Origin of the sequence: Shinella sp. JR1-6 (genome assembly GCF_004284735.1) — a bacterium.
Taxonomy (GTDB): Bacteria; Pseudomonadota; Alphaproteobacteria; order Rhizobiales; family Rhizobiaceae; genus Shinella.
The window spans coordinates 220,954-331,114 of sequence record NZ_SHMI01000003.1 but is presented as its reverse complement, the minus strand read 5'-3'; the positions used below and the strand labels follow the sequence as shown (position 1 = coordinate 331,114).

Below are 110,161 nucleotides of genomic sequence, written 5' to 3'. Positions count from 1 at the left end.
TGGAAGACGGCGATCCAGATGTTCGCCATCGCCTTCCTTCTGGCAGGCCCCGCCGGCGACAAGATCCTGCCATACACGACGGAGATCGGCATCACCCTGCTCTGGGCCGCCGCCCTCATCACCATGTATACCGGCTACGACTATTTCCGCGTCGGCCTGAAGCACATCGTGGACGAGTGAGATGACGAAGCTCGTCTACTTCGCCTGGGTGCGCGAACGGATCGGCAAGGGCGAGGAAGAGATCGCCCTGCCCGCCTCCGTCAGGACCGGCGGCGACCTGCTCGCCTATCTGAAGACGCTCGGCGAGGACTATGCCCACGCGCTGGAGCATGAGACGGTCATCCGCATCGCGATCAACCAGGAGCATGTCGAGCATGACGAGCCCATCCTCGGCGCCCGCGAGATCGCCCTCTTCCCGCCGATGACGGGAGGCTGAGCGGTGGCCGGCGTCCCGGTCACCGTGCGCGTCCAGCCGGCGGATTTCGACGCCGCCGCGGAAGCTGCGCGCATGACTGCCGGCCGGCGCGATACCGGTGCCATCGTCACCTTCACCGGCCTCTGTCGCGACGAGGGCGGCAGACTGTCCGCCCTTGAGCTCGAACATTATCCCGGCATGGCCGAAGCCGAAATCGGCCGCATCTGCCGCGAGGCCGTCGAGCGCTTCGCCCTTCTCGGCATCACCGCCATCCACCGCGTCGGCAAGATCGCACCGGGCGAGAACATCGTGCTCGTCATCGCACTCGCCCCGCACCGGCATGCCGCCTTCGACGGCGCCTCCTTCGTCATGGACTATCTGAAGACCTCCGCACCCTTCTGGAAGAAGGAGCACTTTGCCGACGGCCGCGAGGGCGGCTGGGTGGATGCCAAGGAAAGCGACGACCGGGCGCGGAACAAGTGGTCGTAACGTCCCTCACGGCGACGGCCGCTCGCGCCTGAAGATCACCAGCAGCAGCACCAGCGCGGAAAAGATCACCAGATCCCGCCACAGGAAATCGCCATAGGCGCTCCAGAGCGTTTCGGCGAGGCCCATGGCCGCACCGCCGAGGGCGGAGAGCAGCGGCGTGCCCGCCCCGCCGATGGCGGCGATGAACAGCACCTTCACCCCGAAGACGAGGCCGCCGCCGAAATCCATGTTGCCGTAATAGGAGACGGCAAGGATGCCGGTGAGGCTGGCGATCAGCGCCGCCAGCGCATAGGCCGAAAGGTAGACGCCCGCAGCATCGACGCCGCAGAGCTCCGCCGCCCGCCGATCCTGCGAAACCGCCCGCCAGCGCCGGCCCCAGGCGGACCGCGCGAGGAAGACGTGGCCGGCAAGAACGATAGCGGCCATGGCAAGGGTGTTGGCCATTTGCAGCACCGTCAGCGCGACGGGAAAGGTCGGATCACTCCACAGGACGACCGGCGTGTTGAGAAAGGGCGGCAGCCAGAGGCTGCGCGTGTCCGAGGCGAGCCGCGCCGTCTCCATCAGCACCAGAACGACGCCGAGCGCGGCGACCACCACCGTGTTGTCCGAGGAGAAGGCGAGCGGGCGCATGACATGGCGCCCGATGACGAGGCCTGCTCCGACACCGTAAAGCAGCGCGACGACCGCACCGAAACCGAGCGCTGCCGGCAACACCAGCCAGAGCCGATCCCAGCCGTACCCGGAAAACAGGATGAACATCTGCGCGGCGAAGGCGAAGAGCGCGCCATAGCCGATATCCGCCCGGCGCGTTACGGCAAAGGCGATCGAATAGCCGAAGGCGAGCGCCGCATAGAGCGCGGCAACGGGCGCGGCATTGGCGATCTGCTGGAGGAAATAGGCCATGGCGGTTCCGGGCTCTTCCGCTTCGTCACATCGGCCTCCCGGAAAGCGGCGGCCGGCCGTTCTGGAGGAGCGCGCAAATTATAACTGGCAAAAACACTTTTACCAGTTAGAATATCGCATGACCTTCTTCTGGACCCCGCATCGTTTCTCCGGCGGCGCACTCGCCCTCGATGTCGCCAATTCGGTCGTGCTGCGCGGTGATCCCGAGCGGCGGATCGACCGTTTCGCCGATCCTGCCGTCATGGACGCCTTCCCCGCCGGAGCAGGCCGGCACGGGGCGGAACGCGCACTTTTCGGTTCGCTCGAACCGGTGCGCGAGGATGCACGCGCGGGACTGTTCGCGCTGCGCGAGGCGATCGACCGGCATTTTCGTGCCGAAGTGCTGGGCCAGGGAACGCCGGCGCTGCTTGCCGGTCTCCTGGAGGCCATCGCCGCCACGCTGCGTCGCTCGGGGACAAGACCGCAGGCGCTCGATACCGCGACGGCGCGCTCCGCCCTGCTCCTGCTCGCGCAGCCCGAGCCGGAGCGCCTGAAAATCTGCCCGAACTGCCATTGGCTCTTCCTCGATCGCAGCCGCAACCGTTCGCGCGCCTGGTGCGACATGGCGGTCTGCGGCAACCGGGCAAAGGCCAGCCGCCACTATCACCGCAACCGCGAGGAGAAAGGGCCATGAGAACGTCCTGGCTGATCCTTCTGCCGCTCCTGCTTTCGCTTGCCGCCTGCCAGCGCGAGACGGGACCGGATCCGCTCAAGCTGACGGGCAAGATGTTCGTCTTCAACTACCGCCTCGCCTACGCCACCTACATGGTGACGCTCGACCGGACAGAACCGGTACCGGAAGGCTCCGTGGTTCGGGCCGAGTTCGAAAACCCGGCGGGCGGCGCGCCGCTGACGCTGGAGCGCAAGCTGTTTGCCAACCTCACCCGCGTCGCGCTGGAGAGTCCGGACATCTCCTGCGTGAAGAAGGGCGTTCCCTACAAGGTGACCATCCGGGTCGTCGGGCCAGACGGCGCGGTGCTGCAAAGCCTGGAAACCCAGGTTACGTCCAATGTCGACCAGAGCATCCTGCCGGCAAAGGCGCTGGTCGTCGGCCCCGGCTACGACAAGAACCCGGAGGTGTTCAAGGACGGCAAGGCGCCGGCGCATTTCGAAATGGCGACCTGCCCCACCGACTGACGAATATTCGCCAGGGTTCGTGCGTTCCCTCCAAAGCTGCTTCCCGGAGGATCGGACCGATGCGATTCCTGCCTGCCCTGGTTCTCGGCCTGTCCGTTTTCTCTCCTGCGGCCTATGCCGAGGAAGCCGCGACCTGTCCAGCAAAGCCCGCCATCCTCGCATTTTCTGATACGGTGCTGGCCGACCGGGAAAAGCTGCCGCGATTGAAGGCACGCGGTTTCGGGGCGGAAGCCGCCTATCTGAAAATCCGCTACGGCCGCCTTTCCATGGACGAGGCGACCAAGCTCGCCCACGGACTGCGCGATGCCGGCGTGCGCGAAGCCATCGATCTTGCCGGCGCCATCGATGGGGCGCGAGACGGGTTCGACGCGCTGGGCAACGCCGATCCGGTTCAACTGAACGGGCTGATCTCCACCGTGCGGGCAATCCTGGTGCATGGCGATGGCGACAAATTGCTGGCCGCCATCGCCAGCCTGCCGCCGGAACGGCAGATCCCGATAAGCGGGCGGATCGTGCCCGCCATCGCGGACCGGCCCGACGAGGAGAAGGCCAGGCTCGCCGCATCGGCAGGCCGCCACAAGCTGTTCTTCCTTCAGGCGGGGCTCGTTGCGAGCCAGCGCGACCCGAATGCCTGGCCGGTCTTCGTTGCCGGTTTTCCCGAGGCAGCGATGCTCGCGGACCTGACGCGCATGTGGAGCTGGGCGCCGGCGCTGGTCGGCAACCCGGCCTTGCCGCGAATCCCGGTGCCTGACGCCGCAATGCAGGCGACGCAGAAAAGCCTGCATGCCATCTGGATTATGGCCGCGAAGGAGCCGGAGCGCGATTTCCTGATGACCTATCTGAACCAGACCGGCGATGTCGCCTCCGCGGAAAAAGCGGCGACGGCGGTTCTGGCCGAGATCACGGCCGGGCGGATCAAGCCGGAAGGCCTTCTGGATCCTGCATGGCTGCTGGCCTATCGGACCCTTCGCGCTGCCGTGCCCGATCCCGCCGTGGTCGATACGACGCTCGAAAGCATGCCTATCAATACGCGCCGCGTCGTTCCCCCGACCAGCAATGTCTCGATACGGGACCTCATCGACCGGATCGTGGCGATCGACGCGCTTGCTCCCTACCTCACCGGCAAGTCCGATGTCCTCCCGGAGGCGCCGACGGATATCAGCCTGAAATTCCAGGCGGAATGGCCATTGTGGGCAGAGCTTTCAAAATCCCTGACATCCGTACCGCTGACGCCGCTTGCAAAAGACCCTGTAAAGGCGCCGATCGTCGCAGAGCTGCTGTTTGCCGCCGGCGACCATGCCCGTCTTGCCGATTTCGTCCTTGCCGTCGAGCCAGCCGAAACGAAGGTTGCCATCGCCACCGATTTTGCAATGCGCCTCGATCGCGGCTGCCAGAGCTACATGCACCACCCGGCCGAAGCACTGCTCCTGGCCGGCCAGCCGCTCTTCAAGTTCGACCCGGCACAATAAAAACCGGGGCCTTTCGGCCCCGGTTTTCAAGTTCCGTCAAAGGTTTCCGGCCGGAGCCGGAGAAACCGATTCAGCCGACGATTTCGGTGTCGGAGAACCAGTACTTGATTTCCTGAGCAGCGGTCTCCGGAGCATCCGAACCGTGAACCGAGTTTTCGCCGATCGACAGGGCGTGCGTCTTGCGGATCGTGCCTTCGTCGGCATTGGCCGGGTTGGTGGCGCCCATGACTTCGCGGTTCTTCAGGATGGCGTTTTCGCCTTCCAGAACCTGGACGATCGTCGGGCCGGAGGTCATGCCTTCAACGAGCTCGCCGAAGAACGGACGCTCCTTGTGAACGGCGTAGAAGCCTTCGGCTTCGCGCTTGCTCATCCAGACGCGCTTGGAAGCAACGACGCGCAGGCCCGCGTCTTCGAGCATCTTGGTGATCGCGCCGGTCAGGTTGCGCTTCGTCGCGTCCGGCTTGATCATCGAAAAGGTGCGTTCAATCGCCATTTTCCCGTTTCCCTTGGTTTTCCGGTGAAAGTGGCCGGTTCCATAGCCGCCAACGACCGGCAAAACAAGAGGGGCGCCGCGATTGGCGCCGCCAGCGGCAAAGTTTCACGCCGCCGTCACACGGTGGCCGACGCCGCCATGCAGATCGAGGCAGCGGGCAAACCAGTCGGCAACGGGATCGCCCTCCTCCAGCACCTTCGTGCCCGCCGTCGTGCGCAGCCATTGCAGCGCGCCGAAGACGATGTAATCAGGAAAGAGCGGGCCTTCGCCGCCGATGAAGGGCTGGACCTTCAGCATGTTGCGCAGCGGCTGCAGTTTCCGCGAAAAGCCCTCGACCTCCGCCTTGCCGGCCGCCGCGATGTCCTCGAGCGAGGCGCCGAGGCGTTCCTCGCGGCTGCGGCGGAAATAGGTCTGGTCGGCGGGCTCCAGGAGATTGTGGATATCAAGGATGGCGATGCGGGTGACGGCCATGTGCAGGATCGATTGCGACCAGCTCTCGATGAAGCGGGCCATCGCCTTTCCGCCCTCCCCGCCGAACAGCGACGGACGGTCGGGATAGGCTTCGTCGAGATAGAGCGCGATGTCGAAACTGTCGCGCACCAGCCGGTCACCGTCGCGCAGGAGCGGCACCGTCGCCGTGCTGCCGCCTTCGATGGCCGGGATCTCGGTAAAGCCGACCGGCACCGTCTCGTAGGCAAGGCCCTTGTGGGCGAGCGACATCACCGTCTTCCAGACATGGGGCGAAAACTGGCGGGTCCGGTCGGCACCGGAAAGCGCATAGAGCAGTCGGGTCATCAAAGCCTCTTCGTTCGGTTTCCCGCCATAGGACCGCAGGATGACGCCTTACGCAAATCACATAATTTCATGGGTGGCATTCACGCGGCCCATCTGCGCTTCGGTTATAGTTGTGCCAGATCACGGAGACCACGATGCTCGACCACTACCGCATGTTCGCCGCCTACAATGCCTGGGCCAACCGTACGCTCTACACCGAAGTCGGCAAGCTCGACGACGACGCGTTTCGTCGGGATACCGGCACTTTCTTCGGCTCGCTGCACCGCACGCTGAACCATTTGCTCACGGCCGACCGCATCTGGATGAAACGCTTCACCGGCATGGGCGATGCCCCGAGGCGCCTCGATACGATCCTCCACGAGGATTTTTCCGGCCTCTGGGCGGCGCGACAGGCGGAGGACGCCCGGCTGGTCGCCTATGCCGATTCGCTTTCGGAAGAGACGATCGCCGCCGATTTCACCTATAGCCCGCTCACCAATCCGACGGTCATCACCCATCCGCTTGGCCCCGCCCTCACCCATATGTTCAACCACCAGACCCACCACCGTGGCCAGTGCCACGGCATGCTGACAGCGGTCGGCGGGCCGAGCATTACGCTCGATCTCATCTACTTCGCGCGCACCGAAGGAAAGGAATTCCTATAAATTTTAGGGCGAGTGACCCTTCCTGTTCCTGCAATAGTGGTGATACACTTGGGGTGTATGGGAGCGCTCGGCATCGATTAAGGGGGCTGCTTCGTCCTGTCACCTAAGTGACAGGCACGGGCGATCGGTAATGGGATAGTCGCTGCCATTGAGGCTGATGCGGGACGGCACAGGCCTCTCCTGAAAGAGGGAAGAAAAATGGCAAGAACGACCGAAGAGTGGGCAGCCCTGCTCGGCAGTACGCTTTGCAAGATGGCACGGGTTTACGGCACGGACGCCCCGAATGCCTATCTGCCGGAGGAGTGCTATCCGGTGATCGAGAAGACCCTTGACGTGGCGCTGCAGGAAGCGCGCGCGGAGGGATATGCGGCGGCGATGCGCGAACTCCAGCAAAATCGCGCGCCCCGCACCAAGGAACCGGCCCGCTCGACCGTGATCGGACAGGTGATGCGGGTGATCCCGCTTACCCGCCGAACGGCATGAGGTTCTGAACCATACCCTCGTGCGGCGGCGTCCACAGGATGCCGCCGCACACCGCCCCTTCCGTCTTGCGCATTATCAACTTTGGCCTGAATCTTTCTTCAGCACACGCAAAATTAACCGCGCAATCCGATAGTTACGCCGATCGTTCCCTTCCCGCGCCGGCGCCCGCCCGCGCAGCACCCGACGGCGTTTCATGAGCAGCAAAGACAGCACCACCCCGAACACGCAGCCCGCCGTTCCGCCGATCACGGCGCGCATCGCACATGTGATGGCCAATCTCGGCATCGCCGGCCTGCCGCGGAACTATGAGCTGCTGTTCGAGGCGCTGAACGGCAATGCGAGCGTGGCGCGCGAGATCGCGGCGCTCGGCAAGACACCGGAACAGGCGGCGCTCGATTCGATCGCGCTGCGCCACTCCCTGCCCAGCCACAACGTGCTCGCCGCCGGCCAGGCGGCAGGCGAGGCCGTGCGGGTGCTCACCGAAATCTCGGCGGCGGCGGAAGCCAGCCGGCGCAACCGCGCGGTCGCCCTGCAGGAGCTGGAGGAAATCGCCGCCCGCATGCGCAAGGACCCGGTGCTCGGCATTTCCGATTTCTCCAGCGATACGGTCCGGCTCCTGTCGATCCTGCGCGACATCCTCGGCGCCGATCGTTCGGCTACCGCGCGCATGGAAGACCTGCAGGCCCATCTCGACGGACTACGCTCGGGTCTTTCCGTCAGCCGCGAGGCGCTGACCCACGATCCCGTGACCGGCCTTGGCAATCATGCCGCCCTGCTCGGCCGGCTGAAGGCCTTCTACCAGACCGAGGCGGCGAGCGGGACCGCCGGCCTGCTGATGTTCCGCGTCGAGCAGCTCAAGGAATTTGCCGAGACCCATCCCGCGGGCGCTGCGGAAAAGACGCTGAAGCGGCTTGCCGCCATCTTCCGCCGCTCGGTCAAGAAGGGTGATTTCGTCGCGCGCACCGGGCCGGATGTCTTCTGCCTGCTGCTGCCGGATGTCAGCCGCGAGATCGCCGTGACGATCGCCCGGCGCATTGCCGTGCGCGTCGCGGAAAAGCCCTTCCCCTTCATGGACCGCGAACTGCCCGCCGGCTTCCTGACGCTGACGGCCGGCGTCTCGATGAGCGATGCGGCCGCGTCGCCAGCCGTGTTCTACGATCAGGCGGAGCAGGCTCTCGCCTATGCGGGCGACGCCGGCATTGCGCTGAGAATCTACTCGGCGGAGGTCTCCGACCGGGCCGGCCGGGGCTATCGCGGCGGCGCGGCCGCCTGATACCGCCGGCACGCGGGCATCGTTCCCCAACAGCCTGTCCCTTTTGGTGCAATTCCGGGCACAAAACCGCTTCGCACTTTTGCGGAAATTGCTCTATAGACCCGGCATGATCACGATTTCCGGCCTCACCGCCCGCGTTGCCGGGCGTCTCCTCATCGACAACGCCTCCCTTTCGCTGCCGAGCGGGGTGAAGGTGGGTCTTGTCGGCCGCAACGGCACCGGCAAGTCGACGCTGTTCCGCGTCATCACCGGCCAGCTCGCCTCCGAGGCCGGCAGCATTTCGCTGCCGAAGAACGCGCGCATCGGCCAGGTAGCCCAGGAGGCGCCGGGCACGGACGATTCGCTGATCGAGATCGTGCTCGCCGCCGACAAGGAGCGCGCGAGCCTCCTGAAGGAAGCGGAAACCGCGACCGACCCGCACCGCATCGCCGAAATCCAAACGCGCCTCGGCGATATCGGCGCCCATTCGGCGGAAGCGCGCGCAGCGAGCATCCTCGCAGGCCTCGGCTTCGACCATGAAGCGCAGCAGCGCCCGGCAAAGAGCTTTTCCGGCGGCTGGCGCATGCGCGTGGCGTTGGCGGCCGTGCTGTTCTCCGAGCCGGACCTCCTGCTGCTCGACGAACCGACCAACTATCTCGACCTCGAAGGCACGCTCTGGCTGGAGGACTATGTGCGGCGTTATCCGCACACGGTCATCATCATCAGCCACGACCGGGACCTGCTCAACACCGCCGTCAACGCCATCGTGCATCTCGACCAGCAGAAGCTGACCTTCTACCGCGGCTCCTACGACCAGTTCGAGCGCCAGAAGGCCGAGGCCGACGAACTGCAGATGAAGGCCAAGACCAAGAACGAGGCCGCGCGCAAACACCTGCAGAGCTTCATCGACCGCTTCAAGGCCAAGGCGACCAAGGCCAAGCAGGCGCAGAGCCGCGTCAAGGCGCTGGAGCGCATGGGCACGGTCGCCGCCGTCGTCGAGACGCATGTACAGCCGATCACCTTCCCCGAGCCGGAGAAACAGCCGGCCTCGCCGATCGTCGCGATCGAGGGCGGCACGGTCGGTTATGTGCCGGGCAAGCCGATCCTCAAGCAGATCAACCTTCGCATCGACAACGACGATCGCATCGCCCTGCTCGGCTCGAACGGCAACGGCAAGTCGACCTTCGCCAAGTTCATTTCCGGCCGGCTGGAGGCCGAATCGGGCGCGGTGAAGCGCGCGCCGGGCCTGAAGATCGGCTTCTTCGCGCAGCACCAGCTCGACGACCTCATTCCGGACCAGTCGCCGGTCGAACATGTGCGCCGGCTGATGCCGGAGGCACCGGAAGCGAAGGTGCGCGCCCGCGTTGCCCAGATGGGGCTTGCGACGGAAAAGATGTCGACCGCCGCCAAGGATCTCTCGGGCGGCGAGAAGGCGCGCCTTCTGATGGGGCTTGCGGCCTTCGACGCGCCGAACCTGCTCATCCTCGACGAGCCGACCAACCATCTCGACATCGACAGCCGTCGTGCGCTGATCGAGGCGCTGAACGACTATGAGGGCGCCGTCATCCTCATCTCGCATGACCGGCATCTCATCGAGGCGACCGTCGACCGGCTCTGGCTGGTCAACAACGGCACGGTAAAAACCTTCGACGGCGACATGGAGGAATATCGCAGCCTCATCGTCCAGTCCGGCAAGAGGGACGACAAGGACAAGTCCACCCCGAACGGCGGCGAGACCAGCAAGGCGGATCTGCGCAAGGCGAATGCGGACCGGCGCGCGCAGTTCGCCCCGCTGAAGAAAAAGATCAATGAAATCGAATCGCTGACGGCAAAGCTGCAGAAGCAGATTCAGCTTCTTGACGTGGAGCTTGCAGATCCCGCGCTCTACGAGAAGAGCCCGGCCAAGGCCGCGGAGAAGGCCAAGCTGCGCTCGATGGCAGCCGACAAGCTCAACGATGCCGAGGAACAGTGGCTGGAACTTTCGGCGGAATATGAGGAGGCGATGGCCGGGTAACGCGCCTTCCTTCCGGCCGCGCAACGCTTCATTAACCATGATTTGACAAAAGTTCTCGCAAGATCATTGCCTTGCGAGTGCTCCCGATGCGTTGCCGCCTGCTTCTTGCCGCCCTGGCGGCCCTCTCCGTTCTTGCCGGCTGCAACACGACCAAGCCGCGCTCGTCCACCCAGACCGCCTTTGCCGAGGCCGAGACGGCGAAGAAGCTCGACGCGGATGATCCCGTGCCGATGTCGCCGGCTCGCTGGGCCGGGCGAACAGGCCTTGCCGGGCGCACGCTCGCTGTCGCCTCGCTCGGCGACCTGAAGCTGAAGCACAAGGAGGTTGTGCTGACCTTCGACGACGGCCCCGTGCCCGGCCGCACCGAAGCGATCCTCGACACGCTCGACAGCTATGGCGTGAAGGCGACCTTCCTGATGGTCGGCCAGATGGCCGACGCCTATCCGGCAATCGCCCGCAAGGTTGTGGCGCGCGGCCATACCGTCGGCAGCCACACCTATCGCCATGCCAATCTGCGCTATCTCGCCTTCGAGGCGGCCATGGCGGAAATCCGCAAGGGCGAGAAGGCCGTGGAACGCGCCACCGCGCGCCAGCCGGATTTCTTCCGCTTCCCCTATCTCGCGGATACGTCCGCGCTGCGCAGCGCCGTATCCCGTCGCGGCACCATCATCATGGACATGGATGTCGATTCGAAGGATTACTTCAAGGTGACGCCCGCCTCCGTCGCCAGCCGCACCATGCAGGGCCTGCGCAAGCGCGGCCGCGGCATCATCCTGATGCACGACATCCACAAGCGGACCGCTGCCGTGCTGCCCTCGCTGCTCGCGCAGCTAAAGGCGGAAGGCTATTCGGTGGTGACGCTGCGCCACAAGGGCGGCACGGAACCGCAACTGCTCGCCCTGGCAGACCGGTAAGGTCGCTCAGCCGAGCTCGAAGCTCGTGATCCCGTAGATGTGTCCGAGCGGCAGGTCCGGCGCCGCGCCCCGGTACATGCGCGCGGTCTCGAAGACCGGCGAAAGACCATGGCGCACGCAAAGCGCCTTCGCCTCGGCATTGGGCGCAGGGATGTCGAGAAAAATCTCCCCGCCACCGACGCTTGCGACCAGCGCCCGGAAGATCACCTCGGCGCCAACATCGGTGTCGGAGAACAGCGGGCCAATCTTGAAGCCCTCCCGGCTGGCGCGGATCGTGCCGTAGCCGGAAATGCCGGTGCCGTGCAGCAGCGCCACGCTCTGGCGCGTCTCCTGCTCCTTCAGCCATTCGCGCAGGAATGCCTCGCGGCGCGCCGGAGTAAAGCGCGCGTCGTAGTCGACGATCAGCGGCATGTGGACGGGCGAGACCGGCGTCAGCCGCGAATCCGTCGGCATGGCGCTCTCCACCCGGCCCCCGTGGCGGATATTGGCGTGGGCGTAGGCAAAGCCGGATCGGCGGTAATTCTCCTGCTGGGTGACGACCCCATCGAGGCCGACCAGGCGGCCGCCGGCCAGATCCATCGCCGCATTCCAGAGGCGCAGGCCGACGCCCTGCCCGCGCACCTGCGGATCCACGATGTAAAAGCCGAGAAAGGCATAGTCCGCACCGTAGCGCACGAGCGAGATCGTACCCACGACGCGCTTGTCCGCTTCGGCGACGAGATAGCCTTCGGGGTCCGCCGCCCAGAACGGCGCGGCATCGCCAAGGCCCGGGTTCCACCCTTGTGCGGCAGCCCGCTCCAGGATGTCGACCAGCTCGTCGCGATAGGCCCTGCGAATCTCGATATCCATGCCGTGCCTTCCATCCCATACTCCGCGCTCAATCTTTCAACCGCGCGAGAGGCTGTCAACCTTGCGGAAAACCGCCGGAAAAGCTCAAAAAACAGGCAGATAGCGGAGAATCGCCGCCTAAGACGAAAGTTGTAGAAGAGGCTTTCACCTTCTTCCCCACCTCGGCTTGAAACCCCCTTGCCGACATGGTTAGGTTTCCGACGATGACAAAGGGCGGAAAAACCACCGCTCGCCATTGGGAGGAAAACTATGGATCGTCGTTCATTCATGAAGAAGGCCGGTGTTGCCGGCGTGGGCGGTGCGGCCGCCACCGTGCTTGCGGCCCCGGCCATCGCGCAAAGCAATCCCAAGATCAACTGGCGCCTCGCCTCCTCGTTCCCCAAATCGCTCGACACGATCTATGGCGGCGCCGAAGTGCTGTCGAAATACGTCTCCGAAGCGACGGACGGCAACTTCCAGATCCAGGTTTTCGCCGCCGGTGAAATCGTGCCCGGCCTGCAGGCCGCCGATGCTGCGTCCGCCGGCACCGTCGAGGCCGCGCACACCGTTTCCTACTATTACTGGGGCAAGGACCCGGTCTGGGCGCTTGGCGCGGCCGTGCCCTTCGCGCTCAACGCCCGCGGCATGAACGCCTGGCAGTACCACGGCGGCGGTATCGACCTCTTCAACGAATTCCTCGCCACCCAGGGCCTCGTCGGCTTCCCCGGCGGCAATACCGGCGTGCAGATGGGCGGCTGGTTCCGCAAGGAAATCAAGACTGTCGCCGACATGCAGGGCCTGAAGATGCGCATCGGCGGTTTTGCCGGCAAGGTCGTCGAGAAGCTCGGCGTCGTGCCGCAGCAGATCGCCGGCGGCGACATCTATCCCTCGCTCGAAAAGGGCACGATCGACGCCGCAGAATGGGTCGGCCCCTATGACGACGAGAAGCTCGGCTTCTACAAGGTCGCGCCCTACTACTACTATCCCGGCTGGTGGGAAGGCGGCCCGACGGTGCATGCCATGTTCAACAAGGCGGCCTTCGACGGCCTGCCGAAGGCCTACCAGTCGTTGCTGCGCACGGCCTGCCAGGCGACCGACGCGAACATGCTGCAGAAATACGACTACCTGAACCCCTCGGCCATCAAGCGCCTCGTCGCCGCCGGCGCGAAGCTCAGCCCGTTCAGCCAGGAAATCCTCTCGGCCTGCTTCGACGCCGCCAACGAGGTCTATGCCGAGATGGAAGCCTCGAACCCGACCTTCAAGAAGATCTGGGAATCGATCAAGGCCTTCCGCGGCGAGTACTACCTCAACGCCCAGATCGCCGAATACAACTACGACACCTTCATGATGATCCAGCAGCGCAGCAACAAGCTGTAAGCCTGCCGGAATAGGGATGCAGAAACCCCGGAGCAGCGATGCTCCGGGGTTTTTCTTTGCCACAAGACCATGCAATAACCTCACAGGGTCTGCGGCTCGCCGATCTCGACCGCATGCCTGTCGGGGTCGTAGAAGCGGAAGACGCGCTGCCCCCAGGCCTGCCGCTCGACCGGATGGATCAGGTCCACATGCGGCGCGATGGCGTCGAAGGCCGCATCGACATCCTCGTGTTCGAAGTAGAGCAGCAGGTTTCGCCGCCCGTAGGGCTCGTTCCCCGGCAAGGCCTCCTGCCAGATCGTCTCTTCCAATGCCGGCCCCTCATGGAGGGCAAAGCCCGTCTCGAAGAGCACGAAGCTTCCGAAATCCTCCCGCACCACGAGCCCGAGCCTGTCCCGGTAGAACGCCTTCGAACGCGCGATATCGCGGACGAAGGGGATGGGGTTCACAAAGCGCATCGACACTCCTCCCGTGGCATCCGCGGAAGCAGAATGCGGAAAAGAAAAACCGCCTGCAACCCGTCGGCTGCAGGCGGTTCCCATGTCCGTCTCCCGGTCGTTCCCGTCAGTTGAAGGACGGCGGGCTCGACAGGTCCGTGGCGGGCTTCTGCTCTCCGCCCTGCTCGGCCGGCTTCTGCTCGCCGCCTTCCAGCGGATTGCCGGCGGGAAGCTGCAGGCCGCCCGGCAGGCCGAGGCCGCCGCCATTGTCGGGCAGTGTCAGGCCGGGCAGGCCGCCGTCGCTGCCACCGAAGCCGGGCACCTCGATCTTGATGGTCGCCGGATCGACGCCGCTGCCCTCACCCTTGTAGTGCATGACCATGCCCGGGAAGAGGATGGTGAGCGCCACCATGAGGATCTGGATACCGACGAAGGGCACGGCGCCCCAGTAGATCTGCCCCGTCGTCACCGGCTGGGTCACCTTGCCGGTCACCTTGTCGAGATAGGGCACCTTGGCCGCGACCGAGCGCAGGTAGAACAGCGCAAAGCCGAAGGGCGGATGCATGAAGCTCGTCTGCATGTTGATGCCGAGCAGCACGCCGAACCAGATGAGGTCGATGCCGAGCTTGTCGGCGGCCGGCGCGAGCAGCGGCACGATGATGAAAGCGAGCTCGAAGAAATCGAGGAAGAACGCCAGGAAGAAGACCAGCACGTTCACCGCGATCAGGAAGCCCGTCTCGCCGCCCGGCATCGAGACCAGCAGGTGCTCGACCCACAGGTGCCCGTTCACGCCGTAGAAGGTGAGCGAGAAGACGCGCGCACCGATGAGGATGAACAAGACGAAGGCCGAAAGCCGGGTTGTGGCCGTCAGCGCCGAGCGGATCACCTCCAGGGAAAGCCGGCCCTTGGCCGCCGCCATGGCGAGGGCGCCGACAGCGCCCATGGCGCCGCCTTCCGTCGGCGTCGCAATGCCGAGGAAGATCGTGCCAAGCACGAGGAAGATCAACGCCAGCGGCGGGATCAGCACGATGATGACCTGCTGGGCCAGCCGCGACATCATGTTGATGTTGAGCGTCTTGTCCGCCACCGCCACGATGTAGATGAAGATGACGCCGACGGTGCCGCCGAGAATGTCGGCGTTCTCGCCTTGCGTCGGATAGAGATAGATATGTGCCGCATAGGCAAAACCAGCCGCGACGGCGAGCGCGATGGCGAGCGACGTCACGCCCGAGCCGAGAGAACGCGCCTCCAGCGGCAGCGCCGGCATGGAGTCCCGCTTCAGGAAGGTCATCAGCAGGATGTAGCCCATATAGAGCCCGGTCAGCACCAGACCCGGAATGAGCGCACCGGCATACATGTCACCGACCGAGCGGCCGAGCTGGTCGGCGAGCACGATGAGGACGAGCGACGGCGGGATGATCTGCGCCAGCGTGCCGGAGGCCGCGATGACGCCCGAGGCGATGGACCGGTCATAGCCGTAGCGCAGCATGATCGGCAGCGAGATGAGGCCCATCGCGATGACCGAGGCGGCGACGACACCGGTGGTGGCGGCAAGCAGCGCGCCCACAAAGATGACCGCATAGGCAAGGCCGCCGCGGATCGGCCCGAAGAGCTGGCCGATCGTGTCGAGCAGGTCCTCGGCCATGCCGGATTTCTCCAGCACGATCCCCATGAAGGTGAAGAACGGGATGGCGAGCAACGTGTCGTTCGACATCACCCCCCAGAGCCGCTCCGGCATCGCGTTGAGAAGCGGCCAGGAGAGGTTGATCGTGTCGGAAAACGGCGCGAGTTCCACGCCGATGACGAAGAAGAGCAGGCCGTTCGCCGCGAGCGCGAATGCCACCGGGTAGCCAAGCAGCAGGAACACGATCAGCGACATGAACATGATCGGCGCGAGATTTTCCGCAATGAACTCGATCATGCGCCCTTCTCCCCTGCGACGGACGTATCGAGCGGCGCGTGCGTCGGCACGTAGGGCGTCGGGTCCTCCATGTCGCCGCGCATGATGGCGATCTTCTTGATGATCTCGGAGACACCCTGGAAGGCCAGCAGCAGGAAGCCGCCGAGGAGAATCGCCTTCGCCGGCCAGACGATGAGGCCGCCGGCGCTGGAAGAGCCCTCGCCAGAGCGATAGGACATCAGCACATAGGGCACGAGGAAATAGACCATCAGCAGCACGAAGGGCATCAGGAAGAGGCAATGGCCGAGCAGGTCGATCCAGTGCTGCACCCGGCGCGAGAACTTGCCGTAAACCACGTCGATGCGGATGTGCTCGTTCTGGGACAGTGTGTAGGCGGCGGCGAGCATGAAGGCGCCGCCGAACAGATACCATTGCGCCTCGAGCCAGGCGTTGGACGATGTGTTGAAGACCTTTCGAACGATGGCATTTCCGGCACTGACGAGCACGGCGATCAGGATTAGCCAGCCAACGGCCTTCCCGATATTTTCCGTGATCACGTCGATGAGCCGGCTGAAGGCCAGCAGCGCTTTCATGAGAACTCCTCCCCGCTTGGTATGTTATTGCTTTGGTGCCAAGCACAGCCAGAGTGCCGATTTCAAGGCTCGTTTCAAGTCCGCGGCCCGGTTTTCCCGGCCTGAGGGCCTGCATTAGACGAAAGGCGAATACGGCTTCGGCCGCATTGCACAAACGATAGGCAGATATGGGCGCAACCGCGCCCTTGCCCCCTTCGGCGGTTCTGCTACAACAGCGCCAAATCATCATACAAATGAGGGCGGAGCCATGTCCCCGATCAATCTCGCAATCGTCGGCGTCGGCAAGATCGTGCGCGACCAGCATCTTCCGGCCGTCGCGAAGAATGCCGACTACAAGCTGATCGCGGCGGCGAGCCGCCACGGCACGGTCGATGGAATCGACAATTTCAAGTCGATCGACGAGATGCTGGCCAAAGCGCCCGCCATCGATGCCGTCTCGCTTTGCATGCCGCCGCAATATCGCTACGAGGCGGCGGAAAAGGCACTTTCGGCCGGAAAACACGTCTTCCTGGAAAAGCCGCCGGGCGCGACGCTCTCCGAAGTCGCCGATCTCGAGGCACTGGCGGCATCGAAGGGCCTGTCACTCTTTGCCAGCTGGCATTCGCGTTACGCACCGGCCGTCGAGGCGGCCAGGACCTTCCTCGCCGGCACGATGATCCGTTCCATGCGGGTGATCTGGAAGGAGGACGTGCGCCACTGGCATCCGAACCAGGAATGGATCTGGCAGGCCGGCGGCCTCGGCGTCTTCGATCCGGGCATCAACGCGCTCTCCATCGTCACCCATATCCTGCCGCGCCCGGTCTTCATCACCGCGGCCACGCTGGAGTTCCCGGAGAATCGCGATGCGCCGATCGCCGCCGCGATGACCTTCACCGACGCCAGGGGTCTCGACCTCGCCGCCGAGTTCGACTGGCGGCAGACCGGCAAGCAGAGCTGGGACATCATTGCGCAGACCGAGGCGGGCGAGATGGTCCTGTCGGAGGGCGGCGCAAAGCTCTCCGTCGACGGCAAGCTGGTGCATGAAGAGCCGGAACAGGAATATCCGACGCTCTACAGGCGCTTCGCCGACCTGGTGAAGACCGGGCAATCGGATGTCGATCTCGCGCCGCTGCGCCATGTCGCCGACGCCTTCATGCTCGGGCGGCGCAAGTTCGTCGACATGTTCTACGATTAGCCTGCATGCAAAGGCCCGCCTCCCGGCGGGCCTTCTCCGTCAGGGCTTCGTTCACCCCGCCTGCGTGGCGAGCGGGGCCGGATCGGGACGCTTGAGGAACAGGACAGAAAGCGCCGCAAGAAGGCACATCAGGCCGGCGATCTGCAGCGCGGGCATGTAGGTGTCGTAGTCGCTCTTGAGATAGCCGGCACCGAAAGCCGCCGTTGCCGCACCGAGTTGGTGGCCGGCAAAGACCCAGCCGAAGACGAGGCCGGCCTTTTCGCGGCCGAAATTCTCCGCCGCAAGCTTGACGGTCGGCGGCACGGTGGCAACCCAGTCGAGGCCGTAGAAGACGGCGAAGACCGACAGCTCCACCACGCTGAAACCGGAAAAGGACAGGTAGAGCAGCGAGAGGCCGCGCAGCCCGTAGAACCAGAAGAGCAGAAGGCGGTTGTCGTAGCGGTCGGAGAGCCAGCCGGCAAAGACGGTGCCGAAGAAATCGAAGATGCCGATGACAGCAAGCGTGCCGGCCGCCGTGACCGCCGCCATGCCGAAATCACCGCAGATCGAAATCCAGTGCGTCTGGATGAGGCCATTGGTCGAGAGGCCGCAGACGAAAAACGTGCCGAACAGCACCCAGAACACCGCGTTGCCGGAAACGCTCTTCAGCGTGACGAGCGGCGCAAGCAGCGTGGCGCGCAGATTGTGGTCCTGTTTCGGGGGGCGGATGACGGTCGTCTCACCATAGGCCGGCAGGCCGAGATCGGCGGGATGATCACGCATCAGAAGCAGCACCAGCACCATCGCGACCGCGATGACGGCAACGGCAAGCGCAAGGGCCGAACGCCAGCCATAGGCGTCCGTAAGCGCCGCGAGCAGCGGCAGGAAAACGAGCTGTCCGGTGGCGCTGCTTGCCGTCATCAGGCCGACGACGAGGCCGCGGCGTTTCGCGAACCAGCGCGCGGCGACAGTCGCTCCCAGCACCAGCGCCGTCATGCCAGTGCCGAACCCGACGACGACGCCCCAGAGCAGCAGGAGCTGCCAGACCTCCGTCATGAAGAAGGAGGCGACGATGCCGCCCATGATGAGGGCGAGCGCCGTCGACACCACCTGGCGGATGCCGAAATGGTTCATGAAGGCGGCGGCGAACGGGCCGAGCAGGCCGAAGAGCACCAGCCGCACGGCCATGGCCGAGGAGATGTCGGCAATATCCCAGCCGAACTCCTCGTGCAGAGGCTGGATCATGACACCGGCCGAGCCCATCGCGCCGGCGGTGGCCAGCATGGTGAGGAAAGTGGTCGCGGCCACCATCCAGCCGTAGTGAAGATTGCGGCCGGCCATCCAGCGGGCGACGCCTGTCGAGAACATCCGTAAATCCCTTCCCACCTGCGCTATGCAGCGCGTTTTTCGGGTATATGCCCGTATTAGCAGGCATATACCCCTTTCAAGCCAAAAACTCAGAGCGCCGCGAGCAGTTCCCGCAGCCGTTCCGTACCGTCGGGACCCAAGCGGGCTTCGATCGCGTCCTGCACGCCATCCCATAGCGGCGAGCCTTCACGCAGCACCGCGTGGCCGGGTTCTGCGATGGTCAGAACCGCCTCGCGCTGGTCCTTGCCGGGCTGGATCGCAATCAGCCCCATGCGCTCCAGCACCTTGGCGTTGCGGCCGACCGTCGACCGGTCGAGCTCGACGCGCGCGCCGAGATCCGTCAGCGAGACGGGTGCCATGCGATGGATGTTTCGGAGCAGGCTGAACTGCGCGATGTTCACCCCCAGCGGCGCCAGCGCCTCGTCATAGTAGGACGAGACCCGTCGCGAGGCCTTGCGCAGCACGATGCAGTGACAGAGATCCCTGGGCATTTTTTCGGGTATATACCCACAAACTCCCGGAAGCAAGGCCTGCCGCAACGCGGTCAGGCCTTCTTCATCCAGCGGCCGTCGCTGTTCTGCTGCCAGTAGGTGAGCTGGTGCCCCTCGCCTTTCAGGCGTTTCCAGTGTTCGCGCGCCGTTTCCACCTCGGCCTGGTCGTAGCCGTCGAACATGAAGATGACGCGTTCATAGGCATCGAGCGGCGGCGGCGCGGCACCGGCGACGAGGAAGCGCACCGTCGCGCCGTTCGCATTGTCGAATGCGGTGGTCAGCAGCACCGGCTGCTCGGCGGGAAAGGCCTGTTCGTCGGTGCCATGCGGCAGGAAACTGTCCTCGCGGAAGGTCCAAAGATGTGTGTCGAGCGCATCGCGGCGCTCCGCATCGCCGGTCTGCACGACGACGCGCCAGCCGCGCTCGAGGCTCTTGTCGACGAGCGGCGGCAGCGCATCCTCGAGCTTCGATTCGGTCAGGTGGTAGAAGAGGACTTCGCTCACCCTCTCCTCACCCTTCGTAGTTCGCGCGCACCAGCTCATCCAGCAGGCGCACGCCGAAGCCCGAACCCCAGGACTGGTTGATCTCGTCGGTGGGCGAGCCCATGGCGGTGCCGGCGATGTCGAGATGCGCCCAGGGCGTGTCCTTGACGAAGCGGTGCAGGAACTGCGCGGCGGTGATCGAGCCGGCATAGCGGCCGCCGGTGTTCTTCATGTCAGCGAACTTGCTGTCGATCATCTTGTCGTATTCGCGGCCGAGTGGCATGCGCCACAGGCGCTCATTCGTCGAAAGGCCGGCGGCGGTGAGGCGCGCGGAGAGCGTGTCGTCGTTGGAGAACAGGCCGGCATGGTGGCTGCCGAGCGCAACCATGACCGCGCCGGTCAGCGTTGCAAGGTTCACCATGAACTGCGGCTTGAAGGTCTCGTTGCAGTACCAGAGCGCATCGCACAGCACGAGTCGGCCTTCGGCATCGGTGTTGATGACCTCGATCGTCTGGCCGGACATCGACTTGACGATGTCGCCCGGGCGCTGGGCGTTGCCGTCGGGCATGTTTTCCACAAGGCCGAGAATGCCGACGACGTTCGCCTTCGCCTTGCGGGCGGCAAGCGTGTGCATCAGGCCGATGACGGCGGCAGCACCGCCCATGTCGCCCTTCATGTCCTCCATGCCGGCGGCCGGCTTGATCGAGATGCCGCCCGTATCGAAGACGACGCCCTTGCCGATGAAGGCGATCGGCCGATCCTTGTCCTTGCCGCCCTTCCACTGCATGACGGCAAGGCGCGGCGGGCGCACGGAGCCCTGCGCGACGCCGAGCAGCGCCGCCATGCCGAGCTTCTTCATCTCGCGCTCGGTGAGAATATCCACCTCGACGCCGAGTTTTTCGAGCGCCTTGGCCTTGTCGGCGAACTCGACGGGGCCAAGCACGTTGGCCGGCTCGTTGACGAGGTTGCGGGCGAGAATCACGCCCTCGGCGACGGCATCGGACACCTCGTTCGCCTTCTTGGCTGCGCTCGCCACGGCGGTGACGACCGTCACCTTGACGGCCTTGCCGTTCTTCGCCTCGTCGTCGTCGCTCTTCTTCGTCTTGTAGGTGTCGAAGCTGTAGGCGCCGAGCTGCATGCCGAGGGCGAAATCGGCGGCGTTCTTTGCCGTCACGGTGGCGCCGGGCGCATCGAGATAGATCGTCACCTTCTCGGCGCGGCCGATCCTGCCGGCAGCGGCGCCGCCGGCCTTCAGCCAGTCGTGAGCCACCAGCTTTTCCGCCTCGCCGAGGCCCAGCACGAGGATGCGGTCGACAGGGGCGCCGTGCGGCGCCAGAACGTCGAGCGTCTTCAGCGCCTTGCCCGAAAATTTCGCAACACCCGCCGCGCGGGTGACGACACCTTCCGGATCGACCTCGCCGAGACCGGCCGGGGTCTCGTTCGCAATCTGCAGGAGGATCGCAAGGCCGCCCGAAGCGCGTGCCGTCTTTGCGAAACCGATGTCGAATCTGGAAGCCATGACTTACTCCGAATGAATGCCGGCAGGCCTGTCATCCCGCCAGGGAGGCCGCCAATCTCATCAATTCCTTGTCGCTTTTGCGGCGCTTGGCAAGATGCGACACCTTGTTTACAGATGGTTAGGCATGCTTGTTCGCCATAAATTTTCCTTGGCCGGAGAGACTCCCGCCTATGGCATCAGCCTGAAGAAAGCTTATATGCCCATGGCTGTTCCGATGGGTGCCCCCGCACGAGGCCGGAGCCGCTTGTCGGAAACGCGGACGAAACGATGAAACTGATCGAGCGCTATATCCTGCGGCGGGCGTCGCTCATGTTCGTCGCCACGCTTGTGCCCCTGCTCGGCATCGTCTGGGTCACGCAGGCGCTCGGCAGCATCAATCTCGTCACCGACAGCGGCCAGTCGATCTTCGCCTTCCTGAAGCTGGCGTCGCTGGTCCTGCCTTCGGTCATCCCGATCATCCTGCCCTTCGCACTCGTTATCGGCGTGTCGCAGACGCTGACCGTGATGAACTCCGATTCGGAGCTGACCGTGCTGAATTCGGCCGGCGCCTCGCGCATGACGATCATCCGCCCCGTGATGATCCTCGCCGTGGCGATGAGTTTCGTCTCCTTCGCCGTCGACAACTTCGTCGAACCCTATTCGCGCACCGCCGTGCGCAAGATGATCGCCACGGCCCATGCCGACATGCTGTCCGCCGTCGTGCAGGAAAACACCTTCCGCAAGATCACCGACGGCCTCTATGTGCAGGTGGCGGAGCGGCGCAATGGCGGCGTGCTCTCCGGCCTCTTCGTCGCCGATACGCGCGACCCGCGCTTCGAGCTCGTCTACTATGCCCGCGAGGGCGCGGTGGACGAGAACAGCTCGGCGCTCGTCATGAAGGACGGCGAGGTGCACCGCAAGCTGCCGGACGGCAACGTCTCGATCATCAAGTTCGATTCCTATGCCTTCGACCTTGCCGACCTCACCCAGAGCGTCGGCAAATCCAACATCAGGGCCAAGGATCGCGATCTCATCTATCTCTTCGACCCGGATCCCAACGATCCGCAATACAAGAAGAACCCCGGCGCCTTCACCGCCGAGATCCACCGCCGCTTCACCGAATGGCTCTTCCCGGCGGTCTTCGGCCTCATCGCGCTCGTCGTCAGCGGCGATGCCCGCTCGCACCGCGAGGCGCGCGTCCATCCGATGATCACGGCGCTGCTGACCGCCCTCTTCGTGCGCTGGACGAGCTTCTACGCATCGAACAACGCGGACGATTCCGCCTTTTACATTCCCATCATGTATCTCATTCCGGCCATCACCGCGGCGCTGGCGATCCGCTATCTCGGGCGCAACAAGAGCCTCGACATTCCCGTGACGCTGGGCGAGCGGCTGACGGACCTGCGCGACCGGCTCATGACCCGCTTTTCGCGGGCAGGCTCCACCCCCGCCGGCGGGAGCGGCACGCCATGATCCCGACGCTCGGCTTCTATTTCTTCCGCCGCTACATCATCACCACCGTCTGGTTCCTGCTCGGCATCTTCTCGCTGATCTTCATCATCGATTTCAGCGAGATGTCGAACCGTGTCGGCGTGCTGCCGGGCTATACCATCACCAGCGGCCTCCTGGTGACGGCGCTGCGCATCCCGACCATCCTGATGCAGACCGTGCCCTTCGTCGCGCTCTTTGCCGGCATGGCAGCGCTGATCTCGCTCAACCGGCGCTACGAACTCGTCGTCACGCGCGCGGCGGGCATTTCGGTCTGGCAGTTCCTGCGCCCCTTCATCATCGGCGCCTTCCTGTTCGGCATCACCGCCGTACTCGCCATCAATCCGATCGCCGCCTGGGGCTCGAAGAAGGCCGCGGAGCTGGAAGCGGGCTGGGGCGCCAGCAACGCCGCACGCACCGAGACCGCCGTACCGTGGCTGCGCCAGATCTACGGCAACGACCAGGCGATCATCGGCGCCAAGGCCGTTCTCGACGGCGGTACGCGCCTTGTGAACGTCACCGTTATCCACTTCGATCCCGACGGCCGCATCGTTCTGCGGCAGGACGCCGATTCGGCGACCTTAGAAGATGGTTACTGGTTGCTTAAGAACGTGCACGAGACGCGCAACGGCGAATTGCCGGTCCGTCTCGACGAGGTACAGCTTCGTACCAACCTGAAACGGGAATTCGTTCAGGAGAGCCTCGAAAAGCCTGAATCCATTCCGTTTTTGAGCCTTGGACGCAAGATCGAGGCGGCCAAGTCCTTCGGCTTCCCCACGGATGCAATGGAAACCCAGTTCCATTCCATGCTGTCCCTGCCGCTGCTTCTGGTTGCCATGACGCTGATCGCAGCCTGTGTATCATTGAAATTTAGCCGGTTTAATCAATCGCGTGCGGTGATTCTGGGTGGCATCCTGTCGGGCTTCATGCTTTATGTCGTCACCGTGCTTGTGAAAGCATTCGGAAGCAGCGGTGTTGTACCTCCGTTCGTTGCGGCCTGGCTCCCAGTGGTCGTCGCAATGTCCTTGGGCGCGACGATTCTTCTCCATCAGGAGGATGGCTAGTGGCGGCAGGCGACCGCAAAACGAATCGGTGGTTGAAAGCCGCCCTGCTTGCAGGTGCGGCCATGTGCGCCATCGTGTCCGCGCTCCCCGCCCGGGCGCAGGCACCCGACATCCAGTCGATGGAACCGAAGATTTCCGACGACGCCAAGCTGCTGCTGGCGGCCAACGAGCTCGTCTATAACAAGGATACGGAAAAGGTGATCGCCCGCGGCGCGGTGCAGATCAACTATGGCGGCTACAAGCTCGTCGCGCGCCAGGTCGAGTACAACCAGCAGACCGGCCGCCTGACGGCGCATGGCAATATCGAGCTCATCGAGCCGACCGGCAATCGCGTCTATGGCGACGAGATGGACCTGTCGGACGATTTCGCCAACGGTTTCGTCAATGCGCTGCGCATCGAGACCACGGACCTTACCAAGCTGGCGGCAACCAGCGGCGAGCGCGTCAACGGCGAGGAGATGATCCTCAACCACGCCGTCTACACCGCCTGCACGCCCTGTGCCACCAACCCCACGCACCGCTCGCTCTGGCAGGTCAAGGCCGAGCGCGTCGTCCAGAACGGCCGCACCAAGACCATCCGCATGGAGCGCGCGCGCTTCGAGATGTTCGGCAAGCCGATCGCCTATATTCCCGTGCTGGAAGTGCCGGACCATACGGTCAAGCGGAAGAGCGGTTTCCTCTTCCCGCAGTTCAGCTACGAACAGAAGCTCGGCCTCGGCATCACGACGCCCTATTATTTCGCCATCGCGCCGGACATGGACGCGACCCTCTCGCCGACCGTCCTGACCCGTCAGGGCTTCCTCGTCGAGGGTGAATTCCGCAAGCGCTTCCACAACGGCCAGATCACGCTGCGTGCTGCCGGCATCGACCAGTGGAACCCCGGTGTGTTCACCGCCGGCACGAGTGACCGACGCGACGACTTCCGCGGCATGGTTGCCTCCGAAGGCCGCTTCAAGATCAACCCCCGCTGGTCCTTCGGCTGGGATGTCATGGCGCAGACCGACAACAACTTCTCGCGCACCTACGATCTCGACGGCCTGGAAGACCGTATCCACGTCAACCAGATCTACCTGACCGGCCTTGGCGACCGGAACGTCTTCGACCTGCGCTCGTTCTATTTCGACGTGCAGGACGCCGATCCGCAGGACCGTCTGGAGCGCAAGCAGGCGATCGCCCAGACGCTCGACCACGAATATATCGTGCCGCAGCCGGTGCTTGGCGGCGAGCTGTCGATCACCACGAACATCACCAATGTCGAACGCGACCTGCGCGACGCCTACAGCGTGCGCGGCAACGACCGCTTCCGCGGCCTTGCCGGCGGCACGACGCGGCTGACCAGCGAGGTCGAATGGCGGCGCCAGTTCGTCGTGCCGGGCGGCCTTGTTCTGACCCCCCTGCTCGCGGCGCGCGGCGATATCCACCGCCTCGACATGACCGACCCGGGCCTCGGCTATGCCGGCAACTATGTCGACGACAACAGCACGACCCGCACGATGCTGACCGCCGGCCTCGAAGCCCGTTATCCGATCCTGGCGACGACCGACTACAGCACGCATCTCTTCGAGCCGATCGCACAGATCTACCTGCGTCCGGACGAAGACCATGCCGGCGGCCTGCCGAACGAGGACGCCCAGAGCTTCGTCTTCGACGCCACCAACCTCTTCGAGCGCGACAAGTTTTCCGGCTTCGACCGGATCGAGGGCGGTTCGCGCGCCAATCTGGGCCTGCGTTATACCGGCACCTTCGACAACGGCCTTCGCCTGCGCTCGATCATCGGCCAGTCCTTCCATCTGGGCGGCGTGAACTCCTTCGCAACGCCCGATCTCGTCAATGTCGGCGCCAATTCGGGCCTGGAGACGGATTCGTCCGACTATGTCGGCATGGCCGGCATCGATCTGCCGAACGGCCTGTCGATTGCCCACAGCGCGCGCCTCGACAAGGATGACTTCTCGATGCGTCGTGCCGACACCTCGGTGCGCTTCGACGGTGCCCGCTTCGAGACGGAAATCACCTATACGCGCATCGCCGCGCAACCGGCCTATGGTCTGGCGGACGATTCCAGCGAAATCCAGAGCGCCGCGGCCTTCAAGTTCCAGGACTACTGGTCGGTGTTCGGGTCGCTGACCTACGACATCAAGCGCCAGAGCCTGTCGCGCAACGGCATCGGCTTCTCCTATGACGATCGCGACACCGTGTTCTCGATCGTCTACGAGCAGACGCGCGACAAATCCGGCACGACGGCGAACGACTGGTCGATCGGTGCGCGGCTGATGTTCCGCACGCTCGGCGACATCAATGTCGGCGACACGACGCTGACCGGCTTCGAGTAAGCGTCGCCGCGCTCTTGTCATCGTTTGGCCGCATGTATTATGCACATCCGGGAGAAACGCCCGCCGGTGAAGGCCTCCTGCGTGGACGGCACTCCCGCACGAACGACACCGGTGCGCGCGAAATGGGTTTGGGAAAGGGACTGGCATGACGGGCAGACACTCTCTGGTTCGCTCCATGATGATGGGCGTGGCACTTGCCGCTGCGGCGACGATCGCGGTTCCGGCCGGCACGGTCCAGGCCGCAAGCGGCATCGTGGCCGTCGTCAACAACACGCCGGTCACCTCGGGCGAGATCGAGCGCCGCGCCGCCTTCCTGCGCCTGCAGCGCGCCGGCGGGAACCTGCGCGCCAAGGCTCGCGAGCAGATGATCGACGAAGTGCTCAAGCGCACGGAGATCCTGCGTCTCAAGATGTCCGTCAGCAGTTCCGAGGTGGAGGCCGCCTATGCCCGCTTTGCCGCCTCCAACAAGATGTCGACACAGCAGCTCGGCGAGATCCTGAACCGCGCCGGCGTCGGTTCGGATCACTTCAAGCAGTACATCGCCATCCAGATGAGCTGGCCGCGCGTCGTCAATGCCCGCTATGGCGCCGCCAAGGACAGCAAGACCCTGGTCCAGCGCATGCAGGAGAACGGCGGCAAGAAGCCGGTCACCACCGAATATTTCCTCAAGCAGGTCATCTTCGTCGTGCCGGAAAAGCGCCGCAACGCCATTCTCGGCAAGCGCAAGCAGGAAGCCGAAGCCTCGCGCTCGAAATTCCCCGGCTGCGAACAGGCCAAGGTCTTTGCCGCGACCATGCGTGACGTCTCGATCCGCGATCTCGGCCGCGTCCTGGCGCCGGAAATGCCGGAAGACTGGAAGCCGTTCATCGAGAAGGCGAACGGCATGACGACGGGCACGCGCGTCACCGAGCGCGGCGTCGAATACCTCGCTATCTGCAAGAAGCGCGAGGTCAACGACGACGTGGCGGCCGAAATGGTCTTCCGCGCTGAGGACCTCAGCAAGGCCAAGAGCAACGAAGGCGACGAGAACAGCGAGAAGTACATCGCCGAACTGCGCAAGAAGGCGACGATCACCGAACGTTGATACCCGGAGTTCCGCCCGGCGCTTCCCATGAAGCGCTGCTGCAGAGGCGTTCCCCTTTCAACCCGCTGACCGGCAGGGTCCCCATGACGACGACAAGTTTTCCTCCACTGGCGCTCACCATGGGCGATCCGGCGGGGATCGGGCCGGATATCACGCTCGCCTTGTGGTCGGCCCGCAGGGCGCTCTCCCTGCCGCCCTTCCTTTTCATCGGCGATGCTGCCGTGTTGCGCACACGCGCCGCAGCTCTCGGGATCAATGTCACCGTCGCGCTGGCGGAACCGGAAACGGCAACCGCCCTCTTCCCGGACGCCCTGCCGGTGCTTGCCTGCGACTGCACCGTGCCGGCTGTCGCCGGCTCGCCCGATTCCCGCAACGCCGCCGCCATCACCGGCGCGATCGAGACCGCGGTCACGCTGACATTCGCCGGCCGCACCGCCGCCGTGGTGACGAACCCGATCGCCAAGGCCGTGCTCTACGATGCCGGCTTCGGCTTTCCCGGCCATACGGAATTCCTCGCCGACCTCGCTGCGCGGAAAACGGGACGACAGGCCCTGCCCGTCATGCTGCTGGCCGGGCCGAAGCTGCGCAGCGTGCCCGTCACCATCCACATTCCCCTGAAGGATGTGCCGGACCTGCTGACGGAAGAGTTGATCGTGGAGACGGCGACCATCACCGAGCGCGACCTGCGTCAGCGCTTCGGCATCGCGCGTCCGCGCCTAGCGCTTGCCGGGCTCAACCCGCATGCCGGCGAAGGCGGTGCGCTGGGCCTTGAGGACGATGCCATCGTGCGCCCGGCCGTGGAGCGGCTGCAGGCAGCCGGCATCGACGCGGTCGGCCCGCTGCCGGCCGACACGATGTTCCACGACGCCGCACGCGCCACCTATGACGTCGCGCTCTGCATGTATCACGACCAGGCGCTGATCCCTGCCAAGGCGCTCGGCTTCGACGATTCCGTCAATGCTACGCTTGGCCTGCCCTTCATCCGCACCTCGCCGGATCATGGAACGGCCTTTTCGCTGGCCGGCAAGGGCATCGCCAAGCCCGACAGCCTGCTCGCCGCCCTTCGCCTTGCCCACGACCTCGCCCTACATGAACGGGCCGCAAAGGAGACCGCCTGATGGCTGCACTCGACGGGTTGCCGCCGCTTCGCGACGTCATCCAGCGCCACGGGCTGGATGCGAAGAAGGCGCTTGGCCAGAACTTCCTGCTCGACCTCAACCTCACCCAGAAAATCGCCCGCACCGCCGGCCCGATCGAAAACCATACGGTGATCGAGGTCGGTCCCGGCCCGGGCGGCCTGACGCGCGCCATCCTGGCGCTCGGCGCAAAGCGCGTGATCGCCATCGAGCGCGACGCGCGCTGCCTGCCCGCGCTCGCCGAAATCTCGGAGCACTATCCCGGCCGTCTGACGGTCATCGAAGGGGACGCGCTGAAGACGGATTTCGAGGCGCTGGCGCCGGGCGAACCGGTACGCATCATCGCGAACCTGCCCTACAATGTCGGCACGCAGCTCCTCGTCAACTGGCTGCTGCCGAAAGCCTGGCCGCCCTTCTGGGAATCGCTGACACTGATGTTCCAGCGTGAGGTGGGCCTGCGCATCGTGGCGGAAGAGAACGACGACCACTACGGTCGGCTCGGCGTGCTCTCAGGCTGGCGCACCCATGCCCACATGGCCTTCGACGTTCCGCCCCAGGCTTTTACCCCGCCACCGAAGGTCACCTCGTCGGTCGTGCATCTGGAACCGGTGCCCAACCCCTTGCCCTGCGATGTGGCCGCGCTGGAGCGCACCACCCATGCCGCTTTCGGCCAGCGCCGCAAGATGCTGCGCCAGAGCGTCAAGTCGCTCGGCGGCGAGGCCCTCTTGGCGCGCGCGGAGATCGACCCGCAGCGACGGGCCGAGACGCTGAGCGTGGAAGAGTTCGTACGGCTGGCGAACGCGTTGTAGGCTTTAAACAGCCCCTCATCCGGCCTGCCGGCCACCTTCTCCCCACAAGCGGGGCGAAGGTATAGGCCGATCCGTTTTTCCTCAACCAATGCCCGTTTGCAGGGCAGGTCCCCTCTCCTGGCTTGTGGGGAGAGGGTTAGGCCGAGGGGCAATCCCGCGAAAAGAGGATGCGAACGAACGCCTACAAAGCCGGCTTTTCCGTCACCAGCTTCGTCACGAACTCGAACAGGCCATGCCGCCGGTCGCGGCGCAGGCGTTCGGCCTTGACGATGCTCTGCACGGCGTCGAAGGCGACGGAGAGGTCATCGTTGAGGATGACATAGTCGTATTCCCGCCAGTGCTCGATCTCGGCACGGGAATTGGCGAGACGGGTCTGGATGACCTCTTCCGTATCCTCGGCTCTCCGGTGCAGGCGCGATTGCAGCTCCGTCATCGAGGGCGGCAGGATGAAGATCGAGACCACATCGGCCGGCATCTTCTCCTGCAGCTGCTGGGCGCCCTGCCAGTCGATGTCGAACAGCATGTCGCGGCCGGCGGACATCGCCTCCTCCACCGGCTCGCGCGGCGTGCCGTAGAAGTTGCCGTGCACCTCGGCCCATTCGAGCAGCGCATCGCTGTCGCGCAGCCGCTCGAACTCCTTGTGGTTGATGAAATGGTAGTGGCGCCCGGCGATCTCGCTGGCCCGGCGCTGGCGGGTCGTGACGCTGACCGACAGGCTGAGTCCGGGATCGGCCTCCAGGAGGTTGCGGGCGATGGTCGACTTGCCGGCGCCCGACGGCGAGGAGATGACGAGCATGAGCCCGCGGCGTTCGATTTGGATATGCTTCGACGGCTCGGCCATGGCCTACTCCAGATTCTGGACCTGTTCCCTGAACTGATCGATGACGACCTTCAGTTCGATACCCGCAGCCGTTACAGCAGCGGCGTTCGACTTGGAACAGATCGTATTCGATTCCCGGTTAAATTCCTGTGCGAGAAAATCGAGCTTGCGGCCGATCGGCCCGCCTTCGGCGATCAGCTCCCGCGCCGCGGCGACGTGTCCCTTCAGCCGGTCGATCTCCTCGCGCAGGTCCGCCTTGGTGGCAAGCAGCGCCGCCTCCTGGTGCAAGCGGTCGCGGTCGAGCGCCGTCGTTCCCTGCAGGAGCACGGCGACCTGGGCCGAAAGCCGCTCGGCAATGGCCGAAACGCTGCGTGAGGGATCGGCCTCGACGGTCGCCGTCAACGTCTCGACGCGGGCGACCTGGCCGAGCAACACCCCGGCAAGCGCCACGCCCTCCTTGCAGCGCATCTCGGCAAGACAGCGGATCGCCTCCAGGAGCCCCGTGCGGATATCGGCATCGCGCGCCACGCGCTCGGCCTCGCTCTCGTCAGCCTCGCGGAAATCGACGACGCCGCGCATGGCGAGCAGCGTGTCGAGCTTGAGCGGCGCCGGATCGATCTTGCCGGCCAGCTGCTCGCGCAGCGCCAGCACGGCCGCAAGCGCACCCTGGTTCACCACCGCCTCGACCTGGGCTTCGCTGACGCTGACGGAGAGGCCGATCTGGAGGTTGCCGCGCGCGAGGGTCTCACCTGCAAGGCGCCGCACATCGCTCTCCAGCGCCTCGAAGCCGGGTGGCAGGCGCAGCCTGATGTCGAGACCCTTGCCGTTGACCGAGCGAAGCTCCCAGACCCAGCGCGTGCGCCCGCTGGTTCCCTCGACCCGCGCAAAGCCGGTCATCGATTGCAATGTCATGTCGTCCTCCTGTGGCGCCCGGCGACGGCAGGTCAAGCCGGAAGGCGGGGCAGCCGAAACGCGCGGCAGGCGCGAAAACCATCCCCCAAAGTGGAGCAGTTTCACGGGGTTGGAAACGGGGGAGCGCCGGGAACGATACGCGATCCACATCAAAGGTGGGGATGAACAGGAAAGCATGCCCCGGAATACGAAAAGGCCCCGGATTTGCCGGGGCCTTCAGCATGAAAAAAGGCGTTCTTACTGCGAGCCTGCCGCTTCCGCCTCTTTGGCGGCTTCGGCCGCCTTTTCCGCTTCCAGCTTGCGCCAGCGGCGGACATTCTGGTTGTGCTCGTCCAGCGTCTCGGCGAAGACGTGACCGCCCGTGCCGTCGGCGACGAAGTAGAGATCCGGCGTGCGCGACGGATTGGCGACCGCCTCGAGGGCGGCACGGCCCGGATTGGCGATCGGCGTCGGCGGCAGGCCCTTGATGATATAGGTGTTGAACGGCGTCTGCTTCTCAAGATCCGACTGGTAGATCGGGCGGTCAGCCGGCTTACCGTCGCCACCGAAGATGCCGTAGATGATCGTCGGATCGGACTGCAGGCGCATGCCCTTGTCCAGGCGGTTGAGGAAGACCGAGGCGACGCGCGGCCGCTCGTCGGCCCGGCCCGTCTCCTTCTCGACGATCGAGGCGAGCGTGACGAACTCCTCGCGCGTGGCGATCGGCAGGTTGTCGTCGCGGCGCTCCCAGATCTGGTCGATCAGCGCCTTCTGCGCATCCTGCATCTGGTGCAGGATGTCGCCACGCTTCGTACCGCGGGAGAACTTGTAGGTATCGGGCATCAGCGAGCCTTCGGCCGGCAGGTCGGCCGGCAGATCGCCTTCGAGTACCGGATCGTCGGACAGGCGCTTGAAGATCTGCTTGACCGTCAGCCCCTCCGGCACGGAAACGCTGTAGAGGATCGACTTGCCCGACTTCAGGAGTTCAACGATCTCGCGCATCGTCGCACCGGACTTGATCTCGTATTCGCCGGCCTTCAGCGTCTCGCCGTCGAGATAGATGCGCGAAAGCACACGGAAGACGCGGCTGTCGGTGATGATGTTGTTGCGCTCGAGATTGGCCGCGATCTCGTTCGTGCCGGCGCCGCCACGCACGATGAAGTTCGTGTTGGCCGTCAGCGGGCCCTGTTCCTCGTAGCTCTTCACGCCGTAATAGAAGATGCCGATGCCGATGATCGTGGCGAAGACGACCACGGTCATGACGAAATTCAGGAAGATGACGATCTGGCTGCGCGCCTTGCGCGAGCGGCGCTTGCTCGGCGGCTGCGGCACCTGTTCCGGCCGGAGGGCCTCATTGGCGGACTTGGGAATGATGCGCGACTGGCCGGAGGCCTCGCCGCGGCCAAACTGCGTCTCGCCGGGTTCGTTCGTGTCGCTCACGGACTGTCCTCATGTTCGGGCATTGCTCGACTGTCTTCCAGCAGAGCAATACGGCAAAAGCAGGATGGGCCTGCCCTGCGCATTCGGGTGTGTAGCGTGCCGGGGCAGAAGCCCCGGTTCAGGCGTAGCGCTTGAGAACCAGCGACGCATTCGTTCCGCCGAAGCCGAACGAATTGGACAGCGCCACGTTGATCTCGCGCTTGCGCGCCTTGTGCGGCACCAGGTCGATCGCCGTCTCGACGTCGGGATTGTCGAGGTTCAGCGTCGGCGGAGCGATATTGTCACGGATCGCCAGCGCCGTGAAGATCGCCTCGACGGCGCCGGCGGCGCCGAGCAGATGGCCGATCGCCGACTTGGTGGACGACATGGAGACGCGCGATGCGGCATCGCCGACCAGACGCTCCACCGCACCAAGCTCGATCGTGTCGGCCATGGTGGAGGTGCCGTGTGCGTTGATATAGTCGAGCTCGCTTGCCGGAATGCCAGCGCGCTTCAGCGCCATCTGCATGCAGCGATAGGCGCCGTCGCCGTCTTCCGACGGCGCGGTGATGTGGTAGGCATCGCCCGAAAGACCGTAACCGACGACTTCGGCGTAGATCTTCGCGCCGCGCGCCTTCGCGTGCTCCAGCTCTTCCAAGATGACGACGCCGGCGCCCTCGCCCATGACGAAGCCGTCGCGATCCCGGTCATAGGGGCGCGAGGCGGCGGTCGGGTCGTCGTTGCGGTCGGTGGAGAGCGCCTTGCAGGCGGCAAAGCCGGCGAGCGCGATGCGGCAGATCGGCGATTCGGCACCGCCCGCCACCATGACGTCAGCATCGCCCAGCGCGATCAGGCGGCTGGCATCGCCAATGGCGTGCGCGCCGGTCGAGCAGGCGGTGACGACGGAATGGTTCGGGCCGCGCAGCTTGTGCTTGATGGAGACCTGGCCGGAGGCGAGGTTGATCAGGCGGCCGGGAATGAAGAAGGGCGAGACGCGGCGCGGACCCTTGTCGCGCAGCGTGTAGCCGGCCTCGACGATGCCATCGAGGCCGCCGATACCCGAGCCGATGAGCACGCCGGTCGCGATCTGGTCCTCGTCGGTCTTCGGATGCCAGCCGGCGTCTGCCAGCGCCATGTCGGCGGCAGCGACGGCGTAGACGATGAAAGGATCGACCTTGCGCTGCTCCTTCGGTTCCATCCACTGGTCGGCATTGTAGGTACCGCCGGTACCGTCGCCGAGGGGAATGGAGCAGGCTATCTTTGCAGGGAGGTCATCGACCTCGAAGGTGGTTACCCTGGCAGCGCCGCTGCGGCTTTCGAGAAGCCGGCTCCAGGTAACTTCGGTGCCACAGCCAAGCGGGGATACCATGCCGGTACCCGTGATAACGACACGCCTCATCGTCCGTGATCCACCCTTATGTATTCTATGTCTATTGCCCCAAGAGGAGGTGCGGCCCGGGAAGGCCGGGACGGGCCACCCGAAGGAGGCCCGCCGGAATGTTCGATCAGGCCTGGGCCTTCTCGATGAACTTGACGGCGTCGCCGACCGTCAGGATCGAGTCAGCCGCATCGTCCGGGATCTCGACGCCGAATTCTTCTTCGAACGCCATGACCAGTTCGACGGTGTCGAGCGAGTCCGCGCCAAGATCATCGATGAAGCTTGCGCCTTCGCTGACCTTTTCGGCGTCAACACCCAGATGATCAATGACAATTTTCTTTACGCGTTCTGCTACGTCGCTCATGTCGGATTCCTCGACCTTTGTTTTTGATCGGCGCCTGTCACGGCACCGGACACTCAACACGCCCGATGTGCCTCAAGAACACATCCGGCAATCCCTTCAACTGGCAATGCGGCATTGACGATACTGTTGCGTACCGCCTGAACGCGCGAGGCATTTGCCGATCGACTGCTGACAGTCATGGCCCGATTAACACGGTTTAAGTCTGCCGCAAAGTCCGAAAATGCCCGGTGCGCCAGCGGTCAACATGCTATTCGTGCTGCAACGCCGGGCACTTGGCCCTGTATCAGATCATCGCCATGCCGCCGTTCACATGCAGCGTCTGGCCTGTCATGTAGGACGCTTCCGAGGAGGCGAGATAGGCGACGGCGGATGCGACTTCCGCGCCGGTGCCCATGCGCTTCATCGGAATGGCGCCCATGATGGCTTCCTTCTGCTTGTCGTTCAGCTTGCCGGTCATCGCACTTTCGATGAAGCCGGGCGCGACGCAGTTGACCGTGACGTTGCGGGTGGCGATCTCCTGCGCGAGCGACTTGGTGAAGCCGATCATGCCGGCCTTGGAGGCGCAATAGTTCGCCTGGCCCGGATTGCCGGTGACGCCGACGACGGAGGTGATGTTGATGATGCGGCCGTAGCGGCGGCGCATCATCGGATGGGTGAGCTCGCGCGTCAGGCGGAACACGGCCGTGAGATTGACTTCCAGAACCGCATCCCAGTCGTCGTCGCTCATGCGCACGAAGAGACCGTCCTTGGTGATGCCGGCATTGTTGACGAGGATGTCAACGCCGCCGAGATCGGCTTCCGCCTTCTCGCCCAGCGCCTTGACTTCGGCGCGGTCGGAGAGGTTTGCCGGGAAGATGTGGACGCGCTCGCCAAGCTCATTGGCAAGCGTTTCGAGCTTTTCGACGCGCGTGCCATGCAGGCCGACGATGGCGCCCTGGGCATGGAGGATGCGGGCGATCTCTTCGCCGATGCCACCGGAAGCGCCGGTAACGAGAGCCTTGCGGCCGGAAAGATCAAACATGGTTCCGTTCCTTTAAGATTAGATCAACCGATGAGGGCTGCGAGCGCGCTGTCGATATCGGCGGGCGTGTTGATGGCGATGCCGGTGACGGACTTGTCGATGCGGCGGGCAAGGCCCGTCAGCACCTTGCCGGAACCGACCTCATAAAGCGTGGTGACATTGTTTGCCGCGAACCATTCGACCGTCTCGCGCCAGCGCACCTGGCCGGTGACCTGCTCGACGAGCAGGCGGGCGATCTCCTGCGGCTCACTGACCGGAGCCGCGCGTACATTGGCAATGACGGGCACGACCGGCGCCTTGACCGAAACGCCTGCCAGTGCCTCGCGCATGGCGTCGGCGGCCGGGCCCATCAGGGCGGAATGGAAAGGGGCGGAGACGGACAGCATCAGCGCACGCTTGGCACCCTTTTCCGTCGCAAGCCGGGCCGCGACCTCGACGGCCGGCTTGGAGCCGGAAATGACGAGCTGGCCACCGCCGTTGTCGTTGGCGATCTGGCAGCTGCCGCCGGTGGAGGCTTCCTTGCAGATGGCTTCGACATCCGCCTGTTCCAGGCCGATGATGGCAGCCATCGCACCTTCGCCGACCGGGACCGCGGACTGCATGGCATTGCCGCGGATGCGCAGAAGGCGTGCCGTATCGGCCAGCGTGAAGGTTCCGGCGGCACAGAGCGCCGAATATTCGCCGAGCGAGTGTCCGGCGACATAGGAGACCTGATCCTTCAGCGACAGGCCGCGCGCCTCGAGCACGCGCATGACGGCGATCGACACGGCCATCAGCGCCGGCTGGGCGTTGGCCGTCAGCGTCAGTGTTTCTTCCGGTCCTTCGAACATGATGGCGGAAAGCTTCTGGCCGAGCGCCTCGTCGACTTCCGCGAAAACGGCGCGCGCCTCCGGGAAGGCTTCCGCGAGATCCTTGCCCATGCCGACGGCCTGGCTGCCCTGGCCGGGGAAGGTGAATGCTACGCTCATAGGGGTCTCTCCCGTCTCATGTTTTCTTTTCCATTCACATTCCGACCCGGCGAGTCAAGGCGTGCGGCAGGCTTCCGGCACCTCAAAGCCGGCATTTCCAAGGCCTTCACACAGGGAAAAGGCGCTTTCCGTCTTGCGATTCACGAGGAGCCGCCTACAGTCGCGCCGTTTCCACAACAGGATTTCTCCTCCCATGAAGTATAATCCGCTTGGCCGGACCGGCATCAGCGTGTCGGAAATCTGCCTTGGCACGATGACCTGGGGCTCGCAGAACAGCGAGAAGGACGCGCACGACCAGCTCGACTATGCGTTCGCCCACGGTGTGAACTTTATCGATACTGCCGAACTCTATCCGACGACACCGCTTTCCGCAGAAACCTACGGCGACACCGAACGCTTCATCGGCACGTGGATGCAGGCGCGCGGCAACCGCGAGAAGGTCATCCTCGCCACCAAGGTCGCCGGCCCCGGCCGCCCCTATATCCGCGGCGGCGCGCCGATGAACCGTGCCGGCATCCTTGACGCCATCGACGGCAGTCTCCAGCGGCTGAAGACCGACTATGTCGACCTCTACCAGCTGCACTGGCCGAACCGCGGGCATTATCATTTCCGCAACGCCTGGAGCTACGACCCGTCGAAGCAGGATCGCGAGGCGGTTGCCGCCGAGCTGGCGGAAGCCCTCGAAACCGTCGGGGAGCTCGTCAAGGCCGGCAAGGTGCGGGCCCTCGGCCTTTCCAACGAGACGGCCTGGGGCACGATGCAGTTCCTGCGCCACGCCGAGGCCAGGGGCCTGCCGCGCGTCGCCTCGATCCAGAACGAATACAATCTGCTCTACCGGGCCTATGACCTCGATCTTGCCGAAGTCTCGCACCACGAGGATATCGGCCTGCTCGCCTATTCGCCGCTCGCTGCCGGACTTCTGACGGGCAAGTATCTCGACGGCGCCCGCCCCGAGGGGTCGCGCCTGACGAAGAACGGCGACCTCGGCGGCCGCTACCAGCCGCTTCAGGAGCCGGCCGTGCGCGCCTATGTGGACCTTGCCAAGGAGCACGGGCTCAACGCCGGCCAGATGGCCCTCGCCTTCTGCCTGGCGCGGCCCTTCATGGCCTCCGTCATCATCGGCGCGACGTCGATGGAGCAGCTGAAGACGGATATCGGCGCCGTCGACGTAACTCTCTCGGCCGACGTGACGAATGGCATCCGCCGCATCCACCGGCTCTATCCCGCGCCGATCTGACAAGAAGCGGGCGGCCATTGGCCGCCCGTCTCTTATCTTCCGAAAGGGTTCGCGACTCAGCCGCGCCGGGCCGCCTCGATGGCGGCGACGTCGATCTTCTTCATCGTCATCATCACGTTGAAGGCGCGTTTCGCCTCGTCGCCACCGGCGGCAAGCGCATCCATGAGGACGCGCGGCGTGATCTGCCAGGAGATACCCCATTTGTCCTTGCACCAGCCGCACTCGCTTTCCTGCCCGCCATTGCCGACGATCGCATTCCAGTAACGGTCGGTCTCTTCCTGATCCTCCGTGGATATCTGGAAGGAGAAGGCTTCGTTGTGCTTGAAGGTCGGCCCGCCGTTCAGGCCGATGCACGGAATGCCGGCGACCGTGAAGCCGACGACCAGCACTTCTCCCTGCTTGCCATCGGGGTAATCGCCCGGCGCGCGGGTGACATCGCCCACGGCGCTGTCGGGAAACGTCGCGGCATAAAAGCGGGCGGCCGCTTCGGCATCCTTGTCAAACCACAGGCAGATCGTGTTCTTCGGCATTGGTGCATCCTCCATCCGGTTACGAGGCCATCGATCGCGGCCCATGCAGTGTAGACGTTCGGCGCGGCCGCGACCCGACACCGGGCTTCAAAAAAACCGCGACGACGAAAGAAACCCGCCGTTGCCGACGGGTTTCCTTTCGCCCTGCTCTTTGCGGGGTGACGTTACGGCGTGGTCGTGGTCGCGCCACCACCTTCGGCGGGCTGCTGGCCGCCGCTCGGCTGGCCTTCCAGCGGCTGCGTGCCGGTAGCACCGCCCGTCTGGCCATCCGTTGCCGTGCCGCCGGCCGGCGCCGTGTCCGTCGTGCCGATGGCCGAGGTGTTGGCATTCGGGTCGACGCCGTCACCCGGCGTTCCGCTGCCGACGAAATAGAAGATGCCCACGGCAACGAGCACTGCGAGAATCACGGCCACCGCCCAGCCGCCCGTGCCACTCCCGCTGCTCTGGTTCACGACGGTTGGTCCGCGGTCATCCACCGGGCGCGTCGTGCGATCTTCCGGGGGACGATTGACAAGGTTCGGGTCTTGCATGTCTGTCACTCCATCTGGTTGGATCGGAATGAACAACGCGGCGTCTTCCATTTGGTTCCCGCCCTGTTGCAAAACGGGTCAGCACGCTTCTGGAGTGCAAGACTTGCTTTCCGCCGGAAAATCCGTATAAGGCGCGCTGTTCAACACACCCGGTCAATCGGCTGGTGGCTGAACGGAGGGCCGGCGATCCCAAAAGACCGCCGTTGGAGCCAAGGGCTCCGGCCTCCCGTGTCTCCGCTCTCGACCGTCTGGATTAACGCTTTTCTTGCTTCGGGCTTTCCGCCCTTGAGAACTGTCGTTGAGGCTTGGCGCCGGTTTCGGGTGTAAACGCAAGAAAGGCAAAGCCACATGGCTCTTTACGAACATGTATTCCTGGCCCGCCAGGACGTGTCCGCCCAGCAGGTCGACGCTCTCGTCGAACAGTACAAGGGTGTGATCGAATCGCTCGGCGGCAAGGTCGGCCGGGTTGAGAACTGGGGCCTCAAGTCCCTCACCTACCGCATCAAGAAGAACCGCAAGGCGCATTACGCGCTGATGGACATCGACGCTCCGGCCGCCGCCATCCACGAGATGGAACGCCAGATGCGCATCAACGAAGACGTTCTTCGTTACATGACCATCGCCGTGGAAGCCCACGAAGAAGGCCCGTCGGCCATGATGCAGAAGCGTGACCGCGACGACCGTCCGCGCCGTGATGGCGACGACCGTGGCCCGCGCCGCGATTTCGGTGACCGTCCGCGCCGCGACTTCGGCGACCGCCCGCCGCGTGGCGACCGTCCGGCCCGCGAAGACCGCGCGTAATCGAAGCAGAAGGAGATTTTGACTATGGCTGATGTTTCTTCCGCTCCGGCACGCCGTCCGTTCCACCGCCGCCGCAAGACCTGCCCCTTCTCGGGCGCAAACGCACCGAAGATCGACTACAAGGACGTCCGTCTCCTGTCGCGCTACATTTCCGAGCGTGGCAAGATCGTTCCGTCCCGCATCACGGCCGTTTCCCAGAAGAAGCAGCGCGAACTCGCCAAGGCGATCAAGCGCGCCCGCTTCCTCGGCCTGCTGCCCTACGTCGTAGCGTAAGCATACTGACTCTGCGGCCTGACTCGACGTCGGGCCGCAAAGCATGACTCCGGGGAAGACGGCCCTGCCGCCTTCCCCTTTCCCTTCCGCGTTGGGCGCGGATCGGAGCCGCCGGCTTTCAGAGAAATTCCAGCAAAAGTGTGAAACGGTTTTGCGTCCGGGATTGCGAAAAATCTGAAGCCAAATCCCATGTTGGGGAAACAGTCCTGAACAGGTTTGTCAGGAAACTCCTCTAACTGTCTGATGAGACAGGACAGCGAACCCGTGAAGACCTTGACGCCGACCTCGATTGCGACCGGCCTGATTGCCGGTGTGACCGCCGCTCTGCTTTCGCTGAGCGCGAACGCGCAGTCGACTCTCGCGATTGTGCTTTACGCCGCGTCCGCTCTTCCGATTCTGATTGCCGGCCTCGGCTGGGGCAATGCCAGCGCGCTGATCGCCGTCGTCGCCGGCGGCGCGACCGCGTCCATGCTGGTCTCCTCGCATTTCGCGCTGCTGATCGTCATCATCACGCTGATCCCGGCCGGCTGGCTCTCCAATCTCGCGAATCTAGCCCGCCCCGCCTCCGAACTCGGCGGCCCGGACAATGCACTCGCCTGGTATCCGCTGTCCAACATCCTCGCACATCTCGCCGTCATGGTGACGCTCGGCATGGTCGCCGTCGGCGCGATCGTCGGCTACGACAGCGCCATGGCGAGCCAGCTCGTCGATATCGTCATCGCGACGCTGAAAGCGCAGGAACCGCTCTACAATCCCGATGCGACCGCCGTCGCGCAGCTCAAGGCCGTTTTCGCGCTGGCGCTGCCGCTGGTGCAGGGCGCTCTCTGGGTGTTCCTGCTGTTCGCCGCATACTACGTTGCGACCTTCATCGTGCGCCTGTCCGGCCGCGGCCTTCGCCCGCGCGAGGATATGCCCTCGACGCTGCGCATGCACCGCAACGCGATCTTCTTCTTCCTCGCCGGTCTCGTTCTCGCCTTCATGGGCGGCGTGCCGGCGATCATCGGCGCGCTCGTCTGCGGCACCTTCGGGGCCGGTTTCGTGCTTGCCGGCTTTGCGAGCCTGCATTTCAGGACGCGCGGCAAGCCGTGGCGGCTGTTCGCCCTGTGGTTCGCCTATATCTCGGTACTGCTCTTCACCATACCGATCTTCGCCATCCTCATTCTGGGCCTGATGGACACGCGGCGCACCATCGCGCTGACGCCAGCCGGCCCGGCAGAGAAGAAAAACCAGAACACCTGACATTCAGAAAGGAACTCTAAAATGGACGTCATTCTCCTCGAACGCATCGCCAAGCTCGGCCAGATGGGCGAAACCGTAAAGGTTCGCGACGGCTTTGCCCGTAACTACCTGCTGCCGCTCGGCAAGGCGCTGCGCGCCAACGAAGCCAACAAGAAGCGCTTCGAATCCGAGCGTGCGACGCTCGAAGCCCGCAACCTCGAGCGCAAGTCGGAAGCCCAGGCTGTCGCCGAGAAGCTCGACGGCAAGTCCTTCATCATCGTCCGCTCCGCCGGCGAAACCGGCCAGCTCTACGGCTCGGTCGCTGCCCGCGATGTCATCGAGGCGCTGGCTGCCGAAGGCTTCAACATCGGCCGCAACCAGGTCGAGCTCAACACCCCGATCAAGGCGATCGGCCTGCACAAGGTCGTCCTGCACCTGCACGCCGAAGTCGAGATCTCGGTCGAAGTCAACGTTGCCCGCTCCGTCGAAGAAGCCGAACGTCAGTCGAAGGGCGAAAGCCTGACCTCTGCCGACGCCATCTACGGCGTTGACGAAGACGCCTTGACGGCAGCCGACTTCTTCGATCCGGAAGCCGACGGCGTAGACGAAGACGAAGCCTGAGAACAACAGTGAGCCGGCTTTGCCGGCTCATCTGCTTTTTGGGGCCGGCTTTGCCGGCCCTTTGCTTTTGCGGCAGCCGAAAGGCACGGCTTGAAATCCGGATTTTCGCATCAATATTTATATGTCGTTAGACTGGATTGGCGGTCGGGCCGCTTTTTTTAGGCCGGTTTGCGACCAGACCCGTTCCGCCAGATTTTTTAAGCGCGACGGAGTTTAGCGAATGAAATTCATTGTACAGGCTCTCGTTTCCCGCCTCGTCGAGACCGGAAATCTGACGATCACCTACCCGGACGGCACCCGCCAGAGCTTCGGCGATGGCACCGGAAATCCCGTCCACATGCGTCTCAACACGAAGAAAGCGGTCTGGGGCCTCGCCCTCGACCCTGCCTACTATCTCGGGCATCACTATGGCACGGGGGATATCGAGATCGTGGAGGGCGATATCTACGACCTCCTGACGACTATCTTTACCGGCAATCCCGATTTCAAATATTACGACAGTCGCTGGAACCACCTGCTCGAACGGGCGCGCTACCTCTTCCGCTGGATACGGGAGAAGAACAGCATCGTACGCTCGCGCAAGAACGTGCAGCACCACTATGACCTGACGGGTGCGCTCTACGATCTCTTCCTCGACCAGGACCGGCAATATTCCTGCGCCTATTTCGAACGGCCGGACCAGACGCTCGACGACGCGCAGCTTGCCAAGAAGCGCCACATCGCGGCGAAACTCAACATCATCCGGCCGGGGCAGAGCGTGCTCGACATCGGCAGCGGCTGGGGCGGCATGGCGCTCTACCTTGCCCGGCAGCTCGGCGCCAAGGTCACGGGCGTGACGCTCTCCGACGAGCAGCACGCCCTTTCCATGACGCGGGCGAGCGAAGCCGGACTCTCGGAAGAGGTCAGGTTCCTGCTGCAGGACTATCGCAACACGGACGGCCCGTTCGACCGCATCGTCTCGGTCGGCATGTTCGAACATGTCGGCCGCCCGAACTACCTGACCTTCTTCCGCAAGAGCGCGTCGCTCCTGAAGCAGGACGGGGTGATGCTGCTGCACACGATCGGCCGTACGGACCGTCCCTCCGCCAACAACCCGTTCATCGAGAAGTACATCTTCCCGGGCGGCTATATCCCTGCCCTTTCGGAGGTCATGCAGGCGGTGGAGAAGAGCGGGCTTGCCGTGACGGATGTGGAAATCCTGCGCCTGCACTATGCCGAAACGTTGCGCCACTGGCGGGAACGCTTCATGGCCCGGCGCGACGAGGCCAAGGCGCTCTACGACGAGAAATTCTGCCGGATCTGGGAGTTCTACCTCGCGGCTTCCGAGAGTGCCTTTCGCTGGCAGAACCTCGTCGTCTTCCAGCTTCAGCTGGCGCATGACCAGCAGGCCGCGCCGCTGACGCGCGAATATATCGGCCGCGGCGAGGATTGTCTCAAGGCGCACGAGGGCAATCCCAAGGGCGAACGCCGCGGTGCGCGGCAGTTTCCGCAGGAAGCCTCGCTCTGAGATTCGAAAGCGGTGTCAACCGAAAGCGAGCAGGCCCGGCGCAATCCGGGCTTGCTGTGTCCCGCGCGCCTGTGGAAAAGTCTAACAACGGGCTTAATGGTCGGGCCGAGTCGGAAGCGCTTGACCCCCGGCGACAAAGAAACCAAACCAGCGGCCTTCGCAAACAGGGATGGGGAGATTCGGGACGATGAACGACGCCGTGCGCAAACTCAGCCAGGCGGGCCGCGACAATGCGGAGCTGCATCATCGCGAGGCACCGAGCAACGTCGAGGCCGAACAGGCGCTGCTCGGCGCGATCCTGGTCAACAACGATGCCTATTACCGCGTCTCGGATTTCCTGAAGCCCATGCACTTCAACGAGCCGCTGCACCGCAAGATCTACGAGCTTGCCGGCGACACGATCCGCATGGGCAAGATCGCGACGACGATCACGCTGAAGACCCACCTGCCGGCCGACGGCAAGGTCGGCGACCTGACGATCCCGCAGTACCTTGCGCGTCTTGCCGCCGAAGCCGTGACGATCATCAACGCGGAAGATTACGGCCGCGCCATCTATGACCTTGCGCTGCGCCGCTCGCTGATCACCATCGGCGAGGACATGGTCAACATCGCCTATGACGCTCCGCTCGACATGCCGCCGCAAAACCAGATCGAGGACGCCGAACGGCGCCTGTTCGAACTGGCCGAGACCGGCCGCTACGATGGCGGCTTCCAGTCGTTCAACGATGCCGTTGCGCTGGCGATCGACATGGCCGGCGCCGCCTTCGAGCGCGACGGCTCGCTATCGGGCATTTCCACCGGCATCCATTCGCTCGATGGCCGCATGGGCGGCCTGCAGCGCTCGGACTTGATCGTGCTCGCCGGACGCCCCGGCATGGGCAAGACCTCGCTTGCCACCAACATCGCCTACAACATCGCCGCCTCCTACGAGCCGGAAGTGCAGGCGGACGGTTCCTTCAAGGCGAAAAATGGCGGCGTCGTCGGCTTCTATTCGCTCGAAATGTCGTCCGAACAGCTCGCAACACGTATCATTTCCGAGCAGACGGAAGTTTCCTCGTCAAAAATCCGTCGCGGTGACATTTCCGAGGCCGATTTCGAAAAGCTGGTCGCCTGCAGCCAGATGATGCAGAAGGTGCCGCTCTATATCGACCAGACCGGTGGTATCTCGATCGCCCAGCTTTCCGCCCGCGCCCGCCGCCTCAAGCGCCAGCGCGGCCTCGATTGCCTCGTGGTGGACTATATCCAGCTGATGACCGGCTCGGGAAAATCCAGCGACAACCGCGTGCAGGAAATCACCCAGATCACCACCGGCCTGAAGGCGCTCGGCAAGGAGCTAAACGTGCCGATCATCGCGCTCTCCCAGCTCTCCCGTCAGGTGGAAAGCCGCGAGGACAAGCGCCCGCAGCTTTCCGACCTTCGCGAATCGGGCTCGATCGAACAGGACGCCGACGTGGTGCTCTTCGTGTTCCGCGAGGAATACTACGTGAAGAACCTAGAGCCGCGCGACGAGTTCGACCCGAAATACGAAGAGTGGAAGATGAAGTTCGAGGCCGTGAAGGGCACGGCGGACGTCATCATCGCCAAGCAGCGCCACGGACCGACCGGCACGGTGAAACTGGCCTTCCAGTCGGAATACACCCGCTTCACCGACCTCGCCGATCCGTCGTTCACCCAGTACGAGCATTGACGGGAGCCGGGATTCGCCCCTCACCCTCTCCCCGCAAGCGAGGAGAGGGAACTTGCGTCACGAACCATCATTGGTTGGGGAAGCCGGTGCCGCACATCCCCTTCGCCCCGCTTGCGGGGAGAAGGTGGCCGGCAGGCCAGATGAGGGGCAATCCTCCTCTTGCCCGCTCACCGCTTCCCGAAAGCCGGGGCCTTGCAGAAATCGCCCACGATGGCGAGCGCCCGCCGGCCGCGCGCCTTCTGCTCCTCGTCCATCATCGACAGGTCCAGCCTGTCGGAGCAGGTGCCGTCAGAGGCCCCACTCTCCCCTGAAAGCGCCATGCGGCTCGAACAATAGAGCCCCTCGCCCGTCAGAACGATCTGCTCCACGTCGGGAGAGGCGAGCGGAATGGGTTTTGCCTCCGCGATCATGTCATCGGCAGAGGCATAGGCCGTGACCGCCGTCACGCGGCTGAGATCGACCAGGCCGAGCGTCAGCGTCGCCCACTTTTCCGGAAACTGCAGGGCTGCGGTCGTGCGGGCACGACAGGGCGCTCCGGAGACTTCCAGCCGGGTCACCAGCCGGGGCGCCTCGGGATTGTCGACGATGGAATAGTAGATGTCCGCGCCCGCCTCGCGCACCGGCACCGCACCGTCCTGGGCAAGGCCGAGCAGCACCGCATGCGCCTCGCGCATCGCGGCATCCGTCGGCACGCTCTCCGCAACCGCCGCCTCGCCCGAAAGGACGAGGGCCATCGCCCCAACGGCCGTTCTCATTCCTGCCCGCATCGTCTCTCCCTTTCGGCGCGGCACCATAGAGGCCGCGTTTCGTACCGGCAATGCAGCCGGCGGCCGTATTGCCGCCATGGTCCACAGGCTGTATCTCACTGAAATGAGTACGCACCACACGCCCACCCGCTCCACCCTGCCCGTCGCCGGCGAGGACCATGCTCGTCTGACGATCGATCTTTCTGCGCTTGCCGACAACTGGCGCGCCATGGCGCGGCGCTCCGGCGCGGCGCGCACCGCCGCGGTGCTGAAGGCCGACGCCTACGGCATCGGCCTCGAACCGGCGGCAAGGACCTTTCACCTGGCAGGTGCGCGCGATTTCTTCGTCGCCACCCCGGCGGAAGGCGCTGCGTTGCGCGCGACGCTGCCGGATGCCCGCATCTACGTTCTGTCCGGCATGTGGGCCGGCTCCGAGCGGCTGTTCTTCGAGTTCGACCTTGTGCCGGTCATTGCCTCGGAGGAACAGCTCGCCGTCTTCATGGCCGCAGTCTCCGACGGAAGCGACCACCCCTGCGTGCTGCATGTCGACACGGGTATGAGCCGGCTCGGCCTGCGCGTCGAAGATGCCCTGGCGCTTGCCGGCGACGTGGCGCGGCCGGCGAGCTTCTCGCCGATCATGCTGCTCAGCCATCTCGCCTGCGCGGATGATCCGAACCACCCGCTCAACCGCCAGCAGCTCCAGCGGTTCCGCACCGCCGTCGATGCCTTCGACGGCATCGATGCGACGCTGGCCAATTCGGCCGGCATCTTCCTCGGCGAAGAATATCACTTCACCCTCACCCGCCCGGGCATCTCGCTCTATGGCGGCGCAGCCGTCAACGAGGCGCCGAACCCGATGAAGCCCGTCGTCACCGCCGAAGCCCGTATCCTCCAGGTGCGCGAGGCGAAAGCCGGCGAAAGCGTTAGCTACGGCGCCACCACCGTCTTCACCCGCGACACGCGCATCGCCGTCGCCGCGGTCGGCTATGCGGATGGCTACATGCGCGCCCTTTCCGGCTCAGGTGTACCGCTGCGCAAGACGAACGTCCCAGGGGCCGGCGGCGTGCTGCACGGCCGCACGGTACCGCTGATCGGCCGCGTCACCATGGACCTCACCCATTTCGACGTGACGGACCTGCCGGAGGGAAGCGTTCGGCCCGGCGACTTCATCGAGCTCTTCGGCCGCAATATGCCCATCGAGGATGTGGCCCGCGCCGGCGGCACGATCGACTACGAGCTCCTGACCAGCCTCGGAAGGCGTTACGAACGACGCTACGAAGCGGCGAAAAAATAGGACACGTTCCCCTTTTGTGCTAGGGACTTCCGGAACGATTCCGGAAAGCGAGATTTTATGGCGAAAGCCCGCACCCAATTCGTCTGCCAGAACTGCGGCACCGCCCATTCCCGCTGGGTCGGGAAATGCGAGGGCTGCGGCGAGTGGAACACCGTCGTCGAGGAAGATCCGATGGGCGGCATCGGCTCCGGCCCCGGCAAGGTACCGAAGAAGGGCCGCCCCGTCGCGCTGACCGCTCTCTCCGGCGAGATCGAGGAAGCCCCGCGCATCCACACCGGCATCGGCGAGCTCGACCGTGCCACAGGTGGCGGCTTCGTGCGGGGCTCGGCCGTGCTGATCGGCGGCGATCCCGGCATCGGCAAATCCACCCTTCTTATGCAGGCCGCCGCCGCCCTCTCCCGCCGCGGCCACCGCATCATCTATGTCTCGGGCGAAGAGGCCGTGGCGCAGGTGCGCCTGCGCGCCCAGCGCCTGCAGGCCGCCGAGACCGACGTGCTGCTCGCCGCCGAGACCAATGTCGAGGACATCCTCGCCACCGTCGGCGAAGGCAAGCGGCCCGATCTCGTGATCATCGATTCGATCCAGACCCTGTGGAGCGACACCGCCGAGGCCGCGCCCGGGACGGTGACGCAGGTGCGCACCGGCGTGCAGGCGATGATCCGCTTCGCCAAGCAGACGGGCGCCGCCATGGTGCTCGTCGGCCATGTCACCAAGGAAGGCCAGATCGCCGGCCCGCGTGTCGTCGAGCACATGGTCGATGCCGTGCTCTATTTCGAAGGCGACCGCGGCCACCACTACCGCATCCTGCGCACCGTCAAGAACCGTTTCGGCCCGACGGACGAGATCGGTGTCTTCGAGATGTCCGACAAGGGCCTTCGCGAAGTCTCAAACCCGTCCGAACTCTTCCTCGGCGAGCGCAATGCGAAATCGCCGGGCGCGGCGGTCTTTGCCGGCATGGAGGGCACGCGGCCAGTGCTGGTCGAGGTGCAGGCCCTCGTCGCCCCCACCTCGCTCGGCACGCCGCGCCGTGCGGTCGTCGGCTGGGATTCGGCGCGGCTTTCGATGATCCTCGCCGTGCTGGAGGCCCATTGCGGCGTGCGCCTCGGTCAACACGACGTCTACCTCAATGTGGCGGGCGGCTATCGCATCTCGGAACCGGCTGCAGACCTTGCGGTCGCCTCGGCGCTCGTTTCGTCGCTTGCCGGTCTTGCCCTTCCTGCCGATTGCGTCTATTTCGGCGAAGTCAGCCTGTCGGGCGCAATCCGCCCGGTGGCGCACACCGCCCAGCGCCTCAAGGAGGCGGAAAAGCTGGGTTTTTCGCAGGCCGTCCTGCCCGCCGGTTCCGCCGATCTGCCCAAGGGCAATGGCGGCCGCTGGAGCGAGATCGACAGCCTGCCGGATCTGGTGGCGCGCATTGCCGGTTCGAAGAGCGCCCTGAAGCGGGAAGACGAGGACGTTTGACGCCCTCCGGCAGACGGCAATGGCCTGTGGGAAACATCGGTCGCCGGCGTGCCGAACTGAGACGGCGAAGACGCCTTCCGCTAAGGTGCCCCCGCTTGAACGAGGCGGGGCCCGGCGACATTTCGGGTTTGGAGTAGGACGAACATGCCCATCACAATTCTCGACGGTATCGTCATCGGCGTCGCGCTGTTTTCCGCCGTACTGGCGATGGTGCGCGGTTTTTCGCGTGAGGTGCTCTCCGTCGCCAGCTGGGTGGGTGCCGCGGCAGCCGCCTACTTCCTCTATCCGGTCCTCGTGCCCTATGCGAAGGACTACACGACGAGCGATACGGTCGCCATGGTCGGCTCGGCCGCCGCCGTCTTCCTCGTCGCGCTCATCGTGATCTCCTTCATCACCATGCGCATGGCCGATTTCATCATCGACAGCCGCATCGGCGCGCTGGACCGTACGCTTGGCTTCCTGTTCGGTGCAGCGCGCGGCATCCTGCTCGTCGTCGTCGCCATGCTGTTCTTCAACTGGCTGGTCGCGCCGCAGCAGCAGCCGTCCTGGGTCACCACGGCAAAGTCCAAGCCGCTGCTCGACAATCTCGGCTCGCGCCTCGTGGCGCTCCTGCCGGAAGATGCCGACGCGACGATCCTCGACCGCCTGCGCGGCAAATCCGCCGAAGGCGCGCCCACCGAAGGCGGCACGGAGGATCCGGATGGCGCCTCCGGCGGCACGAACCAGGCGCCCGCCGAAGAGACGCCCGCCACAAACGGATAAATCGATCAGGGGAGCTGATACTCGCGAGAAATGGCGAAGGCAGGCTCCCCGATTTTTTGGTAGGATAGACCATCAGCCACTGACGCTTCCGGGCCTCGGTGGCAAATGCTTTCGGCAATACCCATATGGGCCTTGCCGAATGACCCAGAACCCCGTGCAACCTCTTACGGTCCCGAGCAAAGGCTTGCAGCAATGAGCGACTTCCAGTTCCCCGGCCGCCACGACGACGATCTCGATGGCGACACGCTTCACGAAGAGTGCGGCGTCTTCGGCATTCTCGGTCATCCGGAAGCCGCAACGCTGACGGCGCTCGGCCTGCACGCGCTCCAGCACCGCGGCCAGGAAGCCGCCGGTATCGTCTCCTTCGACGGCAAGCAGTTCCATACGGAAAAGCATATGGGCCTCGTCGGTGACCACTATACGAACCCGGTAACGCTCGCCAAGCTGCCCGGCAACATGGCGATCGGCCACACGCGCTACTCCACGACGGGAGAAGTGGCGCTGCGCAATGTGCAGCCGCTCTTTGCGGAACTGGAAGTCGGCGGCATCGCCGTCGCCCATAACGGCAACTTCACCAACGGCCTGACGCTGCGCCGGCAGATCATCGCGGGCGGCGCCATCTGTCAGTCGACGTCGGACACGGAAGTGGTGCTCCACCTCATCGCCCGCTCGCGCTACACCTCCACGACCGACCGCTTCATCGATGCGATCCGCCAGATGGAAGGCGGCTACTCGATGCTCGGCATCACCCGCACCAAGCTGATCGCCGCGCGCGACCCCACGGGCATCCGTCCGCTCGTCATGGGCGAGCTCGACGGCAAGCCGATCTTCTGCTCGGAAACCTGCGCGCTCGACATCATCGGCGCGAAGTACATCCGCGACGTCGAGAACGGCGAGATCATCGTCTGCGAAATCCAGCCGGATGGCTCGATCACCATCGAGGCGAAGAAATCGGGCAATCCGCAGCCGGAACGCCTCTGCCTCTTCGAATACGTCTATTTCGCCCGCCCCGATTCCGTTGTCGGTGGCCGTTCGGTCTATGTCGCACGCAAGAACATGGGCATGAACCTTGCCAAGGAACACCCGGTCGAGGGCGACGTCGTCGTTCCCGTCCCGGATGGCGGCACGCCCGCGGCACTCGGCTACGCGCAGGAAAGCGGCATCCCGTTCGAATACGGCATCATCCGCAACCACTATGTCGGCCGCACCTTCATCGAGCCGACACAGCAGATCCGTGCCTTCGGCGTGAAGCTGAAGCATTCCGCCAACCGCGCGATGATCGCCGGCAAGCGCGTCATCCTCGTCGATGATTCGATCGTGCGCGGCACGACGTCGCTGAAGATCGTGCAGATGATCCGCGATGCAGGCGCCAAGGAAGTGCATATCCGCGTCGCCAGCCCGATGATCTTCTACCCCGACTTCTACGGCATCGACACGCCCGACCGGGACAAGCTGCTCGCCAATCAGTACAACGACGTCAAGGCGATGGCGAAGTATATCGGGGCGGATTCGCTGGAGTTCCTCTCCATCGACGGGCTCTACCGCGCCGTCGGCGGCGAGGACCGCAACCCGGCCCGCCCGCAGTTCACCGACCATTATTTCACCGGCGACTATCCGACGCGCCTCCTTGACAAGGAAGGCGAGACGATGGGACGGAAGGTCTCGGTAATGGCAAGCAACGGATAATCGAAGATAGTATGAGCATCGACCTGAAAGGCCGCCTCGCGCTGGTCACCGGCGCGTCGCGCGGTATCGGCTATTTCACCGCCCTCGAACTCGCAAAGGCCGGCGCGCATGTCATCGCCTGCGCCCGAACGATCGGTGGCCTCGAAGAACTGGACGATGCCATCAAGGCCGCCGGCGGCGCGGCAACGCTGGTGCCCTTCGACCTCGCCGACATGCCGGCGATCGACAAGCTCGGAGGCTCGATCTTCGAGCGCTGGGGCAAGCTGGACATTCTCGTCGCAAACGCCGGCGTGCTCGGCACGATCTCGCCGATCGGCCATATCGAAGCGAAGGTGTTCGACAAGGTGATGGCGATCAACGTCACCGCCACCTGGCGGCTGATCCGCTCGCTTGAGCCGCTGCTCCTGAAATCGGATGCCGGCCGCGCCGTCATCCTCTCGTCCAGCGCCGCACACAAATGCAAGCCCTTCTGGGGCCCCTACTCGGCCTCCAAGGCCGCTGTGGAAGCGCTGGCGCGCACCTGGGCCGGCGAGACGCAGCGCACCGCCCTGCGCATCACCTCGCTCGACCCCGGCGCCACCCGCACCGCCATGCGCGCGCAGGCCATCCCCGGCGAGGACCCTTCGACCCTGCAGCATCCCTCGGAGGTCGCCAAGGTCATCCTGTCGCTGGTGGCGCCGGATTTTGCGGAGACGGGCAAGCTCTTCGACATGCGCCAGGGGCGGCTGCTGGATTATCGCCTGCCGGAGTGATCCCAGGAAGTTGCCCCTCATCCGGCCTGTCGGCCACCTTCTCCCCGCAAGCGGGGAGAAGGGATATGCCGCACCGTTTCCTCAGACAATGCCCCTTTGCGGGGCAAGTCCCCTCTCCCCGTTTACGGGGAGAGGGTTAGGGTGAGGGGCAGTCACAGCAGAACCCGGCAGTACGCGCCGAAGTTTCCTACTCCCCCACCACCGTCTTCACCACCACCGAAAGCCCCGGTGCGAGGCGCTTCGCCATGTCCTGCCCCTGGTCGATGCTGATGCGCACGGGCACGCGTTGGGCGATCTTTGTAAAATTGCCGGTGGCGTTGTCGGGCTTGATCACGCTGAACTCCGAGCCGGCGGCAGGCGAGAAGCGCTCGACATGGCCGGTCAGCGTCGCGTGCTTCAGCGCATCGACGCTGACCTCGACCTTCTGGCCGGGCTGGATATAGGCGAGCTGGGTTTCCTTGAAATTGGCGATGACCCAGGTGTCATGCGGCACGACGGCCATCAGCTGTGTGCCGGCGGCGACATACTGGCCGAGCTTGACGCCCACCTCGCCCACGGCACCGTCACGCGGGGCGGTGATGACCGTGTTGGAAAGATCGATCCTGGCGAGCTCCACCGAGGCCTCCGCACCCGCCACCGCGGCGCGCAGGGAATCACGGCCGACGATGATCGTCTGCAGGTCCTGCCGGGAGACTTCAAGATTCGCCTGCGCCTGCGCAATGGAGGCTTCTGCCTGGTCAAGCGTGGTGCGGCTCTGCTCGCGATCGCTCTGGGTGGCGATGCCCTTGTTCGACAGCTCCTCGATGCGGTTCCAGTTTTCCTCCGCCCGGCGCTTGGCGTAGGTCGCGCTGTCGAGTGCCGCCTCGCTGGCGCCGATGCGCGCCTTGGCGGCGTTCTCCTGCTGCTCGGAATTGGCGAGCGCCGCCTTCTGGCTGGCGAGCGTGGCATTGGCCTGCTCGACCTTCTGGCGGAAGATGCGGTCGTCGAGCCGGGCGAGCACCGCGCCGGCCTTGACCGTCTCGTAGTCCTTCACGGACACTTCGGTGACGTAGCCGGCGAGCTGCGGGCTGATCAGCGTCACGTAGCCGCGCACATAGGCGTTGTCCGTCGTCTGGACGTCGCTGGCAAAGGGCGGCAGCTGCCAGGCGTAGAGCACCGCGCCGATGCCGGTCACGCCGAGGACGAGGGCAAGCGCCGTGGCGGTATTGCGGATGTAAGTCTTCATTTCGGTCAACCTTCAACGGCCGACGGCTCGCCATTGCGAGCGCTGGCCTCTCTGATACGGATGTAGAGCATGTGGATGGCGAGCGCCGCGGCGGCGCCGACGGCAAGCAGCGCGATGACGAGGAAGGCATCGTTGTGGGCGAGCACATTGGCCTCCCGCGTCACCTGCTGGCCGAGCAGCGCGACGCCCTCTGCCTTCAGCACGGCCGGATCGATGATCGTGCGGCCATAGGCGGCGGAAAGCTGCGCCACGCGGCCGGCAACGAGCGGATCGGCAAGCGTCATCGCCTCGGCGAGGATATTCGAGTGGAACTTCTCGCGCAGCGTGATGAAGGAGCCGAACAGTGCCGAGCCGGCAAGGCCGCCGAGGCTCTGCGTGACCAGGAAGACGACGATAAAGCTGAGGATGTATTGCGGCCCCTTGCGCAGCGCCAGCGTGAAACCGGAGGCGATGGCCGGCGGCAGAAACAGGCTGCCGCCGGCGGCGATCATCGCCTGGCTGACATACATCTGCTCCGGCCGCGTCAGGTTCGTCGCCCGGCTGTCGAGAAAGGCGCCGGCGCCGATCAGCAGCAGTGCCACCATATGGATACCCGGCTCCCGGCCGGGCTTCAAGATGGCCGCACAGAGAAGGCCGCCCGCGGCGGTGGCGAGCGCCACCATGCCGTAGAGCCCGGCCAGCTGATCGTTCTGCAGACCGGTGATCTGGAAGAAATTGCCGGCGACGGCGGTCTGTTCGGCCAGCATCAGCCGGAACAGTACCAGCACGGCGGCAAAGTGCAGCATCTCGCGGCTGAACAGCCAGCGCAGGTCGATCAACGGCCTTTCACGGTTAAGCTCGATGACGGCGGCGATGGTGAGCGCGCCGACCATGACAACGAGCAGCGTGCCGATCCAGGGGGCCTCCAGCCACCAATATTGCCGGCCGAGCACCAGCACGACGGCACCCGAGCCGAAACCGACGGCGATGAACAGGTAGCTGACGATATCGAGCTTCTCGATGACCTTTGCCCGCGGTGGCGGCGCCAGCGGCAGGAGATAGATCGCTGCGAAGGAGAGCATGGCAAGCGCCAGCTCGAAATGCAGCAGCGCCCGCACACCGCCGAGATCGATGAGCGCCGGCGAGATGAACCGGGTGAGCGGGGCGGCAAGACCGATATTGGTCAGCGCGAGCGAGATGCCGATCGTCAGCTTGCGCGCCGGGCTGAAGGCCTCCAGCATGTAGAGGAAGCCGAGCGAGGAAAGCGGTGCCGCCGCGATGCCGGCGAAGAAGCGCAGCACGAGGGCGGACTGCAGGTCCGTGATGAAGATATGCGCCACCGACACGAGGAGAAAGGCGGCGATGCCGAGTTCGGCGAAGGGGCGCAGGCCAAACTGGTTGCGGATCTTGATGAGCGCCAGCGAGAGCGAGGCGTTCGGCGCCATGTAGGCGGCCATCAGCCAGGCCGCCTCGGCAGCGGTGGCGCCGAATGGGCCCTGGAGCTGCGGGATGTTGGCGGCGACGAGGTTCAGGCCGAAGCCCTGCGTCATGGCGAGCAGGGTGGAGGCGATCATGTAGGCGGCAGCCCGTGGCGGCGCCATGGGCGGCGGCGGTGGCGGGGCGGCGGGTTTTTCCTCGGCCGGCTCCTGCGCCCCGGATCGCGGCGGCTCGCCCTCCCCTCCGCGCCCGTCGGCAGCGGGAACGGCGCTCATGCCTCGACGCACTCCCGACAGCTCTGCGCGATATTGTCGGACATGGCGGCGAACACCTTGACGGTGGTCGACATGTCCTGCGCCGAAATGCTCTTCAGCACGTCGGCGCGCAGCGAGCGGGCGAGCTCCAGCACCTCTCCGGCGACCTTGGCACCGCGCGGCGTCATGGCGATCTGCTTGGCGCGGCGGTCGCCCTCCACCGACTGGCGCTGGATGAAACCCTGCTTCTCCATGCCGTCGAGCAGGCGCACGAGCGTCGGCGTCTCGATGTCGAGTTCGTCGGCGAGCTCACGCTGGTTGAGATTGACGCCACGGCCGAGGATCAGAAGTGCGCGGGCGCGGGGCAGCGTCAGCCCCCGCTCCTTCACACGGGCGTCGAACAAGGCGCGCATCTTGCGCTGCACGCGGGAAAGGTCGTCCAGGATACGCTCGCGCGGATCGGGTGCGTTCATCTCAGTAGTCCAAATACAATTAGCTTGCTATCTATTTGATTGCTAGTTAATCGACCTGCAACAAAAAATCAAGCCCTGCCCACAGCATGTGGACAGGGCTTTCTGAAAATTCACATGGATGTGATGGGCGTTGCTACTGCCCGTCGGGATCCTCGGGGAACTCGCTGGCCCCCGGTGTCACTGGCGCCGTCCAGCCGCCATATTTACGCTGCCAGGAGCGGGCGCCGAACGGCAGGGTCGCCAGATAGGCGACGACCGTCACCACCATGGTTTCCCAGGTGAAGCTCATCAGCGTTGCGACATAGAGCACAACGAGCAGAATGCCCGGCAGCACGAGGTCACGACGGATGCGGCTGCCTTCCGACTTGCCGGACCAGACCGGCAGGCGGCTGACCAGCAGGAAGCCGATCAGCACGGTGTAGCCGGACGCGAGATAGGCAAAGAGCGGGCTCGGCGCGAGACCAAGGAAACCGAGATAGACCGGCAACAGCACCAGCATGGCGCCGGCCGGTGCCGGCACCCCGACAAAATATTCCGATTGCCACTTCGCCTTGGTCTCACGCTCGGCCATGACGTTGAAACGCGCCAGCCTGAGGCCGGCGGCGATGGCATAGATCAGCGCCGCGATCCAACCGAAGGAGCGCGCCTGGTCGAGGATGAAGACGTAGAGCACGAGTGCCGGCGCCACGCCGAAATTGACGATGTCGGCGAGCGAATCCATCTGGCCGCCGAACTTCGAGGTGGCCTTCAGGAGGCGCGCGATACGCCCATCGATGCCATCGAGGAAGGCGGCGAGCAGCACCATGCCGACGGCGAGCTCGTACCGGTTTTCGAAGGCGAGCCTGATACCGGTGAGACCCGCGCAGATGGCAAGCACCGTGATGAGGTTCGGGATGATGATGCGCAGCGGGATTTCCCGCAGGCGCGGACCGCGCGCTTCGTCGTTCGGTCCATTCGGCTCATAGGGCGGAAAGGGTGTGTCCATCGCTTTTCGCTTTGCTGTTTTCGGGCGGCAGGCAGAAAGGGTCGATGTTGCGAAACCCTGTTGGCGACTGCCTGTTGCCTCTCTTCTCGTTTCCTCAGCCGCGACGGCTGATGACCGGCCCCTTGGCCGAGCCGAATTCTGCCAGCACCGTCTCACCGGCGATCGCCGTCTGACCAACGCTGACGCGCGGCTGCACGCCTGCCGGAAGGAAGACGTCGAGGCGCGAGCCGAAGCGGATGAGGCCGAAGCGTTCGCCGGCCTCCAGGCTGTCGTTCATGTTGGTCCAGCACAGGATGCGGCGGGCGACGAGGCCGGCGATCTGCACGACGCCGATCGGCCCGTGCGCGCTCTCGATGACGAGGCCGTTGCGCTCGTTCTCCTGGCTCGCCTTGTCGAGATCGGCATTGAGGAATTTTCCCGCACGATAGGCGACGCGCGTGACGCGGCCACGCATCGGCGCGCGGTTCACATGGCAATTGAAGACGTTCATGAAGACCGAGATGCGCATCATCGGCTGGTCGCCGAGTTCCAGTTCGGCTGGCGGCGTCACCATGGCGACGGCCGAGACGCGGCCATCGGCCGGGCTGATCACAAGGTCGTCATCCTGCGGCGTCAGGCGCTCGGGATCGCGGAAGAAGTAGGCGCACCAGGCCGTGAGCACGAAACCGATCCACATCAGCGGTTCCCAGGCTGCGCCGAGGAGCAGCGAGGCGACGAAGAAGCCGGCCACGAACTTCCAGCCCTCCCGATGAATCGGCACCAGGGTGCTGCGTATCGTATCGACCAAACTCATCTTCCGACATCTCCTGATGATTTCACGCCATCGACCTAGCGTGAAATGGCGATGGGGGCAATGCGGCGTGGCGATTAGCCCCCAGGCGCACGGCCCTCTCCGGTGCCCGACCCACCAGGTGCAAGTGCGGTTCTCAACCGTCCGATCCCGTGCTTTCCCGCCCTGCGGTTGACAACCGCCGGGCGGTGCGGGCACACTTTCCGTGTTGCTGTAGGGCGCATCGGCGGGAGCCGAAGGGGCAATGCCCACCTACGACCGAAACCGTAGCAGCGCCCATGCCGAACATCGAAAACCTCCGCAAGCAGGCCAAGCAGTTCCTGCGCTGGCATCGTGAACGACACCATCCGGTGGCGGCGATCATCCGTGCCGGTCTGCCCGCTTTCCGGGATCTGACCGATCGGGAGGTGCTCGACGCCGCATTCTCGCTTGCCGATGCGCAGGCGCTCGTCGCCCGTCAGAACGGGTTTGCGGACTGGCAGGCGCTCAGAACAGGAGCCCCCATCATGAACAGCACGACCGAAAGCATGCAGCAAGGCCCGATCCTCAGCGGAGCGGAGCCGATCCTCTACGTCGCCGATTTCGCCGCCTCCCTCGCCTTCTTTACGGAAAAGCTCGGCTTTGCCGTCGATTTCGCCTATGGCGACCCGCCATTCTACGGGGTCGTTGTGCGTGACCGGGCACGGCTCTGCCTGCGACTGGTGCACGAGCCCGTCTTCGTCGGAGACATCCGCCAACGGGAAGAACTGCTTTCGGCCTCGATCACGCTCGACAGCGCGGCGGAGATCAAGGCGCTTTTCCTCGGCTATCAGGCGGCCGGCGTCGCGTTCCACAAAACGCTCCGGACGGAGCCCTGGGGGGCGCGGACCTTCATCCTCCTCGATCCGGACGGCAACCTGATCCTCTTCGCCGCGCCGGGAGCGTGATCACTCCGCGGCGGGCGCACCGCGCACGATAATACCGAGTTCGTCGCTTTCGCGCACCTGCTTCAGGCGCTCCTCGGCCTGCACGGCCTCGCGCTGGCGGTTCCACATGGAGGCGTAGAGGCCGTCGTCGCGCTGCATCAATTCGCCATGCGTGCCGCGCTCGGCAATGCCGCCGTCCTTCAGCACGATGATTTCGTCCGCCGCGATGACGGTGGAGAGGCGGTGTGCGATGACGAGCGTGGTACGGTTCTTCGAGACGACGTCGAGTGCCGCCTGGATTTCCTGCTCCGTGCGGGTGTCGAGCGCCGAGGTCGCCTCGTCGAGAATGAGGATCGGCGGGCTCTTCAGGATGGTGCGGGCGATGGCGACGCGCTGCTTCTCGCCACCGGAGAGTTTCAGGCCACGCTCACCGACCATCGCCTTGAAGCCTTCCGGCAAGTGGCGGATGAAGGGGCCGATCTGCGCCGCCTCAGCGGCGGCGGTGACCTCCTCGTCGCTGGCGCCAGGTCGGCCGTAGCGGATGTTGTAAGCGATCGTGTCATTAAAGAGCACGGTATCCTGCGGCACCATGCCGATCACCGAGCGCAGGCTCTTCTGCGTGACATCGCGCACATCCTGCCCGTCGATGGTGATCGCGCCCTCCTGCACGTCGTAGAAACGATAGAGCAGCCGCGAGAGCGTCGACTTCCCTGCTCCGGACGGGCCGACGACGGCGACGGTCTTGCCGGCGGGAACATCGAAGGAGACGCCCTTGAGGATCGGCCGCGCCGGATCATAGGAAAAATGCACGTCCCTGAAGGAGATCGCGCCATCGGCGATGATGAGGTCCTTGGCACCGGGCTTGTCCTGTACCTCTTCCTCCACTTCGAGCAGATCGAACATCTGTTCGATATCCGTCAGGCCCTGGCGGATTTCGCGGTAGACGAAGCCGATGAAGTTGAGCGGGATGGCGAGCTGGATCAGCATGGCGTTGATGAAGACGAAATCGCCGACCGTCTGCTCGCCGCGCTGCACGGCAAGCGCCGACATCGCCATCATGACCGCCATGCCGACACCGAAGATCAGCGCCTGGCCGAAATTGAGCCAGCCGAGCGAGGTCCAGACCTGGGTCGCCGCCTTCTCGTAGCGCGCCATGGACTGGTCGAAGCGGCGCGCCTCCATCTCCTCGTTGCCGAAATACTTGACCGTCTCGAAGTTGAGCAGCGAGTCGATCGCCTTGGTGTTGGCTTCGGTGTCGCTGTCGTTCATCGAGCGGCGGATCGAGATGCGCCAGTCGCTCGCACGCACCGTGAACCAGATGTAGAGACAGACAGTGACGGCCGTGACGAGAAGATACTGCAGCCCGTAACCCCACCAGAAGATGGCGGCGGTGAGCAGGAACTCGATGAAGGTCGGCACGCTGTTGAGGATCGTGAAGCGCACGATCGTCTCGATGCCCTTGGTGCCGCGCTCGATGACACGCGACAGGCCGCCGGTGCGCCGCTCCAGATGGAAGCGCAGCGACAGGCGGTGCAGGTGCACGAAGGTGCGGTAGGCGAGCTGGCGCACGGCATATTGCCCGACGCTGGCAAACAGCGCGTCGCGCAGCTGGTTGAGGCCGGCCTGCAGGATGCGCGCACCGTTGTAGGCAAGCACCAGCATGACGGCGCCAAGCAGGAAGGTCGGCAGAAGCGAGACGGCATCCGCCTTGCCGTTCAGCGCATCCGTTGCCCACTTGAAGAAATAGGGCACCAGCAGCAGCACGATTTTCGAGGCGAGCAGGAAGACCGACGCCCAGACGACGCGCATCTTCAGGTCGGGCCGGTCGGAAGGCCACATATAGGGCCAGAGGTTCACCAGCGTGTGGAGGGGATTGCTGCTGTCGGCCGAAACCGTCTTTTTCGTCGTTCTCGCCACGCTGGCCTCCGCCGGATCGCCGTCACGCCCCGGTCTTCGTTTCTTGCCGGACTTGCCGAATGAAAATGCGGCGCCCGGTAGGGGCGCCGCATCGGGGAGATAGGTCCTTGCCGGCCGCTTCGCAACGGCCGGCGGGAAATTGTCCTTGTGCAAGTCCGGCAAACTCCGCCCTGCCGGACCTGCGAGGGATCAATTGCCGCGAACGCGCTTGCGGTGCAGCTCTTCCGCCTCCGCATCGCTTTCCACCGTCTTGTCCGGCACGCCGAAGACCTGGCCGGGGATGATGCGGTCCGGATCGGTGATCTGGTCCTCGTTGGCGAGGTAGATCGTCGTGTAGCGTACACCCTTGCCGTAGATGCGGCGGGAGATCTGCCAGAGCGTGTCGCCGCGGCGGATGATGACCGAGGTCTTGCTCTGCTGCAGCGGCGCCTGCTCGACCGTTTCCGGCTCCTCGGCAACCGCCTGTCCGCTGCCCGTTGCGGCGGCTTCGCCCGAGGTGGCGGTGCCGCTCTCGCTGCCGGTCGCAGCCGCGGTGCCGCCGGCCGTCGTGGTTTCCTCCGCCGGGCTCGCAGCGTCGGCAACCGGCGCACCGCCCACCGCTTCGCTGCCCGACGCAACGGCGTTGGCGGCGGCCGTCAGCGAGGGCATGCCTTCCAGCGCCACAAGCGCCTGCTGATAGGCCTCCTTGCCGGCGCCGGCCGAAACCGCGGCGAAGCGGTCGAGCGCGGTCGAGGCCCAGCCCTTCAGCTTTTCGATGGCCGCCGTCACATCCGCGGCCGTGCCCGCCGGGGGCGTGAAGCCGGTGATGCCCTTGAGGGCGCCTTCAAGCGCGGTGCGGGCGGTCTGGATTTCCGCCGACGTCGCATTTCGGCCGTCGGAGAACAGCGCAACGAACTGCTGCTGGAGCGCCGTCGCCTGGCCGGCCAGCGCCTCGATGGAGCTGTCCGCCGCGGCCGACGCCGCGCCGACCACGGCCTCCGCCTTCTCGATGGCCGGAGCCAGCGCATCGGCAACGGCCGTCTCGATCGAGCCGAGAGCACCGCCGACAGCGGCAGCGTCCTTCGGCAGGGCCTGGAGGCGGGCGAGCGCCGTGGCCGCAGCGGCCGAGGCCTTGGCGGCCATGTCGCGGGCCGCATCGCCCTCTTCCGGGCCGGGCTTGAACTCCGATAGCGACTTCAGCGCGATCTCCGTCGCGGACCGGGCAGCCGCCAGCTCCTCGACGGTCGGCAGGCGGCCATCGGCATAGAGGCCCTTGAGCAGCGCCAGCGCCTTGTCGGCCTCGGTGCGCAGCTTGTCGAACGTGCCGCCGCCGATGAGGCCGAGCGCCGGGGCGGTATCGCCGGTGGCATTCTCCTGCGCGACAACGGCGACCTGTTCGCCTTCCGGCCGATCGAACGGAACGGAAGCGCGGAATTCGACCTTGCTGCCATCCGGGCTCATCACGTCGGCGCGGACGGTGTGGCGGCCGACCGACAGGTCGATCGTGCCATCGGCCACGTAGCGGCCCTGATCATCCGCCTTCGCCTCGCCGACGAGCGTGTCGTCGGCATAGATACGCACAAGCGCGCCCGGCTTGGCCGTGCCGGCAATGAACATGCGCTCGCCTTCCAGCTCGACGGCCGAAACACGGGCCTGGGGCTTGGCCGCCGTTTCCGTCGCCGCGCTGCCGGCTGCTCCCGCCGTCTCCGTCGCAGCGGCCGTGGCGGTTTCGCCCGTGGCTGCCGCATTGCCGCCGCTCGTCCCGGCCGTTTCCGTCCCGGCAGGCTGTTCGCCCGCGGTGCCGGCTGCGCCCGCATCGGTGGCAGCGGCGGTTTCGCCGGCTGGCTGGTCGATGGTCTTTTCCGCGGTAGCGGCAGCCTTGTCCGCGGTGTCCGGCACCGTGATCAGGCGGCTCGCCTCGCCGGGCTTGGAGACCATGGCCAGGAGCTCGCCGCCGGCATCCTTCGGCACGGAGACGGTCGCCACCTCGTCCGAGGTCTTCGAGACGCCCTTGTCGTCCTTGGTGTTCAGGGTGAGCTGATAGTCGCCGGCCGAGAGCGGCTGATCGAAGACGGCCGCGAAATCGCCGGACGGGCCGATATCGGCCGTCGCGACGACGGTCTCGCCATTCTTGATCTCCAGCTTGGTGTTCGGCTGGCCGCGGCCGGCGATCACCGTCGAACCATCGGGCTCGACGCGCAGGAGATCGAAGGCAGGCGTGACCCAGCCGGCGGTCGGATCGGCCGGCGTCGTTTCCGCCTTGGCGACCTCCTGGGTCGCGGTCGCAGCCTCGCCTGTCGTCGCATCGGCCGGCTTCTCGCTTCCGGCAGCAGAGCCCGTGCCGGTCGCTTCTCCGCCCGTCGCTGCCTCGCCGGTTCCCGTCGTCGGACGGGCCTGCTTGCCCTCGGCCGTCGTGGTCTCGCCGCCGCCTTGCGTCGTCGTATTGGTAAGGCTCGCGACCGGGGTTTCGGCCGGCTTGTCCTTGTTCATGTTGGGCAGCACGAAGAAAACCATGAGCAGCGTTGCCGCCGCCAGCACGATCAAGGCCACCAGACCGGTCTTGTTCTTCATCATCAACTCTCTCTCTGTCCCGGTTTCCCGGGGGTCCCCTCCTGAAATTGCTATCGATTCCCAATGTTTTGCACAAGGTTCCCGGGACGTTCCGGAGCCGCCGCCCCGCGCTTTTTCGTCATTATCCTTGACGGGCTGCCAGCCGGGTGGCTGAATCCCGTCATGAGCGAACAAACCCTGCCGATTCGATCCGTCTGCGTTTACTGCGGCTCCCAGCCGGGCCGCGAAACCACCTATGTCTCCGCCGGGCGACGCCTCGGCAAGGCGATGGCCGAAAACCATCTCCGCCTCGTCTATGGCGGCGGCACGAAAGGCATCATGGGGGCGGTGGCCAGCGGCGTGCTCTCGCATGGCGGCCGCGTCACCGGCATCATACCGCAGTTTCTCATGGATATGGAGGCCACCCGCCATTCGCTCGGCCAGCTCTCCGAGCTGATCATCACGCCCGACATGCACGAGCGCAAACACAAGATGTTCGAGCGCGCCGACGCTTTCGTGGCGCTGCCGGGCGGCATCGGCACGCTGGAGGAGATCGTCGAGGTGATGACCTGGGCACAACTCGGCCGCCACCGCAAGCCGATGGTCTTCGCCAATATCGGCGGCTTCTGGGACCCGATGCTCAAGCTCATCCGCCACATGGCGGACGAAGGCTTCATCCACACGGCCCATCTCGTGCAGCCGATGGTGATCGACGAACCGGAAGAGATCGTCGCGGCGCTCGTTGACCATTGGGCCGGCCAGGTCGACCGCGAAGGCGAAGCCGACATCATAGCCAGGCTCTGATCTTCTCAAGAGAAACGGAAGCTCGCCTTACGGGCGGTCGAGTTCGTACCACACTTCGCCGTGCTCACTGCCCGCGATCGGATCGGGAAAATCGCCGGACACCGTCCGCGCATGCCTCATGCCGATCTTTTCCATGACGCGGCGCGAAGCCTGGTTCACGGTCATCGTCGTCGCCACGATCTTTTCGTATCCGGCGGTTTCAAAACCCCAGTCGACGAGAGCCTCCGCCCCCTCTGCGGCCAACCCCTGGCCCCAGTTCACGCGATGCAGGCGATAGCCGAGTTCAGCCAGCGTCTCGCTTTCCGGCCAGAGGCAGAACCAGCCGACAAAGACGCCATCGGCCGTCCGACGGGCTGTCCAGACATAGGGCTCCGTGCCGGTCGGCATCAGAAAGGTCGCGTTCGGCGCGACCGTCTCCCGATCGACGGCATATCCCCCGTTCAGAAAGTGCATCACCTCCGGATCACGCTCCAGATCGATGAAGTCCGCGCGGTCGCCTGGCCGGCAAGGGCTGAGCGTCAGACGCGCCGTCTGCAAAACGGCCATCGTCTATTCCGCCGGCTTGAGCTCCATGGCCGCAAGACGCTTTGCCCGCGCCGTCCGTAGCATGGAGCTGGAATAGAGGAGAAGCGCGGCCCAGATGAAGGCGAAGGCGATGAGCTTCGTCGTGCCGAAAGGTTCGTTGAAGGCGAAGACGGCGATGAAGAAGATCATCGTCGGCGCGATGTACTGCATGATGCCGATGGTGGACAGGCGCAGCAGCTTGGCGCCATTGGCATAGATCATCAGCGGGATGGCAGTGACGACGCCGCAGGCGAGCAGCCAGAGAACATCGGCGGCACCGGTATCACCGAAATGGCCCTGCCCCGAGGATTCGAGCCAGAAAATATAGCCGAGCGCCGGCACGCTCAACAGCAGAACCTCCAGGAAGAAACCCTGATTCGGACCGATCGGCAGCGTCTTGCGGAAGAAGGCATAGAAGCCCCAGGAGATGCAGAGGCTAATGGACACCCACGGCAGCCCGCCGGCGTCGAAGGCAAGGATCCCCACCGCCAAGGCCGCAAGCCCGATCGCCAGAATCTGCGTCCGGTCGAGTTTTTCCTTCAGGAGGACGGCGCCGAGGAAGATCGAGAAAAGCGGGTTGATGTAATAACCGAGGGCCGTCTCGATGGCCCGGCCGGCGCCGATGGCCCAGACATAGATGCCCCAGTTGATGGTGATCAGCACCGCCGTCAGCGTCGCCATGGCGAGCATGCGCGGCGAGCGCAACGCCACCTTGATATCGGCGGTGCGGCCGAGCCAGATCAGCACCAGCCCGGCGAGCGGCACCGACCAGACGATCCGGTGCGCCACCACCTCGGCAGCGGGAATGTGGGCGACGGCCTTCATGAAGAAGGGCAGGAACCCCCAGAACACGTAGGCCGTCAAGGCGAAGGCGAAACCGCGCGGCGAATCGCCGGTTTCGGGGCCGCTGGTGGATTTAGCGTCGGCCATGGCGTGGTATCCCGTCATTTCATGGATTTTTCGACGGGATACTCCAAAGGAAGGTTATGCACCAATTCATTCCGGTGAAGGGACGATGAGCGGCGCTGAACCTCGCCCCGCTACTCCGCGGCCACCCGCCCCGCCTCCCCGCGGTTCTTCAGGAGCTTGTAGATGATGGAATCCATCAAGGCCTGGAAGGACGCGTCGATGATGTTGTCGGAAACCCCGACCGTCCACCAGCGCGCGCCGCTGGCATCAGTGGATTCGATCAGGACGCGGGTGATGGCCTCGGTGCCGCCGTTGAGGATACGCACCTTGTAATCCGCCAGCTCCAGGTCGGCGATCTCGGCCTGATACTTGCCAAGGTCCTTGCGCAGCGCGAGATCGAGCGCGTTGACCGGGCCGTGACCTTCGGCAACGGACATCATCGTCTCGCCATCAACGACGACGCGCACCACGGCCTCCGAGACGGTCTTGAGCTGGCCGTTGGCGTCGTAGCGGCGCTCCACCATCACGCGGAAGCTTTCGACGTGGAAAAACTCCGGCACCGTGCCGAGCGTGCGGTAGGCCAGCAGCGCGAAGCTCGCATCCGCGCCCTCATAGGCATACCCGGTCGCCTCGCGTTCCTTGACGATCTGGATGAGACGATCGAGCTTCGGGTCATCCTTGCCCACGGTGATGCCGCGCAGCTTGAGCGCATTGATGAAGTTCGCCTTGCCGCCCTGGTCGGACACCATGACCTTGCGCAGGTTGCCGACGCTTTCCGGCGTCACATGTTCGTAGGTGCGCGGGTCTTTCAGGAGCGCCGAGGCATGGATGCCGGCCTTGGTGGCGAAGGCGGAAGCCCCGACATAGGGCGCCTGATGGTCCGGCGAACGGTTCAGCAATTCATCGAAGGTATGGGCAAGCTTGGTGAGGCCCGTCAGGTCCTCCGTGTCGATGCCGATCGAAAAGCGCGTCGCATAGGTCTCCTTCAGCGCCAGCGTCGGGATGAGCGTCACCAGATTGGCATTGCCGCAGCGCTCGCCGATGCCGTTCAGCGTACCCTGGATCTGGCGCACGCCGGCTTCGACGGCGGCAAGCGAATTGGCAACGGCCTGCCCCGTGTCGTTGTGGGCGTGGATGCCGAGATTGTCGCCGGGCACACCGGCGGCGATCACCGCCCGGACGATCGCCTGCACCTCTGACGGCTGCGTGCCGCCATTGGTGTCGCACAGCACCACCCAGCGGGCGCCGGAGGCATAGGCCGTGGCGGCACAGGCCAGCGCATAGGCCGGATTGGCCTTGTAGCCGTCGAAGAAATGCTCGCAGTCGACCATGGCTTCGCGACCGGAGGCGGCGACGGCCTTGACCGATTCGGCAATGCTCTCGAGGTTCTCCTCGTTGGAACAGCCGAGCGCCACGCGCACATGATAGTCCCAGCTCTTGGCGACAAGACAGATCGCGTCGCTCTTCGAGTCGAGAAGCGCGGCAAGGCCCGGATCGTTGGAGGCGGAAATGCCGGCGCGTTTCGTCATGCCGAAGGCGACGAATTTCGCACGGCCGGTGCGCTTCTTCGAGAAGAAAGCCGTATCCGTCGGGTTGGCCCCGGGATAGCCGCCCTCGACATAGTCCAGGCCGAACGCGTCCAGCATGCCGGCAATGGCGATCTTGTCCTCGACGGAAAAGTCGATGCCGGGCGTCTGCTGGCCGTCACGCAGCGTGGTGTCGAAAAGGTAGATACGGTCTTTTTTCATCTGTTCCCTCCCTGGGAACTCATTGAACACTTCAATCCGCCCCTCATCCGGCTGCCGCCACCCTCTCCCCGCAGGTGAGGAGAAGGAATATGCCGCGCCGAAAACCTCGAACCCGAATCCTGCATTCGACAGGCCCCCTCTCCCCGCATGCGGGCAGAGGGTTGGGGTGAGGGGCAGTCTCTCAAACTTTCCCCGCGAACTTGTCCGTCGCGTAGATCAGCCGGTCGAGAATGCCCGGCTCGGAATAGGCGTGCCCCGCCCCCTCGACGAGGTAGAATTCCGCCTCAGGCCACGCCTTGTGCAGGGCCCAGGCCTGTTTTGCCGGGCACGGCATGTCGTAGCGCCCGTGCACGATGAGGCCGGGAATGCCCTCCAGCTTGTGCGCATCGCGCAGGAGCTGCCCCTCGTCCAGCCAGCCGGCATTGACGAAGAAGTGGTTCTCGATGCGGGCAAAGGCGTGGGCGAACTCGTCCTCGCCGAACTTGTCGCTCGTCGAGGGCTCCGGCAGCAACGTGATCGTCTCGCCTTCCCACAGGCTCCAGGCAAGAGCCGCGGCGATACGGGTCGCCTTGTCATCGCTCGTCAGGCGGCGGTGATAGGCATGCATCATCTCGTGCCGCTCTTCCGGGGGAATGGGCGCGATGAAACGCTCCCACTTGTCGGGGAACATTTCCGAGACGCCGAACTGGTAGTACCAGTCGAGCTCGCCCTTGGTGAGCATGTAGATGCCGCGCACCACGAGCTCGGAGACGCGCTCGGGATATTTTTCCGCATAGGCAAGCGCCAGCGTCGAGCCCCAGGAGCCACCGAAGACCAGCCATTTTTCGGCGCCGGCCATTTCACGCAGGCGTTCGATGTCGGCAACGAGATGCCAGGTCGTGTTGGCCTCCAGCTCCGCATGCGGCGTGGACTTGCCGCAACCGCGCTGGTCGAACAGCGTCACGTCGTAGAGGGCGGGATCGAACAGGCGGCGGTGGGCGGGCGAGAACCCGCCGCCGGGGCCGCCATGCAGGAACACCGCCGGCTTCGCACCGGGCGTTCCGGCGCGCTCCCAGTAGATGACATGCCCATCGCCGACGTCGAGATGGCCGGAGGCATAGGGTTCGATTTCGGGATAGAGGGTACGCAGGGTCTCGCTCATAATTTCATTCCGTGGGCAGGCCAGTTTTCTGTTTCGTGGTCGGGGTGCTGGAAGGAGATGATCTTCTCCTGCTGGCTGTAGTAATCGGGGTCCTTGTGGGCGGGCGCGGAAAAGATCGCCTCGACCCAGGGAAGCCGTGCGTCGAAATTGACCTGGATCTGCGGCGCGAGGTCATCGCGCCTGTCGAAGGCGCCGATGGCGATCTCCAGCCCGCCGGGATGCTTGTAGGCCAGCGGCGTGCCGCATTGCTGGCAGAAGCCGCGGGCGATGTTGATCGAGGACTGGAAATAGGCCGGCTCGCCGCGCGACCACTCCACCTCGCCCTCGACCGTGACGAGCGGGCCGAAAAAACCGCCGAACTGCTTCTGGCACATGCGGCAATGGCAGATCGACGGGCGGCCGAGCCCGCCCTTGATACGGAAACGCACGGCGCCGCACTGGCAGCCCCCGGTTCTTGTCTCTTCCTGTTCGACGCTCATGGCAGCTCCTTCAACGATAGGCGGAATAGACGACGACGGCGACCACCACGGCAGTGATCAGGATCAGCTTGCCGGCGATGAGATAGAGCCACTTGCGCGGAAAACCGAGCTCCGGCCGGGTCTCGGTCATGGAATGTCCTCCGGCGGCCAATGGTCCGTGTCATAGTCCGGGTGCTGACGGTTGGAGGCGCGGACCACGATGTGACGTGCCGCGCCGAACTCGCCGTCCTCGCTCTCGCTTTCCGGCAGTTTCGCCAGCTGCGCGAACCAGACGAGCCGCGATTCGACGCCCGCCTGAGCGACCGGGCGGACATCGTCGGGATCGTCGAGCGAGCCGAGCGTCACATTGATATGGTCGGCGGCGAGCGCGTCGTAGAACAGCGGCGTGCCGCAATCGCGGCAGAAACCGCGGCGCACGATCTCCGAGGACTGGAACCAGCCGGCCTCGCCGCGGGTCATGGTGAAACGGTCGCGTGGCGCATTGGCAAGCGGCAGGAAATAGTTGCCGGCCGCCTTCTGGCACATGCGGCAATGACACAGATGCGGATCGCCGAGTGTGCCTTCCACCCGATAGCGCACCGCGCCGCACTGGCACCCGCCGGTATAGATGCGGGAAATGCTCATGGCTTGCGCTCCGGCGGCCATGCGTCCGTGTCGTGGTCCGGATGCTGGTAGGAGACAAGGTCGGCGAGAAAGGACGCCGCCTCCTGGTCCGCCATTGTCTCTTCCCCCGGCAGGTCGCAAATCGCGTCCACATAGGGCAGCTTCGCCTCGACGCCCCACTGGATGCGCGGGGCGATCTCCGCCGGGTCGTCAAAAGCGGCGATGGTCAGCGCCACGCCGTCCGGCGCCTCATAGGTCAGCGGCGTGCCGCAATCGGCACAGAAGCCTCGATAGCCATGGTTCGACGACTGGAAGCGCTTCGGCTCTCCCCGCGTCCAGGTCAGCTTGGCCTGCCGCACGGAGACCAGCGGCAGATAGAAATTGCCGCTCGCCTTCTGGCACATGCGGCAATGACAGACCGACGCATCGCCGAGCGCCCCTTCGACATGAAAGCGCACGGCACCGCACTGGCACCCGCCGGTGTAGAAGGGGGTGGTCACCTTTTCACCTCCCATGTCGTCACACGCTCGCCCGTCTGGGCGTCCTTGCCGTCCTTCAGCTGGACTCCCCTGGCGGCGAGGTCGTCGCGAATCTTGTCGGCTTCGGCGAAGTTCTTCGCCTTGAGCATTTCCAGGCGAAGTTGGATCAGCGTTTCGATGCTATCCTCGAGCGCCTTGGAGATCTCGGCCTTCTTCGGCAGGACGCCAAGAAGTTCGGCGCTGGCGGCGAAGACCGGCAGCATCAGCGGATCGGCATTGGCGCACTGGGCGAGCGCATGCAGCGCCTGCACGGCCGCGACGGTGTTGAGATCGTCGAAAAGCGGCGCACGCACGCTTTCATCCACCCGGCCCTCGGCCGGATTGCCGCCGGCGGGCCATTTGGCAAGCAGGCGCTCCGCCTCTTCCAGCCGCTTGACGGAAAAGTCGATCGGTTCGCGGTAATGCGTCATCAGCATGGCGAGGCGCAGCACCTCGCCCGGCCACTTGCGGCCGCCGAACTTCTCCTCGTGCAAGAGTTCTGCGATCGTGAAGAAATTGCCCTCGGACTTCGACATCTTGCGGCCTTCGACCTGCAGGAAGCCGTTGTGCATCCAGATATTCGACATGACCGGCGTGCCATGCGCGCAGCGCGACTGGGCGATCTCGTTCTCGTGGTGCGGGAAGATGAGATCGAGGCCGCCGCCATGGATGTCGAAGGTCTCGCCGAGATAGGCGGCGGACATGGCGGAGCACTCGATGTGCCAGCCCGGACGGCCGCGGCCCCAGGGGCTTTCCCAGCCGGGCTCTTCCGGCGAGGAGAGCTTCCAGAGCACGAAATCGCCGGGGTTCTTCTTGTGCACGTCGACGGCGACGCGGGCGCCGGCCTGCTGTTCGTCGAGGTTGCGCTTGGAAAGCTGGCCGTAGTCGGCCATGGACTGCGTGTCGAACAGCACCTCGCCGCCCGCCTGATAGGCATGGCCGCGCTCGATGAGGCGTTCGATCAGCGTGATCATGTCGACCTTGCCGTCGCCGCGCGGCTGGACGAACTCCGTGGCGCGGGGCTCGTGCGTCGGCTCCATGGTGCCGAGCGCGGCGATATCCGCGTGGAACTGGTTCGCCGTCTTCTCCGTCACCCGGCGGATCGCCTCGTTGAGCGAAAGCGTGCCGTCGCCGATCTCCTTTCCGAAATCGCGCAGTGCCCGGGCGTTGATCTTGTCGTCGACGTCGGTGATGTTGCGGGCATAGGTGACGTGGTCTTCGCCGTAGACATGGCGCAGCAGGCGGTACAGCACATCAAAGACGATGACCGGCCGCGCATTGCCGATATGGGCGAAGTCGTAGACCGTCGGGCCGCAGACATACATGCGCACATTGTCGGGATCGATGGGAGCGAAGGGCTCCTTCGAGCGCGTGAGCGTGTTGTACAGCGTCAGGACCGGCTTTTCGGCCATAGAAATCTCCCCAAAAGGCGTAAACCCGGCTGGCCGGGTCGTTGTCATCCGGGGATTTTGAGGGACGAAAACGGCCGGGCCAGCGCGTGCGCTAGCGAATAATGCTCCGGCGAATGCAGAGTACCGTTTTCATGGCCTGCTTTATCGCGCCGTGCGGGCGTCCGGTCAAGCGGGCGCGGCCCGTTCCCGGACGAAATTCTCGCCAGGCCTCCTGTTCCCGCGGTGACACGGCCGCCCCTGCCCGCATGGGAAAAAGAAGGGGTGAGACCGGCAGTGCCCGCCGGCAAACCGAAGGGACAGCATCATGACGACCCGGAAGACAGAGACACGCCCCGAGACCGATCTTGCCAGCCGCTACAATCCGATCGGCATCCGCGCCGTCATCGCGGCCTTTCTGATGATCAAGGTGCGGCAGGTTCCGAGGAAATGAATGTTTGCGGCCGTCACAATAGTTGATCTCGAAAACCTGTGTTTTCAGTCGCTTGCCGCAGATCGATCAAAATTTGAGCAGAATTTGGCCGAATGGGCCGCGTAAATGCATAACGCATCGGGGGTAGCAACCGGGGGATCGAAACGGGGCTGCCTGACAATTCAGGAGAAAGACAATGTCGACCGCACGAAAACAGCCGCCGCAGAACCATGCGGCAAACGAAAACCTCCAGGCGCGCTACAAGCCGCTCGGCCTGCCCGCCGTCGTGGCCGCCACGCGCTGCAAGCCCGAGGCGAAGACAGAGGACAAGCGCTCCAAGCGCGATATTCCGGCCGTGCTCCAGCCGCTCTACGATTGAGCCGCTCCAAGGCGGCCTCGCCGGCGCGATTTCAGAACAGCGACAGCTGGCCGGACGATGATGGGGGCGCTTCCGCGCCCTTTTTCTTTTCCGCCGGCGCTTCGTCGGCCCGCTCTTCCACCGGCTCCAGGATATCCGGCCCCATATTGGCGACCTTGCCCACCTTGTCGGAGACCGGGATCGCCTCGAAGAAACCGTCGTCGATCGGCGTCATCAGGTCGGCCACCTCACGCGGCTCCTGCGTCTTGCAGTCGAGCCAGCGCGAAAAGTCCTGCCTGCGGATGACAACGGGCATGCGGTCGTGGATGCGGGCAATGTCGTTGTTGGCCGCTGTCGTCAGGATCGCGCCGGTATCGACCTCCGAACCGTCGGCGGAAGACCACGTCTCCACCAGTCCGGCAAAGGCGAGAATCTCGCCCTTCTTCGGGCGGATCCAGTAGGCCTGCGCCTTGGCGCCCTTCCCTTCCGGCCGGCGCCATTCGAAAAAACCGGAGGCCGGCACGAGGACGCGGCGATGGCGCATGGCGGCACGGAATGAGGCCTTGCCGATCGCCGTCTCGGCGCGCGCATTGATGAGCAGCGGAAAGTCGCGCGGGTCCTTCACCCAGCCGGGCATGAAACCCCAGCGCACCAGCATGGCCTTGCGCTCCGGCAGGTTGCTGCCGGGCTCCTGCCTTTCCCCCGCGACGACGACCAGGATCGGCTGCGTCGGGGCGATGTTGTAGCGCTCGGGCAGGTCGCCCAGCTCGGCGAGATCGAGATAGTCGCGCGCAAGATCCCGCTTGGCCAGCAATGCAAATCGTCCACACATGGCATCGTCATCGCACTTTGCCTATAAGGGGTCAATCGAGCGCAACCGAACCGGACCGCGATGAAGAAATCCAAGACGCCCCAGCCCGCCTCCTCCGCCATCATCGAACGCGACGGGCGCTATCTCCTGGTCCTGCGCAGCAACCCGCCCTCGGCGGACATGTATGCCTTTCCCGGCGGGCGCGGCGAGCCGGGCGAGACGCCGGCCGAGACGGCGCTGCGCGAACTCTTCGAGGAAACCGGCATCCGCGCCGAAAAACCGCTGCTTTTCGCGACCTACGACCTGCCCGGCCGGGAAGACGGCCCCGGCAGCCCGTCGTTCCGCCTCTCCGTCTTCAAGGTAAAGGCGGATGCCACGGCCATCGCCGTCGCCTCGGACGATGCGGCGGCCGTCGGTTGGTACACGGCCGGGGAGATCGAAAAGCTGCCGGCGCCGGACAGCGTGCGCGAATGCATCCGGCGCCTCGAGGCGGAACGCACGGGGCAGACCGCATGACGGTGATTCGGCTCGCCCTCCTTCTCACCCTGACGCTTTCCGCGCCCGCCTTCGCCCAGAAGGCAAAAGGTGACGCGAAGGAAATACCGCCCGCGGCGGCCATCGAGGAAAAGCCCGCACCCTATGACGAACGGCTGGAACGGCTCTCGGAAATCCTCGGCGCCGTGCACTACCTGCGCAATCTCTGCATGGACAAGCCGGAGGACGGCTGGCGGGCCTCGATGCAGCGCCTCATCGAGCTGGAAGCCGCTAACGAGCCGAAAAGACAGGAGAAACTGACCGCGGCATTCAACCGTGGATATCGTTCCTTTGCGGCCATCTATACCACTTGCACCGACTCGGCTGTTGTCGCAGAAGAGAGATACCGTAACGAAGGTGCAACACTTGCCACAGAAATTACCGCACGCTTCGGAAATTAGCGGTTAATTAACCTCTTTTTACAGGACCCAGTGCCGTTTTGGGAAAAGGCTGCTAAGGTCGTTAACAGTCAAGTAAGAACTGAATGCCCCGCATGGACCGATCAATGGAACCTACTCTCAACGATATCGACGAGATGATCGTGCACGAGAAGATGCAGGCCGCTCTGGAATACCAGAACGAGGCCTGGGCCGACGGCATGGCTGATGGCATCGAACCGGAAATCATCGCCGATGCCGCCATCGCGCTCGCCATGCGCGAGACGATTCGCATTCACGGCGAACGTGGCGCGGAGGCGATGCTCGAATCGCTGCGCGAGCGCATGCTGGCTGGAGAATTCTCCCCCGAGCGCATCCTGCAATAGGCTGGAAAGACAAGTCATGCAGACGTCGCCTGACGGCAAAACGCTGTTTCGCAGCAGCCTCATCGTCTTGTCCGTGCTTTTCACGACGACGGCACTGGTGGCACCCGTCCGTCCCGCCTTTGCGCTCAGCGAGTTGAAGAACGAGCAGGGGCAGGTGCCGCAGAAGCCGGCCGAGGACGGCCAGACGCCGCCCGTCGAGGAGGAGCAGGAAGAAACCGGCCCTCTCGAACTGCCGCTGCCCGATCCGCTGATTCGCCGTAACCAGGCGGTGACAGAACCCTCCGACGACGCGCCCGCCACCGACGACAAGGCTGACGACGAACCGGAGGTTCCGGTAGAGTTCTTCTCCGACATCGCCAAGGCGCCGGAACCCGTGCGCCGCATGCGCGAACTCATCGTCGAGGCTGCCGCCTCCGGCGATATCGAGCGCCTGCGCCCCCTGCTCGGCAAGGGCATGACGGAAACGCAGGTCTCCATCGTCGAGACCGACGAAGGGCCAGTCGAAACCCTCAAGGGCCAGTCGGGCGACGAGGAAGGCATCGAGGTTCTGGCGATCCTGCTCGACGTGCTGGCGACCGGCTTCGTGTATGTCGGCAAGGGCACCGCGGACGAAATGTATGTCTGGCCCTATTTCGCCGAAAAGTCGCTCGCCACGCTGACGCCGCCGGAAAAGGTGGAGCTGCTGCGCATCGTCACCGCCGGCGACTTCGCCGACATGAAGGAATTCGGCAGCTACAATTTCTATCGCGTCGGCATCACGCCGGACGGCCAGTGGAAATTCTTCGTCACCGGCGACTGAGCCTTACAAGACCGCGCTCCAGGCATGATCCGGATAGGCCTGCGCGAGGCACGCCTGCAACCAGCACCTTTGCTTTGCGTCGAGCCGCGGCAACGCCTTGGCGAAATCCGCCTCGTCCTTGTCGCGCCGGTATTTTGCCTTGAACAGCAGGACGATCTCCGGCGCGAGATAGGCGATGCCACCGCCCGTCCTGCGCACGGCATCGGCGCGCGGCAGGCGGATCGACGGATCGCGCTTGTAGACCCAGGTCTCGGGCGTGCCGTCCTCCAGCATCATGTCGACACGCCAGCAGCCCGCCGCTACATCCTCGCACCAGACCTGCGCGATGCCTGAAGGCAGCACGTCCTCCGCGCCGAGCGGCTCGACATGGCCGTCGCCGACCGCATGGAGACGCAGGCCCGGCAAGGCTGCGCGGAAATCCGCAAAATCGGTGCGCAGAATGGTGAATTCGAGGTCGTCGTGCGGCCGCATCTGCTCCCCGTGCCAGAGATCGAGCGCCCAGCCGCCGACGATGCACCAGGGCCGTGTGACGCCGGCTAGCCGGTGGGCGAGCTCCTGCGGGTGCCAGGCGGCCCATGCATCGTGGGGAAGTGTCGGCGTTGCCGTCATCATGGATCACCTTTCTTCGCGCGGCGTCCTTCTCCGCCATCCGGACGTACAGCGCAAGGCGGCACGACCTTGCGAAAGGCGCCCGGCCGTTCTACCTCTGTTTCAACGGGTGCGATCATGCACCGCCCGCTGCCGCATGGTGCCGGCGGGCGCACAATCTGGATCGAATCATGCCTTCCGTCACACTTTCCGGCCGCGCCTTCCTCCGCATTTCCGGTGCCGATGCCGAGACCTTCCTGCAATCGCTCATCACCACCAACCTGCCCGACCTTGCGACCGGCGAGATTCGTCCCGGCGCCCTGCTGACGCCGCAGGGCAAGATCCTGTTCGACTTTCTAATATGCCGCGACGGCGACGGCGCCTTCCTGATCGAGACGACGGACGCGCAGCGCGATGCACTCCTGAAGCGCCTGACCATGTACAAGCTGCGCGCCGCGGTCGACCTTGCAACCGTCGAGGGCGACACGGTGGCGATCGCCTGGGACGCGCCCGAGGCCGGCGCGCCGCAGGACGGTCGCTTCGCCAAGGCCGGCCTTCTCCTTTCGCGCCGCCCGGGCACCGGCGGCGAGGACGACCCGGCGCTCTACGACGCCCTGCGCATCGGCACCGGCCTCGTCGAAGCCGGCCAGGACTATGCGCTCGGCGATGCCTTCCCGCACGATATTCTGCTCGACCTCACCGGCGGCCTTTCCTTCCGCCAGGGCTGCTATGTCGGGCAGGAAGTCGTCTCCCGCATGCAGCACCGCGGCACCGCGCGCCGCCGTCCCGTCATCGTCAGCGCCGAGGCCGACCTTCCCGCGACCGGCACCGAGCTTCTGGCCGGCGGCAAGCCGATCGGCACGCTCGGCAGCGTGTCCGGCACGCGCGGCCTTGCCATCGTGCGCATCGACCGCGCGGCCGACGCCATGCATGGCGGCACGCCGATCACCGCCGACGGCATGCCTGTCACCGCCGTCCTGCCGCAATGGACGGGTCTTGCCTTTCCGCAGGAAACCGCCGAGGTGCCGGCGCAATGAGCGGAGCCGCCCGCGCCAAGACGGAGCCCAGGGCCTGGCAGCGCATGCTGTCGGGCCGCCGCCTCGACCTGCTCAATCCCTCGCCGCTAGACATCGAGCTGTCCGACATCGCGCATGGGCTTGCCCGCGTCGCGCGCTGGAACGGCCAGACCAACGGCGACCACGCCTTTTCGGTGGCGCAGCATTCGCTTGTCGTCGAGGCGATCTTCCGCCAGCAAAACCGCTGCAATGCCGACGAATGCCTGATGGCATTGCTGCACGACGCCCCGGAATATGTGATCGGCGACATGATCTCGCCCTTCAAGGCGGTGGTCGGCGGCGGCTACAAGACGGTGGAGAAACGGCTGGAGGCGGCCGTGCATCTTCGCTTCGGCCTGCCGTCCGCCACGCCCGCGAGCCTGAAGGCGAAGATCAAGAAGGCCGACCAGGTCGCCGCCTTCTTCGAGGCGACGGAGCTCGCCGGCTTCTCCCATGCCGAGGCGGTCAAGTTCTTCGGCGCGCCGCGCGGCATCACACTCGACATGATCGAGATCGCCCCGCTCACCGCGCCCCTTGCGCAGCAGCGCTTTGCGGATCGCTTCGAAGCGCTGGAACGGGAGCGCGGCCCGCTCGCCGCGGCGGTGTGACGATGGGCACGATCGTCGTCGCGCCCATCGGCAAGATCGCGGAGCTCGCCGTGCGGCACCGTTGCCGCGACATGCTGAGCCTCGTCGCACCGAAGCAGAGTTTCCACCGCCCGGCCGTCATCGCCGCCGATCGCCACCTGATCCTCGGTGTCAACGACATCGCCTTTGCCGGCACCGGCAACCTTGTCGCGCCCGGCGAAGAGCATGTGGCTGCGATCATCGGGTTCGCCCGCGGCTGGGACCGGCAGGCGCCGCTGCTTGTCCATTGCATGATGGGCGTTTCCCGCTCACCCGCCGCCGCGCTGATCGCCGCGCTCGCCGTGGAACCGGACCAGGACGAACACGAGCTTGCCACCCGCCTTCGCCACGCCTCCGTGCAGGCGACGCCGAACGCCCGGCTGGTCGAAATCGGCGATCATGTGCTGTCGCGCGGCGGGCGGCTCGTCGCCGCCGTCAAGGCCATCGGCCGCGGGGCGGACTATGTCGGCGACAGCCCCTTCGCCTTTTCCGCAGCGCCGGAGACGGCGCAGCCATGACGGAGAGCCGCGTCCGTCCGCCCGTCGAGATTGGCCTCAACGCGGCGGTCGTCGCGATTTCCGGCCGCACCCCCTGCATCCTCGCCATCGGCGGCGGCGCAGGCGGCCGGGATGCCCTGCCCTTCGGCCCCTTCGATCCCCACCAGCACCGCACCTTCGAGACGAGCCTGCGCGCCAGCGTCGAGGCGCAGACGGCGCTGAAGCTCGGCTATATCGAACAGCTCTACACCTTCGGCGACCGCGGCCGCCAGAAGCTGCCGGACGAGGCCGGCACACACATGGTCTCCGTCGGCTATATCGCGCTCACCCGTACAGATGCGGAGGCGAACGAGCGGCTGGCGGAAGCCGGCGCCGCCTGGCGCGACTGGTACACCTACCTTCCCTGGGAGGATTGGCGGCAGGGCCGGCCGGCCCTCATCGACCAGATCATTCTCCCCGCCCTGAAGGCCTTCGCCGCCGATACCACGCGCGAGGAGCGGGTAAGCGCCCTGCCTTCGATGCGCACGCGCCTGCGCCTCGCCTTCGGCCTCGACGATTTTCCCTGGGACGAGGAGCGCGTGCTGGAGCGCTACGAGCTGCTCTATGAAGCGGGCCTTGCCGAGGAGGCGGTGACGGACGGGCGCACCGGATCGTGCCATCCCGTGCCCGGCATCGCCATGCGCCACGACCACCGCCGGATTCTTGCGACCGCGATGGCGCGGCTGCGCGGCAAGATAAAATACCGTCCGGTGATCTTCGAGCTGATGGCGCCGGAATTCACGCTCACCGAATTGCAGGCGACGGTAGAGGCAATCTCCGGACGACACCTGCACAAGCAGAACTTCCGCCGCCTGGTCGAGGGTGCCGAGCTGGTCGAGGCGACCGGCGGCTCCACCGCCGCCACCGGCGGGCGCCCCGCCGCACTCTTCCGCTTCCGCCGCCGCATTCTCGAGGAGCGCCCGGCCCCGGGGCTCAAGGTGGGCATGCGCTAAAGCATTTTGTTTCTTCCGCATTGTCCGACGCCGAAGCGATCCCGCTTCGGCTGGAAATGCTCTCGCCGGAACTTATCCTGCATCCTGCCATTCCCCCTTTGATATCAATGGGGAAAGCTTTCATGGAACAACAGGCAACCGACATCATCGTCGCAACACGGGCGGCGCTGGCTCAGGCGAGCGCGCTTGCCGTGCAATATTCCTTCTCGATCCTCGGCGCGCTCGTGCTGCTCGTGCTCGGCTGGTTTCTCTCACGGCTGCTGCACCGCTGGGCGCTGACGGGGCTTTCGCGTGTGCGCGGCATTGATGCGACGCTCGCGCATTTCTTCGCGAACATCCTGCGCTATGCGGTCCTCGTGCTGGTCTTCGTCACGGTGCTCGGCCAGTTCGGCGTGCAGACCGCCTCGATCATCGCCGCCCTCGGTGCCGCAGGCCTTGCCATCGGCCTCGCCCTGCAGGGCACGTTGCAGAACATCGCGGCCGGCATCATGCTTCTGGTGCTGCGGCCCTTCCGGGTCGGCGAGTACATCGAGACGAAGGACGTTTCCGGCGAGATCACCGAGGTCGGGCTGTTTGCCACCGAACTCAAGACCAGCGACGGCCTCTATCGCCTGGCGCCGAACGCGACGCTGTGGAACACGCCCGTCACCAACTACAGTCGCGAACGCACCCGCAAGCACGATCTCCAGGTGAAGGTGCCCGACGATCGCGATATCGACGGCGAGATCGACCGGCTTTTGTCGATCGCACAGAACGATCCCGCGATCGAATCCGCGCCGCCGCCGCAGGTCTTCGTCGACAGCCTGGAGGAAAGCGCCGCCACCCTGACGCTGCGCTACTGGGTGGCGACGCCGCAATGGTTCAGAACGACGCGGGAGATGAACCGCCGCGTGCGAATCGCCTTCGGGCAGAAGCGCACGGGGCCAGCGCGGGATGCAGCCCCGGCCGAATAGGCCTATTCAATCACGGCGCAGGCGAGCCGGTCGCCCGCGCCGCCCGTCGGATCGGTGCGGTAGTCGTCCGAACCGGCATGCACGATGAGCGCACGGCCGCGGATACCGCGTTCCGCATCGTCGAGACGGACCAGCGTCGAATAGACCTGCGCCCGCAGCACGCCGTCCTCGGCGATATACTGGTTCGGCAGGTCGCCGGCATGGGGACCGTCCGCCGAGATGAAGCCGTGGCTCTTTTCATCCGGGTTGAAATGCCCGCCCGCCGATGCGTGGCCGCCAGCCGGATCGCAGCTCCCGCTTTCGTGGATGTGCAGCGCCACCCATTTGCGCGGCTCGAGGCCGGAGATCTCCACTTCGAACAGCACGCCGTCGCGCCCTGCGGTCACCTGTGCACGGCCGGTTTCCTTGCCTGCGCGATCGACGAAATCCGCCCGGGCCGTGTCCGCCGCCTGCTGGGCGGCGGCGGGCAGGCTGATGAGCGGGGCGGCCAGCACGGCGCGTGCAACGATCTTCCACATGGATGCGTCCTTCCGATTGCCATTGTCCATGGAACCGGAACGCATCGTCCGCCGGGGTGTTCCGGCCCGATCAGCTCACAACGACATCGAGGCCGATGTCGAGCGTCGGCGCAGCCATGGTGATCTTGGAGGTCGAAATATAGTCGACACCGGTTTCGGCAATGGCGCGGATCGTCTTCAGATTCACGTTGCCGGAGGCTTCCAGCTTCACGCGGCGCAGGGCGGCGGCGTAGGTCGCCTCGGTCAACCCCGCACAGTCGCGGTTGATCTCGACGGCGCGGCGCAGGAGCTCCGGCCCCATATTGTCGAGCAGGATGACGTCGGGCTGCGCCTCCAGCGCCTCCTCCAGCTCCTCCAGCGTCGTCACCTCGACCTCCACCTTGACGAGATGTCCGGCAAAGGCGCGGGCGGCCGCAATGGCGCCCGCAACACCGCGGGACACGGCGATATGGTTGTCCTTGATGAGGATCGCGTCATCGAGGCCGTAGCGGTGCGACGAGCCGCCGCCCATGCGCACGGCGTATTTTTCCAGCGCCCGCAGGCCCGGGATGGTTTTCCGCGTGCAGCAGACCCTCGCCTGCGTATGGGCGATCTCGGCGGCGAACCGCGCCGTGTAGCTCGCCACGCCGCAAAGGTGCATGAGAAAATTCAGTGCCACCCGTTCGGCCGACAGCACGGCGCGGGCGGGGCCGGAAACCTGCGCGATCACCGTACCCGGCGAAAGCCGGTCGCCATCCTTCACGAAGGCCTCGAAGCGGATCGCAGGATCCATCAGCCGGAAGGCCGCGCGGGCGAGATCGAGGCCGGCGACGACCCCTTCCTCCCGCGCATTCAGCTCCGCCCGCGCCAGACTGCCCGGTGCGATCGTCGCCTGACTGGTGATGTCGCCGGCGCGCCCGAGATCTTCCGAGAGTGCGGCGCGCACCTGATCCTCGACCATCAGCGGGGAGAGGACGGGGAGATGAGGGGTGGTCATGGCGGAGAATCCTTCTCTGGACTGTTGGCATCGACGAGCCGCTTCAACGGCTCCATGCGTTCATGCAGAACGCGGAGAATGACGATTTCCTGTGCCTCGTCCGCGCCTGCTACGAGGTGGTAGTAAAGAACGTGCGCAGCAGCATGGCGCCGGGCTGCCGCACGGGAAAGATGCATGGAGCGCACGCCGGGGCGGAGCTCGTCGCGTGCCCGCGACGCCGGCCGGAGCGGGTTTTCGGCGAGAAGGCTCATGGCATGCTCGATCAACGCGGCATCGTTCATGGCCTGGACAACGCCGAAGGTCGTCACCGTGTAGCGCGCGATCTCGGTAAGATCCCGTTCGGCCTCAACCGTCAGCCGAACGATCATTTTTCGCCGATTGAAGCCGTAAAAATGTCCGTGACGGAGCGCCGGGAAAACTCGCCCCGCTCCGACTGCGCCAGCCCGGCATCGACCGCCTTGCGCAGGAGCGCGAGTTTGGCCGCCTCGCTTTCCTGTTCCTGACGCATCAAACGCAACGCATCACGAACGACCTCGCTTGCAGAGACGTAGGAGCCGCTTGCGACGGCGTCCTCGATAAAGTCGGTGAATTCCGGGGTGAGACTGACATTCAGCGTCGGCATGGCGCGATCCTTTCGCCCGATTCTAGTGCGCAAAGAGCGATTGTCAATTTTTGCCAAACTTCATGCCGCCACCGTTTCCGCAAGGTCCGCAACCACCTTCTCGGCATCGGCAAGGGTGAGGAAGGTGCGGTGCTTCCAGCCGGCCTTCTGCTCGGAGAAATCGGAGCGGAAGTGGCCGCCGCGGCTTTCCTCGCGCAGATACGCACCCGTCGCGATGAGCTTTGCCGTGGTGACGATGTTGTGGAAGCGCATGCGACTGTTTTCGCGCTCCAGCGCAGCGATCTCGCGGATTGCCGTCTTCAGACCGTCGCGGCTGCGGATGACGCCGACATGGTCGCTCATGATGCGGCGCAGGCGCTTCAGCGCCGGGCTATCCTCGATGGTGACGAGGTCGTCGCTCTCGCCGGCATTCTTGCCCCAGTCGTTGATCTTCGGCTCCGGCAGCATGCCCTTGATGTTTTCCGCGATGCGGGCGGCGAAGACCACCGCTTCAAGCAGCGAATTCGAGGCAAGGCGGTTTGCACCGTGCACGCCGGTGGAGGTGACTTCGCCGGCGGCCCACAGGCCGTCGATCGAGGTGCGGCCTTCCGCATCCGTCAAGACGCCGCCCATGTGGTAGTGCACGGCGGGCACGACGGGGATCGGCTGGGTGACGGGGTCGATGCCGGCGGCGATGCAGGAGGCATAGACCGTCGGGAACATTTCCGGGAAATGCGCACCGACCGCCTTGGTGCAATCGAGGAAGGCGCCGCGGTCGGCCTGCACCTCCGCAAAGACGCCGCGCGAAACGATGTCACGCGGGGCGAGTTCGCCGTCCGCGTGGATATCGAGCATGAAGCGGTGGCCGGCGGAATTAATGAGGTGCGCACCGTCGCCGCGCAGCGCCTCGGTGGCGAGCGGTGCAGGATCGCGGCCGATATTGATGGCGGTCGGGTGGAACTGCACGAATTCCGGATCGGCGATGATCGCCCCGGCGCGCGCGGCCATGCCGACCCCCTGACCGCAGGCCTCCCACGGATTGGTGGTGACGGCATAGAGATGGCCGACGCCACCCGAGCAGAGCACGACGGCGCGGGCCGGGAAATGAACGCGGTTCTTCGACTGGCCGGCATCGGGGCGGGCGACGACGCCCGAGATGAAGCGGCCCTCGCGCACCAGCTCCTCGACGACATAGCCTTCGAGCACCCGGATCGACGGCGTCTTGCGAACCGCAGCGATCAGCGCCTCCATGATGGCCTTGCCGGCCATGTCGCCCTTGACGCGCACGATGCGGCGTTCCGAATGGGCAGCCTCCCGGGAGAGCAGCAGCTTGCCCTCGAGATCGCGATCGAAGGGCACGCCGTATTCGAGCAGGTCGTGGATGCGCGCCGGGCCTTCGGAAACCATGAAGCGCGCCATCTTCTCATCGACGATGCCGGCACCGGCTTCGAGCGTGTCGGCGACGTGCTTTTCGAACGTATCGCCGGGGCTCATCGCCGCCGCGATGCCGCCCTGCGCCCAGGCGGAGGACGCGCCCTGTCCGATCGGCGCAGCCGCGAGAATGGTGACGGGACGCGGCGCGAGTTTCAGCGCGCAGAACAGGCCGGCAAGCCCGCCGCCGACGATGACGATATCGTCGATGCCGTTCCAGGATTGCGGACGAAAACTATCAATGGGCATGTCTTACTCCTCCGACGCGCCGCCGAACTGCGCCCCTCACCTGCCTGCCGGCATCCTCTCCCCGCAAGCGGGGCGAGGAGCGCTGGGCTCGCCGTTTTCCCCTTCTCCCCGTTTACGGGGAGAAGGTCCCGGCAGGGGGATGAGGGGGCGCAGGGCCTCCTGCGCCTCTACTGCTTCAGGTTCACCATCCGCTCGACGGCAAGGCGGGCGCGATCGGCGATCGCCGGATCGACCACGACCTCTTCCGTCATGTTGACCAGGCTGTCGAGGATCTTCGGCAGCGTGATACGCTTCATGTGCGGACAGAGATTGCACGGCTTGACGAAATCGACGCCCGGCAGCTCGGCCTGGATGTTGGAGGCCATGGAGCATTCGGTGACGAGCAGCACGCGCGAGGGACGATTGTCCTTCACGTAGTTGATCATGCCGGAGGTGGAGCCGGCGAAATCGCAGACGGCGATGACGTCGGGATGGCACTCCGGATGGCCGATGATCTCGATACCGGGATGGGCCTCCTTGTAGGAAAGCAGCTCAGCTGCCGTGAAGCGCTCGTGCACCTCGCAGTGCCCTTTCCAGGTCAGGATCTTCTTGTTCGTCTGCTTGGCGACGTTCATCGCCAGGTACTCGTCCGGGATGCAGAGCACGGTGTCGCTCTCCAGGCTCTCGATCACGGCGAGCACGTTGGAAGAGGTGCAGCAGATGTCCGTCTCCGCCTTCACATCGGCCGAGGTGTTGACATAGGTGACGACCGGCACGCCGGGATAACGCTGCTTGAGCAGGCGTACATCTTCCCCGGTGATCGAATCCGACAGCGAGCAGCCGGCCCGGGCATCGGGGATGAGCACCGTCTTTTCCGGGTTCAGCAGCTTCGAGGTCTCGGCCATGAAATGCACGCCGCACTGGATGATGATCTCGGCATCCACCTTGGTGGCGTCACGGGCGAGCTGCAGCGAATCGCCGACGATATCGGCGACGCAGTGGAAGATTTCCGGCGTCTGGTAATTGTGCGCGAGGATGACCGCGCCGCGCTCCTTCTTCAACCGGTTGATGGCGGCGACATAGGGCGCGTAGACCGGCCATTCGAAGGCGGGAATGAACTGTTTCACCTTCTCGTAGAGGTGTTCCGTCTCGCGGGCGATCTCGGGCGTGAAGGTCAGATCCGGTTTCTCGACGACGCCGAAGCGCTCCGCGGCAGTCAGCGGACGAGCGGCTTCGGCCATCCCCGCATGCTGGGCCAGAACGGTCATGGAACCCTCCCTTTCTCCCGCCATCCTCCGGCGGAAAGGCTATTTTGCTCAGTTTGAGCATAATAGCTCCAAAACAAAGCCGGCATTGCCGGTGGTTCAGATTTAGAAACTTTTGTGACTGTTTGCAAGAACCGCCGCCCGAATTCCTTCGGGCGGCGGTACTGTTTTAGGTCAGGCGACGGCCGGGCGTACGACGCCCCTTTCCTCGATCGGCCAGTGCACGATCGCCGCGAAGACGCCGAGCGCCGCGCCGAGCCACCAGACCGGATCGTAGGTGCCGAAATGATCGTAGAGATAGCCGCCCATCCACACGCCGAGGAACGAGCCGACCTGGTGCGAGAGAAAGACGATGCCGCCGAGCAGGCCGAGATGTTTCGTGCCGAACATGATGGCGACGAGACCGTTGGTCGGCGGCACGGTGGAGAGCCAGAGCAGGCCCATGACGATGGCGAAGACGATGACCGAGGCCGGCGACTTCGGCAGAAGGATGAAGGCCGCCACCGCGACCGAGCGCGCGAGATAGATATAGGCGAGGAAATAGGGCTTCGAGTAGCGCTGGCCGATGAAGCCGGCGGCGAGCGAACCGATGATGTTGAAGAAGCCGATCAGCGCCAGTGCGATGACCGCATAACGCGCATCGATGCCGATATCGCCGAGATAGGCCGGGAAATGCGCGGTGATGAAGGCGACCTGGTAACCGCAGACGAAGAAGCCGGCGACCAGCAGCAGGTAGCTGCGATGGCCGAGCGCCTCGCGCAGCGCCTCGCCGATGGTCTGCTTGTATTCGTTTGCCGACGTGATGCCGGAGGAGGAATTGCCGCGCAGCGGAATACCGAGCAACGGCACGATGAGCATCAGCATACCGAGATAGACGAGACTGTCCGACCAGCCATAGGCGCTGATGAGGCCCTGCGACAGCGGCGCGAAGAGGAACATGCCGGCAGAGCCTGCGGCCGTGCAGATGCCGAAGGCCATGGAGCGCTGGTCCGGCGTCACATTGCGCGCGAAGGCAGACAGCAGGATGCCGAAGGAGCCGGCCCCGACGCCAAGCCCGACCAGCACGCCGCCGCCGACATGCAGCCAGAGCGGCGACGTGCCGAACGACATGAGGACCAGGCCAAGCGCATAGACGAGACCCGAGACAAGCAAGACCCGCCAGGTGCCGAACTTGTCGGCAATCGCGCCGAAGAACGGCTGGCTGACGCCCCAGGCAAGGTTTTGCAGCGCCATGGCGAGGCCGAACGTGGTGCGGTCCCAGCCGGTATCCTGCAGCATGGGCAGCTGGAAAAAGCCCATCGCCGAGCGTGGGCCGAAGGTGAGCACGGCGATCAGCGAGCCGGCAAGAATGATGAGCCACGGCATGGGCCGGCTCGCGGCAGGCGCCGCAACGACGGATGGGGTGGACATGGTGGGTCTCCGGGAGTGTGTGGCCGGACACTACGCGGCGCCATGCATTAACAAAAGCGAATTTAATTGACCGGACGATCAGCCGGATTGATGAAATCCCGGCACCGGGCATGGCGCCGGATGTGCTTGACGCCACGGCATTTTGAGCGCATGTCCCCTCCAGGCGTCACACGGCGCCAACCGAACCCGGATAAGATCATGGACCCCGACAGTCGACTATCGAGAGCAATCGAGCGACCGATCCGGTAAGAGGCCCGAAAAGGCTTTGCTCCGGACGGCGAGAATGCCTCCAAGGAGTAAAGCATGCTGCAAATCTATGCCCGCAGGGCAGACCGCTTCTGCCTGCGCGAAATTTCCAACCCGGCCATCGAGCAGGCAATCGCCCCTGCCCTCTGGTACGATCTCCTGAGCCCGACACCCGAAGAGGTGGCGGACGTGGAGGCGGCGCTCCGCATTTCGATCCCGACGCGGGAGGAAATGGAGGATATCGAGCTGTCGGCCCGCCTCTACCAGGAAGACGGCGCGGAATTCATGACGATGACGGCGCTCACCAATCTCGACGGCGACGAACCGATGAAGATGCCGGTAACCTTCATCCTCACCGGCCCGACGCTGGTGACGGTGCGCCATGCGGATGCAAAGCCCTTCGTGACCTTCTGCAATCGGGCGCTGCGCGGCAACGGCCACAGCTACGAAACCGGCGAGGACGTGATGCTCGGCGTCATCGAGGCGGTCATCGACCGCATGGCGGACGTGCTGGAGCGGCTCGGCAACGAGATCGACGGCATCTCCCGCGAGGTCTTCCGCAGCAAGAAGGGCTCGTCCACCAAGAAGACGCGCGACCTCGAGGCACTGATCGAGCAGCTCGGCCGCAAGGGCGATTTCCTCTCCGGCGTGCGCGAAAGCCTCGTCAGCATCTCGCGTCTCGTCGCCTATCACGCGGCGGTGGAGAGCCCGGCCCGACGGCCGTCGAAGGACATCCGCCAGCTCGTCAAGCTCGTGCAGCGCGATGCCGCATCGCTCGGCGACCATGCGGCGTTCCTCTCGGGCAAGATCAATTTCCTGCTCGACGCGACGCTCGGCCTGATCAATCTCGAGCAGAACCAGATCATCAAGATCTTCACCGTCGCCTCGGTCGTCTTCCTGCCCCCGACGCTGGTCGCCTCGGCATACGGCATGAACTTCGAGCTGATGCCGGAGCTCCAATGGCGCTTCGGCTATCCCTATGCGGTCGGCCTGATGATCATCTCGGCTTTGATGCCGTTCCTCTATTTCAAGCGACGCGGCTGGGTTTGAAAGGCAGCATGAGCACGCCGGCCCGACATCAGGCTGTCACACGCCGACGATAGTCGGGCCGACATGGCACGATACAACTCGTATATCATCTGCACCTCTCCGCGCAGCGGAAGCACCCTGCTGTGCAAACTCCTGGCGGCGACTGGCATCGCCGGAAACCCGGCCTCACTCTTCTACCGTCCGACCTTGCCCGACTGGCTGACGAGGCTTGGTCTCATATTGGTGGAAACAATGGCGGCGCGCGAATTGCTCGAAACGATCTTCGAGGCTGCGAACCGCAAGGGACGCGGGGATACAGCAATTTTCGGACTTCGCCAGCAGAGGCACGGCTTCGATTTCCTCTGCGAGAAGCTCGCGATCCTCCACCCCGGCAATCTCAGCGATTGCGAACGCATCCAACGGATCTTCGGCACGACGCTCTTCATTCACCTGACGCGCACCGACAAGCTCGCGCAGGCGGTTTCCTACCTTAAAGCAGAACAGACCGGATTGTGGCATCTCGCCCCGGACGGCACGGAACTGGAGCGGACCGCGCCGAATCGCGCGCCCGTCTACGACCGAGACGCCATCCGAGCCCACCTCGAGACGATGACGGCCTATGACCGCGCGTGGGAGACGTGGTTCGAACGCGAGGCGATAGCACCGCTTCGCCTTTCTTATGACGATCTATCCGACGATCCGCGCGCCACCTTACGGACCGTCCTCCTCCACCTGGGGCTGGATCCGGCAGCCGCCGATCGCGTTGCGCCCGGCGTGAGGAAGTTGGCCGACGAAACCAGCCGGGAATGGGGGGCGCGGTTTCGCGCGGAAAACACGTTAGCATGACTTCAAGCCCGTACCTTCATCGGCCAGCGCTCGGTGCGCGTCTTCGTCACGCGCACCGTATCGCCGAGGCGGATCTCGCCCTCGCCGCGGGGCACGGCGTTCCAGCCGAAGAGCACGCCGGGCACGCGGCGGTCGGCGGACATGCGCTTTTCGGCAAGGCCCTGGATCGGGTTGCCGCCGATGCGCTCGCCGGTCTTCTGGTCCTGCGTGGTCATGATGCAGCGGGCGCAGGGTTTGACGAAATCGAAGGTGATGCCGTTGATCTCGATCGCTTCCCACAGGTCCTCCACCCAGGGATCGTCACAGGAAACGAGGATGTTGGTGCGGAAGCGCTCCATGCCGACAGGCTCCTGGCCCTTGGCGACGAGGGTACGGTTGAGGTCGGAAAGCGAGCCGGTGGTCGTCACGAGAACGGGGAAGCCGTCGGCAAAACCGACAGGCGCCGGGCTGCCGGCCCACTCCTCACCCTCCAGTCGCTCGGCCCGCGCGTCCATGTGCACGAGCCTGACCGGACGGGCGAGCCAGTCCGACAGGACCTCGTTGACGGCCTCGTCGGCGACGGCAGCGTTGACCGGGCTGTCCCAGACGGTCACGTCGAGGCGGTCCTCCGGGTCAAAGCTCGCAAAAAGCTGGCGGCCTTCCATTTCGAGATGCAGGCTGTCGCCGACGGCCGTCGCCTCGACGCGGGCCAGCGCCTGCAGCTCGCGCTGGGTGATGAAGCGGCCGTCCGGCTCGACGACCATGAAACGCCGGTCGCCGGCAAGGCCGTCGAGACGCACGGCAGCGCTTTCGACGGGAATGGCCCGGCCGCTCTTCAGCGGGTGGATGTTGAGACCTTCGACCTTCATGCGGGCGACCTTTCCTAAAACTTTGATTCAACGGCCTGCCGATCGGATTCAATGCGGCGGCACAAAAGCATGTTTTTCTTCAGATTTCATCCAGCAGCATGGTGCGGATCGCCCGCAGGCGCTCCGTCCGCTCGCCCGCCATGCGCGCACCCGCCGCCGTCTGGAACCCGTCGGCCAGTTTGAAGAGCTTGACCTCGAAATGGTCGATGGCGAAGGCCTTGTCGTCGAGCGGGCGGTTTTCGCCGAGCGGGTCCAGCGGATCGTAGAGGCCACTGCCCATGCGGCCGGCAATGTAGAAGCAGCGCGCAGCACCGATCATACCGATCGCGTCGAGCCGGTCGGCGTCCTGCAGGATCTTCGCCTCCGGTGTCTTGGGAGCGAGATTGGCGGAGAAACTGTGCGTCAGGATGGCATGGGCGACGGAGGCCACGTCCGCTTCGCTCCAGCCTTCGGCGGCAAGCAGACCGGCCGCCTTTTCGGCTGCAAGGCGTGACGCTTCGGCGCGCAGCGGCGAGTTCTTTTCCACCGCCACGCAATCATGCAGCAGCACGGCGGCGGCCAGCAACCGTATGTCACCGCCCTCCTCCGGCTGGATGCGGCGCGCGCTCTTCCACACACGGATGAGATGCGCGGCATCGTGCGAGCCGTCATCGACAGAGAAGGCCTGCGGCAGCAGGCGTTCGGCAAGGGCCCCGAGGGGCGAGAAGGCGGCGGCGAGACAGGCGAAGGTCATGGGCAATCCATCATTGGTTGCCCTGACTATCCTGTCACGCCTCGGCGTTCAATTCCGCCTTTTCGCCGGTCCCGGACTTTCCCGACAGGATCTTCTGGTAGAACAGCCCGATACCGATCAGCACCGCGCCGAGCCCGATGAAGGAGAGCGCCCTGAGGATGCCTTCGAGATTGGCCATGTCGATCAGGAAGACCTTGACCACCGCGATCAGCACGAGACCGGCGGAGGCAAGGCGGATGCTCTTGGAATCGAACTTCGAGCCGACCACCAGCAGCAGAACGCCGAGCAGCAGCCAGACGACCGAATAGGTGTAGGTCTCCGGCTGGAGGAACCCCTTCCAGTCGGCAATGCCCTCGCCATGCCAGTAGCGGCGCACGCTGAGCGTGACCCAGGCAAAGGCGAGCGCCACGCCGGTCAGCGCCAGCATGATCACATAGGGCATCGGCCGCCGGCCGCGCGCATAGAGGGCAAGCCCGCCATAGGCGATGCCAGGCAGGAGATAGCCGACGAAAAGCAGATCCAGGAACGGCCATTTACCGAGCAGTTCGCCGGTGAAATAGGGGTTGAGGCCAACGAAATGGGCGCTGAGGATGGACAGGACCGAGAGCCCGCCGACCACCATGGAACCGTAGCGGAAGACCGGGCTCGGCGATTTCAGGTCGAGCGACATCAGGATACCCGCGGCGCCGATGACCAGCAGCGTGTAGATCGACTGCTCGCCGAGCGTCGGCACGGAGCTGTCCAGCACCCCGCCATTCATGCCGTGGCGCACGAGGATCGCCGCCGTCAGCAGCACGAACAGGCTGGCCAGCGCCTGCAGCAGGTTGCGGATTTTCTCGCCCGGCCAGCGGCGCAGTTCGAAGGCCGAGAGCGCGAGAAGAGCAGCCGGAATGCCGTAGCCGGCAAGCAGCTGGTTGAAGACCGGCGTCTTCGAAAGGTTGGCCGCGCCGACGATGGTCGGCTCCCAGCCGATGCGGCCGGCAACCACGGCCGCCGCCCCTGCCATCAGCCAGGGCAGGACCGGCCAGCGGCGAAGGCGCGTCGCGAAGACGGCGGCAGCGCCGAGGATCGCGATGCCGAGCGTGGTGGCAAGGCCGTCCGTCATGGCGTGCAGCGCCAGCACGAGGAAAGCAAAGCCGCCGGCAACGAGCGTCCATTGTGGAATGAACAGGCCCTCCTCCGCCCGTCCGCGCGAAAAGACCTCTGCCGCGGCGAAGAAGGCGAGACCGAGCGCCACGGCGAGAAGACCGTGCTTAAGGTCAAAGGAGAGATTGCCGAAATGGAGGAAGCTCAGGGCAACGATGGCAAAGGGCACGGCCGGGGCGATGAGGCTCCAGAGCGCGGCAAACGCGGAGGACCCCGTCATGCGCAGGCGCACCGCCGCAAGACCGACCGCCGCATAGGCGACAGCAAGGAGCAGCAGCAGGTTAACAGGCACGACGGCGATCATCGGCACCGGCAACGATGCCGGCGGCGGCAGCACCGAGGCATTGTCCAGTATCGGCGGGGCCAGGGAGGAGAAATCGTCGGACAGCAGGCCGCCGGGCCGGATCACCATCGCCCCGACGCCGACCACGGCCGTGACAGCGGAGAAGAGCGCGGGATAGACCGCCCAGCCGCGCAGCGCGCCGAGCAGGGCAAGCGCCATCACGATCGCGGCAAACCCATAGTCCGCCCGGGCCAGCGCCGGGACGGCATTGGCGAGAATCAGCGCCGGGAAAGTCAGTGCCAGTGCGCCGGCCAGCGATACGGCGACCGCTGGCGGGGCAAGCAGGCGGTCCAGCGGATCGGCGGCGGCGGCGGCCGTTGCGGGCGGCAGGTCGTCCGTCGTAATGTTGCCCGGCCAGATCAGCCCCAGGCCGAGCGCCATCACGAGCATGGCGAGAAGCATCGGCACGACCTCGACCGTGCTCGCCTCCGAAAGATAGAGCACCGCCCAGAGCGCCATGCCGGCACTGGCCAGCGCCGGAACGATCAGCCAGCGGCGGATGCGCGCGGCGGCGAAGGTGGCAAGCCAGGCGACGGAGAGGAAGCCGAAAAGGCCCCAGGCACTCGGCTCCTCGGTCGCGACCAGCGCAGGCGTCACGAGAGAGGCGAGCAGGCCGAGGCCGGCCAGCGCCTGCCCATGCAGGAGCGACAGGCCGATCGTCGCGAAGGCGACGCCGGCGAGCAGCACGAAGGCCGTCAGCGGGCCGAAATAGCCGTAGAACTCATAGGAGACATAGGTGACGGCAAACAGCGTTATGGCACCGGCAGCGGTCAGCACGCCGGGGATCATCGCGTTCTGGAAGGCATTCGCGATGACCGGCAGCGTGCGGCGGCGCACGAACTCGCCGACCGCCATGAGCACGAGGCCGAAGACGGCAGCCAGCGACAGCCGCACCGCCGGGCTGAGCAGCCCCGCCTCGATGGAATACTTGACCATGAAGATGCCGCCGAGCGCGAGCGCGATGCCGCCCACCCAGACGGCCCAGCGCGCGCCGATGCGGCTTTCGAAGCTTTCCTTCGGCTTTGCCGCGGCCGCGGGAGTGGCAGAGGCCGCCACAACGGCTTCGTCCAGCCTCTCGCTCGCAGCAACCGTTTCGGCGGGACCGGCGGGCGTGCCGCCAAAGATCGCCCGGCCCTTCTCGGCCTCGTCCGCCCCCGCCGCCTGCGACGCCGCCCAGGGGCTTGCGAAATCGGCCGGCACCGGCTCCTCGGCCGCCTCTTCGGAGATGACCTCGGTCGCTTCCACAGCCACCGTCTCCACTGGCGCCGTCAAATCTCCGGCCTTCAGCGCCTCGACTTCGCGCTTCAGCCGCATCACCTCCTCGCCGAGTTTCTGCGCGCTGTTTCGCGATGCATTGAGGGTATAGAGCGCCAGGCCGATCGCGACCAGGGAGAGGATTTCGAGCATTGCGACTCCAACGCGGGCATTGTCCGGGCGCGGAGACTACCCGGTTTTTTCCAAAGACTAAACGGGGTTACGTTTGAAGCCGGTATTCTCTTCGAGCTGTCGCATGGTTTTCATGCAAGGCGGGCACAATGACCTATTTCCAGGAGCAACCGGAGCCCGCCATGACCCAGACCCTTCGCAATGCCACCGCCACGCAGGCGGGCCGGCAGCCCCGGGACGGCTATGCGCATGCCATCGTTCGCGGCCTCGGCAATCTTCTCGGTCGATGCACCGCCGCCCGCACGGACGGACAGCCTTTGACGCCGGCCGCCGGCGGGGCCCCGGTAAAACGCCTGGCCCCCGCCGCGCTCCGCATGGCTTCAAGCCAGCGCATCGCCACCGCCGGCTGCCTTACCCCCTGGGGCACGCGGCTGATGGCAGAGGCGGATTTTCATGGCGACGCCCGTTGCTTCGATGAGGGATCCGGCGCCCCTGCGGGCTGGGTCGTCGAGGTCGATCCGCGGAATCCGGACGCCGCCCCGAAAAAACGGGCCGCCCTCGGCCGCTTGCGGCATGGCGCCCTCGCCTGCCTCGTCAACCGGGATGGCCGCGTGGTCGTCTATTGCGGCGATGCCGGCGAATCCGGGCATCTCTACAAGTTCGTCACAAACCGCACCTGGCAGTCCGGCAGCCGCGCCGACGGCCCGGACCTCCTCGACGACGGCGCGCTCCATGTCGCGCATTTTTCCGCCGACGCGGAAGAGGACTGGATGCCGGTCACCTTCGACGCGGCGCCGCTGGTGATGGAAAACGGCACGCTGACATGGATGCCGGTCGCTGCCGGAAAGAGCCCGCTGACCACCGCTTATGGCTATGCCACACCGATCAACGTGCAGAACGAAACGCGCCGCGCCGCCGCCCTCCTGCGCGCCACCCGCCTCGACGGAATTGCGGATGTGACCGGGGATCCTGCGGCCGGCACGGCCCGCCTCCGGCTGGCCGGCGAAAAAACGGGCGCCCGCGACCGGTTCAGCCATATCGTCGAGATCATCGAAGCCGGCGGCGATTTCGCAGCGCTGCACGCGCACTGGGAAGTGCTTTCGACCTGTAACGGCCATTGAGCCATCGGCAGCAGGGCCGATGGCTGCGGCCTGTCTGGAGCAACTTCGCAGCCCCCGGTTCAGTGGAATTGCCCCACATGCCTTCTGGCCGCCGCATCCGGCGCCGCTTCGGCTGGAGACACTAACGCATCAGGTTTTCGATCGGGAAGATGGCGCAGGTTTCAGTGCCATGGGCGAGCAGCTTGCCGTTTCCGTCGCGCAGCCATGCTTCGGATGTCGCAATGGTACGGCCGCGATGCACGATCCTGCCTTCGCAGAACACCTCACCCATGCCGGGCAGGACGGGGCGCACGAGATTCAGCTTGAACTCGATCGTCGTATAGGCTTCGCCCGGCTTGATGACGGAGAAGACGGCGCATCCGAGCGCCGAATCCATCACCGTTGCCGTCCAGCCGCCGTGCACCGTGCCGAGCGGATTGAGATGGTCGACAGACGGCAGGCCGGCAAAGACGACGCGGCCGTCCTCCACCTCCGTCATGCTGAAGGCGAGCGTCTTCGCCATCGGCGGGGCCGGCAGGTCGCCGGCCAGCATCGCCTGCAGTACCTTCAGCCCGCCGTCGCGCTTCACCACGTCGAGCGGCAGCGTACCGACGCCAGAAACCGTCAGCCCGGGGTAGATTTCGACCGTCATGCATGCGCCTCTCGGGGTTGATCGTGCCTCGGCGTGCCGAGCGCCTTCAGGGCCGCCTGGATGAAGCCGTCGCGGGCGCTGGCGAGTTCCAGCCCGCGCGGTTCGCAGACATGCCGGTTGAGGAAGAAGGCGGTCAGCCGGAAGCCGTCCGCGAGGGCGGCGGCATCGGCGGCGTGCCGGCGCTCGTCGCCAAGAAAGGCCGGCAGTGCCAGCATCTTGTCCGCCCAGGGTGCGCCGGCTTCGCGCGAAACGGCACGGCCGGATTTCGGCGACACGTAACAGAGGTTTTCGCGGCTGCCCGTTGCGACACATTCGAAAAGATCGAGGCCGAAGCCGAGATCGTTGAGCACGGCGAGTTCGAAACGCACGAAGAGTTCGCCGGCATCGGCCGGCTCGTGCAGGTGATCGAGGATGACGGAAAGCGCCTCGTAGAGATGGGGATGCGGGTCGCGCTCCGGCAGGAAGCGCAGCAGCGCCGCCATGGCCTGCACGCCGTAGACAGCGGTCGCCGTCTCCATCAGCCGCCCGGCGCGCAGTTCCAGCGGCTCGATGCGGAACTCGCCGAGATGCTCGTCGAGCCGCGCCCGCCAGGTGACATCGACGGAATTGCCGGGCTGGAGCACCGGCTGCATGGTCCGCGAGCGCCCGCCGCGCACCATGCCGAGGTGCCGGCCACGGCTGCGCGTCATCACCTCGACGATGACAGAGCTTTCGCCGTGGCGCCGCACGCCGAGAACGATGGCTTCCTCACTCCATTGCATGGCAAAAGCCTTACGCCCTCGCCCGCGCGGGAGCAAGCGGCATGGCATGTGCGACGGAACGACGCGTGGCCGCAAGGACACACCCAAGCCCTTGCCACAGTTTCGCTTTTTTCTCGCCGCGCCGATGCCCGCTTTGCCGACAAAGAACCCGCGCAAGGCTTTCAAGCCAGATTTCGGAATTGAAAAACGACAGGTGCCCCCCTCATGTGTGTGTCCCGTGCCCGCGCTTTCGCGGCTCTCCGCCCCCTCGCCCTCCTCGCCCTTGCGGCAACGCTCGCAAGCTGCGCCACCACCGCAAAGCCGGTGAAGAAGGGACCGGACCCGATACATATCGCCATGTACGGACCGCATCCAGAAGAGCGTTTTCCCCTGCCGGCGATGGACATCAGCAAGGTGAACCCGAAATATTTCCGCCAGTTGGTCGCCTACCAGACGGCCGAGCCGGCCGGCACCATCGTCATCGACACGCAGAACCGCTTCCTCTACCTCGTGCAGGGCGAAGGCATGGCAATGCGCTACGGCATTGGCGTCGGCAAGGCGGGGCTGGAATTCGAGGGCGGCGCACGCATCGGCCGCAAGGCGGAATGGCCGCGCTGGACGCCCACCCAGAACATGATCGAGCGCGAGCCGGAACGGAACCTGAAATGGGCCGGCGGCATGGAGCCGGGCCTTACCAACCCGCTGGGGCCCCGCGCGCTCTATCTGCACAAGGACGGCAAGGACACGCTCTTCCGCATCCACGGCACGTCCGAGCCCTGGTCGATCGGCAAGGCGGTATCGAGCGGCTGCATCCGCCTCTTCAACCAGGACATCATCGACCTCTACGGCCGCGTGCCGACCGGCAGCCGCGTCGTCGTGCTGCAGCACCAGGCACCGGTCGACCAGCCGGTGCCGATGGCGGCCGCCGACGGCCTGACACCGCCCGCCGCCATCTGAGGCCTCGTTCGGGGACGGCCTTGCGCCCGTCCCCGAACCGTTTCATCACCAGGCGTCGGGCTCGCGCACCATGTGCACGATATTGGCCGGGTTCATCACCCAGCCGCCGCGAAAGCCTGCGCCCAGATCCTCGATCGGATCGCAGCGCACGACGCCGTTCTGCTCGAGATGGCCGAGAGCGACCGTGTGGTCGGGCGTGAAAAGTTCGAGCCAGACCTCCGCCTGGCTGTAGCCCGGCGCCTCGTCGATCCACAACCGGTTCGGGCCGAGCAGGAACCCCCTTGCCGGGGCTTTGTCGTCGAAGGGCTCGAGCCCGACGACGTCGCGGTAGAAGGCGAGTGTCGCCTCGTACTGGTGCGAGGGAACCTTCATGGCGATGTTGATGCCGCCCTTGATGTCAGCTGTCATTGCAAACCTCCCGTTTCAAGTGAAATCCTGCTGCTCGGAGGCGACGACGCCCTTGAGCTCGCTCGGGTAATAGCCCTCGCGCAGGTTGATGCCGTATTCGACATAGGCCTTCATACAGGCCAGCATCTGCGACCAGCCCTCGCAGTTCATGTAGGATGCTTTCTGGCCGCGGGCGTTGTCGCGCCAGCCGGTCTCGGCGATGGTCACCATCGTGCCGCCGTCCTCCAGCGGCTTGAAGCGCATCTCGACGCGCGTCCTGTAGGGCGCCTCCCCCTCGTCCACCATGGCATCCCAGCGGAAGACGATCAGGGCGTTCTCCTCCACCTCGTCGACGACGACCGGGGCCATGCCCCACCAGGTGACCGTCGTGCCCTCGACCAGCGGGGCGCTCGCCCCGCCGATGGTGGTGAAGTAGCCGCTGAGCTTCTTCGGATTGACCACCGCATCGAACACCTCGGCAACCGGCTTGCCGATGCGCCCGTTCACACGAAATTCCAGCGTCATGCCGTCCTCCTTCCGGGGCAGAAGCGCCCCTTTCGATCTTGTCTGCCGTCAAAATATGTTATAAAAATATAACATGTCAAGCGAATCGAAACAGGACGCCGTTTTCAAGGCGCTGGCCAATGGCAAACGGCGGCAGATGCTGGATGCAATCAAGGATGCGCCGCTGACGACGGGCGCACTGTGCGAGCGTTTCGGGGAAATGGACCGCTGCACGGTCATGCAGCACCTCAAGGTGCTGGAAGAGGCGGAGCTGATCGTCGCCCGCCGTGAGGGCCGCGAACGCTGGAACCACCTCAATGCCCTGCCGATCCAGGCAATCCATGACCGCTGGATCAGCCAGTATGCCGGCCATGCGATGAACGTTCTTTCAGCGCTCAAGGGCGACCTGGAGGACTGAGGCACCGTCGCAAGGGCGGCGCCTCGGCTTGAACCGTAACGTCTCAGACCTCGGCCGCGATGCGCCCGATCTCGGCAATGACGGCATTGCGCTCGTCGCCGGAAATGCCGGGGATTTCGCAGAAGGCTGCAACGATGATGGCGCCGCGGTCCGGCGACCAGGCGATGGCGACGTCGTTGGCATTGCCGGCCTTGTCACCGTTGGTGCCGGTCTTGTCGCCGGCCATCCAGTCCGCCGGAAAACCCGCGCGCAGCCGCGCGTCGCCCGTCTTGTTCATCACCAGCCAGGCGGCAAGCTGCGCCTTCGAACGCGCCGACAGCACGTCGGCAAAAACCAGCCTGCGCAGCGTCTCCACCATGGCGGTCGGTGTCGTCGTGTCGCGCACGTCGTCCGGCGTCTCATGGTAGTTGAGCGTCGGCTCCGTGCGGTCGAGCCGCGTTACCGCATCGCCAAGGCCGCGCAGGAACGCCGTGACGGCCTCCGGCCCGCCCGATGCGGCAAGCAGCAGGTTGGCGGCGGCATTGTCGCTGAACGTGATGGTCGCCTCGCAGAGTTCGGCGATCGAGATGCCCTTCCCGCCGACACGCGTTTCCACCACCGGCGACCAGTCCACGAGGTCCGCCTTCTTCACGACGATGCGCCGGTCCAGCGTCTCTTCGCCCCGATCCACCCGGGCGAGGATATGGCCCGCCAGCAGCGCCTTGAAGGTGCTGCACATCAGGAAGCGTTCATCCGTGTTGTGGCCGAGCCGCGCGCCCGTCGAAAGATTATGTATGGCAACGCCGATGCGCCCGCCGTGACGCGCCTCCAGCGCGGCAAGCCGTTGCGCGAGATCCTCGCCGGCGGCGCGGCTGGTGCCGGCCGTCAGCGCGGAAACCGCGGGAATGGCAAGGAGAGCGCCGGCCATGGCCTGGCGGCGTGAAATCGTCATCGTCATGTCTTGTTTCCTGTTTGCCGGACACCGGGCGCGCTTTGCAACGCCCGGCCCGCTTGAGCCCGCCCACACCGCGACTATGGGCGGTGAGGCGATTCAAGACAAACGACGATTTCTGCCGACAGCCATTAGGAAAACTAGGGCTTTGCCTTATTTTCGCTTCATCGCCTCGGCGAGCGCTGCACCGAAAGCGCCTTGCGAGGGCGCCTGCTGCTTGGGGGCCGCCTGGCTGAACTTCGGTTGCATCTGGGCATTCTTGTCGCCCCGCGGAGCATTGTCGCGGGCAGCTGGCGCGCCGCCGTCCTTGCGCATGGTGAGACCGATGCGCTTGCGCGGCACATCCACCTCGGTGACGCGCACCTTCACCACGTCGCCGGCCTTGACCACCTCGTGCGGGTCCTTGACGAAGCGGTCGGCGAGCTGGGAGACATGCACGAGGCCGTCCTGATGCACACCGATGTCGACGAAGGCGCCGAAGGCGGCGACGTTCGTCACCGTGCCCTCCAGGAGCATGCCGACCTTGAGGTCCTTGATGTCGTCGATGCCGTCGGCAAAGGTCGCGGTCCGGAATTCCGGACGCGGGTCGCGGCCGGGTTTTTCCAGTTCAGCAAGGATGTCCTTGACCGTCGGCAGGCCGAAGCGCTCGTCGACGAACACCTTCGGGTCAAGTTGCTTCAGCGCCGCGCTGTCGCCCATCAGCGCGCGCACGTCCCGCCCGCAGGCCGCGACGATCTTCTTGGCGACGCCATAGGCTTCGGGATGCACCGAGGACGCGTCAAGCGGCTCCTTGCCGTTCGGAATGCGCAGGAACCCGGCGCATTGCTCGAAGGTGCGCGCACCAAGGCGCGAGACCTTCATCAGCTCCTTGCGGCTTTCGAACGGGCCATTGGCATCACGATGCGCGACGATCGCTTCGGCGGAGGATTTGCCGAGGCCGGAGACGCGCGCGAGAAGCGGCGCGGAGGCGGTGTTGAGATCGACGCCGACGGCGTTCACCGCGTCTTCCACAACCGCATCCAGCGAGCGGGAGAGCTTTCCCTGGTCGACATCGTGCTGGTACTGGCCGACGCCGATCGACTTCGGCTCGATTTTCACCAGTTCGGCAAGCGGATCCTGCAGACGGCGGGCGATGGAAACGGCGCCGCGCAGCGAGACGTCGAGGTTCGGAAATTCGGCGGCCGCCGTTTCCGAGGCGGAATAGACGGAGGCACCGGCTTCCGAGACGATGACCTTGGTGGGCTTGGGTGCCGGCAGCTGGTCGAGCAGATCGGCGACGAGCTTTTCCGTCTCGCGGCTGCCGGTGCCATTGCCGATGGCGATCAGCTCGATCTCGTGCTTGCGGATGAGCGACGCTAGCTCAGCCTGTGTGCCGCGCACATCGTTCCTCGGCGGGAACGGGTAGACGGTCGTCGTCTCGAGCACCTTGCCGGTGTTGTCGATGATGGCGACCTTGACGCCGGTGCGGATGCCCGGGTCGAGGCCCATCGTGGCGCGCGTGCCGGCAGGAGCGGCGAGCAACAGGTCCTTGAGATTGCGGGCAAAGACGCGGATCGCTTCCTCCTCGGAGCGTTCGCGCATCTCGCGCATCAGGTCGAGCGACAGCGACATGGAGAGTTTCACCCGCCAGGTCCAGCCGATCACCTCGGCCAGCCACTTGTCGCCCGGCTTCGTGCCGATGGCATAGAAAGAAGCGATGATGCGTTCCACCGGCTTGACGGCCTCGGTGCTGTCCTGGTCGACGACGATGTCAACCGACAGGAACTCCTCGTTCCAGCCGCGCAGCATGGCGAGCGCCCGATGCCCCGGCACCGCCGCCCAGCGTTCGGTATGGTCGAAGTAGTCGGAGAACTTCGCCCCGGCCTCCTTTTTCCCCTCGACGACCCGCGAGCGCAGGAAGGCGTTGTCCTTCATGTATTCGCGCAGGCGCTTCAGGAGATCGGCATTTTCCGTGAACTGCTCGGCGACGATGTCACGCGCGCCTTCCAGCGCCGTCTTGACGTCGGGCACCTCGGCCGACAGGAATTTTTCGGCAAGCTCCGCCGGCACCAGTGCACGGTCCGTGAGGATCTGTTCGGCAAGCGGCCCGAGGCCGCGCTCGCGGGCGATCTCCGCCTTGGTGCGGCGCTTGGGTTTGTAGGGCAGATAGATGTCCTCGAGCTCCGCCTTGGTCGCGACCGTGGCGATCTTCGCCGCAAGCTCGTCCGTCAGCTTGCCCTGCCCCGCAATCGATTCGAGGATCGAGGCACGGCGCGCCTCCAGCTCGCGCAGATAGGTCAACCGTTCGGACAGCGTGCGCAGCTGCGTATCGTCGAGACCGCCGGTCACTTCCTTGCGGTAGCGCGCGATGAAGGGCACCGTCGCCCCCTCGTCGATGAGCGCCACGGCGGCGGAAACCTGCGCGGAGGTCGCCTTGATCTCGGCGGCGATCAGGTTCGCGATCTTGAGCGGTGTCGGGGCCATGTCGAATTCCTCTGGGTTGGCGCGGTCGGCGACCATAGTGTGCGGCCGGCTATAGGCCAACCACAGGCCCGGCAGCCCACGGCCACGTCCACAATATATATCACGACCGGCAAAAGCGGCAGGACTGTGCCAAGGTTGAACACCAGCGAATACAGGCTTAGAGGTTGTAACGCTTCATAAAGTCTTGCCGACTATCCTCACCGCACGTAACGGCAACGGGGCCTTCGGCATGCGCGGCGCTTTTCTTGCAGCAGTCTCACTGGCGGCCTTCGGCACCGCGGGCCCGGCGCATGCGGCCACGCTTAACCTGTTGATCTGGGAAGCCTATATCGACGAGCAGATCCTTGCCGACTGGACTGCCGAAACCGGCATCGAGGTGCGCCAGACCTTCTATGACAGCGGCGACGTGCGGGACAAGATCCTTGCCGATCCGAACGCCAATGTCGACGTCGTCGTGACCAATGAGAACGGCGCACGGCTCTACGGTAAACGCGGCGTCATCGCCACGCTGAGTGCCGACAACGTCCCATCGCTGAAGGACTATGCGGAAAGCTGGTCGGGCCGCTGCGGCGGCTACGGCGTGCCCTATCTGTGGGGCACGATGGGCATCCTCTACCGCTCCGACAAGATCACGACGCCGCCGACCTCCTGGGCGGACATGATGAAGCCGGCCGAAAGCCTACGCGGCCATATCGCCATGTACGGCGACCACGCCGAAGCCTTCGTCGCGCCACTCGCCCTGCTCGGCAAGTCGGTCAACGCCAATGACAACGAGACGCTGAAGGCGGCCTACGAGCTGATGAAGGCGCAGGCGCCCTATGTGCTCACCTACGACTATGTCGTCACCTCGGTGCAGAGCCCGGACAAGGGTCCGAACATCTACATGGCGCTCGGTTACAGCGGCGACCAGTACACGCTGAACGACAAGGTCTCCTCACCGGGCCTCTGGCGCTACGTCGTGCCGAAGGAAGGCACGCTTTCCTGGCTCGACTGCGTCTCCGTCAGCGAACGCTCGAACAACAAGGCCCTGGCGCTGAAGCTGATCGACTATATCAGCAACGCGAGGAACGGCGCCCGCAACGCTGTCAAGCTCAACATGCCCACCGCAAGCACCGCCGCACTGGCGCTGCTTCCGGAAGACATACGCTCCAATCCCGAAATCTATGCAGCACCGGAAATCCTGGCCAAAAGCCAGTTTCAGGAGGAACTGACCGTGCAATCGGTCCAGGCCCGCCGCCGCATCATCAGCAGTCTGGCCCAGATCAGTGACGCTCGGTAAACGCGCCCTTTCCCTCATTTTCCCGGTCGTGCTCGCAGGCTATGTGCTTGCCGCCTCGCTGATCTACTACGTGCAGAGCTCGTCCATCCTCGCACTGGAACGCGCCCGCCTGTGGCAGCAGATGGGCCTGCTCACCGCCGTCTTCCAGAACGAGGTGACGCAGAACCGCAGCTTCATCTACTCGCTCGTCGAGGGCGGCGCGGTTCGCCTCTTCGTCAACGAGCCCGATGCCGCCTACCGCAACACCGCGCTCGGCGTGCGCCTGCAGCAGAGCATCACCTCGCTCTCCGACGACCGCAAGCGCTTCATCTCCGTGGCGATCATCCGCCCGCCGCTGACCGTCGATTATTACTTCGAGGACAGCGACGATCCGTTCGCGGAGATCACACCGCAGCAGATCCAGCATGCAAGGCAGGTGATCGAGAGCCCACGGCTCTCCTCCTGGAGCTATCTCAACACGGCCGGCATCGAGCCGCTGATCGTGCATTCGGAGTTCATCGATCCTTTGACCTTCAACCGACCGGTCGCCAGCGCCAAGAACGGCGCGATCCTGGTGCAGACCGCGGTTCGGCCCAAACTCTTCCTCGACATGAAGCGGGCGCTGGAAAAGGAATATGGCACGACGATCGAAATCGGTCAGCACCAGCTTCTGGCGCAGGGCGGGCTTTCCGCGACCGCGACGCTCAGCCCCTCGCTCTTTGCGCGGCTGACGCCGGAACCGGCCTTCCTCGACAACCGGCTTTCGACGCTGAAATCGTTGCTCGCGCTCGGCGCCATTGCGCTCAGCCTGTGCACGATCATCCTCGTACTCGGCCTGGTGCGGCGCTACATCACCAACCCGATCGCCAAGCTCGACCGCCAGCTCACCGACGTGATGACCGGCAACCGCAGCGCCCTGCCCGAAATGAACGAGATCGGCGAGATCGGCCGCCTCTCGGCCAACGTCAAGCGGCTGCACGACCACTCCATGCAGTCCTTCGACCTCGTGCAGAACGCCTCGTGGACGGACACGCTGACAGGCATTTCGAACCGCGAATATTTCAATATCCGCTCCACGCAGATCCTGCAGGAGGCGGAGGCCGAGGATATCGGCTGCACGCTGCTCTTTATCGACGTCGACAACTTCAAGTTCGTCAACGACAAGCACGGCCACAAGATCGGCGACGAGCTGCTGAAGACGCTGGCCGACCGCATCTCGACCATCGTCGCCTGCGTCGTTTCCGAGCGCGGCCTGCCGGACGGCCTGTTCGCCCGCCTTTCCGGTGACGAATTCGCCATCATGCTGCGCTGCCAGCCGGGCAGCGGCACGATCACGGAGATCTCCGAAAAGATCCTCGCCCTCTTTGCCGAGGGGTTCGAGGTGCTCGACAAGGCCTATCCGGTCACCGCCAGCATCGGCATCGCCGTCTATCCGGAGGATGCCCGCACGCTGCCCGAACTCGTCGCCAATGCCGATGCCGCCATGTACCAGGCGAAATCCCAGGGCAAGAACGGCTCGGCCCGCTATTCCCGCTCGCTGCACGAAAAACGCAACCGCCAGCGCCGCATCGAAGAGGAGTTGCGCGTCCTCGACCCGGACCGCGAATTCCACCTCGTCTACATGCCGATCGTCGATGGCCACGGCAAGGTGACGGGTTGCGAGGCGCTGTTGCGCTGGACCTCGCCGGTGCTTGGCCGCGTGACGCCCGACGAATTCATCCCGATCGCCGAGACGACCGGCCTCTTCAGCAAGATCGACTGGTGGGTGATCGACCGGGCGATGGCCGAATACGGCCAGATCCGCAAGCTGTTCGGCACCGAGACGATCCTGTGCATCAACATCTCGTCCGCCGAGCTCTACACGAAGTCGATCAGCGACCATTTCTGCGACAGCGCCGACCGGCACGGCATCGATGCCCGCCTGATCGAGATCGAGCTGACCGAGACCTTCGCCGTCAAGCTCGGCGAGCAGTCCCGCCGCAACATCGAGATCCTGCGCGCCCGCGGCTTCCGCATTTCCATCGACGATTTCGGCGCGGGCTACACGTCCGTGCAGCAGATCATCGAATACCCGGCCGAGACCATCAAGCTCGACCGCGAGCTGGTCGAGAGCCTCACCCGTTCGGCGGCGCTGCCGACGCTGCGGGCTCTCGTCGCGCTTTGCCATGCACAGGACATGTCGGTGATCGCGGAAGGCGTCGACACGACCGAGAAGATGGCGCTGCTCGCCGCGGCCGGCTGTGACCTCTATCAGGGTTATCTGATCAGCCGCCCCCTCACCCTCGAGGAGATCGGCATCTGGGCGATGCAGCGGCTTGTCGAAAAGGCCCGCGAGGCCGCCCAGAGCCCCGACCGCCGCGCCCGCGCCTGATACTTTCCACGACTTGCCGTCTCTCCGGCGAGCCCCTATCCCTATGCCCGGGGCCGCAGGAGGACTTTTATGCGAAACGCGCCGATCTTCACGCTGGGCCTCGCCCTGCTCATCTGGTCGTTCAACAGCTCGCTGATCGCGAGCACGCCGGATGGCGCGACGAAGCTGATGGCCCATCGCGGCGCCCACCAGACCTTCAGCCATGAGGCGGTCGACGACGACACCTGCACGGCAAGCCTCATCGACCCGCCCAAACACGATTTCCTGGAAAACACGGTCGCCGGTATGCAGGCAGCCTTTGCGGCGGGCGCCGAGGTCGTCGAGATCGACGTGCACCTGACGCCCGACAAGAAGTTCGCCGTCTTCCACGACTGGACGCTCGACTGCCGGACGGACGGCAAGGGCGTGACCGAGGAGACGGACAGCGCCACGCTGAAGACGCTCGACATCGGCTACGGCTATACGCCCGATGGCGGCAAGACCTATCCGTTCCGCGGCAAGGGTGTCGGGCAGATGCCGATGCTGGAAGAGGTCTTCGCCGCCAACCCGGCGGGCAAGCTGCTGATCAACTTCAAGAGCCGGCGGGCGGAGGAAGGCGCGGCGTTTGCCACGCTGCTGGCGGCAAATCCAGCCTGGAAGGACAAGATCTTCGGTATCTACGGCGGCGCGGAGCCGACGGATGCGGCGCTTGCCGCCATACCCGGCCTCAAGGGTTACACAAAGACCTCGGTGAAGAGCTGCCTGCTGCGTTATCTCGGCACAGGCTGGATCGGCTATGTGCCGGAGGCCTGCCGAAACACGCTGGTGCCGGTACCGAGCAACTATGCGTTCCTGCTCTGGGGCTGGCCGAACCGCTTCCTGACGCGCATGGAGGATGCCGGCAGCGATGTGGTCCTCATCGGCCCCTATTCCGGCGGCGGTACGGTCGGCATCGATACGGCCGAACAGGTGGAAGACCTGCCGGAGCCCTTCCCCGGCTATGTCTGGACCAACCGCATCCTGGAGGTCGGCCCCGCCATCAAGGCGCGGCCGTAGGCCCTTACGAGGTCGGGAAGTCGAGGCCCATTTCGCGGAAGCGGGCCGGGTCGTCGCCCCAGTTCTCGCGCACCTTCACGAAGAGGAAGAGGTGCACGGGCTGTTCGAGGATTTCCGACAGCTCCTTGCGCGAGGCCATGGAGATCGCCTTGATGGCGTCGCCGTTCTTGCCGAGCGCGATCTTCTTCTGGCTGTCGCGCTCGACATAGATGACCTGCTCGATGCGCACCGAGCCGTCCTTGCGCTCCTCCCACTTCTCCGTCTCGACATGCGAGGAATAGGGAAGCTCCTGGTGCAGGCGCAGGAAGAGTTTTTCGCGGGTGATCTCGGCGGCGAGCTGGCGCATCGGCAGGTCGGAAATCTGGTCCTCCGGATAGTACCAGGGGCCTTCCGGCAGAGCGCCCGCCAGATAGTTCATCACGTCGTCGCAGCCCGAACCGTTCAGCGCCGAGATCATGAAGGTGCGTTCGAACGGAACCACGGCGTTCACCGCTGCCGTCAGCTTCAGAAGGTCCTCCGGATTGACCCGGTCGACCTTGTTGAGGACAAGGATCTTCGGCTGATGAACCTCTTTCAGGCCCTCCAGGATCGTCTCGGCATCGCCCTTGAGGCCCCGCTCGCTGTCGATCAGGAACATGATGAAATCGGCATCCTTCGCCCCACCCCAGGCGGTCGTCACCATGGCACGGTCGAGCCGGCGGCGCGGCTTGAAGATGCCGGGCGTGTCCATGAAGACGATCTGGGCGTTGTTGTGGATGGCGATGCCGCGCACGATGGCACGCGTCGTCTGGACCTTGTGGCTGACGATCGACACCTTGGCACCGACGAGGCGGTTGACCAGCGTCGACTTGCCGGCATTGGTCGCGCCGATGAGCGCGACGAAGCCCGAATGGGTCGGGCCCTCGCCGTTCGTGCTGCCTTCGGCGGGGTTTGTGTTTTCTTCGTTCATGATATCCGTCAATCCGCGGTTTGACCCTTGGGCCAGACGCCTTCGCGTTCCAAAATCTTCGTCGCGGCCACCTGTTCGGCGGCCCGTTTCGAACGGTCGATGCCGGTTTCCGGTGCGACGCCCCTGATCTCCACCGTCACGGTGAAGCGGGGGTCGTGGTCCGGTCCCGAGCGCTCGTCCACCCTATAGTTCGGCGTCAGGCCGAACCTGGCATGCGCCCATTCCTGCAATTCGGTCTTGGCGTCGCGCCGCGCGCCTTCCGCACGCGCCGCCCTGCCCTGCCAGTTGGCGAGGATGAAGCCGCGCGCCGCTTCCAGCCCGCCATCGAGATAGATCGCGGCGATCAGCGACTCTACCACATCGGCCCGCACATTCAGCATGGCTTTTCCGGTGAGTTTCTTGACGTCCGCGCCGGTGCGGATGAAGCGGTGCAGACCAAGATCATCGGAGACCGCCGCGCAGCTTTCCGCGCTGACAAGCTGGTTCAGGCGAACCGAAAGCTCGCCCTCCTTCGCCTCGCGGAAGGTGCGGAACAGCATCTCGGCGACGCACAGGCCAAGCACGCGGTCGCCCAGAAATTCCAGCCGCTCGTAATTGCTGCCCTTGCCGGGCCGGGCGCTGGCATGGGTGATCGCCCGGTCGAGACGGTCCTTGTCGGTGAAGGCGTAGCCGATCAGGTCCTCGAGGGCCTTGCGGTTGACGTCGTTCAGCGGAATGGCGCCCTTCATTCAACAACCTTGAACAGGCGGTCCCAGCGAAGATTCGTCGGCCACTTCCAGATCTCGGAGAAGGACGTGTCGTTGCCGAGCGAGAAGAAGATGAGGCTGGCGCGGCCGATCAGGTTTTCCGCAGGTACGAAACCGACATCGAAGCGGCTGTCGGCCGAGTTGTCGCGGTTGTCGCCCATCATGAAATAGTGGCCTTCCGGCACGATGAACTCGCGCGTGTTGTCGCCGACGGTGCCCGGACGAGTGTCCAGCGTGTCGTAGGCGACGCCATTGTCCATGGTTTCGCGGAAGACCGGAACATCCTCGCCGGTGTCGTACTGGTCGTCGGCACGGAAGAAACCGTTGTGTTCGCGCTTCACGGCAACGCCGTTCACGAACAGCTCGCTGTCACGCACCTGGATGCGGTCTCCCGGCAGGCCGACGAGACGCTTGATATAGTCGATGTCGGGGTTCGGCGGGAAGCGGAAGACGACGATGTCGCCGCGCTCGGGTTCACTTGCAAAAATGCGGCCGGAGAACAGGTTCGGCGAGAACGGCAGCGAATATTTCGAATAGCCGTAGGAGAACTTGTTGACGAAGAGATAATCGCCGACGAGCAGCGTCGGCATCATCGACCCGGAGGGAATGGTGAAGGGCTGGAAAAGCACGGTGCGGATCACGACGGCGAGCAGCAGCGCCTGGATGATCACCTTGACGTTTTCCCACAGGCCGCCTTCGGCCTTTTCAGTCTTCTCTGCCACGCCGGATCTGTCCTTATCTGCAAACATGGGGCCCTCTATAGAGGAAAGGTTGCCTGTTGGAAATCGTGTCGGTCAAAAAGACGCTGGGCGCCTGTTATCCGGGCGTTCCGGCCGGCAGCGCCTCGATGATCACGAAAGCTTGAGCCAGCGGAAAATCGTCCGTGATGGTGATGTGGATGCGCGCTTCGTGGCCCGCGGGAAGCATCTGCGTCAACCGTTCCAGCGCGCCGCCCGTCAGCTTCATGGTGGGCTTTCCGCCCGGCAGGTTGACGACGCCCATGTCCCTCCAGAACACACCCTGTGCGAGGCCTGTACCGAGCGCCTTGGAACAGGCCTCCTTGGCAGCGAAACGCTTGGCATAGGAGGCCGCGCGGTTCTTGCGCCCGTCGGACTTCGCCTGCTCGATCTCGGTGAAGCAGCGCCGGGTAAAGCGCTCGCCGAAGCGTTCCAGCGACTTCTCCACCCGGCGGATGTCGATGAGGTCGCTGCCGATGCCGATGATCATAGGGATTTGTCTCCGCGGGAAAGGGCAGGATGAGCCGCGGCAAGGCCGGCGCGCTCGAGAAGACGGGCATGGCGGCGGGCCTTGAAGGAGCGCACGGCGAAACGCGTGACGCCATAGGCAAACACGGCGGCCACGATGCCGAGAACGCCGGCGCCGGCAAGCATGGGCTTCAGCACGGGCTGCCAGAGCTCGGACAGTTGCAGATGCTCCAGCCGGTGAAACAGCTCGGCCGCCGTCACCGCCTCGGCGGATTTGATGCCGAGCAGCGCCTCGCCGACGCGAAAGGTCGCAAGCGCGATGAGCGGAATGGTCAGCGGATTGGCGATGGTGGTGGCAAGCGCGGCGGCCAGCAGATTGCCGGCCATCAGATAGGCGAGCGCAAGCGCTAGGATGACGTGAAAACCGATGAGCGGCGTGAAGGCCGAAAAGGCACCGGCTGCAACGCCCGCGGCCACCGCATGCGGCGAGGCGGACAGGCGCAGGATTCGCTTGGCGAGGTAGCGCGCCGGACGCGTGAAGCCTTTGCGCGGCCAGAAGAATTCGCGCAATCGGTCAGGCCAGCTTGTCTTCTTTCGGCGTCGGAACAACATGGCTCAGACATAGCCGATCCGTTGGTGGCATTTCAATGGCGCCCTCATGACGCCAGACAAGACGGTCGCCGTGGCGCCGGAGGGGCGCCACACGGATCCGCGGAGCTTAGTAGGACTTGCGGAAGAGGCCGCGGTCGATCTGACGCTGGCGGTATTCCAGGTCGATCCGGTCGATGGCACCGTTGAGATAGGCCATTTCGCGGTCTTCAGGAGTCGGGATGCGCAGGGCGCGGGTGAAATTCTTGATCTGCTTCAACATTGGTAAACCTCTTTCGGTTGACCTCCCGATGCAGAAGATAGGGATTTCACCCCAAAGACACCAGCGACACTATGCCAATACAGCCATGCAACAGGCGCATAATGACTGGTCAAATCTTGGGCAAACCTGCCTTATTCAAGGCAGGATGCCACATTTTTGCATAGAAACTGTCATGTAAAGACGCGATGGATCGTCGAGACGGACTGAAGTTCCTTCAACTGGCTCATCAGCTGGTTGAGCTGGCGCAGGTCCCAGACCTCCAGATCGATATGCACCTCGGTGAAGTCGGCCGCCACGCGCGTCATCGACATCGAGCGGATGTTGACGTCGCTGGTGGCAATCGTCTGGGTGACTTCGGCGAGCGTGCCCGGCTCGTTCAGCGCATTGATCATGATGCGCGCCATGAAGCGGGTGTTGTTCGCCTCATCGAGGTCCCAGCGCACGTCGATCCAGCGTTCCGGCTCGTCGTCGAACTTCTGCAGTGCCGGCGACTGGATCGGGTAGATGGTGATTCCCTTGTCCTTCTCCATGATGCCGACGATGCGATCGCCCGGCACGGCACCGCCGACGGAGAAATGCACCTCGGCATTGCCGGAGAGGCCGCGGATCGGCAGGGCTTCAGGGCCGGTTTCGCTCGCCCCCTCCTCCAGCGCCGTCTTCGCCTTGCCCGGCAGCTTGAACACCATGCCTGCCGCGCTGCGCATGTTGAACCAGCCGTCGTCCGAGCTCGGCTTCACCGTGACACGCTCGTCCTGGTAGTCCGGGAAGACGGCGCGCAGCACGTCGAGCGAGGAAAGCTCACCGCGACCGACGGCGGCGATGGCGTCCTCCACTTCCTTCTGGCCCAGCCGGTGCAGGACAGGCTTCAGGCCGTCGCGCGAGAAGGACTTGCCGGCGCGATCGAAGGTGCGCTCCAGAATGCGGTAGCCGAGGCCGGAATATTGTTTGCGCACGGCGGCGCGGGTGGCGCGGCGGATCGCGGCGCGCGCCTTGCCGGTGACGACGATCTCTTCCCAGGCCGGCGGCGGCACCTGAATGCCCGAGCGGATGATCTCCACCTCGTCGCCGTTGCTGAGGCGGGTGACGAGCGGCATGATGCGCCCGTTGATCTTCGCGCCGACGCAGGTATCACCGATATTGGTGTGCACCGCATAGGCGAAATCGATCGGCGTCGCACCACGCGGCAGGGTGATGAGCTGGCCCTTCGGGGTGAAGGTGAAGACCTGATCCTGGAAGAGCTCGAGCTTGGTGTGCTCGAGGAACTCTTCCGGATTGTCGCCTTCCGCCAGCGACTCGATCGTGCGGCGCAACCTGGCATAAGCGTTGGAGCCCGGCGAGCGGGCAACCTCGCCATTCGCCACTTCCTTGTCCTTGTAGAGCGAATGGGCGGCGATACCGTATTCGGCGATCTCGTGCATGCGCTTGGTGCGGATCTGCAGTTCGATGCGCTGGCGCGACGGGCCGACGATCGTCGTGTGGATCGACTGGTAGTCGTTCTGCTTGGGCGTCGAGATGTAGTCCTTGAACCGGCCCGGCACGACACGCCAGCGAGTGTGCACGATACCGAGCGCCGCGTAGCAGGCGGGAATGTCGTCGACGAGGATGCGGAAGGCGTAGACATCGGAAAGCTGCTCGAAGGAGAGCGACTTTGACTGCATTTTTCGGAAGACCGAATAGGGCGTCTTCTGCCGGCCCTTGACGAGCGCGTCCGGCAGGCCGTTGACAACAAGCAACTCGCGCAGTTCGTCCTCGATCTTGCGGATCAGGCCTTCGTTGCGCTGGGACAGGTCTTCCAGCTTGCGCGTGACGGTGTCGAAGGCTTCCGGGTTGATATGGCGGAAGGAGAGGTTTTCCAGCTCCTCGCGCATGTCCTGCATGCCCATGCGGCCGGCGAGCGGCGCATAGATGTCCATCGTCTCCTCGGAGATGCGGGCGCGCTTTTCCGGTGTCATGTGGTCCAGCGTGCGCATGTTGTGCAGCCGGTCGGCGAGCTTGACGAGGAGCACGCGCACGTCGTCGGAAATGGCGAGCAGCAGCTTTCGCAGGTTTTCCGCCTGCTTGGCCTTCTTCGAGACGAGATCGAGCTTCTTGATCTTGGTCAGGCCCTCGACCAGCGCGCCGATATCCTCGCCGAACAGCTCGTCGATTTCCGCGCGCGTCGCGCTGGTGTCCTCGATCGTGTCATGCAGCAGGGCGACGGCGATGGTCGATTCGTCGAGCCGCATCTCGGTGAGAATGGCGGCCACTTCGAGGGGATGCGAAATATAGGGATCGCCGCTCGCCCGCTTCTGCTGGCCATGTTTCTGCATGGCATAGACATAGGCCTTGTTCAGCAAGGCCTCGTTGACGTCGGGCTTGTACTTCTGAACCCGTTCGACGAGTTCATATTGACGCATCATTCTCGATCGGCTCCCTCCCCGGCACGGCGGGGCAAAAAAAAGTGCGCCCCGACCTTAAGAGGGG

The 110,161-nt window shown here is 65.0% G+C and carries 113 protein-coding genes (1 of these 113 cut by a window edge); 52 read left to right on the top strand and 61 right to left on the bottom strand.

Going from position 1 to position 110,161, the window contains the following annotated elements; genetic code table 11:
* The 3 genes in view from pgsA to EXZ48_RS06845 are tightly spaced (at most 3 nt apart) and all read left to right on the top strand, a layout consistent with a single transcriptional unit that may run on beyond the window.
* On the top strand, nt 1-180 hold the 3' end of the coding sequence (pgsA, locus tag EXZ48_RS06855; protein WP_023515486.1) for a CDP-diacylglycerol--glycerol-3-phosphate 3-phosphatidyltransferase. The gene continues 405 nt to the left of window position 1, outside the view; the window shows 180 of its 585 coding nt (coding positions 406-585); its start codon lies beyond the left edge, outside the window; the stop codon is at nt 178-180.
* Nucleotide 181: 1 nt separating this feature from the next.
* On the top strand, nt 182-436 hold the full coding sequence (moaD, locus tag EXZ48_RS06850) for a molybdopterin converting factor subunit 1 (RefSeq protein WP_050742914.1): 255 nt from the start codon (nt 182-184) through the stop codon (nt 434-436).
* Nucleotides 437-439: 3 nt separating this feature from the next.
* Complete coding sequence (locus tag EXZ48_RS06845; RefSeq protein ID WP_050742913.1) at nt 440-904, top strand: molybdenum cofactor biosynthesis protein MoaE; 465 nt, start codon at nt 440-442, stop codon at nt 902-904.
* A 6-nt stretch (nt 905-910) separates the two neighbouring features.
* On the opposite strand, the gene EXZ48_RS06840 is transcribed toward EXZ48_RS06845, so the two are convergent.
* Nucleotides 911-1,807, bottom strand: a complete 897-nt coding sequence (locus EXZ48_RS06840; RefSeq protein WP_130514980.1) for a branched-chain amino acid ABC transporter permease — start codon at nt 1,805-1,807, stop codon at nt 911-913.
* 118 nt (nt 1,808-1,925) lie between these two features.
* Between EXZ48_RS06840 and EXZ48_RS06835 the strand changes: the two genes are divergently transcribed.
* Genes EXZ48_RS06835 through EXZ48_RS06825 form a run of 3 tightly spaced genes read left to right on the top strand, consistent with a single transcriptional unit; the run spans nt 1,926 to nt 4,452 of the window.
* The gene (locus EXZ48_RS06835; RefSeq protein ID WP_130514978.1) at nt 1,926-2,480 is read left to right on the top strand and encodes a CGNR zinc finger domain-containing protein; all 555 of its coding nucleotides are present in this window, start codon (nt 1,926-1,928) and stop codon (nt 2,478-2,480) included.
* Nucleotides 2,477-2,983 carry a hypothetical protein gene (locus tag EXZ48_RS06830; protein WP_023515481.1) on the top strand — a complete coding sequence of 169 codons (507 nt, stop codon included), beginning with the start codon at nt 2,477-2,479 and terminating at the stop codon, nt 2,981-2,983. The genes EXZ48_RS06835 and EXZ48_RS06830 overlap by 4 nt, the downstream gene beginning before the upstream one ends.
* A 59-nt stretch (nt 2,984-3,042) precedes the next feature.
* A complete protein-coding gene (locus EXZ48_RS06825) occupies nt 3,043-4,452 on the top strand; it encodes a hypothetical protein (protein WP_130514976.1) in 1,410 nt (469 codons plus the stop codon).
* A 70-nt stretch (nt 4,453-4,522) separates the two neighbouring features.
* On the opposite strand, the gene ndk is transcribed toward EXZ48_RS06825, so the two are convergent.
* Both ndk and EXZ48_RS06815 read right to left on the bottom strand, forming a co-directional pair.
* Nucleotides 4,523-4,945: a nucleoside-diphosphate kinase gene (ndk, locus tag EXZ48_RS06820; RefSeq protein WP_050742909.1), complete on the bottom strand. Its 423-nt coding sequence runs from the start codon at nt 4,943-4,945 to the stop codon at nt 4,523-4,525.
* Nucleotides 4,946-5,050: 105 nt separating this feature from the next.
* Nucleotides 5,051-5,740, bottom strand: a complete 690-nt coding sequence (locus EXZ48_RS06815) for a glutathione S-transferase family protein (protein ID WP_130514975.1) — start codon at nt 5,738-5,740, stop codon at nt 5,051-5,053.
* A gap of 134 nt (nt 5,741-5,874) precedes the next feature.
* On the opposite strand from EXZ48_RS06815, the gene EXZ48_RS06810 reads away from it, so the two are divergent.
* The 5 genes from EXZ48_RS06810 (at nt 5,875) to EXZ48_RS06790 (ending at nt 11,047) form a co-directional block, all read left to right on the top strand.
* The gene (locus tag EXZ48_RS06810) at nt 5,875-6,384 is read left to right on the top strand and encodes a DinB family protein (RefSeq protein ID WP_130514973.1); all 510 of its coding nucleotides are present in this window, start codon (nt 5,875-5,877) and stop codon (nt 6,382-6,384) included.
* A 198-nt stretch (nt 6,385-6,582) separates the two neighbouring features.
* A complete protein-coding gene (locus EXZ48_RS06805) occupies nt 6,583-6,867 on the top strand; it encodes a hypothetical protein (RefSeq protein ID WP_023515476.1) in 285 nt (94 codons plus the stop codon).
* Nucleotides 6,868-7,060: 193 nt separating this feature from the next.
* Nucleotides 7,061-8,140, top strand: a complete 1,080-nt coding sequence (locus tag EXZ48_RS06800; protein ID WP_130514971.1) for a GGDEF domain-containing protein — start codon at nt 7,061-7,063, stop codon at nt 8,138-8,140.
* 106 nt (nt 8,141-8,246) lie between these two features.
* Nucleotides 8,247-10,133, top strand: coding sequence for an ABC-F family ATP-binding cassette domain-containing protein (locus tag EXZ48_RS06795; RefSeq protein ID WP_023516344.1), 1,887 nt, complete (start codon nt 8,247-8,249; stop codon nt 10,131-10,133).
* An 86-nt stretch (nt 10,134-10,219) separates the two neighbouring features.
* Entirely contained in the window at nt 10,220-11,047 is an 828-nt protein-coding gene (locus EXZ48_RS06790) for a polysaccharide deacetylase family protein (RefSeq protein WP_130514969.1), read from the top strand.
* A gap of 6 nt (nt 11,048-11,053) precedes the next feature.
* On the opposite strand, the gene EXZ48_RS06785 is transcribed toward EXZ48_RS06790, so the two are convergent.
* A complete protein-coding gene (locus tag EXZ48_RS06785) occupies nt 11,054-11,896 on the bottom strand; it encodes a GNAT family N-acetyltransferase (protein ID WP_130514967.1) in 843 nt (280 codons plus the stop codon).
* A 249-nt stretch (nt 11,897-12,145) separates the two neighbouring features.
* On the opposite strand from EXZ48_RS06785, the gene EXZ48_RS06780 reads away from it, so the two are divergent.
* Nucleotides 12,146-13,252 carry a TRAP transporter substrate-binding protein gene (locus EXZ48_RS06780; RefSeq protein WP_023516232.1) on the top strand — a complete coding sequence of 369 codons (1,107 nt, stop codon included), beginning with the start codon at nt 12,146-12,148 and terminating at the stop codon, nt 13,250-13,252.
* Nucleotides 13,253-13,332: 80 nt separating this feature from the next.
* Here EXZ48_RS06780 and EXZ48_RS06775 read toward each other — a convergent pair whose 3' ends face one another.
* From EXZ48_RS06775 to EXZ48_RS06765, 3 genes are all read right to left on the bottom strand, one after another.
* Nucleotides 13,333-13,707, bottom strand: coding sequence for a VOC family protein (locus tag EXZ48_RS06775; protein WP_130514965.1), 375 nt, complete (start codon nt 13,705-13,707; stop codon nt 13,333-13,335).
* A gap of 106 nt (nt 13,708-13,813) precedes the next feature.
* Nucleotides 13,814-15,607, bottom strand: coding sequence for a TRAP transporter large permease subunit (locus EXZ48_RS06770; protein WP_023516230.1), 1,794 nt, complete (start codon nt 15,605-15,607; stop codon nt 13,814-13,816).
* Nucleotides 15,604-16,179, bottom strand: coding sequence for a TRAP transporter small permease subunit (locus EXZ48_RS06765; protein WP_050742904.1), 576 nt, complete (start codon nt 16,177-16,179; stop codon nt 15,604-15,606). The genes EXZ48_RS06770 and EXZ48_RS06765 overlap by 4 nt, the downstream gene beginning before the upstream one ends.
* A 247-nt stretch (nt 16,180-16,426) precedes the next feature.
* Here EXZ48_RS06765 and EXZ48_RS06760 point away from each other — a divergent pair, with 247 nt between their 5' ends.
* Complete coding sequence (locus EXZ48_RS06760) at nt 16,427-17,353, top strand: Gfo/Idh/MocA family protein (protein ID WP_130514963.1); 927 nt, start codon at nt 16,427-16,429, stop codon at nt 17,351-17,353.
* Nucleotides 17,354-17,404: 51 nt separating this feature from the next.
* On the opposite strand, the gene EXZ48_RS06755 is transcribed toward EXZ48_RS06760, so the two are convergent.
* The 4 genes from EXZ48_RS06755 to EXZ48_RS06740 all read right to left on the bottom strand — a co-directional run bounded on the left by EXZ48_RS06755 (nt 17,405) and on the right by EXZ48_RS06740 (nt 21,192).
* The gene (locus tag EXZ48_RS06755; protein ID WP_130514961.1) at nt 17,405-18,700 is read right to left on the bottom strand and encodes an MFS transporter; all 1,296 of its coding nucleotides are present in this window, start codon (nt 18,698-18,700) and stop codon (nt 17,405-17,407) included.
* Nucleotides 18,701-18,789: 89 nt separating this feature from the next.
* On the bottom strand, nt 18,790-19,191 hold the full coding sequence (locus EXZ48_RS06750; protein ID WP_130514959.1) for a MarR family winged helix-turn-helix transcriptional regulator: 402 nt from the start codon (nt 19,189-19,191) through the stop codon (nt 18,790-18,792).
* 53 nt (nt 19,192-19,244) lie between these two features.
* On the bottom strand, nt 19,245-19,694 hold the full coding sequence (locus EXZ48_RS06745; RefSeq protein WP_023512333.1) for a DNA polymerase III subunit chi: 450 nt from the start codon (nt 19,692-19,694) through the stop codon (nt 19,245-19,247).
* A 7-nt stretch (nt 19,695-19,701) separates the two neighbouring features.
* On the bottom strand, nt 19,702-21,192 hold the full coding sequence (locus EXZ48_RS06740) for a leucyl aminopeptidase (RefSeq protein ID WP_023512334.1): 1,491 nt from the start codon (nt 21,190-21,192) through the stop codon (nt 19,702-19,704).
* A 267-nt stretch (nt 21,193-21,459) separates the two neighbouring features.
* On the opposite strand from EXZ48_RS06740, the gene lptF reads away from it, so the two are divergent.
* The 6 genes from lptF to rsmA all read left to right on the top strand — a co-directional run bounded on the left by lptF (nt 21,460) and on the right by rsmA (nt 29,082).
* Nucleotides 21,460-22,644 carry an LPS export ABC transporter permease LptF gene (gene lptF / locus EXZ48_RS06735; protein ID WP_023512335.1) on the top strand — a complete coding sequence of 395 codons (1,185 nt, stop codon included), beginning with the start codon at nt 21,460-21,462 and terminating at the stop codon, nt 22,642-22,644.
* A complete protein-coding gene (gene lptG / locus EXZ48_RS06730; RefSeq protein WP_050742899.1) occupies nt 22,641-23,723 on the top strand; it encodes an LPS export ABC transporter permease LptG in 1,083 nt (360 codons plus the stop codon). The genes lptF and lptG overlap by 4 nt, the downstream gene beginning before the upstream one ends.
* Nucleotides 23,723-26,053: an LPS-assembly protein LptD gene (locus EXZ48_RS06725; protein ID WP_023513991.1), complete on the top strand. Its 2,331-nt coding sequence runs from the start codon at nt 23,723-23,725 to the stop codon at nt 26,051-26,053. The genes lptG and EXZ48_RS06725 overlap by 1 nt, the downstream gene beginning before the upstream one ends.
* A 145-nt stretch (nt 26,054-26,198) precedes the next feature.
* Nucleotides 26,199-27,137, top strand: a complete 939-nt coding sequence (locus tag EXZ48_RS06720; RefSeq protein WP_023513992.1) for a SurA N-terminal domain-containing protein — start codon at nt 26,199-26,201, stop codon at nt 27,135-27,137.
* An 83-nt stretch (nt 27,138-27,220) separates the two neighbouring features.
* On the top strand, nt 27,221-28,255 hold the full coding sequence (gene pdxA / locus EXZ48_RS06715) for a 4-hydroxythreonine-4-phosphate dehydrogenase PdxA (protein ID WP_130514957.1): 1,035 nt from the start codon (nt 27,221-27,223) through the stop codon (nt 28,253-28,255).
* Nucleotides 28,255-29,082: a 16S rRNA (adenine(1518)-N(6)/adenine(1519)-N(6))-dimethyltransferase RsmA gene (rsmA, locus tag EXZ48_RS06710; protein WP_023513994.1), complete on the top strand. Its 828-nt coding sequence runs from the start codon at nt 28,255-28,257 to the stop codon at nt 29,080-29,082. Before pdxA ends, rsmA begins: the two co-directional genes overlap by 1 nt.
* Before the next feature lie 181 nt (nt 29,083-29,263).
* Here the strand turns inward: rsmA and gmk are convergent, their stop codons facing one another.
* From gmk to fabD, 7 genes are all read right to left on the bottom strand, one after another.
* A complete protein-coding gene (gene gmk / locus EXZ48_RS06705; protein ID WP_023513995.1) occupies nt 29,264-29,923 on the bottom strand; it encodes a guanylate kinase in 660 nt (219 codons plus the stop codon).
* Between the two features lie 3 nt (nt 29,924-29,926).
* Complete coding sequence (locus EXZ48_RS06700; RefSeq protein ID WP_050742896.1) at nt 29,927-30,814, bottom strand: YicC/YloC family endoribonuclease; 888 nt, start codon at nt 30,812-30,814, stop codon at nt 29,927-29,929.
* Between the two features lie 237 nt (nt 30,815-31,051).
* Nucleotides 31,052-32,233, bottom strand: a complete 1,182-nt coding sequence (gene mltG / locus EXZ48_RS06695; protein ID WP_050742895.1) for an endolytic transglycosylase MltG — start codon at nt 32,231-32,233, stop codon at nt 31,052-31,054.
* Between the two features lie 118 nt (nt 32,234-32,351).
* A complete protein-coding gene (fabF, locus tag EXZ48_RS06690) occupies nt 32,352-33,611 on the bottom strand; it encodes a beta-ketoacyl-ACP synthase II (RefSeq protein ID WP_130514955.1) in 1,260 nt (419 codons plus the stop codon).
* Nucleotides 33,612-33,717: 106 nt separating this feature from the next.
* Nucleotides 33,718-33,954 carry an acyl carrier protein gene (locus tag EXZ48_RS06685; RefSeq protein WP_018327362.1) on the bottom strand — a complete coding sequence of 79 codons (237 nt, stop codon included), beginning with the start codon at nt 33,952-33,954 and terminating at the stop codon, nt 33,718-33,720.
* 283 nt (nt 33,955-34,237) lie between these two features.
* Nucleotides 34,238-34,975: a 3-oxoacyl-[acyl-carrier-protein] reductase gene (fabG, locus tag EXZ48_RS06680; protein WP_023513139.1), complete on the bottom strand. Its 738-nt coding sequence runs from the start codon at nt 34,973-34,975 to the stop codon at nt 34,238-34,240.
* A gap of 23 nt (nt 34,976-34,998) precedes the next feature.
* On the bottom strand, nt 34,999-35,943 hold the full coding sequence (gene fabD / locus EXZ48_RS06675; RefSeq protein WP_050742894.1) for an ACP S-malonyltransferase: 945 nt from the start codon (nt 35,941-35,943) through the stop codon (nt 34,999-35,001).
* Between the two features lie 193 nt (nt 35,944-36,136).
* Here fabD and EXZ48_RS06670 point away from each other — a divergent pair, with 193 nt between their 5' ends.
* Entirely contained in the window at nt 36,137-37,180 is a 1,044-nt protein-coding gene (locus EXZ48_RS06670; protein WP_130514953.1) for an aldo/keto reductase, read from the top strand.
* Between the two features lie 56 nt (nt 37,181-37,236).
* On the opposite strand, the gene EXZ48_RS06665 is transcribed toward EXZ48_RS06670, so the two are convergent.
* Both EXZ48_RS06665 and EXZ48_RS06660 read right to left on the bottom strand, forming a co-directional pair.
* Nucleotides 37,237-37,710 (bottom strand): VOC family protein, encoded by a 474-nt coding sequence (locus EXZ48_RS06665; protein ID WP_023515804.1) that lies wholly within the window; start codon nt 37,708-37,710, stop codon nt 37,237-37,239.
* Between the two features lie 164 nt (nt 37,711-37,874).
* The gene (locus EXZ48_RS06660) at nt 37,875-38,240 is read right to left on the bottom strand and encodes a hypothetical protein (RefSeq protein WP_023515803.1); all 366 of its coding nucleotides are present in this window, start codon (nt 38,238-38,240) and stop codon (nt 37,875-37,877) included.
* A gap of 348 nt (nt 38,241-38,588) precedes the next feature.
* Between EXZ48_RS06660 and rpsF the strand changes: the two genes are divergently transcribed.
* The 6 genes from rpsF (at nt 38,589) to EXZ48_RS06630 (ending at nt 44,347) form a co-directional block, all read left to right on the top strand.
* The gene (rpsF, locus tag EXZ48_RS06655) at nt 38,589-39,041 is read left to right on the top strand and encodes a 30S ribosomal protein S6 (protein ID WP_023515802.1); all 453 of its coding nucleotides are present in this window, start codon (nt 38,589-38,591) and stop codon (nt 39,039-39,041) included.
* Between the two features lie 24 nt (nt 39,042-39,065).
* Entirely contained in the window at nt 39,066-39,314 is a 249-nt protein-coding gene (gene rpsR, locus EXZ48_RS06650; RefSeq protein ID WP_023515801.1) for a 30S ribosomal protein S18, read from the top strand.
* Between the two features lie 264 nt (nt 39,315-39,578).
* The gene (locus EXZ48_RS06645; RefSeq protein WP_023515800.1) at nt 39,579-40,553 is read left to right on the top strand and encodes a DUF2232 domain-containing protein; all 975 of its coding nucleotides are present in this window, start codon (nt 39,579-39,581) and stop codon (nt 40,551-40,553) included.
* Nucleotides 40,554-40,574: 21 nt separating this feature from the next.
* Complete coding sequence (gene rplI / locus EXZ48_RS06640; RefSeq protein ID WP_023515799.1) at nt 40,575-41,153, top strand: 50S ribosomal protein L9; 579 nt, start codon at nt 40,575-40,577, stop codon at nt 41,151-41,153.
* Nucleotides 41,154-41,373: 220 nt separating this feature from the next.
* Nucleotides 41,374-42,660, top strand: a complete 1,287-nt coding sequence (locus EXZ48_RS06635) for a cyclopropane-fatty-acyl-phospholipid synthase family protein (RefSeq protein ID WP_130514951.1) — start codon at nt 41,374-41,376, stop codon at nt 42,658-42,660.
* Between the two features lie 187 nt (nt 42,661-42,847).
* Nucleotides 42,848-44,347 (top strand): replicative DNA helicase, encoded by a 1,500-nt coding sequence (locus EXZ48_RS06630; RefSeq protein WP_130514949.1) that lies wholly within the window; start codon nt 42,848-42,850, stop codon nt 44,345-44,347.
* Between the two features lie 167 nt (nt 44,348-44,514).
* Here the strand turns inward: EXZ48_RS06630 and EXZ48_RS06625 are convergent, their stop codons facing one another.
* Complete coding sequence (locus EXZ48_RS06625; protein ID WP_130514947.1) at nt 44,515-45,102, bottom strand: hypothetical protein; 588 nt, start codon at nt 45,100-45,102, stop codon at nt 44,515-44,517.
* A 115-nt stretch (nt 45,103-45,217) separates the two neighbouring features.
* Between EXZ48_RS06625 and alr the strand changes: the two genes are divergently transcribed.
* From alr to EXZ48_RS06600, 5 genes are all read left to right on the top strand, one after another.
* The gene (alr, locus tag EXZ48_RS06620; RefSeq protein WP_130514945.1) at nt 45,218-46,387 is read left to right on the top strand and encodes an alanine racemase; all 1,170 of its coding nucleotides are present in this window, start codon (nt 45,218-45,220) and stop codon (nt 46,385-46,387) included.
* Between the two features lie 57 nt (nt 46,388-46,444).
* Nucleotides 46,445-47,848, top strand: a complete 1,404-nt coding sequence (gene radA, locus EXZ48_RS06615) for a DNA repair protein RadA (protein ID WP_023516733.1) — start codon at nt 46,445-46,447, stop codon at nt 47,846-47,848.
* A 144-nt stretch (nt 47,849-47,992) separates the two neighbouring features.
* Nucleotides 47,993-48,610 carry a CvpA family protein gene (locus EXZ48_RS06610; protein ID WP_023516732.1) on the top strand — a complete coding sequence of 206 codons (618 nt, stop codon included), beginning with the start codon at nt 47,993-47,995 and terminating at the stop codon, nt 48,608-48,610.
* Nucleotides 48,611-48,802: 192 nt separating this feature from the next.
* Nucleotides 48,803-50,296 (top strand): amidophosphoribosyltransferase, encoded by a 1,494-nt coding sequence (gene purF / locus EXZ48_RS06605; RefSeq protein ID WP_050742889.1) that lies wholly within the window; start codon nt 48,803-48,805, stop codon nt 50,294-50,296.
* 11 nt (nt 50,297-50,307) lie between these two features.
* Nucleotides 50,308-51,048 (top strand): SDR family NAD(P)-dependent oxidoreductase, encoded by a 741-nt coding sequence (locus tag EXZ48_RS06600; protein ID WP_050742888.1) that lies wholly within the window; start codon nt 50,308-50,310, stop codon nt 51,046-51,048.
* 187 nt (nt 51,049-51,235) lie between these two features.
* Here the strand turns inward: EXZ48_RS06600 and EXZ48_RS06595 are convergent, their stop codons facing one another.
* From EXZ48_RS06595 to EXZ48_RS06575, 5 genes are all read right to left on the bottom strand, one after another.
* Nucleotides 51,236-52,273 (bottom strand): HlyD family secretion protein, encoded by a 1,038-nt coding sequence (locus tag EXZ48_RS06595; protein ID WP_130514943.1) that lies wholly within the window; start codon nt 52,271-52,273, stop codon nt 51,236-51,238.
* A gap of 5 nt (nt 52,274-52,278) precedes the next feature.
* Nucleotides 52,279-53,853 (bottom strand): MFS transporter, encoded by a 1,575-nt coding sequence (locus EXZ48_RS06590; RefSeq protein ID WP_130515155.1) that lies wholly within the window; start codon nt 53,851-53,853, stop codon nt 52,279-52,281.
* A gap of 107 nt (nt 53,854-53,960) precedes the next feature.
* The gene (locus tag EXZ48_RS06585) at nt 53,961-54,416 is read right to left on the bottom strand and encodes a MarR family winged helix-turn-helix transcriptional regulator (protein ID WP_130514941.1); all 456 of its coding nucleotides are present in this window, start codon (nt 54,414-54,416) and stop codon (nt 53,961-53,963) included.
* Nucleotides 54,417-54,549: 133 nt separating this feature from the next.
* Nucleotides 54,550-55,401, bottom strand: a complete 852-nt coding sequence (gene pssA, locus EXZ48_RS06580) for a CDP-diacylglycerol--serine O-phosphatidyltransferase (protein WP_023512609.1) — start codon at nt 55,399-55,401, stop codon at nt 54,550-54,552.
* Between the two features lie 94 nt (nt 55,402-55,495).
* Complete coding sequence (locus EXZ48_RS06575; RefSeq protein ID WP_023512608.1) at nt 55,496-56,194, bottom strand: phosphatidylserine decarboxylase; 699 nt, start codon at nt 56,192-56,194, stop codon at nt 55,496-55,498.
* Between the two features lie 275 nt (nt 56,195-56,469).
* Between EXZ48_RS06575 and EXZ48_RS06570 the strand changes: the two genes are divergently transcribed.
* Nucleotides 56,470-57,117 (top strand): VOC family protein, encoded by a 648-nt coding sequence (locus EXZ48_RS06570; RefSeq protein WP_023512607.1) that lies wholly within the window; start codon nt 56,470-56,472, stop codon nt 57,115-57,117.
* Here the strand turns inward: EXZ48_RS06570 and EXZ48_RS06565 are convergent, their stop codons facing one another.
* On the bottom strand, nt 57,118-59,013 hold the full coding sequence (locus EXZ48_RS06565; RefSeq protein ID WP_050743151.1) for an ABC transporter ATP-binding protein/permease: 1,896 nt from the start codon (nt 59,011-59,013) through the stop codon (nt 57,118-57,120). It lies immediately after the preceding gene.
* Between the two features lie 189 nt (nt 59,014-59,202).
* Complete coding sequence (locus EXZ48_RS06560) at nt 59,203-61,566, bottom strand: LysM peptidoglycan-binding domain-containing protein (RefSeq protein ID WP_245461962.1); 2,364 nt, start codon at nt 61,564-61,566, stop codon at nt 59,203-59,205.
* A gap of 159 nt (nt 61,567-61,725) precedes the next feature.
* Between EXZ48_RS06560 and EXZ48_RS06555 the strand changes: the two genes are divergently transcribed.
* Nucleotides 61,726-62,346: a TIGR00730 family Rossman fold protein gene (locus EXZ48_RS06555; RefSeq protein WP_050743150.1), complete on the top strand. Its 621-nt coding sequence runs from the start codon at nt 61,726-61,728 to the stop codon at nt 62,344-62,346.
* Nucleotides 62,347-62,373: 27 nt separating this feature from the next.
* Here EXZ48_RS06555 and EXZ48_RS06550 read toward each other — a convergent pair whose 3' ends face one another.
* The 8 genes from EXZ48_RS06550 to cysS form a co-directional block, all read right to left on the bottom strand.
* Complete coding sequence (locus EXZ48_RS06550; RefSeq protein WP_130514938.1) at nt 62,374-62,892, bottom strand: GNAT family N-acetyltransferase; 519 nt, start codon at nt 62,890-62,892, stop codon at nt 62,374-62,376.
* A gap of 3 nt (nt 62,893-62,895) precedes the next feature.
* Nucleotides 62,896-63,840, bottom strand: coding sequence for an EamA family transporter RarD (rarD, locus tag EXZ48_RS06545; protein WP_050742882.1), 945 nt, complete (start codon nt 63,838-63,840; stop codon nt 62,896-62,898).
* 110 nt (nt 63,841-63,950) lie between these two features.
* Nucleotides 63,951-65,567: a citramalate synthase gene (cimA, locus tag EXZ48_RS06540; RefSeq protein WP_050742881.1), complete on the bottom strand. Its 1,617-nt coding sequence runs from the start codon at nt 65,565-65,567 to the stop codon at nt 63,951-63,953.
* A gap of 181 nt (nt 65,568-65,748) precedes the next feature.
* A complete protein-coding gene (gene pip / locus EXZ48_RS06535) occupies nt 65,749-66,708 on the bottom strand; it encodes a prolyl aminopeptidase (RefSeq protein ID WP_130514937.1) in 960 nt (319 codons plus the stop codon).
* Nucleotides 66,705-67,187, bottom strand: coding sequence for a GFA family protein (locus tag EXZ48_RS06530; protein WP_130514936.1), 483 nt, complete (start codon nt 67,185-67,187; stop codon nt 66,705-66,707). The genes pip and EXZ48_RS06530 overlap by 4 nt, the downstream gene beginning before the upstream one ends.
* A 126-nt stretch (nt 67,188-67,313) precedes the next feature.
* Entirely contained in the window at nt 67,314-67,811 is a 498-nt protein-coding gene (locus EXZ48_RS06525; RefSeq protein WP_023513241.1) for a GFA family protein, read from the bottom strand.
* Complete coding sequence (locus EXZ48_RS06520) at nt 67,808-68,305, bottom strand: GFA family protein (RefSeq protein WP_037409296.1); 498 nt, start codon at nt 68,303-68,305, stop codon at nt 67,808-67,810. The genes EXZ48_RS06525 and EXZ48_RS06520 overlap by 4 nt, the downstream gene beginning before the upstream one ends.
* The gene (gene cysS / locus EXZ48_RS06515; protein WP_130514934.1) at nt 68,287-69,720 is read right to left on the bottom strand and encodes a cysteine--tRNA ligase; all 1,434 of its coding nucleotides are present in this window, start codon (nt 69,718-69,720) and stop codon (nt 68,287-68,289) included. The genes EXZ48_RS06520 and cysS overlap by 19 nt, the downstream gene beginning before the upstream one ends.
* 304 nt (nt 69,721-70,024) lie before the next feature.
* Here cysS and EXZ48_RS35760 point away from each other — a divergent pair, with 304 nt between their 5' ends.
* Complete coding sequence (locus EXZ48_RS35760) at nt 70,025-70,150, top strand: hypothetical protein (RefSeq protein ID WP_023513238.1); 126 nt, start codon at nt 70,025-70,027, stop codon at nt 70,148-70,150.
* Between the two features lie 175 nt (nt 70,151-70,325).
* Nucleotides 70,326-70,508 (top strand): hypothetical protein, encoded by a 183-nt coding sequence (locus EXZ48_RS06510; protein WP_023513237.1) that lies wholly within the window; start codon nt 70,326-70,328, stop codon nt 70,506-70,508.
* A gap of 31 nt (nt 70,509-70,539) precedes the next feature.
* Here the strand turns inward: EXZ48_RS06510 and EXZ48_RS06505 are convergent, their stop codons facing one another.
* Nucleotides 70,540-71,319 carry an SOS response-associated peptidase gene (locus tag EXZ48_RS06505; protein WP_130514932.1) on the bottom strand — a complete coding sequence of 260 codons (780 nt, stop codon included), beginning with the start codon at nt 71,317-71,319 and terminating at the stop codon, nt 70,540-70,542.
* A 60-nt stretch (nt 71,320-71,379) separates the two neighbouring features.
* On the opposite strand from EXZ48_RS06505, the gene EXZ48_RS06500 reads away from it, so the two are divergent.
* The 4 genes from EXZ48_RS06500 to EXZ48_RS06485 all read left to right on the top strand — a co-directional run bounded on the left by EXZ48_RS06500 (nt 71,380) and on the right by EXZ48_RS06485 (nt 73,394).
* Nucleotides 71,380-71,814, top strand: coding sequence for an NUDIX hydrolase (locus EXZ48_RS06500; RefSeq protein WP_130514930.1), 435 nt, complete (start codon nt 71,380-71,382; stop codon nt 71,812-71,814).
* Nucleotides 71,811-72,233: a TIGR02301 family protein gene (locus EXZ48_RS06495; protein WP_130514928.1), complete on the top strand. Its 423-nt coding sequence runs from the start codon at nt 71,811-71,813 to the stop codon at nt 72,231-72,233. The genes EXZ48_RS06500 and EXZ48_RS06495 overlap by 4 nt, the downstream gene beginning before the upstream one ends.
* Before the next feature lie 92 nt (nt 72,234-72,325).
* Nucleotides 72,326-72,595 carry a hypothetical protein gene (locus tag EXZ48_RS06490; RefSeq protein WP_037409294.1) on the top strand — a complete coding sequence of 90 codons (270 nt, stop codon included), beginning with the start codon at nt 72,326-72,328 and terminating at the stop codon, nt 72,593-72,595.
* Nucleotides 72,596-72,611: 16 nt separating this feature from the next.
* A complete protein-coding gene (locus tag EXZ48_RS06485; protein ID WP_130514926.1) occupies nt 72,612-73,394 on the top strand; it encodes a hypothetical protein in 783 nt (260 codons plus the stop codon).
* Between the two features lie 3 nt (nt 73,395-73,397).
* Here EXZ48_RS06485 and EXZ48_RS06480 read toward each other — a convergent pair whose 3' ends face one another.
* Nucleotides 73,398-74,006 (bottom strand): nucleotidyltransferase domain-containing protein, encoded by a 609-nt coding sequence (locus EXZ48_RS06480; RefSeq protein ID WP_130514924.1) that lies wholly within the window; start codon nt 74,004-74,006, stop codon nt 73,398-73,400.
* 167 nt (nt 74,007-74,173) lie between these two features.
* On the opposite strand from EXZ48_RS06480, the gene EXZ48_RS06475 reads away from it, so the two are divergent.
* The 5 genes from EXZ48_RS06475 to EXZ48_RS06455 all read left to right on the top strand — a co-directional run bounded on the left by EXZ48_RS06475 (nt 74,174) and on the right by EXZ48_RS06455 (nt 78,105).
* On the top strand, nt 74,174-75,019 hold the full coding sequence (locus EXZ48_RS06475) for a folate-binding protein YgfZ (RefSeq protein WP_130514922.1): 846 nt from the start codon (nt 74,174-74,176) through the stop codon (nt 75,017-75,019).
* Nucleotides 75,016-75,645 carry a YfbR-like 5'-deoxynucleotidase gene (locus EXZ48_RS06470; protein WP_050742873.1) on the top strand — a complete coding sequence of 210 codons (630 nt, stop codon included), beginning with the start codon at nt 75,016-75,018 and terminating at the stop codon, nt 75,643-75,645. The genes EXZ48_RS06475 and EXZ48_RS06470 overlap by 4 nt, the downstream gene beginning before the upstream one ends.
* A gap of 2 nt (nt 75,646-75,647) precedes the next feature.
* Nucleotides 75,648-76,181 (top strand): tyrosine phosphatase family protein, encoded by a 534-nt coding sequence (locus tag EXZ48_RS06465; RefSeq protein WP_130514920.1) that lies wholly within the window; start codon nt 75,648-75,650, stop codon nt 76,179-76,181.
* On the top strand, nt 76,178-77,152 hold the full coding sequence (locus tag EXZ48_RS06460) for a hypothetical protein (RefSeq protein WP_024271434.1): 975 nt from the start codon (nt 76,178-76,180) through the stop codon (nt 77,150-77,152). Before EXZ48_RS06465 ends, EXZ48_RS06460 begins: the two co-directional genes overlap by 4 nt.
* 122 nt (nt 77,153-77,274) lie before the next feature.
* Nucleotides 77,275-78,105, top strand: a complete 831-nt coding sequence (locus EXZ48_RS06455) for a mechanosensitive ion channel family protein (RefSeq protein ID WP_130514918.1) — start codon at nt 77,275-77,277, stop codon at nt 78,103-78,105.
* A gap of 2 nt (nt 78,106-78,107) precedes the next feature.
* On the opposite strand, the gene EXZ48_RS06450 is transcribed toward EXZ48_RS06455, so the two are convergent.
* From EXZ48_RS06450 to EXZ48_RS06420, 7 genes are all read right to left on the bottom strand, one after another.
* The gene (locus tag EXZ48_RS06450; RefSeq protein ID WP_023512281.1) at nt 78,108-78,623 is read right to left on the bottom strand and encodes a superoxide dismutase family protein; all 516 of its coding nucleotides are present in this window, start codon (nt 78,621-78,623) and stop codon (nt 78,108-78,110) included.
* Between the two features lie 70 nt (nt 78,624-78,693).
* Entirely contained in the window at nt 78,694-79,599 is a 906-nt protein-coding gene (gene nadC, locus EXZ48_RS06445) for a carboxylating nicotinate-nucleotide diphosphorylase (protein WP_130514916.1), read from the bottom strand.
* The gene (locus EXZ48_RS06440; RefSeq protein WP_130514914.1) at nt 79,596-79,967 is read right to left on the bottom strand and encodes a type II toxin-antitoxin system RelE/ParE family toxin; all 372 of its coding nucleotides are present in this window, start codon (nt 79,965-79,967) and stop codon (nt 79,596-79,598) included. The genes nadC and EXZ48_RS06440 overlap by 4 nt, the downstream gene beginning before the upstream one ends.
* Nucleotides 79,964-80,221, bottom strand: coding sequence for a type II toxin-antitoxin system ParD family antitoxin (locus EXZ48_RS06435; RefSeq protein WP_050742867.1), 258 nt, complete (start codon nt 80,219-80,221; stop codon nt 79,964-79,966). The genes EXZ48_RS06440 and EXZ48_RS06435 overlap by 4 nt, the downstream gene beginning before the upstream one ends.
* A gap of 60 nt (nt 80,222-80,281) precedes the next feature.
* Nucleotides 80,282-81,880: an L-aspartate oxidase gene (locus EXZ48_RS06430; protein WP_130514912.1), complete on the bottom strand. Its 1,599-nt coding sequence runs from the start codon at nt 81,878-81,880 to the stop codon at nt 80,282-80,284.
* Between the two features lie 167 nt (nt 81,881-82,047).
* Entirely contained in the window at nt 82,048-83,127 is a 1,080-nt protein-coding gene (gene nadA, locus EXZ48_RS06425; RefSeq protein WP_130514910.1) for a quinolinate synthase NadA, read from the bottom strand.
* A 171-nt stretch (nt 83,128-83,298) separates the two neighbouring features.
* Nucleotides 83,299-84,534: an MFS transporter gene (locus EXZ48_RS06420; RefSeq protein WP_023513000.1), complete on the bottom strand. Its 1,236-nt coding sequence runs from the start codon at nt 84,532-84,534 to the stop codon at nt 83,299-83,301.
* 303 nt (nt 84,535-84,837) lie between these two features.
* Here EXZ48_RS06420 and EXZ48_RS06415 point away from each other — a divergent pair, with 303 nt between their 5' ends.
* Both EXZ48_RS06415 and EXZ48_RS06410 read left to right on the top strand, forming a co-directional pair.
* On the top strand, nt 84,838-85,830 hold the full coding sequence (locus EXZ48_RS06415) for a magnesium transporter CorA family protein (RefSeq protein ID WP_023512999.1): 993 nt from the start codon (nt 84,838-84,840) through the stop codon (nt 85,828-85,830).
* 63 nt (nt 85,831-85,893) lie between these two features.
* Entirely contained in the window at nt 85,894-86,655 is a 762-nt protein-coding gene (locus EXZ48_RS06410) for a Stf0 family sulfotransferase (protein WP_130514908.1), read from the top strand.
* A 2-nt stretch (nt 86,656-86,657) separates the two neighbouring features.
* On the opposite strand, the gene EXZ48_RS06405 is transcribed toward EXZ48_RS06410, so the two are convergent.
* The 3 genes from EXZ48_RS06405 to EXZ48_RS06395 all read right to left on the bottom strand — a co-directional run bounded on the left by EXZ48_RS06405 (nt 86,658) and on the right by EXZ48_RS06395 (nt 91,132).
* Entirely contained in the window at nt 86,658-87,503 is an 846-nt protein-coding gene (locus EXZ48_RS06405) for an MOSC domain-containing protein (protein ID WP_130514906.1), read from the bottom strand.
* 79 nt (nt 87,504-87,582) lie between these two features.
* Nucleotides 87,583-88,236: an HD domain-containing protein gene (locus tag EXZ48_RS06400; protein ID WP_130514904.1), complete on the bottom strand. Its 654-nt coding sequence runs from the start codon at nt 88,234-88,236 to the stop codon at nt 87,583-87,585.
* A gap of 34 nt (nt 88,237-88,270) precedes the next feature.
* Entirely contained in the window at nt 88,271-91,132 is a 2,862-nt protein-coding gene (locus EXZ48_RS06395) for a DUF2339 domain-containing protein (RefSeq protein WP_130514902.1), read from the bottom strand.
* Nucleotides 91,133-91,293: 161 nt separating this feature from the next.
* On the opposite strand from EXZ48_RS06395, the gene EXZ48_RS06390 reads away from it, so the two are divergent.
* A complete protein-coding gene (locus EXZ48_RS06390; RefSeq protein WP_165909294.1) occupies nt 91,294-92,232 on the top strand; it encodes a PhoX family phosphatase in 939 nt (312 codons plus the stop codon).
* Between the two features lie 121 nt (nt 92,233-92,353).
* Here EXZ48_RS06390 and EXZ48_RS06385 read toward each other — a convergent pair whose 3' ends face one another.
* On the bottom strand, nt 92,354-92,863 hold the full coding sequence (locus tag EXZ48_RS06385) for a PaaI family thioesterase (protein ID WP_050742861.1): 510 nt from the start codon (nt 92,861-92,863) through the stop codon (nt 92,354-92,356).
* Nucleotides 92,860-93,624 (bottom strand): DNA repair protein RecO, encoded by a 765-nt coding sequence (gene recO, locus EXZ48_RS06380; RefSeq protein WP_050742860.1) that lies wholly within the window; start codon nt 93,622-93,624, stop codon nt 92,860-92,862. The genes EXZ48_RS06385 and recO overlap by 4 nt, the downstream gene beginning before the upstream one ends.
* Before the next feature lie 204 nt (nt 93,625-93,828).
* On the opposite strand from recO, the gene EXZ48_RS06375 reads away from it, so the two are divergent.
* Nucleotides 93,829-94,560, top strand: a complete 732-nt coding sequence (locus EXZ48_RS06375; RefSeq protein WP_165909293.1) for a L,D-transpeptidase — start codon at nt 93,829-93,831, stop codon at nt 94,558-94,560.
* A gap of 45 nt (nt 94,561-94,605) precedes the next feature.
* On the opposite strand, the gene EXZ48_RS06370 is transcribed toward EXZ48_RS06375, so the two are convergent.
* Both EXZ48_RS06370 and EXZ48_RS06365 read right to left on the bottom strand, forming a co-directional pair.
* Nucleotides 94,606-94,968 carry a glyoxalase/bleomycin resistance/dioxygenase family protein gene (locus EXZ48_RS06370; RefSeq protein ID WP_023512990.1) on the bottom strand — a complete coding sequence of 121 codons (363 nt, stop codon included), beginning with the start codon at nt 94,966-94,968 and terminating at the stop codon, nt 94,606-94,608.
* 15 nt (nt 94,969-94,983) lie between these two features.
* Nucleotides 94,984-95,472, bottom strand: a complete 489-nt coding sequence (locus EXZ48_RS06365) for an SRPBCC domain-containing protein (RefSeq protein ID WP_023512989.1) — start codon at nt 95,470-95,472, stop codon at nt 94,984-94,986.
* 73 nt (nt 95,473-95,545) lie between these two features.
* On the opposite strand from EXZ48_RS06365, the gene EXZ48_RS06360 reads away from it, so the two are divergent.
* Entirely contained in the window at nt 95,546-95,869 is a 324-nt protein-coding gene (locus EXZ48_RS06360; RefSeq protein ID WP_023512988.1) for a helix-turn-helix transcriptional regulator, read from the top strand.
* A gap of 43 nt (nt 95,870-95,912) precedes the next feature.
* Here the strand turns inward: EXZ48_RS06360 and bla are convergent, their stop codons facing one another.
* On the bottom strand, nt 95,913-96,806 hold the full coding sequence (gene bla / locus EXZ48_RS06355; RefSeq protein WP_130514899.1) for a BKC/GPC family carbapenem-hydrolyzing class A beta-lactamase: 894 nt from the start codon (nt 96,804-96,806) through the stop codon (nt 95,913-95,915).
* 147 nt (nt 96,807-96,953) lie between these two features.
* Nucleotides 96,954-99,263 (bottom strand): Tex family protein, encoded by a 2,310-nt coding sequence (locus tag EXZ48_RS06350; protein WP_130514897.1) that lies wholly within the window; start codon nt 99,261-99,263, stop codon nt 96,954-96,956.
* 229 nt (nt 99,264-99,492) lie between these two features.
* On the opposite strand from EXZ48_RS06350, the gene EXZ48_RS06345 reads away from it, so the two are divergent.
* The 3 genes from EXZ48_RS06345 to EXZ48_RS06335 all read left to right on the top strand — a co-directional run bounded on the left by EXZ48_RS06345 (nt 99,493) and on the right by EXZ48_RS06335 (nt 103,927).
* Nucleotides 99,493-100,542, top strand: a complete 1,050-nt coding sequence (locus tag EXZ48_RS06345) for a spermidine/putrescine ABC transporter substrate-binding protein (protein WP_130514895.1) — start codon at nt 99,493-99,495, stop codon at nt 100,540-100,542.
* Complete coding sequence (locus tag EXZ48_RS06340; RefSeq protein ID WP_130514893.1) at nt 100,529-102,892, top strand: bifunctional diguanylate cyclase/phosphodiesterase; 2,364 nt, start codon at nt 100,529-100,531, stop codon at nt 102,890-102,892. Before EXZ48_RS06345 ends, EXZ48_RS06340 begins: the two co-directional genes overlap by 14 nt.
* 69 nt (nt 102,893-102,961) lie before the next feature.
* Nucleotides 102,962-103,927 (top strand): glycerophosphodiester phosphodiesterase family protein, encoded by a 966-nt coding sequence (locus EXZ48_RS06335; protein WP_130514892.1) that lies wholly within the window; start codon nt 102,962-102,964, stop codon nt 103,925-103,927.
* 4 nt (nt 103,928-103,931) lie between these two features.
* Here the strand turns inward: EXZ48_RS06335 and era are convergent, their stop codons facing one another.
* The 7 genes from era to EXZ48_RS06300 form a co-directional block, all read right to left on the bottom strand.
* On the bottom strand, nt 103,932-104,876 hold the full coding sequence (gene era / locus EXZ48_RS06330; protein ID WP_023513877.1) for a GTPase Era: 945 nt from the start codon (nt 104,874-104,876) through the stop codon (nt 103,932-103,934).
* An 8-nt stretch (nt 104,877-104,884) separates the two neighbouring features.
* Nucleotides 104,885-105,604: a ribonuclease III gene (gene rnc, locus EXZ48_RS06325; RefSeq protein WP_023513878.1), complete on the bottom strand. Its 720-nt coding sequence runs from the start codon at nt 105,602-105,604 to the stop codon at nt 104,885-104,887.
* Nucleotides 105,601-106,371, bottom strand: coding sequence for a signal peptidase I (lepB, locus tag EXZ48_RS06320; RefSeq protein ID WP_165909292.1), 771 nt, complete (start codon nt 106,369-106,371; stop codon nt 105,601-105,603). The genes rnc and lepB overlap by 4 nt, the downstream gene beginning before the upstream one ends.
* Before the next feature lie 67 nt (nt 106,372-106,438).
* A complete protein-coding gene (gene acpS / locus EXZ48_RS06315) occupies nt 106,439-106,849 on the bottom strand; it encodes a holo-ACP synthase (protein ID WP_023513880.1) in 411 nt (136 codons plus the stop codon).
* Nucleotides 106,846-107,439: a DUF2062 domain-containing protein gene (locus EXZ48_RS06310; RefSeq protein ID WP_050742852.1), complete on the bottom strand. Its 594-nt coding sequence runs from the start codon at nt 107,437-107,439 to the stop codon at nt 106,846-106,848. The genes acpS and EXZ48_RS06310 overlap by 4 nt, the downstream gene beginning before the upstream one ends.
* Before the next feature lie 106 nt (nt 107,440-107,545).
* Entirely contained in the window at nt 107,546-107,698 is a 153-nt protein-coding gene (locus EXZ48_RS06305; RefSeq protein WP_023513882.1) for a DUF3563 family protein, read from the bottom strand.
* Nucleotides 107,699-107,868: 170 nt separating this feature from the next.
* On the bottom strand, nt 107,869-110,097 hold the full coding sequence (locus tag EXZ48_RS06300; RefSeq protein ID WP_023514974.1) for a bifunctional (p)ppGpp synthetase/guanosine-3',5'-bis(diphosphate) 3'-pyrophosphohydrolase: 2,229 nt from the start codon (nt 110,095-110,097) through the stop codon (nt 107,869-107,871).
* Nucleotides 110,098-110,161: the final 64 nt, after the last annotated feature.

Bases quoted from the DNA above. Each gene is read 5' to 3' on its own strand.
- moaD (WP_050742914.1), top strand. From the start codon at position 182: ATGACGAAGCTCGTCTACTTCGCCTGGGTGCGCGAACGGATCGGCAAG.
- EXZ48_RS06840 (WP_130514980.1), bottom strand. From the start codon at position 1,807: ATGGCCTATTTCCTCCAGCAGATCGCCAATGCCGCGCCCGTTGCCGCG.
- EXZ48_RS06835 (WP_130514978.1), top strand. From the start codon at position 1,926: ATGACCTTCTTCTGGACCCCGCATCGTTTCTCCGGCGGCGCACTCGCC.
- EXZ48_RS06830 (WP_023515481.1), top strand. From the start codon at position 2,477: ATGAGAACGTCCTGGCTGATCCTTCTGCCGCTCCTGCTTTCGCTTGCC.
- EXZ48_RS06825 (WP_130514976.1), top strand. From the start codon at position 3,043: ATGCGATTCCTGCCTGCCCTGGTTCTCGGCCTGTCCGTTTTCTCTCCT.
- ndk (WP_050742909.1), bottom strand. From the start codon at position 4,945: ATGGCGATTGAACGCACCTTTTCGATGATCAAGCCGGACGCGACGAAG.
- EXZ48_RS06815 (WP_130514975.1), bottom strand. From the start codon at position 5,740: ATGACCCGACTGCTCTATGCGCTTTCCGGTGCCGACCGGACCCGCCAG.
- EXZ48_RS06810 (WP_130514973.1), top strand. From the start codon at position 5,875: ATGCTCGACCACTACCGCATGTTCGCCGCCTACAATGCCTGGGCCAAC.
- EXZ48_RS06805 (WP_023515476.1), top strand. From the start codon at position 6,583: ATGGCAAGAACGACCGAAGAGTGGGCAGCCCTGCTCGGCAGTACGCTT.
- EXZ48_RS06800 (WP_130514971.1), top strand. From the start codon at position 7,061: ATGAGCAGCAAAGACAGCACCACCCCGAACACGCAGCCCGCCGTTCCG.
- EXZ48_RS06795 (WP_023516344.1), top strand. From the start codon at position 8,247: ATGATCACGATTTCCGGCCTCACCGCCCGCGTTGCCGGGCGTCTCCTC.
- EXZ48_RS06790 (WP_130514969.1), top strand. From the start codon at position 10,220: ATGCGTTGCCGCCTGCTTCTTGCCGCCCTGGCGGCCCTCTCCGTTCTT.
- EXZ48_RS06785 (WP_130514967.1), bottom strand. From the start codon at position 11,896: ATGGATATCGAGATTCGCAGGGCCTATCGCGACGAGCTGGTCGACATC.
- EXZ48_RS06780 (WP_023516232.1), top strand. From the start codon at position 12,146: ATGGATCGTCGTTCATTCATGAAGAAGGCCGGTGTTGCCGGCGTGGGC.
- EXZ48_RS06775 (WP_130514965.1), bottom strand. From the start codon at position 13,707: ATGCGCTTTGTGAACCCCATCCCCTTCGTCCGCGATATCGCGCGTTCG.
- EXZ48_RS06770 (WP_023516230.1), bottom strand. From the start codon at position 15,607: ATGATCGAGTTCATTGCGGAAAATCTCGCGCCGATCATGTTCATGTCG.
- EXZ48_RS06765 (WP_050742904.1), bottom strand. From the start codon at position 16,179: ATGAAAGCGCTGCTGGCCTTCAGCCGGCTCATCGACGTGATCACGGAA.
- EXZ48_RS06760 (WP_130514963.1), top strand. From the start codon at position 16,427: ATGTCCCCGATCAATCTCGCAATCGTCGGCGTCGGCAAGATCGTGCGC.
- EXZ48_RS06755 (WP_130514961.1), bottom strand. From the start codon at position 18,700: ATGTTCTCGACAGGCGTCGCCCGCTGGATGGCCGGCCGCAATCTTCAC.
- EXZ48_RS06750 (WP_130514959.1), bottom strand. From the start codon at position 19,191: ATGCCCAGGGATCTCTGTCACTGCATCGTGCTGCGCAAGGCCTCGCGA.
- EXZ48_RS06740 (WP_023512334.1), bottom strand. From the start codon at position 21,192: ATGGCTTCCAGATTCGACATCGGTTTCGCAAAGACGGCACGCGCTTCG.
- lptF (WP_023512335.1), top strand. From the start codon at position 21,460: ATGAAACTGATCGAGCGCTATATCCTGCGGCGGGCGTCGCTCATGTTC.
- lptG (WP_050742899.1), top strand. From the start codon at position 22,641: ATGATCCCGACGCTCGGCTTCTATTTCTTCCGCCGCTACATCATCACC.
- EXZ48_RS06720 (WP_023513992.1), top strand. From the start codon at position 26,199: ATGACGGGCAGACACTCTCTGGTTCGCTCCATGATGATGGGCGTGGCA.
- pdxA (WP_130514957.1), top strand. From the start codon at position 27,221: ATGACGACGACAAGTTTTCCTCCACTGGCGCTCACCATGGGCGATCCG.
- rsmA (WP_023513994.1), top strand. From the start codon at position 28,255: ATGGCTGCACTCGACGGGTTGCCGCCGCTTCGCGACGTCATCCAGCGC.
- gmk (WP_023513995.1), bottom strand. From the start codon at position 29,923: ATGGCCGAGCCGTCGAAGCATATCCAAATCGAACGCCGCGGGCTCATG.
- EXZ48_RS06700 (WP_050742896.1), bottom strand. From the start codon at position 30,814: ATGACATTGCAATCGATGACCGGCTTTGCGCGGGTCGAGGGAACCAGC.
- fabF (WP_130514955.1), bottom strand. From the start codon at position 33,611: ATGAGGCGTGTCGTTATCACGGGTACCGGCATGGTATCCCCGCTTGGC.
- EXZ48_RS06685 (WP_018327362.1), bottom strand. From the start codon at position 33,954: ATGAGCGACGTAGCAGAACGCGTAAAGAAAATTGTCATTGATCATCTG.
- fabG (WP_023513139.1), bottom strand. From the start codon at position 34,975: ATGTTTGATCTTTCCGGCCGCAAGGCTCTCGTTACCGGCGCTTCCGGT.
- fabD (WP_050742894.1), bottom strand. From the start codon at position 35,943: ATGAGCGTAGCATTCACCTTCCCCGGCCAGGGCAGCCAGGCCGTCGGC.
- EXZ48_RS06670 (WP_130514953.1), top strand. From the start codon at position 36,137: ATGAAGTATAATCCGCTTGGCCGGACCGGCATCAGCGTGTCGGAAATC.
- EXZ48_RS06665 (WP_023515804.1), bottom strand. From the start codon at position 37,710: ATGCCGAAGAACACGATCTGCCTGTGGTTTGACAAGGATGCCGAAGCG.
- EXZ48_RS06660 (WP_023515803.1), bottom strand. From the start codon at position 38,240: ATGCAAGACCCGAACCTTGTCAATCGTCCCCCGGAAGATCGCACGACG.
- rpsF (WP_023515802.1), top strand. From the start codon at position 38,589: ATGGCTCTTTACGAACATGTATTCCTGGCCCGCCAGGACGTGTCCGCC.
- rpsR (WP_023515801.1), top strand. From the start codon at position 39,066: ATGGCTGATGTTTCTTCCGCTCCGGCACGCCGTCCGTTCCACCGCCGC.
- rplI (WP_023515799.1), top strand. From the start codon at position 40,575: ATGGACGTCATTCTCCTCGAACGCATCGCCAAGCTCGGCCAGATGGGC.
- EXZ48_RS06635 (WP_130514951.1), top strand. From the start codon at position 41,374: ATGAAATTCATTGTACAGGCTCTCGTTTCCCGCCTCGTCGAGACCGGA.
- EXZ48_RS06630 (WP_130514949.1), top strand. From the start codon at position 42,848: ATGAACGACGCCGTGCGCAAACTCAGCCAGGCGGGCCGCGACAATGCG.
- EXZ48_RS06625 (WP_130514947.1), bottom strand. From the start codon at position 45,102: ATGAGAACGGCCGTTGGGGCGATGGCCCTCGTCCTTTCGGGCGAGGCG.
- alr (WP_130514945.1), top strand. From the start codon at position 45,218: ATGAGTACGCACCACACGCCCACCCGCTCCACCCTGCCCGTCGCCGGC.
- radA (WP_023516733.1), top strand. From the start codon at position 46,445: ATGGCGAAAGCCCGCACCCAATTCGTCTGCCAGAACTGCGGCACCGCC.
- EXZ48_RS06610 (WP_023516732.1), top strand. From the start codon at position 47,993: ATGCCCATCACAATTCTCGACGGTATCGTCATCGGCGTCGCGCTGTTT.
- purF (WP_050742889.1), top strand. From the start codon at position 48,803: ATGAGCGACTTCCAGTTCCCCGGCCGCCACGACGACGATCTCGATGGC.
- EXZ48_RS06600 (WP_050742888.1), top strand. From the start codon at position 50,308: ATGAGCATCGACCTGAAAGGCCGCCTCGCGCTGGTCACCGGCGCGTCG.
- EXZ48_RS06595 (WP_130514943.1), bottom strand. From the start codon at position 52,273: ATGAAGACTTACATCCGCAATACCGCCACGGCGCTTGCCCTCGTCCTC.
- EXZ48_RS06590 (WP_130515155.1), bottom strand. From the start codon at position 53,853: ATGGCGCCGCCACGGGCTGCCGCCTACATGATCGCCTCCACCCTGCTC.
- EXZ48_RS06585 (WP_130514941.1), bottom strand. From the start codon at position 54,416: ATGAACGCACCCGATCCGCGCGAGCGTATCCTGGACGACCTTTCCCGC.
- pssA (WP_023512609.1), bottom strand. From the start codon at position 55,401: ATGGACACACCCTTTCCGCCCTATGAGCCGAATGGACCGAACGACGAA.
- EXZ48_RS06575 (WP_023512608.1), bottom strand. From the start codon at position 56,194: ATGAGTTTGGTCGATACGATACGCAGCACCCTGGTGCCGATTCATCGG.
- EXZ48_RS06570 (WP_023512607.1), top strand. From the start codon at position 56,470: ATGCCGAACATCGAAAACCTCCGCAAGCAGGCCAAGCAGTTCCTGCGC.
- EXZ48_RS06560 (WP_245461962.1), bottom strand. From the start codon at position 61,566: ATGATGAAGAACAAGACCGGTCTGGTGGCCTTGATCGTGCTGGCGGCG.
- EXZ48_RS06555 (WP_050743150.1), top strand. From the start codon at position 61,726: ATGAGCGAACAAACCCTGCCGATTCGATCCGTCTGCGTTTACTGCGGC.
- EXZ48_RS06550 (WP_130514938.1), bottom strand. From the start codon at position 62,892: ATGGCCGTTTTGCAGACGGCGCGTCTGACGCTCAGCCCTTGCCGGCCA.
- rarD (WP_050742882.1), bottom strand. From the start codon at position 63,840: ATGGCCGACGCTAAATCCACCAGCGGCCCCGAAACCGGCGATTCGCCG.
- cimA (WP_050742881.1), bottom strand. From the start codon at position 65,567: ATGAAAAAAGACCGTATCTACCTTTTCGACACCACGCTGCGTGACGGC.
- pip (WP_130514937.1), bottom strand. From the start codon at position 66,708: ATGAGCGAGACCCTGCGTACCCTCTATCCCGAAATCGAACCCTATGCC.
- EXZ48_RS06530 (WP_130514936.1), bottom strand. From the start codon at position 67,187: ATGAGCGTCGAACAGGAAGAGACAAGAACCGGGGGCTGCCAGTGCGGC.
- EXZ48_RS06525 (WP_023513241.1), bottom strand. From the start codon at position 67,811: ATGAGCATTTCCCGCATCTATACCGGCGGGTGCCAGTGCGGCGCGGTG.
- EXZ48_RS06520 (WP_037409296.1), bottom strand. From the start codon at position 68,305: ATGGGAGGTGAAAAGGTGACCACCCCCTTCTACACCGGCGGGTGCCAG.
- cysS (WP_130514934.1), bottom strand. From the start codon at position 69,720: ATGGCCGAAAAGCCGGTCCTGACGCTGTACAACACGCTCACGCGCTCG.
- EXZ48_RS35760 (WP_023513238.1), top strand. From the start codon at position 70,025: ATGACGACCCGGAAGACAGAGACACGCCCCGAGACCGATCTTGCCAGC.
- EXZ48_RS06510 (WP_023513237.1), top strand. From the start codon at position 70,326: ATGTCGACCGCACGAAAACAGCCGCCGCAGAACCATGCGGCAAACGAA.
- EXZ48_RS06505 (WP_130514932.1), bottom strand. From the start codon at position 71,319: ATGTGTGGACGATTTGCATTGCTGGCCAAGCGGGATCTTGCGCGCGAC.
- EXZ48_RS06500 (WP_130514930.1), top strand. From the start codon at position 71,380: ATGAAGAAATCCAAGACGCCCCAGCCCGCCTCCTCCGCCATCATCGAA.
- EXZ48_RS06495 (WP_130514928.1), top strand. From the start codon at position 71,811: ATGACGGTGATTCGGCTCGCCCTCCTTCTCACCCTGACGCTTTCCGCG.
- EXZ48_RS06490 (WP_037409294.1), top strand. From the start codon at position 72,326: ATGGACCGATCAATGGAACCTACTCTCAACGATATCGACGAGATGATC.
- EXZ48_RS06485 (WP_130514926.1), top strand. From the start codon at position 72,612: ATGCAGACGTCGCCTGACGGCAAAACGCTGTTTCGCAGCAGCCTCATC.
- EXZ48_RS06480 (WP_130514924.1), bottom strand. From the start codon at position 74,006: ATGATGACGGCAACGCCGACACTTCCCCACGATGCATGGGCCGCCTGG.
- EXZ48_RS06475 (WP_130514922.1), top strand. From the start codon at position 74,174: ATGCCTTCCGTCACACTTTCCGGCCGCGCCTTCCTCCGCATTTCCGGT.
- EXZ48_RS06470 (WP_050742873.1), top strand. From the start codon at position 75,016: ATGAGCGGAGCCGCCCGCGCCAAGACGGAGCCCAGGGCCTGGCAGCGC.
- EXZ48_RS06465 (WP_130514920.1), top strand. From the start codon at position 75,648: ATGGGCACGATCGTCGTCGCGCCCATCGGCAAGATCGCGGAGCTCGCC.
- EXZ48_RS06460 (WP_024271434.1), top strand. From the start codon at position 76,178: ATGACGGAGAGCCGCGTCCGTCCGCCCGTCGAGATTGGCCTCAACGCG.
- EXZ48_RS06455 (WP_130514918.1), top strand. From the start codon at position 77,275: ATGGAACAACAGGCAACCGACATCATCGTCGCAACACGGGCGGCGCTG.
- EXZ48_RS06450 (WP_023512281.1), bottom strand. From the start codon at position 78,623: ATGTGGAAGATCGTTGCACGCGCCGTGCTGGCCGCCCCGCTCATCAGC.
- nadC (WP_130514916.1), bottom strand. From the start codon at position 79,599: ATGACCACCCCTCATCTCCCCGTCCTCTCCCCGCTGATGGTCGAGGAT.
- EXZ48_RS06440 (WP_130514914.1), bottom strand. From the start codon at position 79,967: ATGATCGTTCGGCTGACGGTTGAGGCCGAACGGGATCTTACCGAGATC.
- EXZ48_RS06435 (WP_050742867.1), bottom strand. From the start codon at position 80,221: ATGCCGACGCTGAATGTCAGTCTCACCCCGGAATTCACCGACTTTATC.
- EXZ48_RS06430 (WP_130514912.1), bottom strand. From the start codon at position 81,880: ATGCCCATTGATAGTTTTCGTCCGCAATCCTGGAACGGCATCGACGAT.
- nadA (WP_130514910.1), bottom strand. From the start codon at position 83,127: ATGACCGTTCTGGCCCAGCATGCGGGGATGGCCGAAGCCGCTCGTCCG.
- EXZ48_RS06420 (WP_023513000.1), bottom strand. From the start codon at position 84,534: ATGTCCACCCCATCCGTCGTTGCGGCGCCTGCCGCGAGCCGGCCCATG.
- EXZ48_RS06415 (WP_023512999.1), top strand. From the start codon at position 84,838: ATGCTGCAAATCTATGCCCGCAGGGCAGACCGCTTCTGCCTGCGCGAA.
- EXZ48_RS06410 (WP_130514908.1), top strand. From the start codon at position 85,894: ATGGCACGATACAACTCGTATATCATCTGCACCTCTCCGCGCAGCGGA.
- EXZ48_RS06405 (WP_130514906.1), bottom strand. From the start codon at position 87,503: ATGAAGGTCGAAGGTCTCAACATCCACCCGCTGAAGAGCGGCCGGGCC.
- EXZ48_RS06400 (WP_130514904.1), bottom strand. From the start codon at position 88,236: ATGACCTTCGCCTGTCTCGCCGCCGCCTTCTCGCCCCTCGGGGCCCTT.
- EXZ48_RS06395 (WP_130514902.1), bottom strand. From the start codon at position 91,132: ATGCTCGAAATCCTCTCCCTGGTCGCGATCGGCCTGGCGCTCTATACC.
- EXZ48_RS06390 (WP_165909294.1), top strand. From the start codon at position 91,294: ATGACCCAGACCCTTCGCAATGCCACCGCCACGCAGGCGGGCCGGCAG.
- EXZ48_RS06385 (WP_050742861.1), bottom strand. From the start codon at position 92,863: ATGACGGTCGAAATCTACCCCGGGCTGACGGTTTCTGGCGTCGGTACG.
- recO (WP_050742860.1), bottom strand. From the start codon at position 93,624: ATGCAATGGAGTGAGGAAGCCATCGTTCTCGGCGTGCGGCGCCACGGC.
- EXZ48_RS06375 (WP_165909293.1), top strand. From the start codon at position 93,829: ATGTGTGTGTCCCGTGCCCGCGCTTTCGCGGCTCTCCGCCCCCTCGCC.
- EXZ48_RS06370 (WP_023512990.1), bottom strand. From the start codon at position 94,968: ATGACAGCTGACATCAAGGGCGGCATCAACATCGCCATGAAGGTTCCC.
- EXZ48_RS06365 (WP_023512989.1), bottom strand. From the start codon at position 95,472: ATGACGCTGGAATTTCGTGTGAACGGGCGCATCGGCAAGCCGGTTGCC.
- EXZ48_RS06360 (WP_023512988.1), top strand. From the start codon at position 95,546: ATGTCAAGCGAATCGAAACAGGACGCCGTTTTCAAGGCGCTGGCCAAT.
- bla (WP_130514899.1), bottom strand. From the start codon at position 96,806: ATGACGATGACGATTTCACGCCGCCAGGCCATGGCCGGCGCTCTCCTT.
- EXZ48_RS06350 (WP_130514897.1), bottom strand. From the start codon at position 99,263: ATGGCCCCGACACCGCTCAAGATCGCGAACCTGATCGCCGCCGAGATC.
- EXZ48_RS06345 (WP_130514895.1), top strand. From the start codon at position 99,493: ATGCGCGGCGCTTTTCTTGCAGCAGTCTCACTGGCGGCCTTCGGCACC.
- EXZ48_RS06335 (WP_130514892.1), top strand. From the start codon at position 102,962: ATGCGAAACGCGCCGATCTTCACGCTGGGCCTCGCCCTGCTCATCTGG.
- era (WP_023513877.1), bottom strand. From the start codon at position 104,876: ATGAACGAAGAAAACACAAACCCCGCCGAAGGCAGCACGAACGGCGAG.
- rnc (WP_023513878.1), bottom strand. From the start codon at position 105,604: ATGAAGGGCGCCATTCCGCTGAACGACGTCAACCGCAAGGCCCTCGAG.
- lepB (WP_165909292.1), bottom strand. From the start codon at position 106,371: ATGTTTGCAGATAAGGACAGATCCGGCGTGGCAGAGAAGACTGAAAAG.
- acpS (WP_023513880.1), bottom strand. From the start codon at position 106,849: ATGATCATCGGCATCGGCAGCGACCTCATCGACATCCGCCGGGTGGAG.
- EXZ48_RS06310 (WP_050742852.1), bottom strand. From the start codon at position 107,439: ATGTTGTTCCGACGCCGAAAGAAGACAAGCTGGCCTGACCGATTGCGC.
- EXZ48_RS06305 (WP_023513882.1), bottom strand. From the start codon at position 107,698: ATGTTGAAGCAGATCAAGAATTTCACCCGCGCCCTGCGCATCCCGACT.
- EXZ48_RS06300 (WP_023514974.1), bottom strand. From the start codon at position 110,097: ATGATGCGTCAATATGAACTCGTCGAACGGGTTCAGAAGTACAAGCCC.